Origin of the sequence: Streptomyces yaizuensis (assembly GCF_034961445.1) — a bacterium.
In the GTDB taxonomy this organism is placed as follows: domain Bacteria; phylum Actinomycetota; class Actinomycetes; order Streptomycetales; family Streptomycetaceae; genus Streptomyces; species Streptomyces yaizuensis.
The window spans coordinates 56053-166987 of sequence record NZ_BSBI01000003.1 but is presented as its reverse complement, the minus strand read 5'-3'; the positions used below and the strand labels follow the sequence as shown (position 1 = coordinate 166987).

Genomic DNA, 110935 nt, shown 5'->3' with positions numbered 1-110935 from the left:
GGGTGCCTGGCTCATGGGGCGGCCTCTTCTGCGGGGTGCGGGGTCCGGTGTCGCTGCCGGGTCTCTCCCGCCGAGGGTAATGCCCCGGAGCCCCGATTGATCGGACGCCCTGATCACAGGGGCCCGATTGATCGCCCCCCGAGGGCCGGCGACGGCCGGTCGGCCTCCGTCATCGCAAGCGCGCCGGCGATCAGGCTGAAGGCTTGAGCCGCTTCAGCATCACGCCGAAGATCGGGGAGTCGTCGTACGGCTTGGACTCGCCGATCTTCGCGTACCCCCACGACTCGTACAGAGCCAGGACTTTGGGGTGTGCGAGGTCGACAAACAGTGTGACCGCTTCTTCGTCCCGGCCGGACATCAGTCCCTCGTGCAGCTTCACGGAGGCGCCGGTCTTCCGCCATCGCGGCAGCACCATCAGCTCGGACAGGGCGAAGGCCCGCTCCTCGGGCCCCAGGGACTGCGGCCGATCGGATCCCCTCCACCAGCCGCCGCGACCGAAAGGCGCTCCGTAGGCGTAACCCACCGGCTCACCCTGCTCGAACCCGATCACGCATACCCATTCATCCCGGCCGCTCCAGCTGTCGACGAACTGCGCGAAGCGCTCCCGGGAGTCAAAGGTTCCTGGCATTCCCTCGTAGACCGCGTCGTGGATATCCAGAAGCATGGTTCGGATATTCGGGACGTCCACTTTCCCGTAGCGCTTCAGATCCACTGCCGTGACCTTTCGACCATGACGTAACCGACGGGTACGAGGCGCTGGGGCAAGAGGGCATGTGGCCTTCCCCACCGCCCTACTGCTGACGGCCCACCGATCGTTCTGCGGCGCGTTGTCGGCGGTAGGGCTGCGGGCAGCACCGGAGACGAGCACTCTTCCAGTTCAATCGCACGGGCCTCAGGGAAGCAGGTTCCGCTGCCCCGCACGCACGCTCTTCGTGAACAGGTCGTAGTCCACGCGGGAGACGATGAGCACCTGCGCGTCAGGGTCACCGACATCGACAGAGTCGCGCAGCGCGACAACATCATCAATGAAGGCAACTTCGAGGCAGTTGTTGCCACCATTGGACATCTCACTCTTGGCCCAGACAGCGGACGTAAGATCGACCTTCTTCTTCATGTGTAGCAGTCCTTGATCAATTCGTGGATGAAGCGGCGGCTCTCGTCGGCATCGAGCGCCTGCGCGGTGAGGGATTCGAACGCGGACTGGTAGCGGTCCACGTCACCAGCTTCCTCCAGGTAGAGCGACGTTGTCTTGCCCTCCACCACGGCAACCGGTGGCCCCGCAGGGAAGTGTAGGAGCTGGAACGAGCCGTCCGTACTGGCATGCGCTCCGACTGCGAACGGCAGAACCTGTACAGCCACATGGCTATGGCGGTCAGCAACTTCCAGCAGGCGTTCGAGCTGGGCCTTCATGACCGTTGCACCGCCCACGACTCGGCGAAGTGCAGCCTCGTCCAGAATGCAGGAGAGCTTGAGGGGATCGCCCCGCTCCAGCACTGCCTGACGTGCCATCCTCAGCTCAACGAAGCGGATGATCTCGCGTTCCGAGGACCACACTTGACTCCGCTCCACGATCGACAGCGCGTACTCCCTGGTCTGGAGTAGCCCGGGTATCAGAGCGAGGTAGCCCTCAGCCTTGGATGACAGCTCCTCCAGGTGCAGGTACTCCTCAAAGCCTTCGGTCTGGATGGCTTCCCGGTACTCGTCGAGAAGACTCGTTCGCCGGCCCGAGGCCGCCAGAGTCGCCATGGCCCGGATCGTCTGCCGGGCCGTGTCATCTTCAACGCCGTAGACCTCGAAGAAGGCCGTCAGCCCGAGCCCTGTGACTCTCTGCTTGCCATTCTCGATCTTGCTCAGAGGCGGCTTGCCGGAGAGCCCCAAGCGCTCTGCGGCATCCTCCATGCTCAGCCCGGCTTTGCGGCGCAGTGACCGCAGGGCTGAGCCGAGGCGTCTTCGGTGCACGTTGGGCCGCGCTTCGGCCATGGCTCACCTCCTGGGGCCGCAGCGTATCGCGCCCCCCGATCAAGGCAGGTCCACTTCACACTCATCGAAACGTTTCGAGTTTGCCGTATTGCGCGAAACGTTTCCCATCCTTCATCGTTGCTCTGAGAGACGACAACCCCCGTTCCCTGCAAGGGGGTTGCGCTTCTTCCCGCCTGCCCTGCTCCCCCGGCAGGGTTCCGGCCCCCACTCCCGGAGGAACACCCGTGAGTACGACGACCCCTCTCAAAGCGGCCAGCACGGTACGACTGGGCACCCCGGCAGCGGACTTCGCCCGCCGTCACGGAACATCGGGCAGCTGGACGCCCGACATCTTCAAGCTGTACGTCGAGCAGTACAGCGAGTGGAGTAGCCCTTCGGCCGTACGGTTCGAGGGCGGAGGCAAGCCCTCGGAGCGTCCGTGATGCCCCCGGCAGCGCTCATCGCAAGCTCACCCGACGCCTCGCTCTTTGAGACCTCGTACGACCGGTCCACGTCGGCTCCCCGGGAGGCGCGTGATGACATCGTGCGGGTTCTCAAGAACTGGAATCTCGTCCAGGGCGCCGGGGACCTGCTGGTGATCGTGACCGAGCTGGTCACCAACGCACTCACCCACACCGATTCCCGCCTGGTCACGGTGTCCCTGATCCGCCTGGGCGCCCGCAGCCTCATCCTCTTCGTGGCCGACAGCTCCCCCGTCCTGCCGGACCCACCGTCCATGCCCTCCGTCCGGGCCGAGACGGGCCGCGGCCTCGCCATAGTGGCCACCCTCTCCGCCCACCTCGCGCATGTGCGCTGCCGCAGCGGTAAACGGGCCGTGGTGGTCTACGAGGTCCCGCTCGATGAGTAGGCACGCCCGTCCCGCGCCTCCGACTGTCCAGCTCGACATCGGCCCACACCTTCAGGACGCCATCTGGCGGCTGGGAATTTGCTGGCTGTACTGCCGGCGCGCTGACGTACCAGTCACCTGGATCGGCCCCTGCCGCACACCCGAGTGGGAGGCGCCGATGTACGGGTGCGAACACTGCGTGGCGGAGCTGGAGTACATGGGCGGTGAAGCCGTCAGAGCCCTGGACCGGGCCGAGGCAGACCGAACCTTCGAAAGAGGGAAACCGTGGAGCTGACCGCCGTGAACGCATTGACGATCAAACGGACCGACAAGGTCTTCGTCTCGAATCGGACCATCGGAATCCGGGACATGCTCGCCCTCCCGAACGGGGGCCGGACCCTGTTCCTGGACACCGGAGTCGTGGTCAGACTCGCGCCCCTGGTGACCGCGTACGTCGTGCGCGCCGAGGACCGGCCGACGGCACGAGCCCCGGTCCGCCCCATCGAGGCCCGCCCTCCCTTCGTGGACTGCTGGGTGTCGCCGTGATGCGGCGAGAGCGGCGGCGCCGTGTCCACGGCCGGCCCGTGTCGAACGTTGAGCGGAACCGGTGTCTGATCCGGTGCGGCCCGCCACCCCCGACCCTGATCGAGCGCATCCGCAGGGAGGCGTGGAGTGTCGAGTCGTTCTGGGCCCGGCATGTCACCCAGCGGGAGCTGCACCGGCGGCTCGACCGCTTGCGGGCGCTCCACGCAGCCCGCACGCCGCCCGAATGGAAGACCCCGGCGGTCAACCCACGCCGCCAGGCCCTGGAAGGTTCACCGATGATCACTCCTGACGATGTCCGGGCGTGGCGGGGCGGCCCTCCGTCCGCGTCCTGCGCCGTGTGCCTCATCCTGCGTGCCGGCCTGCGGGACGCGGCGAAAGCGGGGGCGTACGAACGCTGCGCGGGCATCGGGGACCTGCTCGACTTCCATGAGGCCACCGCGCACGAGACCGCCGTGGCGCTGGAGTCCCGCCCGAGGGAACGTGTCACCGGACCGGTGGGCGGCGAGGGCCGGGTGCGCCGTACCGATGCCAAGGTCCAGGAGTCCAAGGACCGAGTGCTCGCCGAACGGGGCGCCGTCACCAAGCGGTACCTCGGCGGAGAGCCTGTCAGCGCTCTGGCGACCGGTTACCGCGTGACCGAGGCGTGGCTGAGGTCTGCCCTGAAGGACTGGTCCGTGCCCATGCGGAGGCGCGGGGCCTCACATCGCGGAGCGCTGACGCACGGGGTACAAGGCGACCTTCACCGCCAGGGACGGCAGGAGGAGACCAGACGATCGGACGGCTCGCCGTGAGCACACAGGTCAGGGACGACATCGGCCGGGACGCCAACGGAACCATCCAGGTCATCCGCTGCCCGCACAGCCAGTGCAGGCAACTCGTACAGGTCGAGATCAACCATCCTCTGCACCACACCGACAGCACTGACGAGACCCACTGCCCGCCGTCCGGCGTTGAAGTAATCGACATCCCCGGCAGGCACCTGCCGAACTGAACACTCCTTTCGGGGAAGAAGATTACGCCGAGAGCACCCGGCCCTGTATCGCCTTCTGCGAAAACAGGGCCGGGATATCCGCATGCCTAAATTCAAAAGACAAAAGACGGCATATTCCAATTCAAATGACCATGCTTTCCCCTCTTCTGCATCAAGGGGTGAGCTGTAGCTTCACATACATAGGGCCCCTCACCGCAACTAGCGCTCTGAACGCTTCGATTCAGGCGAACCCTTGCGGCCGGGAGCCGAAACCCCAAAAGATCCGAAAGAGGTGAACGAGATGCAGGAATTCCTGGCCGACCTTCTGGCGGCGGTGCAGGCCGACCCGCCCTCCGTGGCCGCCGGCATCCAGGACCGCGTGCGTGCCGCCCGGTCCGGTGACGACATCGTGATGATGGGCGGCTGGACCGAGGAGGCGTAGCACCCGCCCCGGCACCGCGAACCGACACCCGGAGCGGCGATCCGCTCCGGGTGTCTCCCGACCCACAGAAGGTCATCCACCATGCGCTTCCTCAACTACGGCCATCTCTGCGAGACGACGGCCCGCTTCATCAACGGCGTCACCGGGAACTACCCTGCGGCCCCGCACGACCTGCGCCCCTCATACGCGAGGGCCATCAACACCATCCGCCCCACCACCCTGCCCGCCCAGCCGGCCGGCATCACGATCGACTACGAGGACAGCGGCTGGGTCACGTACTGCGTGGAGCGGAGCATCTTCCCGCACATCGTCGGCCTGGCGACCGCGTCCCACGGGGCCACCCGAGAGGCGTGGGACCGTCACGTTGTCGCCGCCCTCGACCTGATCCGCGAGATCCACCCCGCCCTCCGCAACATCGTCGACCTGTTCGTCACCGATGTGGTCGTGCTCAACTCGGGCGCGAACGGTGGGGGCAGCGCCAACACGATGCCGGGGGTCGTCCTCGTGAGCCCGGCTCCTGCGTGGACCACGCTCGACTACGCGATGTGCCTCGTCCATGAAGGGCTGCACACCGCTCTGTTCATCCTGGAGTGCACCTACGAAATGTTCACCCTCCCTCCGAAGATCCTGGAGCAGGAGGAGAACCGCGCCTACTCCGCGATCAAGATGGAGCCGCGACCGTTCCACGCCGCGCTGCACGCCGCAGCAGTCACGGTCCCGCTCATGGCCATGGAGCACCAGCAGGGCGGCAGCACCCTCGTGGACCAATACCGGGACTCGCTCCGGGCCTCCTGTGCCGACATGAAGGCCCGGCGGCGCCTGTGCACCCCGTACGGGCTGCTCCTGCTGGACGAGCTGTGCACGTGGGCGGAGGCGGATGAGCTCGACTTCGGCCGTGTGATCCATTCGCTCACCAGCCCCGAGTACACGGGCTACAAGCCGCCGGTCGCCGCGTGAGCCGGCCTACGGCTCGAAGGTGATCCCCGCTTCCCGGGCAAGGCTCAGGGCCAGCTCCATCGACCCTGGGCCCTGCACGACCGCGCCCCGAAGGCTCGCCGCCCCGCCGATGTCGATGAGTGTGCAGTTCTCGAAGCGAAGAGAGCCGGCCTTGACGCCGGCGAACTGGGCGCCGGTCAGGTCGCAGTTCTCGAACCGGACGTTGTGCATCTCGGCGCGCTGGAAGTCGACGCCCGTCATCCGGCACTCACTGAAGGTGACCGCGAAGAGCTTCATACTCCGCAGCAGCGCGGGAGCGACGACACAGTTCTCGAAGCGCACATCCCGGAACGTCCCGTGCTGCCAGGACGAGCCCGTGAATCGGCTCCCCACCACCTCGCACCTGATCATCGACACATCCTGGGCACTCACCTCGGCGAAGTCACAGGTGTCGAAGCGAGAGTCGCTGATCTGGCTGCGGAGCAGCCGGGCCCCGGTGAACCTCGAATTCCCGACCCGGCATCCCTCGACCTCCACGGCTTCGGCCTCGACCGCCAGGAACGAGGCCCCATCAAAGCGGACTCCCCGGACGATCGCATCGTCCTCAATGCCGTCCACCGACGGATCCCCCGCCCGCAGGGCGGCAGCGAGCCTCGGGGCCTCGGGGTTCTTGACGCGAACGGACGCGCTGCCTTGCCGGGCAATCTGAGCCATGGAGCATCCCTATCAGGGTCCGGTGGGGCCCGGAGTGCAGGGGAGGCTGCGGCGCTCCGAGCTGACCTCTATGCGGGCAGCCTCACGACGGCCGGCGTCGCCATGTCGTTGTCGTCCAACGCGATCTCGTCCAGTTCGACGCTGCGGACCAGGACACCGGGAAGGTCCACGAACCGGCCCAGCGCGTCGGCGATGGCCTCGGTCAGCGTCTCGGCCTTGAAGGCGCACGTGAAACGGGAGCCGCCCGGCCCCTCCTCCAGGTGGATGCGCCCGTCGTGGAAGCTGGCCAGCTCCGTCAGCCTGTCGTCCTGCTCTTCGGTGAGAGGGTCCTGAAGGACCAGGCTGAAGTACCAGTTACGCACAGTTCCGATGCCTCCGAGTAAATCGATCGATGTCCCGAGCCTCTTCACTCGGACTCTGCGGGGTGCGGGACACAGGGTCCCCAGGGCGTGCGTCCCGGGGCGGGCACCCATCCGGTCAGCACGCTGATGCCCGCATCGGCTGAACCTCTACTCGGGCAACCTCGCGACGGCCGGCGTCAGCATGTCGTTGAACTCAAGAGCGATCTCGTCCAGCTCCACGCTGCGGACCAGGACTCCCGGAAAGTCCTTGAACCGGGCCAAGGCGTCCGCGACGGCCTGGGTCAGCGTCTCCGCTTCGAATGAGCAGGTGAACCAGGAACGCTCGGGGGACTCGACCAGCGAGATCCTCCCGTCATGGAAGCCGGCCAGCTGCGCCAGTGCGTCGGACTGCTCCTCACTGATGACGTCCTGCAAAACCAGGTTGAAGTACCAGTTACGCACAGGCTCGGTGCTGCCTGACGAATGCATCGATATACCTCGCTTCCTCGCTCGGGCTCTGCGGCGTGCAGGACACCGAGCGCTTCTGGTTGCACGGACAGCACAAAACGTAACCCCAGTGGTGGGCGCCTCCCGTGCGGGTCACCTTGAGCCCTGCCGCCTCCGCCCTCTTGAGCGCCGCCTCGACGTCCTTCTTCTGATGCCGGTCACCGATACCCATGGTCACCAAGTGCTACTGCCACCGACGGCCGGGAGGGAGGGGAATCGGCGAACATCGCCCGATCGAGCGACCCGGCAGCACGGAGCGCATTGATAGGCATCACCGATCACCTTGAGCCGACTGATCGATTTCCCTGCGCTATCGAGGGTGTGACAGGGTGCGAATGTCCAACCCCTCATGCATCTGGAGTATCACTGTGCTCACCGTCGGCGACCAGTTCCCCACCTTCGAGCTCACTGCCTGCGTCTCCCTGGAGAAGGGCAAGGAGTTCGAGGTCCTGACCCACAAGTCCTACGAGGGCAAGTGGAAGGTCGTCTTCGCGTGGCCCAAGGACTTCACCTTCGTCTGCCCGACCGAGATCGCCGCCTTCGGCAAGCTGAACGACGAGTTCGCCGACCGCGACGCCCAGGTCCTCGGCTTCTCCGGTGACTCCGAGTTCGTCCACCACGCCTGGCGCAAGGACCACGACGACCTGCGTGACCTGCCCTTCCCGATGATGGCCGACGCCAAGCACGAGCTGATGCGCGACCTCGGCATCGAGGGCGAGGACGGCTACGCCCAGCGCGCCGTCTTCATCGTCGACCCGAACAACGAGATCCAGTTCACGATGGTGACCGCCGGTTCCGTGGGCCGTAACCCCAAGGAGGTCCTGCGGGTCCTGGACGCGCTCCAGACCGACGAGCTGTGCCCGTGCAACTGGACCAAGGGCGAGGACACCCTCGACGCCGGCACCCTGCTGGCCGGTGAGTGACCTCATGGCCCTCGACGCGCTGAAGTCCGCACTGCCGGATTACGCGAAGGACCTGAAGCTCAACCTGGGCTCGGTCATCGGCAACAACGAGAAGCTCACGCAGCAGCAGCTGTGGGGCACCGTGCTCGCCACCGCCATCGCCTCGCGCAGCCCGATCGCGCTGCGGGAGCTGGAGCCCGAGGCCAAGGCGCAGCTGTCCCCGGAGGCGTACACCGCCGCCAAGGCGGCCGCCGCCGTCATGGCGATGAACAACGTCTACTACCGGACCCGGCACCTGCTCTCGGACCCCGAGTACGGGAACCTGCGGGCCGGTCTGCGGATGAACGTCATCGGCAACCCGGGTGTGGAGAAGGTCGACTTCGAGCTGTGGTCGCTCGCCGTCTCCGCCATCAACGGCTGTGGCATGTGCCTGGACTCGCACGAGCAGGTCCTGCGCAAGGCCGGGGTCGACCGCGAGGTCGTCCAGGAAGCGTTCAAGATCGCTGCGGTCGTGCAGGCCGTGGGGACGACGCTCGACGCCGAGGCCACGCTGAGCGCGTGATCCTCCGCGCCACCGCGCACGAGGGCCCCGCCCGTACCGGAACATTCCGGAACGGGCGGGGCCCTTCGCCGTACAGCCGGCCGGTCAGCGCCGCAGGGCCGTCAGCAGGTCCCGCATATCCATGATCATCAGCTTCTCGGTGTCCTTCCGTACGTCCGCGGGAAGGGTCCCCTCGTCGTCGAACGGCGGGTCGACGTACAGGCTCACCACCGCCTGGCCGTCCAGGACGTGGAGCCGGGGCACCTCGTCCGACTCGGTGCGGGCGAAGAAGGCGCGCTCGCCCAGGTCCGGGACGGGGTCCAGGTCGACCGGGCCGCCGAAGGAGTTCTCCAGCATGACGTCCGCGTCGAACTGCGGGCCCGGGTCCGTCCGTCTGCTGAGCCGGTACTCGATCACCACCGTGCCCGTGCCGTCCTGGTAGCCCTCGCCGGTCACCTCCTCGCCGAAGGAGTACCAGCACCTCGACCAGTCCATCGCCGCGTGCTCCTGGGCCGACGGATCCGGCTCGTGGCGGGCTCCGTAGAGCGCGGTCACCGCCTTCATCTCCGCGTCCTCGCACAGGTCCGCGCTGACCCGGTAGCCATCGGGGTCCGGCTCGCGCGACGCGTACGCGTACAGCCCGCCGGCCCAGAGCGCGGACGCCACGGCCGCGCCGCCGAGCGCCCAGAGCCAGGCCCGCAGCGGAGCCCGGGGTGGGCGGGGCGGACGGTCGCCGATCACCGCATCGTCCCCGACGGGCGGCAGAGGCGGCGCCGGCGGCCGGGGCGGGATCTCGCCGTCCGCCCCGATCAGCTCCGGTTCGGAGATCATCGGGCCTCCTCCGGTTCCCGTTCCGGTGCCTTCACGAGCGTCCGCGCGGCCACGGGCCGCTGCCGGCCATGCGCCCGCAGATGCGCCACGACCGTGTTCACCACCGCCACCAGCGGCACGGCCACCACCGCGCCGCCGATCCCGGCGATCACCCCGCCGACCGCGACGGAGAGCACCACCGCCAGGGGATGCACCCGTACCGCCCGTCCCAGGATGAACGGCTGGAGCACATGGCCCTCGATCTGCTGCACGACGAGCACCACCCCCAGCACCAGCAGCGCGCTGACCACCCCCTGGGTGACCAGGGCCACGACCACGGCGAGCGCGCCCGAGAGCACCGCGCCGACCAGCGGGATGAAGGCGAAGAGGAAGACGAAGACCGCCAGCGGCACCGCCATCGGCACCTCCAGGAGCCAGATCCCCAGGCCGATGAAGACGGCGTCGATCAGCGCCACCAGCACCGTGCCGCGCACATACGCGGTCAGGGTGAGCCAGGCCCGCGGACCCGCGCCCGCGACCCCCGGCCGGGCCCGCTCCGGGACCAGCTTGAGGGTCCACTGCCAGATCCGGGGGCCGTCGTAGAGCAGGAAGAGCGTGGAGAACATCGCCAGCAGCGCGCCGGTCAGGAACTCCACCAGCACGGTGACGCCCTTGAGCCCCGCCGAGGTGATCTCCTCGGTGTTGCTGCCGATGGTGTCGCTGAGGCTGTCGGCGAGGTCGTTGATCTGGCTCTCGGTGACATGGAAGGGGCTGTCGAGCGCCAGGCGCTTCAGCTCGTCGATGCCGTCCCGTACCCGGTCCGAGAGATTGTCCAGATTGTCCATCACCTGCCAGACCACGAACCAGCCGACGAGCGTCATCACGGCGAAGCCGGCGGCCGCGGTGACGGCGGTGGCGAGGCCGCGCGGCAGCCCCAGCCGGCGGAGCCGGTCCACGGTGGGCTGGAGCAGCGCGGTGATCAGCAGCGCGGCGGCGAAGGCGAGCACCACGAGCTGTACGGCGCTGATGACCCGCATCAGCACCCAGAGCGTGCCCGCGAGGACGAGCAGCCGCCAGCCGGCCTCGGCGGCGACCCGGATCCCCCAGGGAATCACCGCGACCGGGTCGGGCCGCTCACCGGAATGCTCCGCTCCGGCAGTCGGGGCCAGCGGGTCGGCGAGGGTGTCCGGGGTGGGGTCCGCGCCCTCCGGTTCGCCGGCCGCGCCCTCCCCGCGCTCATGGACCCGGTCGGCGATCCGGACGATCCCCGCACCCAGCCCGGAGTACCACTCCGGCAGTCGTGCCATGGCGTTCCCACTTCCCCCCGCGTCTCCCCCGAGACCGAAAACGGTACACGCAAAGGAGCCCCCCACCGTGGCGACGGTGGAGGGCTCCCGAGCCGTGCGGACGGCTCAGTACCAGCGGTTGTCCAGCCAGAACGACCAGGCGCCGCAGGGGCTGCCGTACCGCTCGTTCATGTAGCTGAGACCCCACTTGATCTGCGTGGCGGGGTTGGTGCGCCAGTCGCCGCCGGCCGTGGCCATCTTGTTGGCGGGCAGCGCCTGCACCAGTCCGTAGGCGCCGGAGGACGGGTTCTCCGCCTTGTAGTTCCAGGTCGACTCGCGCTGCACGATGTTGCTGAAGCACTGGAACTGACCGGCCGGCACGATCTGCCGGGCGATCGCCTGGACCTGCGCCACGGTGTACGAGGACTGCTGGGCGAAGCTGGTGGAGGCGGAGTCACGGGCGGCGTCCCGGCTGGCACGCTCGGCCTTCTCCCGCTCCTCCTTCTCCTTCTCGGCCCGCTCCTTGGCCTCGGCCTCCTTCTTGGCCTGGGCGTCGGCGGCGTCCTTCTTGGCCTGGGCGGTCTGCGCGGCCTGGATGCGGGCGTCCTCCTCGGCGGCCTTCCTGGCGGTCGCGTCGGCGGCTGCGGCCTGGGCGTCGGCCTGCTCCGCGAGGGAGGAGACCTGCACCTGGGCCTGCTGACCCATCGGTATGTCGGCGAGGAGGGTCGCGTCGGCGGCGGTCGTCTCGAAGTTCTGGTTCGAGGACTGGGGGTCGCCCGAGGCGACACCCACGACGGCTCCGACGGTGGTGACCGCGGTGGCTGACGCCACGGCGAATCCCCGGACCGAGATCCGGCTCACACGGTTTCCTTCCAGCATCGCCCGCACAGGTGACCCCGCGGGCGAATCTTGCCCCTGGCGCGGGCCTCCCCCAGCTCGGGGTCACAGGAGGCGCTGGCCCGTGGTCAACTCCCTGGCGGGAGCGGCCGATACAGCTCGCGGGCGGCACACGACGACGAGTGTTGAGTTGTACGGCGCTGCGGTCGGCACCACGGATGGTGCCCTTGTGTCGTATGCGGGGCCTGACGGAAGCAAGACTCTGCCGGAACGGGCGGGCGCAAGGCAATTCTTCGTTGCGTGGGAAACGTCACACCCGTTTGGCTCTGGAGTTTGGCGCGAACCCATCCACAGCACGGCGCCGCCCCAGTACGCTGCTGCGTTTCCGGGGCGGCGCCAACTGCGCTCCGCCGTACCGGAGTCCCCCGAGGGGCCCCGGTACCGCTGTCCGGGCGAACCGGTGAAACCGTACGGACCAATCGGCCCGGTCGTCTTCACCGGAAACGCGTCGGATCTCCCACCAGGGTCAGATATGCCCCTCTTCCAGCATTTCGGTCACCAGTGCGGCGATCTGGGAACGCTCCGAACGGGTCAGCGTGACATGGGCGAAGAGTGGATGGCCCTTCAGCTTCTCCACCACGGCGACCACTCCGTCGTACCGGCCCACCCGCAGGTTGTCCCGCTGGGCCACATCGTGGGTGAGGACGACCCTGGAGTCCGCGCCGATCCGGGAGAGCACCGTCAACAGCACGTTCCGCTCCAGGGACTGGGCCTCGTCGACGATGACGAAGGCGTCGTGCAGCGAGCGGCCCCGGATATGGGTGAGCGGCAGGACCTCCAGCATGCCCCGGCCGAGCACCTCCTCGATCACCTCACGCCCCGCGACCGCCGACAGCGTGTCGAACACCGCCTGCGCCCAGGGGCTCATCTTCTCGGCCTCGGTGCCGGGCAGATAGCCCAACTCCTGCCCGCCCACCGCGTACAGCGGCCGGAAGACCATCACCTTCTGGTGCTGACGGCGCTCCAGCACCGCCTCCAGGCCGGCGCAGAGCGCCAGCGCCGACTTGCCGGTGCCGGCCCGGCCGCCCAGCGAGACGATGCCGACGTCCGGGTCGAGCAGCAGATCCAGCGCGATGCGCTGCTCCGCGCTGCGGCCGTGGATGCCGAACGCCTCCCGGTCGCCCCGGACCAGCCGGATCCCGCCGTCCGCGGTGACCCGGCCGAGGGCCTTGCCGCGCTCCGACTGGAGGACGAGCCCGGTGTGCACGGGCAGCCCCTCCACGTCCGGGACGGACAGCCGCTCCTCCCCGTAGAGCAGGTCCACCTGTTCGGCGGAGAGCGGCAGCTCGGCCATCCCGGTCCAGCCGGAGTCGGTGACGGCCAGCTCGGCGCGGTACTCCTCGGCGAGCAGCCCCACGGAGGACGCCTTGATGCGCAGCGGCAGGTCCTTGGAGACGACGGTGACGTCGTACCCCTCGGCCTGGAGATTGCGCGCCACGGCGAGGATCCGTGAGTCGTTGTCGCCCAGCCGGAAGCCCGCGGGGAGGAGGGCCGGGTCGGAGTGGTTCAGCTCGACCCGGAGGGAGCCGCCGAGGTCGCCCAGTGGAATGGGGGCGTCCAGGCGTCCGTGCCGGATCCGGAACTCGTCCAGCAGCCGCAGGGCCTGCCGGGCGAAGTAGCCCAGCTCCGGATGGTGTCTCTTGGCCTCCAGCTCCGTGATGACCACGATCGGGAGCACCACTTCGTGCTCCTCGAAGCGGGTTGGGGCGTGTGGATCGGCCAGCAGGACGCTGGTGTCGAGAACGTAGGTGCGCCTGTCGGGCAGTCGGCGCTTTGTGCTGTTCACCACGGAAGGACGTACCCCCTCGGATGAGGTCGGCGGTGCGACGCCGTCGCGGGCCAGTCGGCCCTCCTGCCGGGGAGCGGCAGGGGACCGCCCCGCCTGGGGCGGGGGAGGAGCCGGGCTGCGGGCCACGATGCGCGGGCCGACGAGCACCGGCCCTCCACCTGGGTCGCACCGCAGGTGCGTTCCTTCGTGCGCAAAGGGCCTCCCGGGTGAGCGGTGCTGGCCGCTCACTGAGATACGACGTACGGGGATCGGACGTCGACCTGTGGGGGATATGCCCTCGAACACCCGCTGCCATGCCCGTTCCTGCGGCTACGGGTGGATGAACAGCAGGTGATGCGCCGGGAGGGAGGGGTCGTCAGCCGCCGTAACGGCGGTGCCGGGCGGCGTAGTCGCGCAGCGCCCGCAGGAAGTCGACCTTGCGGAAGGCCGGCCAGAAGACCTCGCAGAAGTAGTACTCGGAGTGGGCGCTCTGCCAGAGCATGAATCCGGACAGGCGCTGTTCGCCGCTGGTGCGGATGACGAGGTCGGGGTCGGGCTGGCCCCGCGTGTACAGGTGCCGGGAGATGAGGTCGACGTCGACGACCTCGGCCAGCTCCTCGAAGCTGGTGCCGCGCTCGGCGTGGTCCAGGAGGAGGGAGCGGACGGCGTCCGCGATCTCCTGGCGGCCGCCGTAGCCGACGGCGACGTTCACCAGTATTCCGGTGTGGTCGAGGGTGGCCTGTTCGGCTTCCTTCAGCACGGTCTGGGTGCGGCCGGGCAGCAGGTCGAGGGTGCCGACGTGGTGGACCCGCCAGCGGCCGTCGGCGGCGAGGGAGCGGACGGCGTCCTCGATGATGCCGAGGAGGGGCCCCAGCTCGTCCTCGGGGCGGTCCAGGTTGTCGGTCGACAGCAGCCAGAGGGTGACCACCTCGACATCGGTCTCCGCGCACCAGCCGAGGAGTTCCTGGATCTTGCTGGCGCCGGCCTTGTGACCCGCTTCGGGGGTGCCGCCGGAGGCGCGGGCCCAGCGGCGGTTCCCGTCGAGGATGACTCCGATGTGCTTGGGCACCTGGGCGTGGTCCAGCCGGCCCTCCACCCGGCGTGCGTAGAGCCTGTAGACCAGGTCACGCAGGTTCACGGAGTCCACCTCTCGGTTCTGTCGGGTCGGTCGCCGCGGGATGCCCGGGAGCGGTCCGGGACGGCGGCGGCAGATGTGGGTGATGGCCGCCGGCCGGATGAAGTCCGGGAGCGGTGGCACGGGTGCCTCGGCTCCCGGGCGCCGGCAGCGGGCGGCCCGGTCGGAGACATACGGCACTCCCCCGCGCCGTACGGCACCCCCTGAGGCCGCCAGACTACTGCGCACCGGCGGGCGCGACCCAACCTGGTCTGTCACAAGTCCGTGATAAAGAGGGATGTGTGATTGATTCCTCTCCTTACCTCGCCTCCGACGACCGGTACGACTCGATGGAGTACCGGCGCAGCGGCCGTTCGGGTCTGCGGCTGCCCGCCGTCTCGCTCGGCCTCTGGCACAATTTCGGCGACGACCGCACGCTGGCGTCGCAGCGGGCGATCCTGCGCCGCGCCTTCGATCTGGGGATCACCCACTTCGACCTGGCGAACAACTACGGACCGCCGCCCGGGTCGGCCGAGCTGAACTTCGGCAAGATCTTCGCCCAGGACTTCGCCCCGTACCGGGACGAGCTGGTGATCTCCACGAAGGCCGGCTATCTGATGCACCCCGGCCCGTACGGGGAGTGGGGCTCCCGGAAGTACCTGCTGTCGTCGCTGGACGCCTCGCTGAAGCGGATGGGCCTCGACTACGTCGACATCTTCTACTCGCACCGCTTCGACCCGCACACTCCGCTGGAGGAGACGATGGGGGCGCTGGCCTCCGCCGTACGGCAGGGGAAGGCCCTGTACGCGGGTGTGTCGTCGTACAACTCCGAGCAGACAGCCGAGGCCGCGCGGCTGCTGCGGGAGATGGGTGTCCCGGCCCTGATCCACCAGCCCTCGTACTCGATGATCAACCGCTGGACCGAGGACGACGGGCTGCTGGACACCCTGGAGACGGCGGGCATGGGGTGCATCGCCTATGTGCCGCTGGCGCAGGGTCTCCTCACCGGGAAGTACCTCCAGGGCATCCCGGAGGGCTCGCGGGCCTCGCAGGGGAAGTCCCTGGATCCGGCGCTGCTCTCCGACGAGGTGGTGCGGCGGCTGCGCGGGCTCAACGACATCGCGGCGCGGCGCGGGCAGTCCCTGGCGCAGCTGGCGCTGAGCTGGGTGCTGCGGGATCCGCGGATGACGTCGGCGCTGATCGGCGCGTCGAGCGTGGGGCAGCTGGAGGAGAACGTGGCGGCGCTGGCCGGGGCGCCGCTGACGGCGGCGGAGCTGGCGGAGATCGACGTGTTCGCGGTGGACACGGAGGGTGTGAACATCTGGGCCCGGCGCGGCTGACCTCCGGCCCGTAACCCCCACGCCCACGGGCCGTCCCGGAGGACGCCGGAAAAGAAACCGGGCCGGTCCGTGGGGGGGGATACGGACCGGCCCGAGGGGGGGTTTCCACCATAACGCGTCATCGGTCCTCCTGCCCGCCACCGGCGTCCCGCCCGCATGTCGCGGTCGGCGCGGTGGTTCCGGCGGGCCGGGCGGGGCCCGGAAAGAGGGCCGGGGACCCCGGTGCGGCGCGGCGGGGCCGGCGTCCCCCTGACGGGTGAGACGGCCGAAGTGCACGGGGTTGACGCCCGCCGGAGTCCGGCGGGGCCGGCAGGCCGACGGGCGCAGGTCCGGCGGTCCGGTGGGCGCGCAGAGGGGTCCCGTGGGTCCGGAGAGGCTCCGGTGGGGCCCGGAGAGGCGGGTCAGGCCGCGTCGTCGTCCCGGGTCTTGTTGGCGATGATCTCCGCCATGAAGCTCTCGCCCCACATGCCCAGCGGCTCCAGGGCCGCGTTGAGCGAGGTGCCGAGGGCGGTGAGGGAGTACTCGACGCGCGGCGGGACCTCCCGGTAGACCTCGCGGTGGACCACTCCGTCGGACTCCAGCTCGCGGAGCTGCTGGATCAGCATCTTCTCGCTGACCTCTGGCACCCGGCGCTTCAGCACACCGAAACGGAGGGTCCCTCCGTCGTGCAGCGCCCACAGGATCAGCGGCTTCCACTTGCCACCGACCACATCGACCGCCGCGTCCAGCCCGCAGTGATAGGACGGCCTGGTCTTGGCCACGGTGTCTCCCCAGGGGTAGGTACCGGCTTTTCGGCCAGTACACCACTTCCGGACGGTCAGGGGCGACGGGGGTACGGGGCCGTCCCCGCTGTCAGCCGCGGCCCGCTTCCGGACCCCGGCGCAGCAGGGTGATGCCGTCGCGGTGGGCCACCTCGCGGTAGCCGTGGGAACGGCGGGCCCCGGCCAGTTCGGCGGCCTGCTGTCCGGCGGGGTAGGGCCAGTGGCCGGTGCGGTACGGCCAGGCCTCCGGCGCGTGGGCGTCGTGGACGATCCACTCGGCGGTGGGCGGTGGCAGCCGTCCGTGCTCGTAGCGGTAGAGCCGCGCGTCGACCGGGAAGGCGGGGAAGAGTACGACCTCGCAGCGCGCGGTGAGCTGCGGCGCCAGCCGGTTGGACGCGGCGACGGTCGCGCCGTCCGGGATCCGGGCGAGCAGCGCGCGGGCCGCCTCCGCGTGCGCGCTGCGCTGCCAGGTGGCGCGCTGGGCCAGCTGGGCGAGGGGGAAGGACGGCAGCAGGACGAGCGTCACCCCCAGCGCGGTGGCGAGCGAGGCCCGCACATGGCGGACGGCCGCCGGCGGGGCCCCGCCGCCGCGCCAGGGCCGCAGGGCGTCGATCAGCCCGGCGGCGACCACCGGCATCAGGACCGCGCTGTAGTGGAAGGACGTGCCCCAGTGGAAGCCGTTCTGCGACAGCATCCGCCAGGCGAGGGTGGGCACGGTGAGCAGCGCGAGCGGTGAGCGGAGCGCGAGCAGCGCGGACGGGGCGAAGACCAGCACCAGGGTCATGGCCTTGATGTCCGGCCGGAGGGCGTCCAGGGGGGCGAAGGCGACGGTGGTGAGCAGCGACTCGTGGGAGCCCTCGCCGAGGTTGACGCCGTGCGCGTAGCCGCCGGCCGGGTGGAGGGCGGGCAGCAGCAGCCGGATCTCGACGGCGGAGGCGAGCGCGCCCGCCGCGGCGGTGAGCAGGCCGAGGCGGCGGGGGCCCTTCCAGGCGACGACGGCGCCGACGGCGGCGAGGGTGAGCCCCAGATCCTCCTTGATCAGTACGAGGGGGGCGGCCCACAGCACGGCGGCCCGCCAGCGGCCCTGTCCGAGCGCCACGGCGGAGCAGGCCAGCAGGGGCACGGCGAGCGCGACCTCGTGGAAGTCGAAGGCGGCGGCGGAGGCGATACCCCAGCTCAGGCCGTAGACGGCGGCGACGGCGTGCGCGGAGCGGCGGCCCAGGGCGGTCAGTGCCCAGGACGCGAGGGGGACGACGGCGACGGCGAGCAGCGCGGACTGGACGACGAGCAGGCACAGGGGGGACGGCCACAGCCGGTAGAAGGGGGCGACGGCCGCCAGCGCGGGGTGGAAGTGGTCGCCGAGGAGGTTGAAGTCCTCCCCGCGCAAGGGGGAGAGCGGGCGGCGCAGTTCGGCGTAGGCCCTGATGGCCTGCTCGAAGATGCCGAGGTCGTACCCGGTGGTGCGGAGCAGGAGATGGCGGCGGACGGCGACGGTGGCGTAGAGCGCGAAGAGGACCGCCGCCCAGGCCCAGGGGAGCGGGACGGCGGGCCGCGACCGGGGCGCGGGCGCGGGGATCGTCCCCGGCGACTCGCCGCCCAGCCGAGCCCGTTCATCAGGAAATGTCCGCATACATCGTGACTCTAGAGGGGGGTGTGGGGCCCGTCCGCCTCAGCCGGGGGCGTGTCCCGGGGCGCGGTGACGGGGTGCTGCGCCGGGGTGCTGTACGGGGTCGGGCGGGCCGCGTCCGTGCCGGTCGCGCTCAGCTCGCCGCCGGGGCCGCGCCGAGCAGCAGTCCGGCCAGCGCCCCGCCGATCATGAACGGGCCGAAGGGGATCGCGGTCCGCCGCCCGGCCCGGCCGAGTGCCATCAGCCCGAACCCGTACACCGAACCGAACAGGAACCCGGCGAACGCCCCGAGGAAGAGGGTGCCCCAGCCGTACCAGCCGAGGGCGACCCCGAGTGAGAGCGCCAGCTTCACGTCCCCGAATCCCATGCCGCCGGGGTGGATGACGAAGAGCAGGAAGTAGGCGGCTCCGAGGACCGCCCCGCCGAGCAGGGCGCCGGTCCAGGAGCCGGCCGCGCCGGGGAGCCGGGCGGCCGCGCCCAGCAGGACGGCCGCGGCCGCCGCGAGCGGCAGGGTGAGCCGGTCGGGCAGCCGGTGCACCCGGCGGTCGACGACGGCGAGCAGCACGGCGAACGGCGCGAGCGCCAGCCAGACGGCGAGTTCGGGCCGTACCCCGGTGGCGGCGGCGAGCGCGGCGCACGCGCACGCGGTGACCGGCACGGCGGCCGGCGCCCCCCGTCCTGCTGCCGCCGGGCACGCGGCGCACCGCGCACCGCCGAGCCAGCCGCGCACGGACGGGTGGAAGGGGTGCCCGGCCGGGCAGGCCTGTCGCCAGTCCTCGTCGGGGCGGACGGAGAGCCGGTACGCGGCACGGGGGATGAGGAGCCCGGTGCCGGCTCCCCACAGGGCGGCGGCGGCGATCAGCGTGGCGTACACGGCGACGAGCGTAGGGGGCGGCCCCGGGGCCGTCATGGGTCCGGGGGCCCACTCCTGCGGGAGGTGCGCGCGCTACCGTCGGGGCATGGCGCGAGGACGGCGATGGCGGGACGGCACGGGCGAGTTGTGGGTCGGGGACCGGGAGGCCCCCGTCCCCCTGGAGATCGCGGCGAGCCGCGCCGCCCGCCGCCGGGGGCTGCTGGGCCGGGACGGGGTGACGGGCGCGATGCTCCTGACCCCGTGCGGCGGTGTGCACACCTTCCGCATGCGGTTCACGATCGACGTGGCCTATCTGGACGCCGACTTGCGCGTCCTGGACCTGCACACCCTGCCCCCGGGCCGGCTGGGCCGCCCCCGCCTGCGCGCCCGCCACGTCCTGGAGGCGGCGGGGGGCGCCCTGACGGGCTGGGGGCTGGCCCCGGGGGTGGCGGTGCGGATCGCCCTGCCGGACGAGTGATCACCTATTCCCCGGACGGCTGCCCCCGCCCCGTGCGAGTGAGCCGAGTGCCGCACCGTTCGACCACCTCCGCTCCCTTCTTTGCCTTGGGCCCCGTGCGAGTGAGCCGAAGGGGCGCCGCGGGTGTCGAAAGTGGAGAACGCGCGGAGGTTCCGAGGTACGAGGAATCGAGCACGATCGACCGTCGACACTCGCACCAGCGCCCCGGAGGCGAACCGAGCCTGCAAAAAAGGCCGCGCGCGGAGCCCGCGCCGGACAACCGCCCGCGCGTCGGGGTGGTACGCCTGCCGATGGCCGACCTACGGACGCCCCCGCCCCGAACCGGGACCTCGCCCCGACGGCACGCCCCGGAGGCGAACCGAGCCTTATGTGGACGCGTGCCGCCCGCGTTTGCGGCCCATTCCGAGTCGGGCCAGCGCCGTCCACCCCGCCAGCCCCAGGACCAGGACCGTCCCCGTCCCGATGCCGGCGATACCGATCAGGGTGAGGACCGCTTCGCGGGTGTCGTCGTCGTCCGGTGCCGCGTGGGCGGGCTGGGCGCCGGCGGTGATGCGGTCCTCGTCGGCCACGCCGAAACCCTGGCGGAAGGGGTCGCTCTCGTAGGGCGGCGCGGTGCCCGGGGTTCCTTCGACGCCGACGCGGAGGGTGACGGGGGTCGTGCCGGGCATTCTGCGGTCGGTGGAGACGCGGAGGTAGTACCAGCCGGCGAAGCGCATGGCGCTGGTCTCGTCCTGGTCGGAGGTCCGGTTCGCGAACGCGACGGGCACGGTGTCGAGGGAGACGCGGGTGGTGCGGGAGCGGTGGTCGGCGTCGGCGTTCTCCACGAAGCCCCGGGCGGTGTTGAAGACGGTGATCCGCGCGCCTTCGTAGACGGTCCGCCCGGGGGTGGCCCCGCCGCCGAATTCGGCGTCGACGAAGAGTTGCTGCCCCCAGTCGACGGGTACGCGGTAGAACACGCTCTCACCGGCCTTGAGCCGGTCGCGCCAGATGCCGTGGCCGATCGCGGTGGCGTCGTTGAACCCGCTGCCGCCCTCGGCGTCCCGCGCCGCGCCGCCGACGTGCTCGGGCGCGTGGGAGTGCCAGGTGACGGACGCGGACGGGGTCGGTGAGTCGTCCTTCAGGCCGGGTTCGGCCATGTACTTCAGCTCGACGGGGAACTCCTGGACCGCCGGGGTGTCGGCGGACCCGATCCATTCGACGGAGTACAGGTACTGGCCCTTCTTCTGGCAGTCCCGGCCGGGCCCGATGCGGCGGGTGGAGTAGTCGGCGGCCGGCAGCGGGGTGGAGCCGCCGAAGACGATGTCGTTGGAATCGCTGCATTCGGCGCCGTTGGGCGCGAACAGGGAGACGCGTATCCCGTCGGACGCGACGGCCCGGTTGCCGGGCCCGGGGGCGAGGACGGCGGAGATGTAGGCGTTGGACGTGTCGTCCAGCGTGACCCGGTAGAACTTCAGGTCGCCGGGGGAGATGGTGTCGAGGTAGGTCTTCCCGGGTTCCAGCGACGGGCCGCCGGCGCGGGCGGAGGGGCTGCCCGTGATCCGTTCGGCCTCGGGGTCCGTCTGGTAGCTCACGGGCCGGGCGGGCGGGGCCGCCGTGACGGGTACGGGTGCCTGGAGCAGCGCGCACGACGCGCCGATGACGATCCCCGCGCGCAGGACCGTGCCCCGCGCCCTTCGCGCGGGCGCCGTCCCACCTGCCGTCGCTGTCCTGCCCCGCCTCATCCGCGCGCTCCTCGGCCCACTCGTTCGACAGTCGGCCCGCAGCGTACTGCGGGCCGGCCGTCTCCCGTACAGCCGTCGTCGTCCCGGGTGTTCCGGGAGGGCCCGCCGACGGGCCGTTCGCCGATCGCCGGGAACGCCGGGGAGGTGCGCCCGTGCCTGTCAGCGCTCCCCACCGGTCGGGAAGGAGACCTCGACCCGCCGGTTCTTCTTCCTGCCCTCCTCGGTGGAGTTGTCGGCGATGGGGAAGTCCTCGCTGTAGCCGCGGACGATGTAAGAGACGGCGGGGTCCTCCAGCTGGTCGCCGAGCATGCCGTGGACGGCGTCGGCGCGTTTGCGGGAGAGGACGCGGCCGTACCGGTAGGTGCCGAGGTTGTCGGTGAAGCCGAAGACGCGGACCTGCCGGGCGCCGTTCTTGCGGATCTCCTCGGCGATGGCGGCGATCCGGCTGTTCGCCTGGGGGGTCAGTTCATGGCTGTCCTTGCCGAAGAGGACTTCCGCCTGGAGGGCGAACTTGAGCGAGGACGTGGTCTGTTCGCGGCGCTCCTCGCCGCCCTCGGACTCGACGATGGAGACGATGTCGAGTACGCGGGACGTGGCGAGGGTGGCGCCCTCGCGCATCCGCAGCCCGGGGTTGTCGCCGTCGATGACCGGCGGGGTGTACGTGGCCACACTGCCCGGCGGCGTCACGGGGTCGTCCGCGGCGGCACTCCCGTACCGGGTGCCGGGGCCGGCCGTGGCGGTCGTGGCGGCGTGCAGCTGGGCCGCGCCGATGAGCAGCGTCACGGCGAGGGTCGCGGCCGCCGGGCGCCGTACGGGCCGGTGCCTGCGCCGCCCGGTCGTCGCGGCGCCCATCAGCCCAGCTCAATCGTGGTGCTGGGCATCAGCGGGATCTGGAGGTCGACGGAGCCGGTCTCCTGGGGCGGGGCGGGGAACTGGGCGAAGAAGTCCACGCTCTCGCCCGCGTCGAGGGAGCCGAGGCCGGTGGTGGTCAGGGGGTAGCCGTCGGTGTCCCGCAGGACGTAGTAGCGCTTCTTGTCGGTCTTGTCGACGAGTGTCATGCCGCCGAGCGAGGGGCCGGTCCGCTTGACCTGGGTCTCCTGGCCGCTCCACTGGAGGGGCGGGGGCTTGCGCTTGTCGCTGATGTTCCGGACGGTGCCGGAGAGGGTGAGGAAGCCGCCGGAGTCCCGTTCGGCGGAGCTGACGGTGAACTCGAAGCCGCTGCTGCCCTTGACCACGGCCAGCGCCTCGGCGGACTGCTGGGTCTCGTTCCCGCCGTCCTGCGGCTCCTGCGGCTGCTCGGGCTGGTCCGCCCGGCCCGTGGGGGTGGCCGCCGACCCGGCGTTCTTCCTGTCGGACGGGTCGTCGTCGCCGCCGCACGCCGTCAGGGCGAGCCCCAGCACGACGGCGGCCAGGGCCGCGGTCGCCGCCCTGGGGGTGCTGGCTCCGTACCGCATTCTCATCAGTGCTGTTCCTTTGCGTTCGGTCGCGGTCAGTCCCGGTCGAGCCGGACGGTGAAGAGGTCGGACATCCGGGGGAAGAGGTCCGGCCGCGCGGGGTCGATCTCGAAGTCCCGGTCGTCGCAGCGGAGCAGGCCGGGCACCGGCGGCTCGGCCGGCTCCGTCGGCTCGCCGGGTTCGCCTGGTTCTCCCGGCTCCTCCGGTTCGCCGGAGGGCGTGGGCGTGGGGGTGGGCGTGGGGTCCGGTTCGTCCTCGGCGGGCTCGAAGTCGCACCGGGACTCCACCACGGCGGTGGCCCTGGCGGTGGCGCGGTCGTTCTCGGTGCCCGGGATCAGGGTGTCGCCGACGGGCCGCCCGGCCTCGACCCGGACCACCCGCCCCCAGCGGCCGTCCCCCGTCGGGCCGCAGTCGAGCAGCGTGGTGTCGTTCGCCGCGGCGAGCCCGGCGGCGTCCCCGCAGGAGCCCCCGTCCAGCCACTGGGCGCCGCCGCCGAAGAAGTCCCGCAGGAAGTCCGGGTCGAGGATGTTCTCGAAGAGCAGCTCTTCGAGGTCGTCGCGGGACTCCTGGGCGGCGGCGAGCGCGGCGGCGTCGGCTCCGGACTGGGTGCCGTTGCGGTTGGCGCCGGCCTGGCCGACAGCGAAGAAGGCGAGGCCGAGGAAGAGCAGGCCCACGATCATCGCCAGATAGAGCGGGGCCGCCTGGCCCTCCTCGCGTCCGACGGCGGTCGCGCGGACTACTCGCCGCCACCGCCGCTGCTCAGAATGTCGGAGATCTGGCTCCGCAGGCCGTTGGCGATGTCGTCGGCCACTCCCGACCCCACCAGCGCCGCGATGATCGCGGCCACCAGGACGATCACACCGACGTACTCGACGGAGTCCTGCCCCGCGTCCCGGCGCTCCCGCATCGACCGGGCGACGGCCGCCATCCGGGCCGCTCCGTACCGACGCGCCTTCGCCACGGCCTTCTGCGTCACGTTCGACATGGGATTCCCCTCCGGGGCTGACGGCACGGTGGCCGCGTGGCGGTCGCGAGTCCATGGCGCCGCCCGCCGGGTCCGTGCACTGACAGCGACCGGCCCCGTGAGCAGCGTGAGCACTGTACGCCGCGGGGGCCCGGCCGGACATGGGCCCTGGGGCCCAACTCCGCCCGCCGGAAGCGGTCGGCGTGCCGGGGCCCGGACCCGTGGGGCCCGCTGCCGGGTGGTCGTTCATGCCGGACGGACCCCCTTCCCGGCCCATCGGTGCCAGAGGGCGATGGCCTCGCCCCTGCTGCCGGTGTTCAGCTTGGCGAAGATGCGGTTGATGTGGTTCTTGACCGTCTTCTGGCTGATGAAGCAGGCCGCGGCGATCTCCTGGTTGGTCATCCCCGCCGCGATCAGCTCCATCACCTCGGCCTCCCGCCGGCTCAGCTCGGTGAGCACCGTCCCCCCGGGGTGCTCCGGAGGGGATCCCGCTGCCGAATGTCCCATATTCGCTTGCGAAAGCGAAGGGTTAGCGGCGCATTCACGGAGGACGGCGTCCGCGTGGCCGTCAAGCGCGGAAAGGCCTGTGGGGACCGTACGGAGATCACTCCATCGGCCTGTGTGTGCGGAAGCAGACATCCCCACGGGCTGTTCCACGGGTACGGCGGAGAGCACCCGCGCCGCCGACGGCGACAGGGCGGGGCGGCCCGCCGTGATGTCCCGTACCGCCTGCACGAGTTCGTCGGCGGTGAACTCGCCGTGCACCAGATAGCCCGCCGCGCCGCGGGCCAGGGCGGTGCGGACGGTGCGGCTCTCCCGGCTGTACGTCAGCATCAGCACCGGGGCCAGCCGTACGAGGCAGGGCAGGACGGACAGGCCGTCGGCGCCAGGCATCCGGACGTCGAGGAGGATCCCGTCCGGGCGGTGGCGCAGCACTTCGGCGCAGGCCTCGCGGCCGTCGGCGGCGGCCGCGACCACGTCGATCCCGGGGTGGGCCCCGAGCAGGGCGGTGAGGCCCGCGCGGACCACGGGATTGTCGTCGGCGACGACGATCCGCAGCGGCCCGGCGGCGGGCGGCGGGGGGTGGGGCCGGCGGGGCGGGGGCTCTTCGGCTATGTCCGGCATGGCCTCGGCCTCCTCTCGGAACGCGGGGGACGGGGTACTCATGGCAGCAGAGGAAGCGGTTCCGGCGGGAGCGAACCGCCGGATCCGGTGGGCTCGGTGGGGCCGGGCAGCGGGTCCGGACAGGGGGCGTGGGGCGCCGGCAGGGGGAGGTCGAGCCGGACCTCCGTGCCCCGGCCGCCCGGTCCGGGGCCGATGGTGATCCGGGCGCCGGCGGCGCGGGCCCGCTCGGCCATGCCGACCAGGCCGAAGTGGCCCGCCCGGCGCAGGCCGTCGAGGGTGGTGCCGGGCGGCAGGCCCCGGCCGTCGTCGGCGACCCGGATCCGCAGCGTCCCGGCCACCGCCCCGGCCCGTACCTCGACCCGTCCGGGGCGGCCGTGGCGGTGGGCGTTCTCCAGGGCCTCCGCGACGATCGTCAGCAGCTGCCGGGCGACGGCGGGCTCCACGGCGGCGTCCTCCCCCGTACGGCGGAGCACCGCCACGACCCCCGTACGGCGGGCGAAGGCGTCGGTACGGGCGGCCAGTTCCGCGAGGACGTCGACGGGCCGGGCCCCGGAGCGCTCGCCGCCGGTGTCCCCGCGCGGGCCGGTCTCCTCGTACCGGGCGGAGTCGCGGCGCAGGTCGGCCAGGAGGGCACGGGATTCGGCGGCGGCCCGGCGGGCCGCGCGGGCCACCAGTTCGGCCTGGTCGCGGACGGCGGCGGGGTCGGTCCGGCCGGCGCTGCGGGCCAGCCCTTCGGCGGCCAGGGCCAGGCCGTGCAGGGTCTTGGCGACCGAGTCGTGCATCTCGCGGGCGAGCCGGGCCCGTTCGTCCTCGACCGCCCCGGCGGCGGCCAGCCGGGCGCGCGCGTCGGAGAGGGCCAGGCTCGCCGCGCCGAAGCGCAGCATGAGCGTACGCAGGGTGCTGCCGAGGCCGCCCGCGAGGACGCACAGCCCCGGCAGCAGCAGGGCGGTGTATCCGGCGTCGGCCCGGTCGTTGACCGCGTACGCCCCCGCGACCAGCGCGGACTGGAGCACGGCGAGGACGGCGCCGCCGCGCCAGCCGGAGATCAGGCCGCCGAGCAGCGGGGTGCAGAGGGTGACGTAGGCGAGGGTGGAGTCGGGGGACGCGGCGACGAGGAGGAGGGCGCCGATGGCCATGTCGGCGCCGAGGATCCAGGGGTGGCGCAGGAGGACGGGGCCGAAGCGCTCCCAGTCGCGCAGCAGGGCGTAGGAGGTCATGAAGGTGATCAGTACGGCCGCGCCGACCAGCCAGCTCGCGGGGCCGGGGGCGGCGGAGGCGAGGGCGAAGGGGACGGCGAGGACGATCATCGCCAGCCGGCAGCCGAAGACCTGGCGGCACAGTGCCTGGAGGGCGTTGACCTGGAGCGGGAGCGGTGGCGCCGAACCATCGGCGGGGGCTGCGGGGTTCATGTGTGCGTCACCTCCTGGTCGGTGGCGTGCCGGGGCGGGGCAGGGGAAAGCGGGGCCGGAGGGAGCGGGTTCAGCCGCCCAGCACCTCGCCCAGGTCGACGCCCGAGCCGTAGTAGAAGCTCATCACGATGAGGATCATGGTCGCGGGCAGCATGATCAGCGTGACCACGAGCGTGGACTTGGGCACCGCGCGGGCGGCCTCCCGGCGGGCGTTCTGCGCGTCGGTGCGGCGCATGTCGGTGGCGATCTGGATCAGGGTGTCCACGATGGGGGCGCCCAGCTCCTCGCCCTGCTGGAGCGCGGTGACGAACATCGATACCTGTTCGGAGTCGTTGCGCCTGCGCAGCTGGTCGAAGGCGTCCCGGCGGCTGACGCCCATGTCCATCTGGCGCAGGGTGATGCGCAGTTCGTCGGCCCAGGGCCCCTCGTACTTCTCCGCGACCCGCTCCAGGGCCTGCCGGAAGCCGAGTCCGGCGGAGACCACGACGGCGAGGACGTCGAGGAAGTCGGGGAGGGTGCGTTCGATGTCGGCGCGGCGTCTGCGGATGGCCGACCTGATGATCACATCGGTCCAGAAGGCGCCGAAGACCAGCAGGAAGACGGCGAGCGCGAACTGTCCCCGCAGCAGCATGGAGAGCGCGGCCAGTACACCGAGGAAGCCGTGGACGGCGCGGCGGGCGGCGTACCGGTCGACGGTCAGGCCGCCGGGGTTGCCGGCCATGTCGAGCCGGCGGCGCAGCGCGTCGACCCGGGCCGGGCCCATGGCGCGGAGCACGGCGGGGGCGTACCGCATGCCGAGGCGGTCGATGACGGAGCCGACGGCGGTGGTGCGGGTGGCGCCGACCTCCAGGGCGAGTACCAGGTCGCCGGGGAGCTTCGCGTCGGCGCGGTACATCCGTACGCCCAGGAAGATCCCGTACACGGAGAACGCGAGCAGGGTGGCGAGCAGTGGTCCCATCGGGTCCTCCTTCTTCAGACCTGGATCCGGGAGACCCGGCGGATCAGGAACGCGCCGAGTCCGTAGAGCCCGAAGGCGACGAGGGTGGCGGCCTGGCCGACGACCGAGCCGGTCATGCGGTCCAGGGCGCCCGGGGTCATGCTGTTGATCATCAGCAGGAAGCCGAGGCCGAGCAGGGGCACGGCGAGGGCGGTGACCTTGATCTGGGAGAGCATGGTGGTGACCTCCCGGCGGGTCTCCTTGCGTTCCTCCAGGGACTGGGTCAGGTTCCGCAGCGAGGTGACGACCTGCCCGCCGGCCCGGTTGGCGAGGATGAGGGTGGTGACGAGGACGATCAGCTCCCGGGAGGGGAGCCGTTCGGCGAGGGCGCCGAGCGCGTCGTCCAGGCTCTGGCCGACGGCGAGCTGGTCGGCGACGATGCCGAGTTCATGGCCCGCCGGGTCGTCCAGCTCCTCGGCGGCCATGGCGAGGGCCGTGCGCAGGGCCAGCCCGGCCTGGGTGGCGTTGGCGAGGACGCGGGTCAGCTCGGGGAGCTGGCTGATGAAGGCCTCGGTGCGCTTGAAGCGCTGCCATTCGAGGAAGCCCCGGGCGCCCCAGAGGATCAGCAGGGCGGCGACGGCGCCGAAGAAGGGGGCGAAGACCGCGCCGACGACGAGATAGCCGGCGACGACGGTGCCGAGGACGTAGACCGCGTACTCGCCGGGGGTGACGTCGAGGCCGGTGGCGGCGATCCTGCGCTCCACGGTGCGGCCGAGGCGGGTGGTGCGCATCCGGCGGTCGAGCGCGTGGAAGCGGCGGCGGCGGCCGGCGGCGGCGGGCAGCTCGCCGATCTGCGCCATCCGCTGGACCAGGGCCTGCCGCTGGGCCCGGCCCGAGCTGTAGACGTGGACGCCGACGACGCCGAGCACACCGGCGAGCAGGGTCACTCCTGCCGTCAGGAGCGGGAGATGGTCCATGGCGGGCGGGGCACCTTCTTCGTTCGGAGACTCGGAGGCTCAGGGGCTCAGGGGCTCAGGGGCTTCGGAGGGCCCGGGCCGGAGAGCCGGAGAGCGGGACGGCTACAGGGCGGACGGACGCACGGCGAGATGGTCGTCGGACTCGGCGACCCCGAACGCCGGGGGCAGCGCCTCGTTCTTCATGTAGAGCCGTTCGGCGACCCGGCGCGGCACCGGGTGGTGGACGAACCGGCCGTGGACCTTCCCGTCGGCGGACATCGGCCGGGCCTGGAAGCGGCAGACGGAGACGATGCGGTACTCCTCGCGGCCGGTGGAGTCGACCACGGCGATCTCGGTGACCCGGCGGGAGCCGTCGGCGTGCCGGGTGAGCTGGACGATGACGTCCACCGCGCTGTTGATCTGGTCCTTGATCGCCGCGAAGGGGATCTCGACCTCGGACATGGAGGCGAGGGTCTGGAGCCGCATCAGCGCGTCCTCGGCGCTGTTGGCATGGACGGTGGCGAGCGAGCCGTCGTGGCCGGTGGACATGGCCTGGAGCATGTCCAGGGTCTCGCCGCCGCGGACCTCGCCGACGACGATGCGGTCGGGGCGCATGCGCAGCGAGTTGCGGACGAGGTCGCGGATGGTGATCCGGCCCTTGCCCTCGACATTGGGCGGGCGGCTCTCCAGGGTGATCACATGGGACTGCTGGAGCCGGAGTTCGGCGGAGTCCTCGATGGTGACGATCCGCTCCCCGTCGGGGATCAGCCCGGAGAGGGAGTTGAGCAGGGTGGTCTTCCCGGTGCCGGTGGCGCCGGAGACGATCACATTGAACTTCGCCCGGACCAGCCCCGCGAGCAGCAGCGTCATCTGCTCGTCCAGCGAGCCGATGGCGATCATCTCCTGGAGGGTGAAGGCGCGCGGGAAGCGGCGGATGGTGAGGATGGGGCCGCTGAGGGAGAGCGGCGGGATGATCACGTTGACGCGCTCGCCGGACGGGAGCCGGGCGTCGACCATGGGGTTGGCCTCGTCCACCCGGCGGTTGACGGTGGACACGATGCGTTCGATGGTCTGCATCAGCTGGTCGGCGGAGGAGAAGCGCAGCGGCAGCAGCTCCAGCCGGCCGCTGCGCTCGACATAGACCTGCTCGGGGCCGTTGACCATGATTTCGCTGATGGAGGCGTCCTCCAGGAGCGGTTCGAGGATGCCGAGGCCGAGGGCTTCGTCGACGACCCGGCGGATCAGCCGGGCGCGTTCGGCGGTGGAGAGGACCGGGCCCTCGCGGCTGAGGATGTGGCCGAGGACGCGTTCCAGGCGGGCCCGCCGCTCGGCGGCGGCGAGCGAGGACATCTCGGCGAGGTCGATCTCTTCGAGCAGCTTGGCGCGGTAGACGACGACCAGGCGGTTCTCCTCGCTGTGGCCGTTGACCGGCTCGGGGCTGCTGATCCGCGCCCGCAGGCTCATGTCCTCATCTCCCTGGTGGTACGGGGGGGGGTTCATCCGGTGATGCCGCCGGTACGGGCGGCCGGGGGCGGTCCCGCCGCTCAGTCGCAGGGCATGGTGACCCTCCGCTCGGCCGCGCCCGCGTCGAAGCCGGGCAGCAGCTCGGGGACCTGGACCCGGACGGTCACGGTGACCTCGCCCTCCCCCTCGCAGGAGGCCGGCACCCCGGAGATGTCGGCGTCGAGCCAGTCGCTCAGCGCGGCGTGCCCGGCGGCGGTGGCCCTGCCGGGGCCGTCGTCGTCCTGGGTGGCGGTACGGGCGGCGGCGCGGGCCGCCGTGCCCGCCTGCTGGGCGGCGTAGGCGACCAGGCCGAGCTGGATCGCGGCGAGCGCGACGACGAGCAGCAGGGTGATGATCCCGGCGAACTCGATGGCGGCCTGGCCGCGCTCCCGCCGGCCGCTCACCACCGGTCCTCCGCTTCCTCGACGGGGGCGGCGGCCTCGCCCGTGACCTCGAAGGGGAAGTCCGCAGCGCCGGGGAAGAGCACGGGGACGTGCAGGGTCACGGTGGCGCGGTAGAGGTCTCCGGCACGCTCGCAGCGGGCGTCGACGTCCCAGGCGCCGGGCACGTCCTCGCGGGCGGCCCGGCCGCAGTCCGCCCCCTGGGAGACAGCGGCGGCACGGGCGGCCTTGTCGGCCGCGTTCCCCGCGAGCGAGAAGGTGTAGCCGATGAGGGCGGCCTGCCAGAGCAGGACGAAGGTCGTCAGGATGACCGGGATGGTGCCGGTGAACTCGACGGCCGCCTGGCCCCGGTCGTCCCCGGGGCGGGGCAGTCGGTGCCGTAACGGCCGCGCGCGCCGCATCGCCGTACCGATCCGGACGACCGTATCGACCCGGACGGCCGTACCGATCCGGACGGCCGTACCGATCCAGGCAGCCGTACCGATCCGGGCAGCCCCGTCGATCCGGGCGGCAGGAGCCCCGGCACCGCCCGGCCGTCCCTCGGACCTCATCGCGCCCCCGCGCCCTCTCGCCCGTACCCGTACCGCTGTCATCTCGACCGTGCCCGCCGGACCCTGATCGAACCCCTGTCCCCCCGGAATCTCCCCTGCTTCTGCTCCGCCTCCGCCGCCTTGACGAGCCCCAGCTCGCCCGCGAGCCCCCACAGGGCCTGCTTCACGGTGGACTTGGCCTCCAGGTCCTGCATGCGTCCGGCGTCCACCACCGGCTGGAGTTCCTTGTACGCGGCGGGCACGGTGGTCCGGGCCACCCGGGTGCCGGTGATCTTCTCGATCAGGGCGGGCTGGATCTCGGTGGCGCGATGGTGCCGGTTGACGACGGAGACGGTCTCCTCCGCCTTGCGGATCTGGAGCCGGTCCCAGAGCCGGACCATCCGCTTGGCGCCGCGCACGGCGATCACATCCGGCGTGGTGACGAGCAGAGTGATATCGGCCATTTCCACGGCGGCGGCGTTCGCGTTGTGCATCTGGGTGCCGCAGTCGAGGACGACGACCTCGTACCGGCTGCGCAGGGCGCTGACGATCTGGCGTGCCGCGCGGTCGTCGACCTCCTCGCCCCGCTCCCCCTCCCCCGGCGCGAGCAGCAGCCCGAGGCCGGTGTGGTGGGTGAAGAGGGCGTCCTGGAGCACGCGCGGTGATATGTCCTGGATGCCGGCGAGGTCGGCGATGGAGCGCCGGAACTGCACATCGAGGTAGGAGGCGACGTCCCCGGACTGGAGGTCGAGATCGGCCAGGGCGACGGTGCGCCCGGAGGCCTGTGCGGCGAGCGCCAGCTGGACGGCGGTCACGGTGGTGCCGACGCCGCCCTTGGCGCCGCTGACGGTGACGACGGTGCCGCCGGGCCCGGTGAACACGTCACCGCTGTGGCCGAGATGGCGCCGTACGCCCGTGGACCAGCCGGCCGCCGCCTGGACGCGCTGCTGGAGTTCCTCGTACGAGAGGGGGAAGGCCACCAGGCCCCGCGCGCCGGAGTCCATGGCCGCCGAGTACAGCCCGGGTCCGGCGTCGACGGTGACGAGGATGACGCCGACGGCGGGGAAGCGCAGGGCCACCTCCCGGATCAGTTCGAGGGCGGGCACCGGGCCGATCCGCTCGTGGACGAGGACCACTTCGGGCAGTTCGTCCAGGGAGTCGGCGGCCAGCCGGGCCAGGGTGTCGAGGAGCGCGGTGGAGTCGGTGACCGGGGCGGCGGGTTCCGCGTCGGGCAGCTGGCCCAGCAGGGTGGTGATGGCGCGGGCGGCGTCGGCGTCCGCGACGGCCGGCAGAATGCGTGTGCTCATGCGGCCCTCACCTGTTCTTGTCTTCGTCAAGGGTGTAGGTGCTGTCACCGGGGCGCAAGGTGGACGGGCTGCCCTTGGCGAGAAGGGCGAGCCGCACATGCTCGGCGAAGGACTCGGCGTGGGCGACGCGCTGGGCGTCCTTGGCGCTGAGGGCGAAGGTGATGGGGACGGCCTCGCGCATGCGGGCGCGCCGGTCGTCGTCGCGGCGCTCCAGCGGGGTGAGCCGGCCGACGTCGATGACCCGGGCGTTGGTGACGATGATCCGGGACTGGTCGGGGTCGTTCTCGGTCTTCCCGGCGAAGGTGGCGAAGATGTTGACCAGGTCACCGGGGGTGATCTTGCCGGCCACCCCGGTGGCGGCGTCGATCATGATGGCGATCTCCTGCTCGCCGGCGGCCAGCGCGGGCCGCTTGACGATCATGTCCTCCTGGAGCAGCGAGCCCTTGCGGAGCCGGGTGACGGCGATCTTCCCCCGGAGCACCGAGAGATCGGTGACGGCGCTCTCGGAGAGCCAGCGGCGGGGCACCGCGACCTTCTCGAACTGGGCTTCCCGCAGGGGGGCGTAGGGGGCGACGTCGGACGCGAGCCGGTACGCGGTGACCTCGGGCCCCACCTTGGAGTTCACGTCGTTGATCACCGATATCACGCCGGCGAACGCGCCGAGGGCACACAGGAGGGAGACCACGAGAAGGATGACGCCGCGTCGTTGGCGTGAATTCATGAGCCGGTTGACCTCGTTCGCTTGACTGCGCCGGCTTTCGCCGCGCTGCTTCACCGACCGGCACCGCCCTGACCTGGACCAGGGACCGGGGCGGGGGCCGGTGCGATGGGGACGGGTGCGGGGTACGGGGCGCCGCCGGGCGGGGCCGGCCGGGCGCCGGGCCGGTCACGGCCCGTGGTAGGCGGGGGTGCCGTGCTTGAGGACGCCGGACTCCCGGCCCTGCTGCCCGTCGCCCGCGAGCGGGGCCGAGCAGAATCCGCAGCGGTCACCGATGAGTTCAATGCCGCACCAGGTGCACACCTCTCGCCGTACGGACGACACCAGCTGGTAGAGGACGGAGATCTCGGGTAGGAAGGCGGCGAACTCGATCAGCTTCCCGGTGCCCCACCAGCCGGCGGACGCGGCGGGCAGGGGCACGTCCTCGACGCCCTGGACCCGCCACTCGGGGACGAGGGTGCGCTCGATCCACTCCGACGGGAGCGGGCCCCGGGCCACGGCCATCCGGGTGGGGAAGGCGGGGCCGCCGATGGAGGCTCCGGCGCCGACCCTGACCAGCTCGGGGGCCGGGTTGGCGAGCACCGCGAACTGCGATCCGGGCACCCAGGACCTGGTGTGCGACTTCAGTCCGACGGGCACCCGGTCGAGCCGGGCCACGGAGGCGAGCTGGGCGCCCGCGTAGATGTAGTGGGAGAGCAGCCGGGCGGCGGAGGCGATGACTCCGGGGCCGAAGTCGCAAATGGACAACTGCCGCAGCTGGCGGGCGAGGACGGCGGTCCCGAGCGGCGGTAGATCGACCTTGAGCAGGGCGATCCGGTTGCTCTCCAGCATCGAGCGGACGGTGTGCAGCCGGCGCTCGTGGGCGGGCGGGAGCGTCGCCGGGAGGACCGCCACGACATAGCCGTGCTGCTCCAGCAGGACGGTCATGTCCGTGATCGCGGCGTCCAGCGGCTGATCCTCGGGCGCGTGCAGCAGGGCGGCCGTCGGCGTGTGCTGGTCCGTCGGCGGTAGCACCAGATCTGCGCTGGTGACAGCTATTGCGGTCGGCACGCTGGTTCCCCGTTCGGCTCCGGTCGCCGGGGGTCCCGTGACCGCAGTGACGTACTGCTCGCTGCTCCTGCACGAGCACTTTATCCGCGACTCGGGGGGCAGAGAACACCTCTGGGAACCCAGCGCCGTGCGACCGGCACCCTCCGCACAGGCCAAAGAGCATCAAAGGATGACGTTCCCGCACACCCTTGACGGCGGCGTACGCGGGCCCGTACCACAGGACTTGGCTGAAAAGCGCTGGCGTACTCCCGGTGGCAATAAGCGGCTGAGGTCTTGACAAGTGCATTGGTCTGGACCAACTTTGGGCCATCGGTGGCCACCGTTCGCTCCTCCCAGCTACCCCAGCTACCCCAGCTCCTCCCAGCTCCCCCAGCTCCTCACCACTCCTGGCTTCTTCCCCCCACCAACTCCCCCACAGGAGGCAGCACGTGGACCGCAGCAGCACACGCTCGCGGAGATGGCTCGGCGGCGGTCTGGCCCTCGCCCTCGGGGCCGGACTCTCCGTCACGGCCATGACCGGCACCGCCCAGGCGGCCGACATCAACGTGGCCAAGAACCCCGGCTTCGAGAACGGCCTCTCCAGCTGGACCTGTTCCGGCGGCACTGGCGCGAATGTCGCCACCCCCGCACGGACCGGCGCGTCCGCCCTCAGGGCGACCCCGGCCGGGCACGACAACGCCCGCTGCACGCAGACCGTGGCCGTCAAGCCCAACTCGACGTACCAGCTCTCCGCCTGGACCCAGGGCGGCCACGCCTACCTCGGGGCGAGCGGCACCGGCACCACCGACGTCTCCACCTGGTCCCCGGGAAGCACCGGCTGGCAGCAGCTCTCCACCAGCTTCCGCACCGGCGCGACCACCACATCGGTGACCGTCTACACCCACGGCTGGTACGGCACCCCCGCCTACTTCGTGGACGACGTGAACGTCTTTGGCCCCGACGGCGGCGGCGGGATCGACCCCGAGCCGGTGATCCCGGCGACGCCCACCGGGCTCGCCACGGGACAGATCACCTCCTCGTCCATCGCGCTCAACTGGGGTGCCGTCACCGGCGCCACCGGCTACAACATCTACCGCGACGGCACCCGGGTGCAGTCCGCGACCGGCACCTCCGCCACCGTCACCGGGCTGACCGCCGACACCGCGTACTCCTTCCAGGTGACCGCCACCAACAGCGCGGGCGAGTCGGCCCGCTCCACCGCCCTCCCGGCCCGGACCGGGACCGGCCCCGTGCACCCCAACCCGGTGGTGCCCCGGCACGCGGTGACCGGCTACTGGCAGAACTTCAACAACGGCGCGACCGTCCAGAAGCTGCGGGACGTGCAGAACGCGTACGACATCATCGCGGTCGCCTTCGCCGACGCCACCACCACGCCCGGTGAGCTGACCTTCAACCTCAGCCCCGCGCTCGGCTACTCCTCGGTCGCCGAGTTCAAGGCGGACATCGCCGCCAAGAAGCAGGCCGGCAAGTCGGTCATCATCTCCGTCGGCGGCGAGATCGGCAATGTGACCGTCAACAGCGACGCGTCGGCCACCGCCTTCGCGAACAGCGCCTACGCCCTGATGCAGGAGTACGGCTTCAACGGCCTCGACGTCGACCTCGAACACGGGATCAACTCGACCTACCTGACGAAGGCGCTGCGCCAGCTCTCGGCCAAGGCAGGACCCAACATGGTCCTGACGATGGCCCCGCAGACCATCGACATGCAGTCCACGTCGACCGAGTACTTCAAGCTCGCGCTGAACGTGAAGGACATCCTCACGGTCGTCAACATGCAGAACTACAACAGCGGCTCGATGCTCGGCTGCGACGGCAAGGTCTACCACCTGGGCTCGGTGGACTTCCTCACCGCGCTCGCCTGCATCCAGCTGGAGAACGGTCTGGACCCGTCCCAGGTCGGCCTGGGTGTCCCGGCCTCCACCCGGGGCGCGGGCAGCGGCTACGTCAGCCCGTCGGTCGTGAACGCGGCGCTGGACTGCCTCACCAAGGGCACCAACTGCGGCACCTTCAAGCCCGCCCGGACCTACCCGGGGCTGCGCGGCGCGATGACCTGGTCCACGAACTGGGACGCGACGGCCGGCAACGCCTGGTCGAACGCGGTGGGCCCGCACGTCAAGGCCCTCCCGTAGCACTCCGTCCGTAGCGGTACCTCCCGCCCGGCATCCGGGCGGGAGGCGCACGACAACCGCATCGCACGACAACCGCATCGCACGACAACCACAGCGCACGACCCCGCGGCGCCACCGTCCTTCCGGTGGCGCCGCGGGCGCGTTTCCCGGAGCGGGCTCCGCACGTCCGGTCAGCGGACGACCGAGGCGGCGCTCTTGACCTGACCATGTCAGCACTCCACGATGTGTGCCCACACCGCACCTGCGCCATGTCCCACCGGTGCGCATCGGCTACCCCCACTCCACCCCCAGGAGACGGCATGCGACTACGGATACGCGGCGGCCGCCGGAAGGCGGCGGCGCTCAGCGCGCTGCTGGCGCTCGCGCTGGCGGCCCCCCTCAGCGCCAACGCGGCACCCCCGGACCCCACGGCACCCGCGGGACCCGCCGCCGTGGACGAGCTGACCCGGCAGTACGAGATCAAGGGCAAGGCGACCGTGGCCTCGCGGAACGCCATCGCCGCCGTCGGCGTCGCCATCGACGAGGCGGACGCCCGCTCCACGGTCGTCAGCGCGGACGCCCGCCAGGTCCAGCGGCTGCGCTCGCTCGGGTACGAGCTGTCGGCGCTGCCCGGCCCGCCGGCCCGCACCGGGGGCGAGCCGGTGAAGACCATGGACTTCCCGCCCGCGGACTCCCGATACCACAACTACGCCGAGATGACGACGGCCATCAATCAGCGGGTCGCCCAGTACCCGAACATCATGAGCAGGCAGGTCATCGGCCGCAGCCACCAGGGCCGGGACATCGTCGCCATCAAGATCAGCGACAACGTCGGGACGGACGAGAACGAGCCCGAGGTGCTGTTCACGCACCACCAGCACGCGCGCGAGCACCTCACCGTCGAGATGGCGCTGTATCTGCTCCGCGAGTTCGGTGAGGACTACGGGACCGACGCGCGGATCACCAATGCCGTCAACAGCCGGGAGATCTGGATCATCCCGGACCTCAACCCGGACGGCGGCGAGTACGACATCGCCACCGGCTCCTACCGCAGCTGGCGCAAGAACCGGCAGCCCAACACCGGTTCGACATTCGTCGGCACCGACATGAACCGCAACTGGGACTACCGCTGGGGCTGCTGCGGCGGCTCCTCCGGCTCCTTCGGCTCGGAGACCTACCGGGGCCGCGCCCCCGAGTCGGCGCCCGAGGTGAAGGTCGTCGCCGACTTCGTCCGCAGCCGGGTCGTCGGCGGACAGCAGCAGATCAGGACCGGCATCGACTTCCACACCTACAGCGAGCTGATCCTCTGGCCGTTCGGCTACACCACCGCCGACACGGCACCGGGGATGACCCAGGACGACCGCAACGCCTTCGCCGCCGTCGGCCAGAAGATGGGCGCGAGCAACGGCTACACGCCGGAGCAGTCCAGCGACCTCTACATCACCGACGGGTCGATCGACGACTGGCTCTGGGGCAACCAGCGGATCTTCGGCTACACCTTCGAGATGTATCCGACGGGCTTCGGGGGCGGCGGCTTCTACCCGCCCGACGAGGTGATCGAGCGCGAGACCAGCCGCAACCGGGACGCCGTGCTCCAGCTGCTGGAGAACTCGGACTGCATGTACCGGTCCATCGGCAAGGAAGCGCAGTACTGCTGAGTCGTACGGAAGGGGGCGGGCCGCCCGGGTGCTCCCCGGGCGGCCCGCCCCTCTCCATGCCGGAAAGCCGCTAGACGAACAGACTGAGCAGGGCCGCGACCGCGAAGCCCGCGACCGACAGCACCGACTCCAGGACCGTCCAGGTCTTGAGGGTGTCCCGCTCGGAGATGCCGAAGTACTTGGCCACGATCCAGAAGCCGCCGTCGTTGACGTGCGAGGCGAAGATCGAGCCCGCCGAGATCGCCATGATCACCAGCGCCAGGAAGGGCTGCGAGTGGTCGCCGCTCTCCACCAGCGGCAGCACGATGCCCGCCGTGGTGACGATCGCGACCGTCGCCGAACCCTGCGCGACACGCAGCACCAGCGAGATCAGATAGGCCAGGACGATCAGCGGCAGGCCGACGTCCTCGAAGGTGTCGGAGAGCGCCTGGGCCACCCCGCTCGCCTTGAGGACGGCACCGAAGACGCCGCCCGCGCCGACCACCAGGAGGATGTTGCCGACCGGCTTGAGGGAGGAGGTCGACACCTGTTCCAGGGACGCCCGCGACCAGCCGCGCCGGATGCCCAGCAGGTAGTACGCGAGGATCAGCGCGATCGTCAGCGCGACGAACGGGTTGCCGAAGAACTCGATCACCGAGCGGAGCGTGGACTCGTCCAGCGCGATCGAGGAGAAGGTGGCCGCGAGGATGAGCACCAGCGGCGTACCGATGATGAGGAGCACCGTGGAGAGCGCGACCGGGGACTCGTCGGCGCCCGACCGCTCGGCGGCGACCGCGGCCCTGGCCTCCTCCGCGGCGTCCAGCATGTCCTGCGGCACCTCGACGAAGACCCGCTTGCCGATCCAGTCGGAGTAGACCCAGGCGGCGGCGACGGCGGGCAGGCCGACGACGACGCCCATCAGGATGACCCAGCCCAGCGAGACGTCGAGCAGCCCGGCGGCGGCCACCGGACCGGGGTGCGGCGGCAGGAAGGCATGGGTCATCGACAGCCCGGCCAGCAGCGGCATGGCGTAGAGGACGATCGACTTGCCGGAACGTTTCGCCGCCGCATAGACGATGGGGGCGAGGACAAAGATGCCGACGTCGAAGAAGACCGGGATACCGAAGATCAGACCGGTGAGGCCCATGGCCAGCGGGGCGCGTTTCTCCCCGAAGACGTCGAGCAGCCGACGGCTGAGGGTCTCGGCCCCGCCGGAGACCTCCAGGATCGCGCCCAGCATGGTGCCGAGGCCGATGATGATGGCGACATGGCCGAGGATGCCGCCCATGCCGTTCTCGATGACGGACTCGGCGGCGGAGCGCTGGACCGTGCCGAAGAGTTCGGTGACGGAGAGGCCAGCGGCGAGGCCGACGGCTATGGAGACGGCGAGCAGCGCGACGAACGGCTGGAGCCGGAGTTTGATGATCAGTACGAGGAGCAGGGCGATACCGAGGGCGGCGACGGTCAGCAGACCGGCCGTGCCGTCGATGAGGAGGAGGAGTCCTCCGGTGTGAGGTGGCGCCTCCGGTGCGGCGCCGGCAGCGAACAGCATGATGCAACCCCTGTGTCGGTGAAGGGTTTTCTCGGGCAGGAGGGAGCGCGGCGCGGCGCTCCGTTGCGGAGCGCCGCGCCGTGCGGTGCCGTGCTGTGTGGGGGAGGGTGGTGCTCAGCGTGCCGGTGGGGGCCAGGTCGTTTCTTACGGATCAGGCTGGGTCAGGGAGCGGGGTCTGGTGCCGTGCATCGCAAGGCGGAGGAATGAGTCCCTGCGGAGCAGCGGCGATTGACGACAACGCAGCGAGGTGCGGTGCCAGGGCACGCGAGCCCCAGCAAGATCCGTAAGAGACGGCCTGGATCAGCCCAGGACCGCCAGCGCGTCGATCTCGATGAGCAGGCCGGCGGGGAGACCGACGTAGACGGTGGTCCGGGCGCTCGGCGGGGCGGTCAGGCCCTGCTCCTCGAAGTACTGGTTGTAGATCTGGTTCATCTCGGCGAAGTGGTCGACGTCGGTGAGGTAGACGCGCATCATCATGACGTCGTCCCAGCTCGCGCCGCCCTCCTCCAGGATCGCCTTGACGTTGGCGAAGGTCTGGAGGGTCTGCTCGCGCAGGGTCGGGCCGGCCGGGGTCGGGGCCTGGCCCGCGACCGCCGGGAGGAAGCCGACCTGGCCGGCGACCTGGAGGATGTTGCCCTTCTTCACGCCGTGGGAGAACTTGGCGGGCGGGGCGGTGTGGGTCGCGGGGGTGAGCGCGATCTTCTCGGTCATGGAACGTCCTTCTGGGCTGGGCTGATCTTCTGGGCTGATCTTCTGGGCTGTGAGGGTTCGGTACGGGGTCGGTGCGGGGTCAGTGCGGTGTGACCGAGCCGGAGTACTCCCGGCTGATGGCCTCCGCGGTGCGGCGCACCAGGGGGAGGAGGGTGAGGAGTTCCTCGGCGGTGACGACCACGTTCGGCGCGGAGACCGACATGGCGGCGACGACCCGGCCGGCCGCGCCCCGGATGGGGGCGCCGATGCAGTTGATCGACTCCTCGTGGCCGCCGAGGTCGGTGGCCCATCCCTGTTCGCGTACGGTCGCCAGCTCCTTGAGGAAGGCGGCGGCGTTCGGTGTCGAACGGGAGGTGTACAGGGGGTAGTCGAGCTTCTCGGCGACGGCCCGCCGCTCGTGCTCGGGGAGGTCGGCCAGGAGCAGCTTGGCCACGGCGGCGACGGTGATGGCCACCGGCTTGCCGATGCGGGAGTACATCCGTACCGGGTAGCGGCTCTCGACCTTGTCGATGTAGAGGACTTCGCTCTCCTCGTACACGGCGAGATGGACGGTGTGGCCGATCTGCTCGTTGAGGGTGACGAGGTGGGTGTGGGCGATCTCGCGGACGTCCAGGTTCTCCACGGCCTCCTGGGCGAGGGCGAAGAGCCGGGCGCCCAGGCGGTAGCGCTGGTCCTGCTGGCGGTAGACGAGCCCGTGGTCGTGGAGGGTGCGCAGCAGCCGCAGCGCGGTGGATTTGTGGACGCCGAGACGGGTCGCGACCTGTCCGAGGTCTGCGGGGCCCTCGGCGAGCAGCGGCAGGATGCTCAGGGCGCGGTCGACGGTCTGGCTCATGGTGCGTGTCCCTCCTCATCCCCGGCGGTGGTCCAGCCGGGGCCGAGACGAAGTGTGCCCCAGGCGTCGCCGGACAGGGCCGCGAGGCGGTCGGCGTGGCCGGTGGCGGGGGGTACGGCGACGTCCCCGGGGACGGTGAGGGCGGCGGCGGCCATGAGGTGGCCGTGGCGCAGCCGGTCGCGGGCGGTCAGTCCGCGCAGCAGGGCGGAGAGGTAGCCGGCGGCGAAGGCGTCCCCGGCGCCGACGGGGGCGGCGACCTCGACGACGGGCGCGGGCTCGCGGGTGACCGTCTCCCCGGCGTCCCCGGCGTCCCCTGCCGTCGGGTCCGGTGCCTCGGGGGCGGTGAAGCCGTCGCGGGCGTACTCGGTCGCGCCCTGGGCGCCCTGCTTGACGACGACGGCGGCGGGCTCCGGCAGGGCGGCGCGGATGGCGTCGGGTCCGATCAGGCCCCAGGCGTCGGCGGCCTCGTCCTCGCCGACGAAGACCAGGTCGGCGCCGCGCGCCAGGTCGAGCAGGACCCGGGCGCCGTCGGGGTCACGCCAGAGTCCGGGCCGGTGGTTGACGTCGAAGGAGACCAGCGGGCGGCCCGGCCTGCGGGTGGTCAGCTCCCGCATCAGGTCGAGGCAGTCGCCGGAGAGCGCGGCGGTGATCCCGGAGAGGTGGAGCACGCGGGCCCCGGCGAGCGCGGCGGGCGGGACGGTGGCCGGGGACATCGCGGAGGCGGCCGAGCCGCGCCGGTAGTAGACGACCTCGTGGGCGTCGGTGGAGCGGTCGGTGGCGGTGCGGAAGTAGACGCCGGTGGGCCGGGCGGGGTCGCGGCCGACGGCGCCGGTGTCGACGCCGTACGCCCCGATCGCCCGGATCAGATGGTCGCCGAAGCCGTCGGTGCCGACCCGGCTGACCCAGCGGGCGCGGTGCCCGGCAGCGGCGAGGGCGCAGGCGACATTGGACTCGGCGCCGCCGATGGTGCGGTCGAAGGACGGCACGTCGGCCAGGCGTCCGGGCCGGGAGGGAAGGAACGTGACCATGGACTCGCCCAGGCAGATGACATCGGTGTCGGTGACATCCACGGCTGCGGTTCCGGTCAGGCTGCTCACCTGGGGGCTCCTCGCGGGGTGTGTGGGGCCGGATCCATTGACCCGGTGCTGCGCCGGATGTTAGACAGCACCGAGCGTTATGCGCAATGAGTGTTGCAGATAGTGCAACGCCCGCTCGATCGCCGCCCCGAAGGAGGCACCGTGACCGCCGCCGACCAGAAGAGTGACCCGTTCCGGCTGGAGACCGTCGACCACCGGTTCAAGGCGCTGCCCCCGGACGCCACCGGGCTGACCGTCGGCGAACTCGCCGACCAGCGCCGCAACCTCTTCACCGGCGGCTTCACCACCCCCGTGCTCGCCCTCTCCGCCGAGTCCGTCGAACACAACCTGCGGCTGCTCCAGACCTACTCCGAGCGCCACGGCCTCGCCTTCGCCCCGCACGGCAAGACCTCGATGTCGCCGCAGCTCTTCGCCCGCCAGCTGGAGCACGGCGCCTGGGGCGTCACCGTCGCCGTACCCCACCAGGCCCGGGTCTGCCGCGCCCACGGCATCTCCCGGATCTTCCTCGCCAACGAGGTCGTCGACGCGGCCGCGCTGCGCTGGCTCGCCGGCGAACTGGCCGACCCGGAGTTCCGGTTCGTCTGCTACGTGGACTCCGTGCGCGGGGTCGAGCTGATGGACGAGGCCCTGAGCGCCGCCGGAGCACCCCGGCCGCTCGATGTCGTCGTGGAGCTGGGCGCGGGCGACGGGGCCCGCACCGGGGTCCGCACGGAGGCCGGGTGCGCCGCCGTCGCGGACGCCGTGGCCGCCGCCGCCTCGCTGCGGCTCGTGGGCGTCGCCGGGTACGAGGGGGAGGTCCCGGACGCCGACGGCGAGCGGGTGCGCGCCTGGCTGCGCAGGCTCACCGCGCTGGCCGCCGCCTTCGACGCGGAGGGCCGGTTCGACGGCGCCGGGGAGATCGTCGTCAGCGCGGGCGGCAGCGCCTGGTTCGACGCGGTCGCCGATGTCTTCGCCGACATCCCCGCGCTCTCCCTGCCGGTGCTGAAGCTGCTGCGCTCGGGCGCGTACGTCTCCCACGACGACGGCCACTACCGCCATCTCACCCCCTTCAACCGGGTCCCCGACGAGGGCACGCTCCAGAGCGCGTTCCGGCTCTGGGCGCAGGTCGTGTCCCGCCCCGAGGACGGCCAGGCGTTCGTCAACGCGGGCAAGCGGGACGCCGCCTACGACCTCGACCTGCCCGAGGCGCAGGTGGTCCGCGACGGCCGCACCGGCGCGATCCGCCCCGCCACCGGCATCACCGTCAGCGGCCTCTCCGACCAGCACGGCTGGGTCCGTACCGAGCCCGGCACCGATCTGAAGGTCGGGGACTGGCTGGGCATGGGCCTCTCCCACCCCTGCACCTCCTTCGACAAGTGGCAGCTGATCCCGCTGGTCGAGGCGGACGGCACCGTCACCGACTACATCCGCACCTTCTTCTGAGCCCGCCGCTTCCGGCGAACCGGCACGACGACCCGACGACCCGACGAGGGGAACCATGGATCTGGTCATTCGCGACGCCCGCGTCATCGACGGCGGCGGAGGCGCCTCCTACCGCGCCGACGTCGGCCTGGACGGCGGGCGGATCGCCGCGATCCGCCGCGAGGGCGACCCCGCGCTCCCCGGCGCCCGCACCCTGGACGCGTCGGGGCTCGCGCTCTCCCCCGGCTTCATCGACATGCACGCCCACAGCGATCTCGCCCTGCTGCGCGACCCGGCGCACGAGGCGAAGGCCGCCCAGGGCGTGACCCTCGAAGTCCTCGGCCAGGACGGCCTGTCGTACGCGCCCGTCGACGACCGCACCCTGGAGGGCGTCCGCCGGGCCATCAACGGCTGGAACGGCGGCGGGCCCGGCGACGACTCCGTCGACTTCGACTGGCGGACCGTCGGCGAGTACCTGGACCGCCTCGACCGCGGCATCGCCGTCAACGCCGCCTATCTGATCCCGCAGGGCACGGTCCGGATGTACGCGGTCGGCTGGGACGACCGCCCCGCCACCGACACCGAGCTGACCCGGATGAAGCAGCTGGTCGCCGAGGGCCTGGAACAGGGCGCCGTCGGCATGTCCTCCGGGCTGACCTACACCCCCGGCATGTACGCGAAGGACGCCGAACTGACCGAGCTGTGCCGGGTGGTGGCCGCGTACGACGGCTACTACTGCCCGCACCACCGCTCGTACGGCGCCGGGGCCCTGGAGGCGTACGAGGAGATGGTGCGGCTCACCCGGGACGCGGGCTGCGCCCTGCACCTGGCGCACGCCACCATGAACTTCGGCGTGAACAAGGGCCGGGCGGGCGATCTGCTGACCCTGCTCGACGGCGCGCTCGCGGACGGCGCCGACATCTCGCTCGACACCTACCCGTACACCCCCGGCTCCACGACGCTCGTCGCCGTCCTGCCCAGCTGGGCGGCCGAGGGCGGCCCGGACGCGCTCCTGGCCCGGCTCGCCGACGACACCACCGCCGAGCGGATACGCCACCACCTGGAGGAGATCGGCTCCGACGGCTGCCACGGCGTGGCCATGGAGTGGGAGACGATCGAGATCTCCGGGGTCTCCGAGCCGTCGCTCGCCGGGTATGTGGGAAAGACGATCGAACAGTCGGCGCGGGAGCGCGGCGAGAGCCCGTGGACCACCGCCCGCCGGCTCCTGATCGAGGACCGGCTCGGCTCGACCATCCTCCAGCACGTGGGCCACGAGGAGAACGTCCGGCAGATCATGCGCCACCGCGTGCACACCGGCGGCAGCGACGGCATCCTCCAGGGCGCCAAGCCGCATCCGCGCGCCTACGGCACCTTCCCGCACTACCTGGGCCGTTACGCGCGGGAGCTGGGGATCCTCTCCCTGGAGGAGACGGTGGCCCACCTCACCTCCCGGCCGGCCGCCCGGCTGCGGCTGCCCGACCGGGGCCTGGTCCGCGAGGGATACCGCGCCGACCTGGTCCTCTTCGACCCGGAGACGGTCGCGGCGGGCTCCACCTTCGAGGCCCCGCGCACCCTGCCGACCGGCATCCCGCATGTCCTGATCGACGGCCGGTTCGTCATCGAGGACGGGGTGCGCACGGACGTCCTGGCGGGCCGCTCGGTCCGCCGCGTCCCCACGGGCTGAGACCGGTACCGCGTACGCGGTGCCATCGGTGCCGGTACGGCGAGACCACGGAGGACGCGGCCGTGATCCCGCCGTTCCGCCGTCCGGACGGCGGGCCCGGTCAGGGCATGGGCACCAGGCCCACCTGCTGGAGCAGATCGGTCGCGGGCGCGAGCACCCCGCCCGGCGGGGGCTTGATCAGATTGCGGTCCACCTCGCCCGACGAGGAGGGCCGGGGCGCGGCGGGGGCCGCCTCGGCGGCACCGGCGGCGGACAGGGACAGCGCGCAGGCGGCGGCCGTGACGGCGGCCGCGGACAGGTAGCGGTGGGAACGGATCATGTGCTGTGCAACGCCCGGTCCGCCCGCCAGGTCACGCCCGGATCGCCGGCGGGATCGCGGGCAGGATCGCGGGCGGGTCCCCCCGCAGGGTTCACGTCCCGGTGGACACCAGTGCGCTACGGCATGGGCGGTCACTTTGGAAGATCGCCGTTACCGCTCGCGGATCACCGCGTTGTAGCACCGTGAAGGCCGCAACCCCTGTGGCTGGTGTTCCGAAAGTGCAAGGAGAACTTGATGTCGCGTATCGCCAAGGCCGCCGCCGTCATCGTGGGCTCGGGCGCCCTCCTCGTCGGTGGTTCCGGCCTGGCCACGGCCGACGCCGGGGCGCAGGGCGTGGCCGCCAACTCCCCCGGTGTGCTCTCCGGCAACCTGGTCCAGGTGCCCGTCCACGTCCCGATCAACCTCTGTGGCAACACCATCGACATCATCGCGCTGCTCAACCCGGCGTTCGGCAACACCTGCATCAACGCGTCGGAGACCACGGAGCCGGCCTACGGCCACTGAGCACCGCACGCCCCGAGCATCGAGGTCTCTCCCGTCACTCCCAGGACGGGGGAGACCTCGGTCGTTCCCGCGGCCGGTTCGCCGCGGCCCGGCTCAGGCGTAGCGGTAGATCCGGCTGTGGTCCAGCAGCGCGGAGGGCCGTACGTCCCACGGCGGCATCGGGTCGTCCAGCGCGAAGATCCGCCCGGCCTGCGGGTCGGAGGCGGGCAGCCGCCGCCCCGGCAGATACGCCGCCGCCTTCGGGTGCGCCCGGCGCCAGCGGGTCCAGAGCAGGTCGATGAAGGCGTGGTGGAGCCAGAAGACGGGGTCGTTGGGCGAGGTCGCGCCCGTCATAAGACCGCCCACCCAGCGGTGCACCCGGTTGTGGTTGCGCCAGCGCTCGCCGTCCACGTTCCACCCCTCGATCGCGTTCCGCAGCCCGGCCCGGGAGGTCGAGTTCCACGGCGGCTCGTCGTAGACCGGCTGCCGCAGCGCGCGGTCCACGTCCGCCCGCGTCGGCAGGGCGACCGGGGCCGCCGGGCGGCCGAGGTCACGGGTGAGATAGCGGCCGTCGGTGATCCGGGACTCGATCCGCCAGCCGCCGTTGCGGTATGCGAAGGGCCCGTCCATCACCTGATGGTCGCCCAGCCGCCCCGTACCGCCCAGGAAGTCGTCCGCCCAGAGCGAGGAGCGGGGCGAGTCGTCCGCCGTCCAGTCCCAGTACGGGACGGTGACGGACGGGTCGATCCGCTGGAGCGCCCGCTCGAACTCCAGCAGGTACCGCCGGTGCCAGGGGAAGAAGGACGGCGTCATATGGGCCGGCCGGGGCCGCGCCTCGGCGTCGGTGACATAGAACTCGCCGTGCATGCGGACGAACTCGTCGTACTCGCCCCGGCGTTTCAGCTCCAGCAGCGCTTCCACCAGCCGCCGCTTCTCGTCGCGGGTGAGATTCCGCTGGTTCTTGCGGATGTGCACCAGGTCCGCTCCTCGCGTTCGTCCACCGTGGGGCAGGGGGCAGGGGGGTCGGGTGGCGTCAGTGGCCGTGCCCGCCGGGGGGTACGCGGGCCAGCTGCCCCGGGCCCAGTTCGTCCACCGCCGCGCGGGCCAGCGCGTGCAGCGTCGGGAAGGACTCGTAGTGGTGGACGGTGCTGAGATAGCTGCCGTCCGCGCGGCGCAGCACCGGCAGCGGCCGGCCGTCGATGCGGACCTCCGCGCCCGGCGGGCCCGGTGCCGCCCCGCCGGAGGCCGCGCCCGCCGGGACGAGCACGGCCGTGCCGCCCTCGATGAGCCGGCCCCGGTACATCTCGGCGAACCGCTCCAGCGCGGGGGCCTCGCGGACCGGGCGCCCGGTGCGGGCGCGGTGGGCGAGGAGCGGGGCGAGCGCCCCGGCGGCGCCCCCGAGCACCGACACGGTGAACAGGGCACGGAGCGCGGTACGGCGGCCGGGCCGCACGGGCAGGGGCATGCGCCGGGTCCTTTCGGGGTGCTGTGCGTACGCGGACGGCCGGGGCCCGCCGGGTCACGCTACGGCCGCCGGGGCGCGGGACGGCCCGCGACCCGGCGGGCGGGGGCGGGTGTCAGCCGAACAGCAGCGCCGCGCCCGGGGCCCCGGTGAGCTGCGGCGTGAGCAGCGCGGCCTGCGGCAGCACCGGCTCGGGCTGTCCGAGCAGTTCCGGCCGGGGGGCCGAAACCGGCGCCCCCAGCGTCGCCCCGGGCGTGGTCACCAGCAGGTCCTCGGCCGCCGACGCGAGCGTCGCGACCCCGAGCCTGCCTTCCCGCAGCGGGTGTTCCAGCGGCAGCGCGGCCACCGTCCGGGGCAGCTCGGCGGTGAACGGCACCTGCGGCAGGATCCGTTCCGGCAGCAGTCGGCCGGGCGCGTGCCGGGGCCCCTCCAGCGCACCGGGCACCGGCACCGGCACCCCGGTGGCAAGGCTCGGCGCCTCGATCGGCACGACGGTCTCCAGGCTCTCCAGCGGCAGGGTGACCGGCACCGAGGTGCCGGCCACGGCAGGCGCGGCACCCACCGCCGACGCCATACAGGCCAGTACCGCCGCAAGAGTCCCGCGGGTGGTCGACTTCATCGGTCCCTCTGTCCCCTCTGTGTCCTGCGTATGTCCTGCGGTGTCCCACCGCGACGGTGGGATCCTCCGCGAACAACAACGAGCCGGACGGCACAACCACTGCAAAGTTCCCCCCTCCGCAGCAGTGCGCGGGCGCGCGGAGGTCGCACGGAGGTCGCCCGCAAGTCGCACGGACGAGGGAAACAGGGGTGAACGGAGTGAATCGCGCGCCCGCCGGGCCGCGCCGGGGGCGGTCCGGCCGCCCGGCGGGTCAGCATGGCCGCCCCGGGCCCGGAGCGCCGTCCGGCCCGCCACCCCCGTACAGGAGGTCATGCCCGTGCACGCCCCGTACGCCCCCACCCGACCCGCTGCCGTCGATCTCGGGGACCCGGCGTTCTGGCGGCTGCCCCGGGACCGGCGGCTGGCCTCCTTCGCGCTCCTGCGCGAGCTGGAAGCGCCGGTCCGCTTCGGCCCCGGGCCCGGCTGGTACGCGCTGGTGCGCCACGCGGACGTCCGGGAGGCGAGCCGTTCGCCCCGGCACTTCGCCAGCGCGCCCGGCGTCACCGTCCCCGAGCCCGCCCGCTGGGCGAAGGCCGTCTTCGGCAACTCCATGGTCAACATGGACGGGGCGGAGCACGCGGCCCTGCGCCGGATCGTCTCCCGCGCCTTCACGCCCCGGCTGCTGGCCCGGGCGGAGGAGGACGTCCGCACGGCGGCGGAGAGGATCGTCGCGGACGCGGTGCGCGGCGGACCGGGCGACTTCGTGGCCGCCGTGGCGTCCCGGCTGCCGTTCACGGTCATCTGCGACCTGATGGGCATTCCGGAGCCGTACCGGGAGGGCATCGCGCGCCGCGTCGACGGGGCGTCGGAGAACGTGGGCGTGGCCCGGCGGCGGCTGCGGCTGCCGGGGCGCGGACTGCGGTCGCTGGCCCGGCTCCAGTGGCTGATGGCGGACCTGGCCCGGGAGCGGCGCCGCCGGCCGGCCGGGGATCTGATCTCGGCCCTGGTGACCGCCGACGTCGACGGGCAGGCGCTCTCCTCCCGCCAGCTGGGCGCGTTCTTCTCGCTGCTGCTGGTGGCCGGGGTGGAGACCACCCGCAACGCCATCGCGCACGGGCTGACGCTGCTGACCGACCATCCGCGGCAACGGGCGCTGCTGGAGTCGGACCCCGGGCGGTACGCGGACGGCGCGGTGGAGGAGATCGTGCGCCACTCCACCCCGATCATCCAGTTCCGCCGGACCGTGGCCGCCGAATGCTCACTGGCCGGACGGGTGTTCCGGCCTGGCGAGAAAGTGGTGCTGCTGTACGCGTCCGCCAACCGCGACGAGCGGGTCTTCGAGGACCCGGACGTCTTCGACATCACCCGGGACCCCAATCCGCATCTGGGGTACGGGGGCGGGGGGCCGCACCACTGTCTCGGGGCCCATCTGGCGCGGCAGGAGCTGAAGGCGGTGTTCTCGGCGCTGCTCACCCGGGCGCCGGGGGTGCGGGCGACGGGCCCGGCGCGGCTGGTGGACTCCAGCTTCGACAACCGGGTGCGGTCGCTGCCGTTCGCCCCGGGCTGACCTCCCGGGGCGGGGGCGGCCGGGGCCCGCCCGGGGCTGCGGACAGCCGGGGGAGCACGGTCGCCCGGGGTCGTCACGGGGCCGGGGCGCGCCGGGATCCGCCGGGGCGCGGCGCGGGTCAGCGCAGGCGGCCGACCGGGACCAGGGCGTGCCCGGCGGCGAGCAGGATGTCCTCCTGGCCCACGTAGGAGTGGAGCGCCTCCTCGCTGACGGGGTACCCGGGGACGGCCTGCGGCCAGGGCAGGCTGCCGATGATCACATGGGCGTGGCCGCGTACGGCGACGGCCGCGAGCCACTCGGGCGGCGCGGCGCACTGGGCGCTCACGCCGGGGAGGTTGAGCACCGCGTACCCGCCCTCGATCAGCAGCCGCAGCGGCGAGGTGGCGCCGGGGGCGGTGGCGTCGGTGAGCCCGCCGCCCGTGCGCAGCCCCGCCTCCGTGATCAGCCGGGCCATGGCGGCGACGGTCGCCTCGGGTCCGGCGCTGCCGTCGCCGAGCGAGTAGAGCAGCAGATAGGGGGTGTCGTGGCCGGCCGCCGGGTCACCGGCCCAGGCGAGCAGGGAGACGGTGCCGAGGTGGCCACGCTGCACGGGGTTCCCGGCGGAATGCCCGGCGGAGTTTCCGGCGGAGTGCCCGGCGGAGTGCGCAAGAGTCATGGTCCGGCACCCTAGCCCCGGGGGGAGCGCGGCGGGTCCGGCGTTCACCCGCGCGGGGGAAAGCGGAGCTGCCAGGAGACGGTCCGGCCACCGGCGGCGCAGTGGAGCCGTACGATCCTGGCCCGTTCGGGGACCTGGTAGACGAGCCAGCCGTCGCGCTGCTCGCCGACCGCGAGGGTGTTCCAGGCCAGGGGGCGGCCCGTGGTGAGGGTGCCGGTGGCGACCGGGCGGTGGCGGCGGCCGTCGGCGTCCTCCACCCAGGTGCGGGCGCGGGAGGCGTCGAAGGGACGGCCGCCGAAGTTGAGGACGCTGAGCCGGGCGCCGATCCGGCGGGTCCCGGCGGGCGGTTCCGCGGCGGTGGCGCGGGCGGGGACGGCGGGGTCGACCTGGCCGAGGACGGCGATCCGCAGATGCTCCCCGTAGCCGCGGCCGCCGAGGTCCACCGCGTCGCCGACCCAGGCGGGGGCGGCCTCCCGCGCGGGCACGGCGGCGGGGGCGGGCGGCCGGGCGTCGGCCGGGCCCCGGCCGGGCCACTCCCGGCAGCCCGCCGTCGCCAGCGCGAGCGCCGCCACCAGCAGCGCCGAAGCCATGTGTCGTCGCATCGCTCCCTCTCAGGCCGCCCTGTCCTGCCGGTCCTCGCGGGTCCCGCGGATCCACCGGGGTACGGGGGTACGGGCCGTGCCGGGCACGCCACGCACGCCACCGGGGTCCGGGGCGGGCCCGGAGCCGTCCGTTCTCCGTATCGACGTCCTGTCCCAACGCCCTATCGACGCCATCCGCGCCATCTTCACCGCCCCGGCGGCCGGGTCCGGGGCTTCGGGGCCGTGTCGCGCCCGGTTTCGCCCGGAGGGTCCACCCGGGAGCGGCGGAGGAACCGCAGGGGGGCGCGCGTCGGGCGCTTGCGGTGAGCGCCCGACGCGGGGGCCCGACCGCCGGGCACGATCCGGGGCGCACCGGCGCGTACCGGAGCGCCTCCGGTCCTCCGCGCGCTTCCGGTCTCCCCCGCCGGGCCGGTGACGCGACCGGGTCGGCGGGCGTTGGGGACGCATGGCGAGAACTTCCTCCGCTGCCCGGTGGCAGCGCGTAGAGACACAGCCGGTGCCCACGCAGCGCGGGGCCGCCCCGGCCGGTGAGCCGGCCCGGGGCGACAACCCGGTCTACGAACGGCTGGTACGGGAATGGGCGGGCGCGGGCCGCACCCTGCCCGGCGCGCCCGACCGGGAATGGGCCCGACTGATCCGCTACCCCGACCTGCTCAGCCGCACCCCGGGGCCCCGCCACCGGTTATGACACACAGCCACCCGACCGGAGCGCGGGCACTCCCCCGGGGACCCGACCCCGGGGGGCGACAACACCGTCCACGAACGGCCGCTACACGAACGGGCAGGCGCCGGACGCACCCTGCCCGGCGCACCCGACCGCGAATGGGCCCGACTGATCCGCTACCCCGACCTGCTCAGCCGCACCCCGGGGCCCCGCCACCGGTTATGACACACAGCCACCCGACCGGAACGGGGGCACTCCCCCGGGGCCGCCGCCGTCCCCGGGGAACCGTCCACGCCGTCAGCCCTTGCGGACCGGGCCCGGCGACCCCGGGGTGACGAACGCGGGGGTGGCGGGCCGGGGCAGCCGGACCGCCGTACGGGTGCGCAGCCGCCGGCGCACCCCCGCGACCAGCCGGTTCGCGGTGAAGGTCGCGCCGTGCACAAAGCGCATGGAGGGCCCGAAGGACGGCGCGGTCAGCAGCCCGGCGAAGAAGAGGCCGGGGCAGGAGGACTCGAAGCCGGCGCTCAGTTCGGGGGTGCGCCCGCCGCCCGGGGTGGTGGCGACGGCCCTTCGCAGCGACGCGTCGAGCATGCCGAGCCGGGCCAGGTCCGGGGTGAAGCCGGTCGCGGCGATCACATGGTCGGTCTCGACGGCGGTGGCCGCGCCGCCGGGGGTGGTCAGCCGCAGCAGCACCCGGCCGCCCCGGGCCTCGGCCCCGCGCAGCCCGTGCCCGAGGAGCGCGGGCACCCTGCGTTCGTAGCGTTCGCGCAGCCACCAGGCGCCCGCCGGGCCCAGCGCGGTACGGGCGATGTGCTGGCGGGCCGGGCCGGGCAGGGTCCGCACCGCCCAGGGGGCCTCCGACCAGACCCAGCTGGTCCAGCCGGTGCCCAGGCCGCTGTGCGGGGTGCGCAGCGCCCTCAGGGGGCCGCGCTGGAGCGGTTCGGGCGGGGTGTTCCAGTTGAGCCGGGGCCTGCGGGCGATCAGCCGGGGCCTGGCGCCCTGTTCCGCCAGCAGGGTCGCGGTCTCCAGGGCGGCCTGCCCGGCGCCCAGGACGGTGACGTCCTGGCCGCGGAAGCAGCTCAGGTCCCGGTGGCCGCTGCTGTGCGAGACATGCGACGCGGGCAGGGCGGCGAGCTGCTGCGGGAGGGTGACGAAGGGCATCACGCCGACGGCGAGGACGGCGGTGCGCGCGAGGACGCGTTCGCCGTCGGAGGTCTCGACGGCGAAGCCGTTCCCGGCGGGCGCGACCCGGACGACGGTCCGTTCGTCGACGCCGGGCACCGCGTGTTCCGCGAACCACATGCCGTACTCGGTGAACGCGGCGATCGGCAGCGGGCGGCCGTGCACCGCTTCAAAGCCGTGCTCGTCGCCGAAGTGGCCGAGGGTGTGGGCGCCGGAGGGGTCGGAGAGATTGGACGACCACGGCTCCGACTTGAGGAACATGCCTTCGGGCATGTGGTCGCGCCAGGAGGCCATGGTCCGGCCGAAGACCTTCAGGCTCAGTCCGGCGGCGGCCGCGTGGGCCGCGATGGAGAGCCCGTAGGGGCCTGCGCCGATCACTGCCAGGTCGTACATGGTGGGTCCGTTTCTTCGCTGTGGGTGGAGGGCCGCGGGTCGGTGACCCGGGGCGGTGCACAGGGGTACGGGATACGGGGCTACGGGGCTACGGGGGTACGGGGGTGGTCACGGCGGTGCGGCGCGGCCCGACCGGCGGGCCGCGCGGGCGGCCTTGGCGGCGCCCCGGGTGAGCCAGGCCCGGGACATGGCGAGGAAGGGGCGCGGGTCGTCCGCCGCGTACCAGGCGGTCTCCACGCCGGCCCGCGGCCGGGGCGGGCCGCCGCGCCGCCCCCGCGCCGGGCGCCGGCCGGGGGCGAGGGCCGCGAGCAGCGCGTAGTTCTCGGCGACGAAGACCCGGCCGGGGCTGCTGGGCTGCGGCGGGACGGGCCGGCCGGTCAGATCGAGGTAGAGCGCCCGCACGACGTCCAGCTCGGGCCCGCCGGGTCCGCCGGACGGCCCGGCGAAGAGCCGGAACTGCGCGCCGGGGCGCGGGTTGGCGTCGAGCAGCTGGATCGCGCCGGTGTGCCGGTCCCGCCGGAAGTCGAGATCGAGGATGCCCCGGTAGCCGACGTGGGCGACGAGCCGCAGAGCCGCGGCCTCGGCCTCCGGGTGGGGCTCCCAGCGGCCCTTGGCGGTGAGCCCGGCCCGCGGCGGCCAGGACAGTTCCTTGCGGCCGCTGCCGCCGAGGAGCAGCGCGGGGCCGCCGTCCGCCCCGGACCCGCCGAAGCAGCCGTGGAAGAACCAGTCGGTGTCCGGCCCGTCCGGCAGATAGCGCTGGAGGAGCAGGCCGCTGCCCGCCGCGCCCGCCCGGTCGCAGAGCGCCCGTACGGCGTCCGGGGTGCGGACCACGGTGGTGCTGCGGAGCCCGGCGGAGAATCCGCTGCCGAGCAGCCACGGCCGGCTCCACTTGGCCACGAGCGGCAGCCCGAGGGCCCGTACCGCCCCGGGGACGTCGTCCGGTCCGGAGAGCAGCAGGCTCGGCGGGTGGGGGATGTCCGCGGCCGCGCAGACCCCGGCGAGCCCCGCTTTGTCGGCGAGGAGGCCGGGCAGCTGCGGGGGCTGGTCGGGCAGGAGATAGCGGCCGGTGAGCCGGTGGGCGTCGGCGGCGGTGCGGACGGCGCTCAGATCGTCCATGGCGATCAGGACCGCGCGCCGTCCGATGCGGTCGGAGACGCGGTGCAGCAGGTCGACGACGGCGTCGGCGGCGATGGGGCCGGGCGCCCCGGGGGGCAGCGGGTGCGCGGTGTGCAGATAGCGGGAGCGGGTGACCGGGCTGGCCGCGGACTCGACCACGGCGTGGACCTCGACCCCGGCCCGTCCCAGCGTCCTGATCGCGCCGAGGGTCCCGTGGTGGAAGGGGTTGCGGTCGAGACGGAGCACGAGCGCGGGAACCCCGGCGTCCGCGACCGCGCGCGCGGGTCCCCGGTCCTCGGCCCGGCCCCGGGCCCCGGCTTCGATGGGAAACGGCCCGGCCGGCGCCCCGGATTCGACGGGCGGCATCAGCGTCACAACCTTTCACCTGGTCACCTGGATGGTCCGGAAGGATCCGGCCGGTTACGCGAATGGGGTACTGACGTGCTGTCAATCTGCCGATAAGTAGGACTTACTCCCTACGGTCGTATCTGTGCCGTTGTGTCAACGGCTCATCCGCTCGGAGCGCATCAGCTGTTTTCTCAGGGAGGAACACCATGGGCCGTCCCCGCCGCCGTCTCACCACCGCCTGTGCCGGATCGGTCGCCGCCGGTCTGCTGGCCACCGGGGGCGTGTACGGGGACCGGGCGGCGGGGCTCACCCCGCCGGGCGCCGGGTCAGCCCCGCGCGCGTCCGGGACGGTCGCGATGGGCGCGTATCTCGACTACGGGCCGGCCGGGGTGGTCCGGATGGACCAGCTCTCGCGCTGGCTGGGCGGCACGGAGCTGCGGGTCGGGCACACCTATCTGCCCGGTGACCGCTGGAGCAACATCGAGGGCGCGAACCTGGGCTTCCTCGCGGACTGGGCGCGCTGGCGGCAGGGGGCGGCCGACCGCATGTTCGTCCTGAACGTGCCGATGCTGGACCGGAACGAGGAGCGCGTCCCCGACTGGCTGGTGCGCTGGAAGCTGCGCGCGGGCGCGGCGGGCCGCTTCGACCACCACTTCCGCGCGCTGGGCGAGCGGCTGGTCTCGCTCGGGGTGCCGGACACGGTGGTCGTGCTGGGCTGGGAGATGAACGGCACGACGTACGCGCACCGCTGCGGGCCCGATCCACGGGCGTGGCGGGCGTACTGGCGGCGTGCGGTCACGGCGATGCGCTCGGTGCCGGGGCAGAGCTTCCGGTTCGACTTCGCGCCGAACCGGGGCCGGGACGCCGTGCCGTGGACCCTCTGCTACCCGGGCGACGACGTGGTGGACATCGTCGGCATGGACTCCTACGACCAGGCTCCGGGGCGGACGTTCGAGGAACAGGCGGCGGCGCCGTTCGGACTCCACGATCAGGTGGCGTTCGCGCGGGCGCACAACAAGGAGATCTCCTATCCCGAGTGGGGGCTGTTCCGGAACGGCGACAACCCCGCCTACATGCGGGGCATGCTGGAGTGGATCGAGCGGCAGAAACCGCTCTATCAGACCATCACGGACTACTGTCCGCACGGCGTCTGGCAGTGCGATGACAACCCCGAATCGTCGAGAGTCTTCCATGACATGCTGGCGAAGCCGGTGCCGGTGGAGCCCGTGAAACCGGTGGAGCCGGTGGCCCCGGTGGTGCCGTCGCCCGTGCTGCCGTCGCCGGTGCTTCCGTCACCCGCGCTTCCGTCGGCGGGGACGGGGATGACGCCGTTTCCGGCTGCCTCGGTGGCTCCGACGGCTGCGGGGGGTCCCGGCCCGACGGGGTCCCCGGGCGCTCCGGCCGCCTCCGGGACGCCGGGGACCGCGACCGCTGCGGTGACGCCGGCGGCCGTGCCCGCGCCGACCCGTACGCCGAGCCCGACACCGACACCGAGTCCGACGCCGAGTCCGACACCGACGGCGACATCAGTTGCGGCGCCCCTGCCGACGCGCACCGCGGCGCCACCGCTCGTCCGGCCATCCGCGCCTCCGTCCCTTCCCGTGCCCGCTCCCGTGCCCGCTCCGGTACCCACCCGCTCCTCCGCTCCCGTGCCCGTGCCGTCGTCCGTCCCCGTGGCCCCGCCGACCGGGTCGGCGTGGCCGTCCGCGCCGACCGGGCGGCCCTCCTCCGGACCGCCCTCGACTCCAACGCCGAGGCCCGCCCCGACGACACCGTCCGTGACCGCACCGAGGCCGGCGACGACGGCACTGCCCGCCGCCGCGCCGCCCGCCCTGGTCGCCACGGCCGCCAAGCCCGTCCCACCGGCGCTGCGGCCCGCCGTCCCGGCCCGGCGGCTGAACTCCCGCCAGTGGTGCGCGCCCGTGGACCTCGGCCCGTGGGTGGCCCGGTGGCTCGGCCGGCGCACGGTCTGCGTCGACCTCCCGCGTTTCCTGGACGACGGGTTCGCCTGGTGGCGCTCGTGACGCCCGCTACGGCCCGGGGCGGTGGAGCGAGGCCCGCAGGTCGTTGACGCGGGCCCGCCACTCCTGCGCGGCGGGCAGCCGGGCCGCCACGGCGCCCGCCGCGCGGTCGCGCCAGGCCGCGCGGGCGGTGTGCAGCCGCAGGACGGGCTCCAGCGCGGCCGGGGCCATCAGCAGCCGCTGGTTGCCGACGGCCTCCGGCCGCCAGTGGCTCTTGTACGGCTCGCGGCCCCGGAGCATGCTCACCACCCGCCGCCCGGTGCGCGCGGCCAGCTCCGCCTCCTGGCGCAGCAGCATCGCGGTCACGTCCACCTTCTCCTCCCGCAGCCCGGGGTGGGCCCCGTAGAGATAGCCGCCGGTCAGCGCGGAGGAGTGCAGCGCCACACTGGCCGCCACCACCTCCCCGTCACGCCGGTACTCGGTGAGGGCCGCGTCGCCGTCGCGGACCATGCGCCGGGTCGCGCGCAGCAGATGCTCCGCGAACCGGGGCCGCAGGTGCTCCACCGTCACCCCGCGGCCGCGCCACTGGAGTTCGTGGAGCCGCAGCAGATGCCCGATGGCGTCGGGGACCTCCGCCTCCGGGACCGCGCGGCCCTCGATCCGCAGCGCGTCGATCCTGCGGAGCTTGGCCCGCACCCGCTGGGCGGGTTTGGCGGCGAGCCGTTGGACCAGTTCGTCCATGGGGGCGGCGGGCAGCTCCAGACAGACCGAGTCGGGGAGCCGGCGCTTACCGCCGCGCCAGCTCTCGTAGAGCCGCTCGGCGGCGGCGCCCGGCCGGACCTCGCGCAGGTCGACCACGGCATGGCGGGCGGCCCGGCGCAGGCCGCGTTCCAGGGCGGCGACGGCGCACCCCTGGTGGCCGTCGTCGACGAGGACGTCCCCGTAGTCGGAGATCGGGCCGCCGAGGAGGACGAGCAGCGGCAGCGGCCGGTGCACCAGCATCAGGGGGGCGGCGGCGATGAGCCGTCCGTCGAGCCGGACGAGGACCACCCGCAACCGCCCCCGGCCGCCGTACGAGAGCCACCAGGACTCCAGCCAGGCGTGGCTCTGGAACGGGGTGGCGCTGGAGCAGCGGCGCTGGAGCGCGTCCCACTCGGACCGCAGCAGGGCGAACGCGCGCGGGTCACGGCAGAGGGTGGCCTCCAGCCCGGCCCGCGCTCGCCCCACTCGCCCCACTCGCCCCATCAGGCCATCTCCCGTTCGACGGCGTCGCCCGCGCCGGCCGGGGCGGGTACCGACACGGAGGCGGGTCGGGCCCTGCGGCGCGGGCGGACCAGCAGCACCAGACCGCCGATCAGGCCGCCGGCCGCGCCCCCGACGGCGGCGGCGAGCCGGGGCCCCGCCGACGCGGGCTCCCGGGGCGGGATGGCCTGGGAGAAGCCGACGAGCTGGACCCCGGTGCTCTTGGCGACCTGATTGCCGCTCACGAAGACGGCGTCCGCGACCGCGTTGGCGATGTCGGCGGCCTCGGCGGGCCGCCGCGAGGTGCCGGTGATGGCGATCATCGGCGAGTCGGGGGAGGTCTCGGCCCGTACCCGGGTACGGAGCACCTTGGCCGGGAGTCCGGCGGCGACGCGGGCGTACGCGAGGGTGGAGTCCCCGGTGGCGATCCGCCCGTACGCCTGGGCGAAGCCGAGGGCGGCGCCCGGCGGGGCGTCCTTGGTGGGTACGGCGACGACATAGCTGGTGGCGGCGTACTGGGGCGGTACGGCCACTCCGTACGCGGCTCCGGCGGCCGCCCCCGCGAACGCGCAGACGGGCACCGGCCACCAGCGCAGCGCGGCGGTGATCCGGGCGCGCAGGCGCCCCTTCTCGCGGGGGGCGGTGGACTTCTGCTCGGTCGGGTCGTCGGTCATGTGCGTGCTCTCTTTGCCGTAGATGCCGTAGATGCTGTGGGTGCTGTGCGTGCCGTGGGTGCCGTGGGTGTCGCGATGGCCGGGGCGAAGGTCGGTGGTGTCAGGGACGGGCGGTGGGCGGGGGCGGCGAGGACCCCGGCGTAGATGTCCATCAGGCGCTCGCCGCAGCGGGCGATGTCGTAGTGGTGCACGGCCGGGGGCGGTGCGAGCCGCCGGGGACCGGCCGCCCGCTCGCGGCGGAGCGCGGCCGCGAGGGGTCCGGCGGCGGCGTCGACGCGGCGGGCGCCCGGGGACCGGTCGGGGGGCAGGTCCTCCACGGCGGGGCAGACGCCGTAGAGCACCGGCAGCCCGGCGGCCAGGGCCTCCACGACGGCGAGGCCGAACGCCTCCTCGCGGGAGGCGGACACGAACACGTCCACGGCGCACAGCAGCCCCGGGACGGTGACCGGGGGCCCCGCCGACCCCTGGGGAACCACTCTTGGAGTCACTGGTTCCGCATCGCACTCGCCCAGGAAGCGGACGCGGTCGGACACGCCGAGCCGGGCGGCGAGGGCTTCGAGGGGGCCGCGCTCGGGACCGTCCCCCGCGAGCAGCAGCACCGTGTCCTCCAGCGCGGCCACCGCCCGGACGACCTCGTCGAAGCGTTTGCCGGGCACGAGCCGGCCCACCCCGCCGACGGCGAACGCGTCCGCCGGCACACCCAGGGCGGCCCGGGCGGCGGCCCGCGTACGCGGATCGAAACGGAAGCGGACGGCGTCGATGCCGTTGGGGACGACATGGATCCGGTCCGCCGGGACGCCCCAGGCCCGCAACCGGTCCGCGACCGTATGGGATACGGCCACGGTGGCCGAACCCAGCCGTTCCGTACCGAGGTACAGCGCCCGTGCGCCGCCGGTCAGCGGGCGGCCCTCGATCTCGGCCCCGCCGAGGGAGTGCTCGGTCGCCACCGCCGCGACCCCCGCGAGCCGTGCGGCGAGCCGCCCGTACACGCACGCCCGGTACAGATGCGTGTGCACCAGGCCGTAGCCGCCCCGCCGGATCAGCGCGGCGAGCCGGGGCAGCGCCCCCAGGTCGCGGTTGCCGCCCATCCCCAGGTGGTGGACGCGGACCCCGTCCGCCCGCAGCCCGTCAGCGACCGGCCCCGGGTTGGTCAGGGTCACCACGTCGCACTCCAGCGGCAGCCGGCGCAGCAGCAGCCGCAACTGCTGCTCCGCCCCGCCCACACCGAGCCCGGTGATGATGTGCAGCGCCCTCATCGACGGCCTCACACCCCCAGCCGGTGGCGCAGCCGCTTCACGCGCAGCCGCAGCGCTCCGTCGGCCTGGCTGACATGGGTACGGGGCAGTGCGTACGGCTCGCCGACGGGCACGTCGGCGGCGACGAGGGGCGCGGGGCGGATGGCGCAGGCGTACGCGTATCCGGCGTCGCGCACCGCCGCCCGCACCCGCCGGTCGACCGTCCCGTACGGGTAGCAGAAGCCCTCCGGTTCGGTGCCGGTCAGCTCCCGCAGCCAGCCGCGGCTGCGCCGGGTCTCCTCGTGCAGCAGACCGTCGGCGACGGCGGTCAGGTCCACGTGGTAGAGGCCGTGGGAGCCGATCTCGGTGCCGGCGGCGACGGCGGCCGCGATCCCGCGCTGGTCCACGAGGGGGCGGCGCGGGCCCTCCGGGTCCCAGTCGTTGCGGCCGCCGAGCCGCCCCGGCAGGACGAACAGGGTCGCCGTGCAGCCGTACCGGCGCAGCACCGGCAGCGCGGCCTCGGTGAAGTCGGTGTAGCCGTCGTCGAAGGTGAGGCCGACGAGTCCCCGGTCGCGTCTCTGGGCGCGGGCGCGCAGCAGGGTTCCGACGCCGACGCCGGTGAGGCCCATGCGGGTCAGCGCCCGCAGCTGGCGGTCGAGCCGGTCGGGGGCGACGACGATGCCGTACGGGTCGTCGCGGGGGTCGGCGACGGAGTGGTACATCAGGATCCAGGGGCGGGTGCCCCGGTGCCGCCGGCGGCCCGTGGCGGGGGCCCGGGCGGCCGTGTCGGCCCTGTCGACCGCGTCAGCGGACATGGCGAAGCCTCCGTCGGGCGAGGGCCAGCAGATGGACGACCTCCGGGGCGCGCAGCGCGTACCCGGTGGCGGCGAAGGAGACGGACACCGCCACGGCGCCGAGGAGCAGCCCCGGCAGCGGCGGGCCGGCCAGCGGGCAGACCAGCCGCCCGGCGGCCGCGGCGACGGCGGTGGCGAGCGCCAGCCGGGCGATGGACCGGCTGACGGCGTGGACCCTGACGGCGACCACGCGGGGGCCGAGGCCGCGCAGCAGCAGCACGGCGGTGACGCAGATGCCGGCGGCGTTGGCGGCGGCGATGCCGTGGACCCCGTACGGGCCGACGGCCAGGGCGCCGGCGACGACGGTGACGGCGAGCCCGGCGGCCATCGCGGCGGCCGGGAACCAGGTCGGGCGGCCGGAGGAGAAGAAGGGCCGGCCGAGCGCGCCGACGAGGGTGTGGCCGACGAGCCCGAGGGCGTAGACGCGCATGACGGACGCGGTGGTGGCGGTGTCCGCCGCGTCGAAGGCGCCGCGCTCGAAGAGGACTTCGACGATCTGGGGGGCGCAGCCGATGATGAGCGCGGTGCCGAGGAGGACGACGAGCCCGGCGAGGGCGAGGTCGTGCTCGATGCGGCGGCGGGCCCGTTCGTGGTCCCCCTCGGCCATCGCGCGGGCGACGACGGGGAAGGTGACGGTGCAGAACATCAGCGACAGCACCATCGGCATCTGCGCGATCTTCTGGGCGTAGTTGAGGTGCGAGATCGCGCCACCGGGGAGCGAGGAGGCGAGCCAGCGCTCGACGAGCACCTGGGCCTGGCGGCTGACGGCGAAGAGGACGATGGGCGCGAGCAGCGCGAAGCCGACGAGGGCCGTCCCGGACGCGGGCCCGCTCGCAGGCTGGAACGCAGGCCGGGACGCGGCCCGGCGCCCGGGGATCCGCAGCAGCCGGCGGCGCGGCGGCAGGGAGACGTGCCGCAGCACGGACGGCAGCTGCGCCAGGACCATCAGCAGCCCGCCGACGGCGACTCCGACGGCGGCCCCGCGCACACCCCACACGGAGTCCAGGGCGAGGGCGGTGCCGATGATGCCGACGTTGGAGGCGATGTAGACGGCGGCGGGCGGCAGGAAGCGGCGGTGGGCGCGGAGGGCGGCGCTGAAGTACCCGGCGACGCCGTAGGTGAGGACGGTGAGCGCGGTCAGCCGGGTGCAGTCGACGGCGAGAGCGGGGTCGGGGAAGCCGGGGGCGAGGGCGCGGACGAAGTGGGGGGCGAGGACGACGAGGGCGCCGGTGGCGGCGGTGAGCGCGGCGAGGAAGCGGGGGAAGGTGGCGGCGACGAGTTCCTGTACGGGGTCGGGGGCGCCGGTCTCCCCAGCCCGGGCGGCGGACCGGTGGGCGGACCGGTGGGCGGACCGGTGGGCGAGGGCGTGGCTGAAGGCGGGCACGAGGAGCAGCGCCATCGCGTCCTCGATGAGGAGGGTGGCGGCCATCTCGGGCACGGTCCAGGCGATGAGGAAGGCGTCGCTGTCGGTGCTGGCGCCGTAGAACCGGGCGATGGTCTGATCCCGCACGAGCCCGAGGACGGCCCCGGCGACGGTCAGCCCGGCGGTGACGGCGGCGGCCCGCGCGAGCAGACTCCCGAGCCGCCCCTCGGCGGTGTCGGCGACGCCGGCCGCGTCGGCGGGGGCGGGCCCCGGCCGGGCGCCGGTCGCGTCGGCGGGGTCCTTGCCGACGAGGGCCCCGGCCCCGCGCGGCGCGGCCTTCGCGAAGGCCTTCCCGGCCCGGGCGCCGCCTGCGGCACCTTGGTCTCCGCCGTCACCAGCCGGACCGGCGCCGCTGCCCGGGGCCGGGGATGAAACGGCCTCCGCGCCGGGACGGATGGCACCGGCCGCGCCGGACGCCGGGAACCCTCCGGCGCGGCCCGGCAGCCCGAGGCCGTCACCCCCGCCCGGCACGGTGACAGCCGCCCCGGACGAGCGGATCCCACCACCCGAACCGGCACCGGAGGCACCGGCACTCCCCGACACCCCCGGAAAACACCCGACCCGGGCGCCGCCCCCGCCACCTTCGCCGCCGCCGTCACCGGCCGGACCGACACCGCTGCCCGGCGCCGGGGATGAAACGGCCTCCGCACCGGGACGGGTGACACCGGCCGCCCCGGACGCCGGGAACCCTCCGGCACGGCCCGACAGCCCGAAGCCGTCGCTCCCGCCCGCACCCGGCACGGTGACAGCCGCCCCACCACCCGGACCGGCACCCGGACCGAAGCCCTCAACCGTGGACGAGCGGACACCACCAACAGCCAAACCGGCACCCGTGACACCGGCACTCCCCGACACCCCCGGAAAACACCCGGCCCGGGCGCCGCCCCCGGCACCTCCGCCGCCGCCGTCACCAGCCGAACCGGCACCGCTGCCCGGCGCCGGAGATGAAGCCGCCTCCGCACCGGGACGGGTGACACCGGCCGCCCCGGACGCCGGGAACCCTCCGGCACGGCCCGACAGCCCGAAGCCGTCACCCCCGCCGACACCCGGGCCGGCGTTCGCCACCCCCGCACCCGCCGACGTACCGTTCGCCGAGCGGAAGCCCCGGACCGCACCCGGAGCCGTGGACGCACCGGCCGCCCCGGACGCCGGGAATCCTCCGGCGCGGCCCGGCAGCCCGAAGCCGTCGCTCCCGCCCGCACCCGTCGCCCCGGCGGCTACCGCCCACCCATCGGCTCCCGGCGGCACGGACCCCGCGAAACTCCGCCCGGCCCGATCACCGGCACCGTCCGCCGCAGGTCCGCCGGCGGTGGCCAGCCTCGTACCGGTGCCCGCCGGCCCTCCGTACGGCACCGGGGACTCCGGCGCGCCGAGGTACGCCGGGGAGGGCGGACCGCCCGCGCCCGGCTCCCTCCCCGCCGAGGGGCCGGCACCGGCGAAGAGGCTCCCGGGCCGCTCACCGGTACTGCTCGCGCCGCCCGTACCGCGCGGGGTGACGGCCCGTCGCCGGGCCTCGCCGGACCGGGGGAAGGCCCTCGCCCGCGCGCCCGTGCACACGGCCGCGACCCGGGCGAGGAACCTCCCGCCCGCACCGGTGACCGCCGGCGGCCCCGCCTCGGGGCCCACCGGTGTACGGACCTCCGGACCCGGACCCGCGCCCAGTCCCGTGGCGGCCCCTGCGTTCCCGCCCGGCGGAGCACCCGGCGCCGTACCGGCGGGTCTCCCGTCCGAACCGGGTCCGGCCGGGTGCCACGCGGGGACGGTGACACCCGGACCCGGCCCCACGACCCCGCCCGTACCGGAAGCAGGCACGGGATACGGGTCGTACCCCGGTGGGTGCGCGGATGGCGGGGTGCCCGTCATCAGGTGGTCGCCCGGGCGGGGGTCAGGGCCCACCAGGCCGCGAGGCCGAGGACGATTCCGGTGAGCACGGTGGAGGGGCCGCCGATGTCCGCGTACAGGAAGTCGACGGTCTGCCAGACCATCAGCCCCACCGCCGCGACCCCGCAGTCGGCGGCGGCCCGGCGGGCGGACCCGGTGCGGCGGGCGGCGCGCAGCCGGCGGACGGCGCCGGCCAGCAGGACGGCCCAGCCGCCGGCGAAGGCGGTGAGGCCGATCAGCCCCTGTTCGCTGAGGATGAGCAGGTACATGTTGTGCGGCGAGAGCAGCGGCTGCCGCCGGAAGGCGTGCCCCGCGCCGCCGGTGTCGCTGCCGGAGGAGAGCGCGATGGACGCGTGGCCGTCCCGGTGGGCGGGGAAGCCCTTGAGGCCGACGCCGGTGACGGGCTCGTCGCGCCACATGTCCACGGCGGCGGCCCACATGGTGTACCGGTCGCTGACCGACCGGTCGGGGGCCGCCGTGACCTGGGTGATGCTGGTCAGCCGCTCCTTGATCTGCGCGGAGCCGACGCCGAGACCGCCGACGAGGACCACCGCGGCCGCCGCGAGCACCAGCAGCGTCCGGACCGCACGGCCGATCCCGGTGAGGACGAGCATGACCAGACAGGCCGCCGCCGTCGCGATCCACACCCCCCGGCTGAAGGAGAGCGCGAGCGGAACGACGAGTGCGCCCGTCGCGGTGATCGCGGCGGGCCGCAGCCACCGGGGCGCGCCGGGCGGCGGGCAGAGCGCGAGGGCGGCGGCGGCGAGCAGCCCGTACCCGACGACGGTGGCCATGCCCATGACGTCGGTGGGGCCGAAGGTGCCGACGGCCCGGATGGTCTCCCCCATGTAGAGCGCGCCGGTGCCGGTGGCGTACTGCCAGACGCCGACGGCGCCCTGGGCCAGCGCGAGGACGGCGAGCGCGCCGGTGACGACGCGGAAGTCGCGGGCGTCCCGGAGCAGCAGGAGGACCGCGCACGGTACGAGGACGAAGACCTGGAGGTAGCGGACGAGTCCGGGCAGGGCCGCCCAGGGGTCGGCGGCGGTGACGACGGCGACGGCGACGGCCGCCGCCGGGACGGCGAACAGGACGGCCGCCAGCGGGGTGAGGGGGCGGCGGCGGTCCCGTACGACCCGGATCAGGCACCAGAGGACCAGCAGCGCGGAGGCGAGGTCGGCGGGGGCGGCGCCGCCGGAGCCCGCCTCGCTGCCCCTGGGCAGGGGCGCCGCGAGCAGCAGGACGATCGCGACGAGGGGCAGGGCCGCGCCCCGGTCCGTGACCCGGTCCGCGATCCGGCGGACCCGGCGGCGCGCGGCGGCCCGTACCGCGGAGACGACCGGATACGCGTACGAGTACGGGGACGGGTACGGGGACACGGGTGGTACGGCTGGGGACACCGCCATGGTCAGCTGCCTCCGAGCCGGAAGAGGGACGCGGCGGTCCGGGCGAGGATGCACACGTCCCGCCAGGGCGTCCAGGTGTCGATGTAGTGGTTGTCGAAGCGGGCGCGTTCCTCGATGGAGGTGTCGCCGCGCAGCCCGTGGATCTGGGCGAGGCCGGTGATGCCGACGGGCATCCGGTGCCGGGCCTGGTAGCCGGGGTGGGCGTGGCTGAACTTGGCGACGAAGTAGGGGCGTTCCGGGCGGGGCCCGACGAGGCTCATGTCGCCCTTCAGGACGTTCCACAGCTGGGGCAGTTCATCGAGCGAGGTGCGGCGCAGCAGATTGCCGGTGGCGGACATGCGCCGGTCGTAGGCGACGTTCCAGCGGGTCGCGGACTCGTGTTCGTCGACGGGGCACAGGGTGCGGAACTTCAGCAGCGTGAAGGGGCGGCCGTGGAGTCCGACGCGTTCCTGGCGGAAGATGACGCCGGGGCCGTCGGTGAGCCGTACGGCGAGCGCGCACACCGCGAGCACGGGCGCGGCGAAGACCAGGGCGAGGGCGGCGAGAAGGGTGTCGAGGACGCGTTTGACGGCGCGGCCGGCGGGCCGGTGCGGGCCGTCCCGCAGGGGCTGTACGGAGAAGCCCCACAGCTGGTCGTGGCCCGGGGTGCGGCACCACAGGTTCCCGGTCGTGGCGCCGCCGTCGACGAGCCAGAGCCGGCAGCCGTGCCGGGCGAGGAGGCCGAGGACGGCGGCGGTCTCGGGGTCGGCTCCGGGGGGCCGGGTGAAGAGGACGTCCCGCACGTCCTCGCGGGTGACGGCCCGTTCGATCTCCTGGGGGCCCATCAGCGCGGGCGGCACCGGCGGGCCCTCCTGACGGTGACGGGCGGTCACGACCGGGACCGTTCCGGTCGTTTCGGTGCCGGTGGCGGTGTCGGCGGGGACGCGGATCCGGCCGACCGGCAGCAGACCGTACTCGGGGCGGCCCTGGAGGGCGGCGGTGACCTGGCGGGCGACGGGTCCCTGGCCGGCGACGAGCGCCGCCCGGGGCCGGCGGGCGGCCGAGCGCCGGGCGGCCCGGTGGACCAGGGCGCGGCCCGCGCAGCAGAACCCGGCCTGGAGGGCGGCGGCGAGGAACACCTCGCGGGGCCCGAGGGCCGCTCCGCTCCCGTACAGCCGGGCCGCCTCGGCGAGGATCAGCCACTGGAGGAGGGCGATCCCGGCGGCGGTGGGGAGTTCGGCGAGCGCGGAGGGGGCGAGCCGGGGGCGGTAGAGGCCGCGGCAGGCGTGCAGCGCGGGCTGGAGCAGGGCGAGCGGGACGAGGACGGGGGCGAGGGGCGCCAGCGGCGGCAGCAGGGCCACGGCGAGCAGCAGCGCGAGCACATCGGCGGCGGCGAGCCCGGCGGTGCGGGCGTGCGGCACCGGTCCGCGCCGCCCGAGCGGCCGGAGCCGGAGCGGTACCGGGTGGCGGACGGCCGCCGGGGTGACGGTCAGGGACCGGGTGTGGGGCGCTGGAACACTCTCCGTCGTCATCGTGTGGCGCTCTTCCTCGTCAGGGGCTGGGGCGGAAGAAGAAGGTCCTGGTAGAGGCCGAGGACGGCGGCGGCCGTCCGCTCCGCGTCGCCGGTCACGCGCACATGGGCGCGGGCCTGGCCGCCGAGCGCGGTCCGCAGGGGGGCGTCCCGGAACAGGGCGGTGACGGCGGCGGCGAGGGCCGGGGCGTCGTCGGGGGGTACGAGGCTGTGGGCGTCGTGTCCGGGCGGCAGGCTCTCCCGGGCGCCGCTGACGTCGGTGACGACGACGGGCCGGGCGCAGGCCATGGCCTCCAGCGGGGCGAGGGCCATGCCCTCCCAGCGGGAGGGGAGGACGACGACGTCGGCGGCGCGCAGGAAGGGGACGGTGTCGGCGACCGCGCCCGCGAAGATCACCCCGGGGGGCGCGGTACGGGCGAGGCGGGCCCGGTCGGGGCCGTCGCCGACGAGGACGAGAGTGGCGCCGGGGACATGGCCGCGGACCCGGGGCCAGGCGTCGAGGAGGACGTCCTGGCCCTTCTGGCGGCAGAGGCGGCCGACGCAGACGGCGAGGGGGGTGCCGGCGGGGAGCGGCGGGAGGAGGGGCAGCGCGGCGCGGGTGTCCTCGTCGCCCCCGGTGACGGGGTCCGTGCTGTCCGGGCCGCCGGTGCCGCCCGTCCGGTCGTCCCCGTCCCCGTCCCCGTCCCGGTTCCCGGGGGCGAACCGGGTGAGGTCGACACCGTTGCGGATCACGGCCCAGCGGGCGGCGATCCCGGCGCGCTCGCCGTCGAGCCGTTCGCTCTCGCTGACGCACAGGGTGCGGGTGGACCAGCGGGTGCCGTACCGCTCCCAGGCGAGCGCGGCGCGGGCGGCCCGCCCGGTGACGGCGTGGAAGGACCAGGCGTGCGGCTGGAAGACGGTCGGCACCCGGCCCCGGACGGCGAGCCGGGCCACCAGACCGGCCTTCGCGCTGTGCGCGTGGACCAGGTCGGGGTGGCTGCGCCGGACGATCCGGGCGGCGCTGAGCACTTCGAGGGGGAGCCGGGCGCCGGGGGCCCGTGCGGCGCTCCAGTGGTGGACCTCGGCCCCGGCGGCCCCGGCCAGCCCGGCGAGTTCGCCGTCGGCCGGGCAGGCGACGACGGCCCGTACCCCGGCGGCGGTGTGCGCCCGGACCAGGTCGGTGACCACCCGGGGCACCCCGCCGTCGACGGGCTGGACCAGATGGAGAATCGTCAGTTGGCTCGGCTCGGTCCGGCTCGGTTGCGGCACGTGCGGCTCTCTTGGTACGGGGACGGTGGATCCGGCTCGGGTGAGCGGCACCGCGGCGGTGGTCGGCGGGGCGGCGGTGGTCGGCGGGGCGGCGGTGGTCGGCGGGGTCGCGTCAGCGGCGGGTGTCCGCCTGCACGAAGAGCACGCCGACGCTGTACGAGCGGCTCTCGGCGGTGAAACGGAAGGTCGCCCTCGTCCCCCCGGGGGCCAGCGCGGGGCCGATGTCGAAGACGTCGGAGTCGTATCCGAGGGTGTTGGTGTGGGCGGGCTTCCGGGTGAGGGCCGCCTTCCCCGGTCCGGTGATGGTCGAATTCATGATGTCGTCGGCGGGATTCGCCGAGTCGGTGAGCCCGAATTCGGTGTGTTCCCGCTCGCCGGCGCCCGCGCGGACGGTGAGCGTGTCACCGGTACGGCCCCGGTCCCCGTCGTACGCGACGAATCCCGCGCGCCCGCCGGCCCGCTCGGGAATGCGGAGTCCGTCGAGGGTGATCTCATGGTTCTTCCGCGCGGTGTCGATGGTCTCGAATCCGTCCCACACGGAAATCTGGCGCAGTGGTTCGGCGCTGTTCTCATAGGCCACGACAAGGGTCCAGCCGCCCCAGGCACCGGCTACCGAATGACCCATGGCGACATTGATCTGGGCGACGGTGTAGAGACCGGAACCGGCCTCGCGGACCAGCGGGGTGATATCGGCGGACGCCTGGAACGCGTCGATTCCGCCGGCGGCGTGGTGGGCGATACGGGTGTCCGCGAGGACCTGTTTGTAGCTGCCGCCCTCCTCCGCGATGAGGACCCGCCCGTTGTCCTCGGCGGGTTTCTGCTCACCGGCGAGGAGATTGCCGCCCCAGTAGAGGCGGGCATAGCTGACCTTGGCCCCTCGGGGGAGGACGAGTTCCGCGCGGCTGGAGTTGTAGGTGTTGAGGTCGTCGTCCTCGTCGATGTAGTACATCTCGAAGTCGCCGTTGGCCCCGGGGCCGCCACTCCGGGCGGCGGAACAGCTCGGGGCGTTCTCCGAATTCGGCGCGGTGCAGGTGATCGAGGAGTTCGCGGTACGGACCACACCACCGCGCTGGACGGCCTGATAGCGCTGGGTGAAGGGAATGCTCGCCGATTCAGGCTGGCCGGATACGTCGACGGCCCCGATGGGCGCCGCCGTGAGGGCGAGGAGGGACAGCGCTCCCAGAACGCCCCGGGCGGCGAAACGGGTCGGCTTCGGCATGACTGGCCCTCCGTGCTCTCCATGCTCGACAACATGACAAAAGCAGGAGTGCAGTTTGTCAGAAGCTAGTTGGAAAACACGTAAGACTCGCGCGTGACCCATCCGGCGGTTGCCCGCCCGATTCCTCTCCCGATGGATGCCGTCCGCTTTTCGGTCCCTTTTCCGGACAGGGACCCGTGCCGTTCCCGGGCCGTACCCGTATCCACCGCCGACAACTCCCGTCCCCCGCCCTCGTAATCGGCTGCTTTCGCCGCCCGGCGCCTTACCCCTCCCGGGTCGCGGGGAATAGCCCTTTCGGTGGCGGGCGCATCACCCAACGGCCCCCTTGCACCGATGATCCGATCATCGGCCCGTACGAGAATCGCGGCGGGGGTTTCCCCGTCGCGGGGCCCTCGTTAACCAGGCGGACGGCGACGACCGTCGCCACAGAAGGGATCCGCAGTCATGAAGTACACGAGGGTCGCCGCGCTCATCGCCGGGACGGTCGCGGTACTCGGAGCCGCGTCGCCCGCGTCGGCGGCGACCGCGCCGGCGCCGACCGCCACGAGCCTCAACGGCGGTATCGACCAGGTCTTCCAGCAGGCCCCGCTGCTCAACGGCGGCACCGGCGACCTGGCCCAGGACCTGTCCACCACCGCCTCCCAGCTGGCGCCGGTCAAGGGGGACACCCCCCGGCACCTGCTGAAGACGGTCGGCGCCGTCACCCCGCTGCTCAACGGCGTCCAGGTGGGCGGCTGAGCGGCGGACACCCCGGCGGGGCGCGGCACGGGCACCCACCCGCCGTCCGCGCCCCCGACCCCCGGGCGAGCCCCGGGCCCGGACCGCCGGCAGATCCATTGGAGTGAACCGGCGTCACCAAACTTCCGGGGCGAAGTTGCTCAGGGCGCTCCAGTCGCGGGCATCCTCAAAACAGAAGGACGGAATATGCTCAAGAAGGTTATGGCGACCGCCGCGGTCACCGCTTCGATGCTGGGCGCGGGCGCCACGATGGCTCCCCAGGCCATGGCCGTCGGGGACGACCACGGCACCACCTCGGTCAGCGGCAACGGCTCGGTCCAGGCGTACGGCAACTCGGCCACCCACGGCGACCTGAGCCCGCAGCTGAGCCTCGTCCAGGGCTCGCTGAACAAGCCCTGCGTCGGCCTGCCGCTCAAGGCGAACGTCGGCTCGCTCATCGGTCTCATCCCGGTCACCGTCCAGGACATCAACGTCCTGTCGTCGCCGCAGAACCAGCAGTGCACCGAGAACTCCACCCAGGCCAAGGGCGACGAGCCGCTGTCGCACATCCTCAGCAACATCCCGGTCCTCTCCGGGAACGGCATCGCCAACCAGTGATCCCGCTCTCCGTGGCCGGCCGCGCGCCGGGCCGCGCCACGGGGACGGCCGCGTGGACTCCCCCGGCACCCGCGTGGTGCCGGGGTGGTCGCGCTGCCCCGGCACGACCCGACGGCGGCCGCCGTCCGCCGGGCCCCGTACCCGGCCCGGGCGTTCCCCCGAACGGCCCTGTACCGGGGCGGTGTCCACGACCCGTCCGGGCGTTGCGTCGATCGGGTGAACGGGCAGAACCAAACGGGCCGGGGGCAGTTGATCAGGTTGCTCCACGATCGATCGTTCACAGCGAAAAGGAACACTCGTGATCAAGAAGATTCTGGCCACCGCGGCGGTCACCGCTTCGATGGTGGGCGCGGGCGCCGCGATGGCTCCCCAGGCCATGGCCGTCGGCAACGACAACGGCACCACGTCCTTCAGCGGGAACGGCTCGACCCAGGCGTACGGCAACTCGACCACCCACGGGGACATGAGCCCGCAGCTGGCGCTGATCCAGGGCTCGCTGAACAAGCCCTGCATCGGCCTGCCCGCGAAGGCGAACGTCGGCTCGCTCATCGGCCTCATCCCGGTCACCGTCCAGGACATCCCGATCCTGTCGTCGCCGCAGAACCAGCAGTGCACCGAGAACTCCACCCAGGCCAAGGGCGACGAGCCGCTGTCGCACATCCTCAGCAACATCCCGATCCTGTCGGGCAACGGCGCCGGCAACAACTGAGGCACCGCCGCGCGAGCGCGCCCCTGAGCCGTCCCGCTGTGCTCGGGGGCACGCCGCTCGCACCATCGGACCGCCGGCCCGCCCGGCGACCGGCCCGCCCCCGGCGGACGACGCCGGGGAGCCGGCGGGATCCGGGTGCCCGGGCACCCGTCGCTGAATTCCCGGCTCCGGTTCCGGAAAACCGCGGGATGAAAATCCGATGGCAAATCCAGTGATTTATATTCCGCTCGCCGCGATAATTCACCGTGCTGCATACGGGTGACATTTCGAACGGGCGGCCATACGACGGTTTCCTACCGGGAACCCCATCGTTACCAGGCTTGCGGGGGTGCCATGCACAGGGATCTGTCGACGCAGCGCGAAGGCCGTGACTGCGTACGCACCCACCGCTGAAAGGATCAAGAATGAACCACAAGAAGGCTGCTGCGGTCGCCGCGGGCGTCATCATGGCACTGGGCACCGCCGCTCCGGCGATGGCCGACGCGGGCGCGAGCGGCGCGGCCGTCGGTTCCCCCGGCGTCCTGTCCGGCAACGTCGTCCAGGTTCCCGTGCACGTTCCCGTGAACGTCTGTGGCAACTCGATCAACGTTGTCGGCATCCTGAACCCGGCCTTCGGCAACACCTGCGTCAACGCCTGACCTGCTCTGGGCGCCCGCCGGCCGCCGGCCGGACCCGGATGACTGACCAGGTGTCAGAATTCCATCGCCCCGGGATATGCGAAAGCAGATCCCGGGGTTTCCCCTTTTCTGAATGAATTTCACCCGCATTGAGCGGCCGACGGAAAGAAATAGGGGACACAGGGCCGGGTGCGGAGAATTTGCCGACCGGTCGGGGCCGTGCGCGAGGACCGAAAATCTCCGCCGACCTCCCGGAAAGCCCCACCGGGGATCACCCCTCCCCGGCCCCGGGCCGCTCGGACGGAGGAGCCGGCACACATCCCGCCCGGGGCGTGACGAGGGCAACATCCCGGCATCGCCTTCCCCGCCGGACCGGGGAATCCGCAGGCCGCGGCCCCGGCGGGCACCGGCATTCCAAGGGAGTTCGCCCCTGTGACCAGCCGGAGTCCTCGCCGGTCCGGTCGCGGTGCTTCCCGGACACGGCCGCCGGGGGTGAAAACAGCCGCCGTTCCGCTTTCGCCCCCCTTAAGCTCACGGACATGCAGGTGATCCAGTCGACGAAGCTCGCAAATGTCTGTTACGAGATCCGGGGCCCGGTCCTTGAGGAGGCGATGCGGCTGGAGGCGGCAGGCCATCGCATCCTCAAGCTCAACACCGGCAACCCGGCGGCCTTCGGGTTCGAGTGCCCGCCCGAGATCCTGGAGGACATCCTTCGCAATCTGGGCGACGCCCATGGCTATGGGGATGCCAAGGGGCTGCTCGCGGCGCGGCGCGCGGTGATGCAGCACTACCAGACCAAGGACATCGAGCTGGACGTCGAGGACATCTATCTCGGCAACGGCGTATCCGAGCTGATCCAGATGTCGATGCAGGCGCTGCTGGACGACGGCGACGAGGTCCTGGTCCCGGCCCCCGACTACCCGCTGTGGACCGCCTCGGTCTCGCTCGCCGGGGGCACGGCCGTGCACTACCGGTGCGACGAGCAGTCCGACTGGATGCCGGACCTCGCCGATGTCGAGCGAAAGATCACCGACCGCACCAAGGCGCTGGTGATCATCAATCCGAACAACCCCACGGGCGCGGTCTACGACGACGAGATGCTGCGCGGGCTCACCGACATCGCCCGCCGCCACCGGCTGATCGTGTGCTCCGACGAGATCTACGACCGGATCCTCTACGACGGCGCCACGCACACCCCGACCGCCGCCATCGCGCCCGATCTGATGGTGCTGACCTTCAACGGGCTCTCCAAGAACTACCGGGTGGCGGGTTACCGCTCCGGCTGGCTCGCGGTCTGCGGCCCCACGGCGCACGCCTCCTCGTACATCGAGGGCCTGACCATCCTGGCCAATATGCGACTGTGCGCCAATATGCCGTCGCAGCACGCGGTGGCCACGGCGCTCGGCGGGCGGCAGTCGATCGAGGACCTGGTGCTGCCGGGCGGCCGGATACTGGAACAGCGGGATGTCGCCTACGACCTCCTCACGCAGATCCCCGGGGTCAGCTGCGTCAAGCCGAAGGGCGCGCTGTATCTCTTCCCCCGGCTCGACCCCAAGGTCTACAAGATCAAGGACGACCGGCAGATGGTCCTCGACCTGCTACGGGCCGAGAAGATCATGGTGGTGCACGGTACGGGGTTCAACTGGCCGGAGCCCGACCACTTCCGGATCGTGACCCTGCCGGCGGCGAAGGAGCTGGCGGACGCGGTCACCCGGATCGGGTCGTTCCTGGACGGCTACGGACAGCACTGACCGCGCCGGCCACCTCGGCCACCTCGACCGCAGCCCCCGGGGGCCGGGTCGGAACAGATCGTTCCGGCTCGGCCCCCGGTGCGTGGGCCGATGCGCGCAGCGACCGTATCCAGCCAGTTCTGACGTCACTCAACTTTAGACTCGTTCCAATGTAGGATGGTCTCCTGACCAAGGACAGGAGGCCATCCCATGTACGAGCCGATCCGCACCAGGTCGGTGCACACGATGGCCGACCCCGACGACCACCCGGACTACCCCCACCGCTCACGCGAGGAGGAGCTGGACATCCAGCTCGCCGGGCATCTGTCCGCCCTGCTGGCCGTGACCGACGAGCTGGCGCTGACCGGGCCCGCCGAGGAGATCGCGGCCCAGGTCACCCGGCTCCGCGGGGCGCCCCCGGCCCGCCTCCCCGGGCAGGACGGCGCCGCCTCCCCCGCCCTGCACCGCCGCGCCCACGCGCTGGCCGGGCGGGCGCTCGTGGTGGCCGCCTCCCGGGCCGACACCGCCGTCGCCGTGCTCGCCGCCGGGCGCATGGACGCCCACGCGGCGGCGCTGGCGGACCAGCGGCTGGTCGGCGCCCACTGAACGGCCCCGGTCCACGGCCGCGAAGGCACGCGGACCGGGCGCCACACGCCGCGCTCCCGGACGGGGTCGTCCCCCGTTCCCGCCCGGGAGCGCGCACCCCAGGGGAAGGCCCCGGAGCCTGAGGGGACTCCGGGGCCTTGTCATGCGCGGCGGGCCTGATGACCCCACAGGTCAGGGCGGATGTCCGGTGGGTCCGCCGCGCCGTCCTCGTGGTGCCGTGGCCGGTCAGCCGAGCCGGGCGACCAGCGCGCGGTACTCGTCCCACAGCTCCTTGGGGGTGTGGTCGCCGAAGGTGTTCAGGTGCTCGGGCACCAGGGCGGCCTCCTCGCGCCACACCTCGCGGTCGACCGTGAGCAGGAAGTCCAGGTCGGCGGCGGAGAGGTCGAGGTTCTCGGTGTCGAGGGAGCCGGCCGTCGGGAGCACGCCGATCGGCGTCTCCACGCCCTCGGCCGTGCCCTCCAGCCGCTCGACGATCCACTTCAGCACCCGGCTGTTCTCGCCGAAGCCCGGCCACACGAACCGGCCCGTGTCGTCCTTGCGGAACCAGTTGACGTAGTAGATCTTCGGCAGCTTCTCCCCGTCGCCGCGCTCGACGGCGTCCTGGCCGACCTTGATCCAGTGGGCCATGTAGTCGCCCATGTTGTAGCCGCAGAAGGGCAGCATCGCGAACGGGTCGCGGCGCAGCTCGCCCACCTTGCCCTCGGCGGCGGCGGTCTTCTCGGAGGCCACGTTGGCGCCGAGGAAGACACCGTGCTGCCAGGTGAAGGACTCGGTGACCAGGGGGACGGCGCTGGCCCTGCGGCCGCCGAAGAGGATGGCCGAGATCGGCACGCCCTTCGGGTCCTCCCACTCCGGCGCGATGGTCGGGCACTGCGCGGCCGGGACGGTGAAGCGGGCGTTGGGGTGGGCCGCCGGAGCCGCCGACTCCGGGGTCCAGTCGTTGCCCTTCCAGTCGATGAGGTGGGCGGGGGCCTCTTCGGTCATGCCCTCCCACCACACGTCGTTGTCGTCGGTGAGGGCGACGTTGGTGAAGACGGAGTTGCCCCACAGGGTCTTCATGGCGTTGGCGTTGGTGTGCTCGCCGGTGCCGGGCGCGACGCCGAAGAAGCCCGCCTCCGGGTTGATCGCGTACAGCTGCCCGTCCTCGCCGAAGCGCATCCAGGCGATGTCGTCGCCGACGGTTTCCACCGTCCAGCCGGGGATGGTGGGCTCCAGCATGGCGAGGTTGGTCTTGCCGCAGGCGGAGGGGAAGGCGGCCGCGATGTACTTCGGGGTCGCGGCGGCGCCGGCCGGCGGGGTGAGCTTGAGGATCAGCATGTGCTCGGCGAGCCAGCCCTCGTCGCGCGCCATGACGGAGGCGATCCGCAGCGCGTAGCACTTCTTGCCGAGGAGGGCGTTGCCGCCGTAGCCGGAGCCGTACGACCAGATCTCGCGGGACTCGGGGAAGTGCGAGATGTACTTGGTGGAGTTGCAGGGCCAGGGGACGTCCCGCTCGCCCTCGGCGAGGGGGGCGCCGAGGGTGTGCACGGCCTTCACGAAGAAGCCGTCCTCGCCCAGCTCGTCCAGGACCGCCTGGCCCATGCGGGTCATGGTGCGCATGGCGACCGCGACATAGGCGGAGTCGGTGATCTCGACGCCGATGGCGGAGAGCGGGGAGCCCAGCGGGCCCATGCAGAAGGGGACGACGTACATCGTCCGGCCGCGCATGGAGCCCCGGAAGATGCCCTCGTCACCGGCGAAGAGGTCCTTCATCTCCGCCGGGGCCTTCCAGTGGTTGGTCGGGCCGGCGTCCTCCTCCTTCTCGGAGCAGATGAAGGTGCGGTCCTCGACACGGGCGACATCCGTGGGGTCCGAGGCGGCGTAGTACGAGTTCGGGCGCTTCACGGGGTCCAGCTTGCGGAAGGTGCCCTTGGCGACGAGCTCCTCGCACAGCCGGAGGTACTCGGCCTCGGATCCGTCGCACCAGACGACCCGGTCCGGCTGGGTGATCGCCGCGATCTCGTCCACCCAGGTGATCAGCGCCTTGTGATCGGTGGGGAGGTCGGTGGGGACGGTGAGGGTGGGAGCCGCGTTGTCGCGCGCCACGATCGCTCCTAAAGGAAGGGGTGAGGGATTCCCTGTGATGTTTTGCCTTGCTGGTGCCCCGTGGGGGCCTCGACCCGGACACTTCGTAGCCGCTCATCCGGTGCCGACCGCACTCATCTGATCATCCGTGGCAGATGCGCATATGTCCAGGGGTGCTCTCACGTGAGCATCGCCACTCGTGTCGCGCTCATGCCGAGGCGACCGTTGCCCTGGTATACACCGTTTCGCGGAAGCTCCTCCCGCAAGATGCGTGGTCATGGCATGGGCGCGGGTGCGGGGAGCGGGCCCGCCGGGTGGAGCACCGGGGCCGCGCGGGCCCGGCACCGGTCGGCCGCCCGCCGCCGACATCACCCGAACGAGCGAACGTCCGCCCACCGGTCCGGCACCGGGCGGTGGACATCGGCGCGGCACTCCGCGGCACGACAGGACACCCACGGGGCGGGAGAGGTTCCGGCGCGCGCGATCGAAGGCGGCCACCGACCCGTACCTACGGAACCGTAGGTACCATCCACCCATGACCTCTGCCGCGTCCGAAGTGACCGAGATAGAACCACCACCGGTGAAGCCGAGGCTGCGCGGCTGGCTGCACGCCGGGATGTTCCCGGCGGTGCTGGTCGCCGGATTGGTCCTCACCACGTTCGCGAGTTCCCCCAAGGCCCGGATCGCCTGCGCGATCTACACGCTCACCGCGTGCCTGCTGTTCGGTGTGAGCGCGCTCTACCACCGGGGGAACTGGGGCCCGCGCGGCGAAGCGGTGCTCCGCCGGCTCGACCACGCCAATATCTTCCTGATCATCGCCGGCACCTACACGCCGCTGACGCTGCTGCTGCTCCCCGACTCCACGGCGACACCGCTCATGTGGGCGGTGTGGGCGGCGGCGCTCGCGGGCATCGCCTTCCGGGTGTTCTGGGTCGGCGCGCCGCGCTGGCTCTACACGCCCTGCTATATCGCGATGGGCTGGGTCGCCGTCTTCTTCCTCCCCGACTTCCTGCGCGCGGGCGGCATAGCGGTGCTCGTGTGCGTGGTGGTCGGCGGGCTCCTCTACAGCGCCGGCGGCGTGGTCTACGGCATCAAACGGCCCAATCCGTCACCGCGCTGGTTCGGTTTCCACGAGGTCTTCCACTCCTTCACGCTGGCCGCGTTCGTGGTGCACTACGTCGGCATTTCGCTGGTCGCCTACCAGAGTTGAGGGACCCCGGCCCGGGTGTGCGGCACACCGCCGGGCCGGGGAGTGCGGCACGGCGGGGGCGCTATCCCGCACTTCCAAGCCGTACATACAGGACAATTTCCCCATGTCCGCTCCCGCCCGTACACCGTCGGACGTCCCGCCGGGCGTCCAGCCCGCCGCCTCCTGGGCCCCGCCGGGTCTGCGCGAGCGGAAGAAGCTCAGGACCCGGCTCGCGATCCGGCGGGCGGCGTACCGGCTGATCACCGAGCAGGGGTACGAGGCCACGACGGTCGAGCAGATCGCGGACGCGGCCCAGGTCTCCCCGTCCACGGTGTTCCGCTACTTCCCCGCCAAGGAGGACATCGTCGTCTCCGGGGCGTACGGGTCCGCCCTCCTGACGGCGCTGCGGGCCCGTCCGCTCGACGAGGAACCACTGGACTCGGTCCGGCACGCGCTCGCCGACGGGCTGACGGCGGCGATCGGGCAGGGCCGGGAGGAGGCCGTCCAGCGCACCCGGCTGATGGTGGAGGTCCCGGCCCTGCGGGCCCGGATGACCGAGGCCCTGGCGGCGACCACGGCGGAGGCCCTGGCCTGCACCCTGGCCGAACGCGCCGGACGGCCGCCGGACGACCTGGGGGTACGGGTCTTCACGGCGGCGGTGCTGGGGGCGCTGCGCGAGGTGATGGTGCACTGGGCGGCGGGGGGCCACCGGGAGGACCCGGTGGCGCTGATGGACCGGACGCTGCGCCGGCTGCGGGGCGGCCTGCGCATCTGACCCGTCCGGCACCCGCCCGGCTGCCTGTCGGCCTGCCGCTCGGCCGGTCCGTTCAGCCGGTCCGCTCAGCCGCCGGAGGTCAGCTCGGTCTGTCCGCTCAATCGCCGGGGGTCAGCTCGGCCGCCAGCGCGCCGGGCTCCGTCACCGGCCGCCGGCAGACGAACCCCCGGCAGACATAGGCCGCGGCGGCGCCGTCGACCAGCGGCCGGTCCCTCAGCAGCGGGAACTCGTCGCTGTCCGGCGTCCCGACCGCCACCACCGCTCCCGGTGCGGGCGCGAGCAGGGCCGTACGGTGCAGCTCCGCTGCGGCCGGGTCGTCCTCCGCGCCGACGACGGCGACCTCACGGGGCCCGTCGAGCAGGGCCTCGGCGACGGCGAGCCCCCAGCCGATGAACCGGGGCACCCTCGGCCCCAGCGCTCTGACCACCCCGAGCGCCTGCTCGGCCGCCGTCCGGTGGGCTTCGGAGCCGGTGTGGGCGGCGTACGACAAAAGCGCGCCGGCCGCCGCCGTCCAGCCGGAGGGGGTGGCGTTGTCGGTGGGGTCCTGGGGCCGCCGGATGAGCTGTTCGGCGTCGTGCGCGGTGTCGTAGAGGGTGCCGTTCTCCCCGGTGAAGCGGTCGAGGACGATGTCGAGCAGCAGCCCGGCGAACTCCAGCCACACGCCCTCGCCGGTGACGCCGGCAAGCGCGAGAAAGCCCTCGGCGACATCGCCGTAGTCCTCCAGGACCCCGGCGTTCGTGCCCGCGCGGCCGTCCTTGGAGGTACGGGTGAGCCGGGCCGAGCTGTCCAGGTGCAGCCGCACCAGCAGATCGGCCGCCTCGGTGGCGCGCTCGACCAGGTCGGGCCGGTCGAAGAAGGCGCCGGCCTCGGCGAGCGCGGCGATGGCGAGCCCGTTCCACGCGGCGACGACCTTGTCGTCCCGCTCGGGCCGCTCCCGCAGCTCCCGGGCCGCGAACAGCCGCTCCCTGATCCCGTCGCCGGGCCCGTCGCCGGGGAGCCGCAGCACGGACGTCCCGTGCTCGAAGGTTCCGCTCGCGGTCACGCCGTACGCCTCGGCGGCGCGCGCGCCGTCCTCGTCCCCGAGGACGTCGCGCAGCTGCTCCGGCGTCCAGACGTAGAAGGCGCCCTCGGTCGGCTTACCGTCCGCGGCGGTGCTGTCGGGGCTGTCGGCGTCGAGCGCGGAGGCGAAGCCGCCCTCGGCGGTGCGCAGTTCCCGGACCATGAAGTCGGCGGTCTCCAGCGCGACGCGCCGGGCGAGAGGGGAGCCGGTGGCCCGCCACAGCCGCGCGTACACCCGGCAGAGCAGGGCGTTGTCGTAGAGCATCTTCTCGAAATGCGGAACGATCCATTCCGAGTCAACGGAGTAGCGGGCGAAACCGCCGCCGAGCTGGTCGTAGATCCCGCCCCGGGCCATGGCCTCGGCGGTCCCGGCGGCCATCTGGAGCGCCCCGTCGGAGCCGGTGCGCGCGTGGTGCCGCAGCAGGAACTCCACCACCATGGACGGCGGGAACTTGGGGGCGCCGCCGAACCCGCCGTACCGCTCGTCGTACTCCCTGCTCAGCCCGAGCAGCGCCTGCGCCTGCTCCCCGGCCCCGGGCAGCCCCTCCCCACCGTGCGCGAACGCCCGCCCGGCAAGATCCCGCCGAATCCGCCCGGCGACCTCGTCCACCTCGCCCCGCCGCTCGGTCCAGGCCGCGACGACCCCTTCGAGCACCTGCCGGAACGAGGGCAGCGCATGCCTCGGCTCGGGCGGGAAGTACGTCCCGAAGTAGAACGGCTCCCCGTCCGCCGTCATGAACACGGTCATCGGCCAGCCCCCGTGCCCGGTGGCCGCCTGCACCGCCTCCATATAGACGGCATCCACGTCGGGCCGCTCCTCGCGGTCCACCTTGACGGAGACGAAGTGCTCGTTGAGGTAGGCGGCGGTGGCGTCGTCCTCGAAGGACTCATGGGCCATGACATGGCACCAGTGACACGCCGCGTACCCCACGCTCAGCAGCACGGGAACCCCCCGCCGCCGGGCTTCCTCGAACGCGGCCGGCTCCCACGGCCACCAGTCGACGGGGTTGTCCGCGTGCTGGAGCAGATAGGGGGAGGTGGCCTGGGCGAGTCGGTTGGGCATGGACCCATCCTCGCGCACGGGGGCGGGGGGACGCTCCTGCGGCACGGCCCGGCCGTTCCCAGGCGCCCCGGGGAGGCAGTGCGCCTTCGGCATCGGGCACCCCGGCACCACGGGACAGTAGGCTGACCCGGCAGCGCTGGAACTGTACGAGGCTCCTCGGAGGAGGTACGTCATGACCGCCGCAGTGGTGGCACCCGCGTAGATGCATACGCAGATCAGCGCGGAGCAGTACGACTCCTGGTCCGAGGAACAGTGCGACGGCATCGAGATCGTGGACGGGATGGCCGTGGTGAGCCCGAGCACCTCCAAGCGGCACAACCGGCTGGCCCGGATCCTGGCCAATGCCCTGGACGCCGCCGCGGGCCCGGACTGGAACGCCGACACGGACTTCGACGTCCGCCTCCAGGACGTTCCGCTCACCAACCGCCGCCCGGACGTCGCCGTCTACCGGGCGGAGACCATCGACCTCACGCCGACCCGCCCCGAGCATGTACTCCTGATCGTCGAGGTCGTGTCACCCGGCTCGGAGACCACCGACCGAATCGTGAAGGTGGACCAGTACGCCAAGGCCGGCATCCCCTTCTACTGGCGGGTCGAACAGGCCGCCACCGGGGTCCCGATCATCTACACCTACGTTCTCGACCCCGCCACCAAGGTCTACCGGGACGGCGAGATGTTCACCGGTGTGATCAAGGCTGCCGCGCCCTTCTCCGTAACCGTGGACCTGGGAACCGTCTGACAGCGCTGGAAGATCACTTCCTCGCGCACGGGATGTCGGGGGCCCGTGGCACGACCGGCGGGAGCGGGCTCCTGCGGAGAATCCCGCACGCTGTAACAGACCTTGCCGCACGCTGGAGGCATGAAGCCGACGCGACCTGGGACGACCAGGAGCATCTCCGTGTCCATGCCTTCCGATCTGATCGGTGAGCTGCCCTCACGAGTCGGACGCCAGGGAGTGTCCAGCTACATCACCGAAGCCGTCCGGCTCCGCCTCACCATGGACGGGCTCAACGAGATCGTCGCCTCGCACGAGGCCGAACACGGTGCGCTCACCGAGCAGGAGATCGCGGCCGCGCACCGCGAGCTGTTCGGGGCGGAGGACTCCCGCGCCACCCGTCAGGACGCTGATTGAAGGAGCCGTCCTCGCTCGTGTCCGACAGCCGGGCCCATGGGTGTACTCGGATCGATGCACACATTCGGCTTTCCCTGCGACGCCCGACCCGTCACTATGCAAGGTCCGTTCACGGGCCGGCGGGAGGCCGTGGAGCAGATCGCCCAGTGGGTACGGGCCGCCCGCGCCGCGACCGGGACCCGGCCCACTGTGGTCGTCCTGCACGGCCCGGCGGGCTCCGGCCGCACCGCGCTCGCGCTGCGCGCCACCCACCACCTGAAGGACCTCTTCCGGGGCGCCTGTCTGGTCGATCTGCGCGGCGCGAGCGACCGGCCCCTCCCCACCCGCGACGCCCTGCTCCATCTGCTCAACCGGCTCGGCGCCCCCCGCGAGCAGCTGCTGTTCCGGGAGGGCTCCTCCGCCGAGCAGCAGGTGCGGCGGCTGGCCGAGCTGTACCACCGGCATCTGACCGGGCTGCCGGTGACCGTGATCCTCGATGACGCCGCCGACACCGACGAGGCCGAGCAGATCCGTACGCTCCTTCCCGAGCGTTCCGACAGCCTGGTCCTGGTCACCGCCACCGGGCCGCTGACGCTCCCGGACTCCCTCCCCGCCCGGGTGCACCACCTGCCCGTCGAGGCCCTGGACGGCGCCGGTACGGAGGAGCTGCTGCGCGAGGTGGCCGGGCGGCAGGGCGCCGCGCCCGAAGCGCCCTACGACGGCCGGTCCGAGGACCGGGTGCGTGAGCTGTGCGGCGGGCTGCCGCTGGCGCTGCGGATCGCCGGTTCGGCGCTCGGGACCCGTACCGTCCGGCAACTCGCCGACGGTCTCGCGGCACAGCCGGACGCCGCCCCCGTCGAGCGGGCCCTCTGGCTCCGCTACGGCGAACAGGGCGAGGCGGGGCGCCGGCTGCTGCGGCGGCTCGCCCTCGCCGGACGGGCCTCCCTGGGCGCGGCCGCCGCCGCTGCCCTGCTCGCCACCGAGGAGCGGGAGGCCCGCAGACTGCTGGCCGAACTGGCGGACGCCGGGCTGATCGACCGCGTACGCGCCAGCCGCTACCGCCTCCACGACGCCGTCCGCGCCTTCGCCCGCGCCCGGCTCCTGGACGAGGAGGACGCCGCCGAGCGCACCGCCGCGCAGGAGCGTCTGATCCGGAACTACGCGGATCTCGCCGGCGCGGTGGTGCGGATGGTGGACGGCAAGATGTCGACCCGGGCCGGCCAGTTCGGTGCCCACGGCTTCTCGTCGCTCGACTCGGCGCTGCGCTGGCTGGACGACGAGGCCAGCTTCATCACTTCCGCGCTGCGGTACGCGGAGGGCGTCGACCAGCGGACCCTCCAGCGGCTGCTGGGCGCCCTCGCCGATCACTGTCTGCTCCGGGGGGACCTGTACCGCCTCGGGGAGATCGGCGAGCTGTCGCAGTCCGTGGGCCGGGGGTCACTGGAGCATTCGGTGCAGTGGCGTACGGGGATCGCGGCCCGGCAGCTGGGCGAGCTGGACAAGGCCCGGACCACGCTGTCGTCGGTGGTCGGCCTCTACCGCGACGAGCACGACGACGCGGGCACCGCGCTGGCGCTCTGTTCCCTCGGGATCACCCTGCACCACCAGGGCCATCTGTCCGAGGCGGCGGAGAAGCTGACCGAGGCGGTCGCGCTCCAGTCCTCGGCCGGGCAGGCGGAGGACCGGGCCTGGTCGCTGCACGCGCTGGCGGCGGTCCGCCGGGACCGGGCCGAGCTGGCCGAGGCCCGGTCGCTGCTGGCGACGGCGCTGGCCCTGCACCGCGAGGGCGAGTCGCTGCACGGCGAGGCGTGGACCCATTTCCAGCTCGGGCAGGTGTACCTGCGGATGGGCACGGTCCCCGAGGCGGAGTCGGAGCTGTCCCGCGCACTGGAGCTGTACCGGCGTACGGGCGACGGGCGCGGCGAGGCGTGGGCGCTGACGCAGCTGGCGCGGGCCCGGCTGGTGGACGGCGATCCGCTGCTCGCCGTGGACGGGCTGTGGGAGGCACTGGCCCGCCACCGGGAGAACGAGGACGCGCGCGGCGAGGCGTGGACGCTGTACTACCTGGGGCAGGCGCTGGAGGAGCGCGGCGACCTGGACCAGGCGGTGCGGGAGCTGGAGCGGGCGCGGACGATGTTCTCGCTGATGCGGGACGGGTACGGGCTGGCGTGCGCCCGTCACCACTCGGGCCGGGTCTCCCGCGACCTACAGGCGGCCCGGACCGGCGGTCTGCGCAACTCCGGTTTCGCCCGTCAGCTGCTGGTCGAGTGCCGGAACGACTTCCGCCGGATCGGGGTCGCCCACGGGGAGGGGTGGACCTGCCTGGAACTCGCCCTGATCGACGCGGGCAACAGCCGGGCGGAGCGGGCGCTGGCGCTCTGCGACGAGGCCGTGGCGCTGTTCGCCTCGTACGGGGACGAGCGCGGCGGCGACTGGGCCCGTTTCCTGCGCTGCACCCTGCTGCCGTACGCCTCGCCGGGCGGCACCGAGGTCGGCACGGCCGTGGCGCAGGAGGAGCTGGCGGCGCTGGAGCGGGCGGAGCACCCGGCCCGTGACGGCAGGCTGGCGGAGTGCGCGCGGGCGCTGGCGGTGGTGCTGGAGCGGGGGGTGCGGCTGGAGGACGGCTGGCAGGCGTGGCAGCTGGGGCTGGTGCCGAACCGGCACGCGCGGGAGGTCATGGGCGTACCGCTGGACGGCCCGGGGTCGGGCGCGGGATCTGGGGCCGGAGCCTGAGCCTGAGCCTGAGCCTGAGCGAGCCTGAAGGGTACGGGCCTGAGGGCTGCGGCTCCGGGGGGGGCACGGGCCGGGGGCCACGGCAGGCCACGCGGCGGCGCCGAACGCACGACGACGGCCGGCCGGGCGGATGGATCTCCGCCCGGCCGGCCCGGTCCGCCGCTTGCGTCAGACCTTCTTGACGGCCTTCGCCGCCGGCCCCGCCACCTTCGGCGCACCCGCCGGGGGGGCCTCCTCGAAGTTGATCCGCCCCATGTGCCGGTTGAGGGACTTCATCAGGAACCAGACGCCCACGGCCAGCGCCGCGAAGACCAGGAAGCCGAGAACACCGGGGGTGACCTTGTTCTTGTCCAGCTCCTGGGCCAGCGTGGCCGCGTGCATCATTGCGAGGTTTGCGCTTCCGCTCATATCAGGCATTCTCGCGGATGCCCGCGAAGAGGTCGTCCTCGGGGAGGGAGGTATCGACCAGAGACTTCGCCAGCTCGTACTCCTCGGTCGGCCAGACCTCCTGCTGAAGCTCCAGCGGAACCCGGAACCAGCCGCCGTCCGGGTCGATCTGGGTGGCGTGCGCGATCAGCGCCTTGTCCCGGATCCCGAAGAACTCCGCGCAGGGAACGTACGTGGTCAGCGTGCGCTCGACCCGCTCGAACTCCTTCCAGCGGTCCAGCCACTCCCCGTACGGGGACTCCAGGCCGCGCGCGAGCAGCGCCTCGTGCAGGGCGACGGTGCGCGGCCGGTTGAAGCCCTGGTTGTAGTAGAGCTTGCTCGGCTGCCACACCGGGCCGAACTCGTCCTCGGGGAAGCGTTCGGCGTCCGCCGCGCCCTCCCAGGCCACCATCGTGATCTTGTGGGTCATGATGTGGTCGGGGTGCGGATAGCCGCCGTTCTCGTCGTAGGTGGTGATCACCTGCGGCCGGAAGGAGCGGATGGAGCGCACCAGCGGGCCGGCGGCGCTCTCCACGTCCTCCAGGGCGAAGCAGCCCTCGGGCAGCGGGGGCAGCGGGTCGCCCTCGGGGAGCCCGGAGTCGACGAAGCCCAGCCACTCCTGGCCGACGCCCAGGATCTCGCGGGCCTCGTCCATCTCCTTGCGACGGACCTCGTGGATGTTCTCCTCGATGTACTTGTCGCCCTGGAGCTTGGGGTTGAGGATGGAGCCGCGCTCGCCGCCCGTGCAGGTCACGACCAGCACGTCCACCCCCTCGGACACATACCTGGCCATCGTGGCCGCCCCCTTGCTCGACTCGTCGTCAGGGTGGGCGTGAACGGCCATCAGTCGCAGCTGCTCAGTCAAGACTCGTTCCTCGTGACTCGTGATTCGTCGCGGGCCACCGGAAACGGCCCCGCGGGGCGGGGTGGCGGTCGGCCGGCGGCAGGCAGGCTTCTATAGTGACCGAATCCGGGGGTGGAAAATTCCGGGTGCCCTCCGCGATGGGCCATCACGGAGAATCACCGGGGATGATCTGTCCGGGGGTGTCGGGAAGTGCCGGGAAAGATCCAGTGCCGTCCCGGCCGATGCCGAGAGGAACGACGATGAGCGCGGTGCGCGAGCGCGAGCAGGTGCCCGAGGGCCGTTACGGCCGCTCGGCCGATCAGCGTGCGGACCGCCGGCTGAAGATCCTGGGCTCGGTGCTGGGCGTGGGCTTCCTCGCGATGGTCGGCTGGTTCGGCTACGACTACATCGCGGAGCAGGACATCAGCGCCGAGGTGATCAAGTTCGACGTGACGTCGGCCTCCGAGGTGCAGGTGCATCTGGAGATCCGCAAGGGCGCGGACACCACCGGCAGCTGTACGGTCCGCTCCCGGGCCAAGGACGGCGCCGAGGTCGGCCGGGTGGACGTCGCGGTGGACGGGACGGGCCGGAGCCGGATCGACGAGATCGTCAGGGTCCGCACGACGGCCCAGGCGACCAGCGCGGAGCTGGTGGGCTGCTCCGCCCGCTAGTCCGTTTATCCCCCTTGCGTCCTGGAGCACGGCGCTGACCTGCACTGACGCATTTCTCATGGTTTTTGTCCTCCCCCTTCTGCCGCGAAATTGTTAGGCTCGTGGTTTCGCCCATCCGTGATGGCTGCATGCTTCTGGGGAGGGCGATGCTTTGTATTCCCAGTACCTACGAGGAGCACCTGTGACCCAGACCAGCGAGAACGTCACCTGGCTCACCCAGGAGGCGTACAGCCAGCTCAAGGCCGAGCTGGAGTACCTGTCTGGTCCCGCGCGCACCGAGATCGCCAAGAAGATCGAGGCCGCGCGCGAGGAGGGGGACCTGCGGGAGAACGGCGGGTACCACGCGGCCAAGGAGGAGCAGGGCAAGCAGGAGCTTCGCGTGCGCCAGCTGACCCAGCTCCTGGAGAGCGCGAAGGTCGGCGAGGCGCCGGCCGACGACGGCGTCGTGGAGCCCGGCATGGTGGTGACGATCGCGTTCGACGGCGACGAGGACGACACGCTGACGTTCCTGATGGCGTCGCGCGAGTACGCCAGCTCGGACATCGAGACGTACTCCCCCCAGTCCCCGCTGGGCACGGGCGTCAACGGCAAGAAGGTCGGCGACACGGCGGAGTACGAGCTGCCGAACGGCAACCGGGCGTCGGTGACGATCCTCGCGGCCAAGCCGTACACGGCCTGAGCGGGACGACGACTTCGAGGGCCCCGGGGACGACCTCCCCGGGGCTTTCGCGTGTCCGAACGCTTTTCGCGCGCCGGGGGTCACGCCCCGAAGCCGTACTCCAGGATGTAGGCGGCCGAGTCGAGCGTCATCTCGTTGACTTCGACGGCCCGCCCGGCGGCGGTGTACGCGGTACGGGCTATGAGCACGACGGGCGTCCCGCTGCCGAGCCCGAGCCGCCCGGCCTCCTCCCGCGAGGGCATCCGCGCCCGTACCTCCTCGCGGAAGTGGACGGGGGCGTGGCCGAGGTCCGCGAGCCGGGCGTAGATCCCGCCAGGGCCCGGGTCCCCCCAGGTGACGGGTGACTCGGCGACCAGTTCGGCGGGCAGGTGGGACGTGGCCAGCATGACGGGCTTGCCATCGAGGACGTACCGCCGCGACCGGAGACAGAGGGCGGCCCCGGGCTCGATCCCCAGCACTCCGGCGATGCGCTCACCGGCGGTCTCCTCCCCGACGACGAGCTGGTCGACGACCAGTTCCCGGCCCTCGGCCTCGCTCTCCCACACGGACCGGCCACCGCGCCAGCCGTCGGCGGCGAGCCGGGTGATGCCGTGTCGCCGCACCGGCTGCCACCGATCGGTCATCGTCGGCGCTCCTTTCCTCACGGCATGTCGTACTCGGCCGCCAGTTCACGCCCCGGGCCGAGGAAATCCGTCGCGTACTCCGTCACGTCACCGTGCTGGTCCCAGTAGAGATTGCTCCACAGCAGCACGGGCTCCCCGGCCGCCACACCGAGCAGCGTCGCCACGTCGTCGGGTGCACGGCACACCGAGATCGCGTCCCGGCGGCGGACGACCCGGCGTCCGGTGCGCTCCTCCACCAGGCCGAAGGTCATGGCGGGCAAGGGTTCGGGAGAGAGCAGTTCCGGTGCCTCGTCCGCGAGGAAGCCGGGGAGCCAGGAGGTCGACAGGGCGACCGGCCCCCGCTCGTCCGCATAGCGCCGCCGGCGCCGGACGACCGGCGTGCCCTCGGCCACGCCGAGTGCGGCGGCCACATCGGCCGGTGCCGGTTCGAGTCCGGCTCCGGTCACCTCGACCCGTTCCCCGGGCAGTGTCCCCGTGCCGCCCGCTCTGAGCATCCGCAACCGTTCGGGCCCCGTGGTCTGTCTCCTGCCCGGTTCGACAGCGTCCTCCTCGTGCGGTGGCATCCTCGCCTCCTGTGGTCGTCCGACGACTCACAGGGGCGCTACCCGGGGAGCCCGTCGGCGAACCCGCCCCCGCTCCGGCCCGGCGCATCCTCCCGTACGGCTGGAAAACGAGGCGCCCCCCGCGTCCCCGTGAACGCGGCGGGCGCCTCGGCACAGCGGTGGTCAGCCCGCCGCCCTGCGGTACTTGCGGACCGCGAGGGAGCGGAAGACCACCAGGATCAGGACCGACCACAGGACCGACGCGAGGACCGGGTTCTGCATCGGCCACGCGGCCGGGGCCTCGTAGCCCGGGGGGAGGTTGCCGAAGAGTTCGCGGCAGGCCTGGACCGTCGCGCTGAAGGGGTTCCACTCCGCGATGTGCCGCAGGAAGGTCGGCATCTGGTTGGAGTCCACGAACGCGTTCGAGATGAACGTGAGCGGGAAGAGCCAGATCAGCCCGCCCGAGGTGGCCGCCTCCGGGGTGCGGACCGAGAGGCCGATCAGCGCGCCGATCCAGGAGAAGGCGTAGCCGAGCAGGAGCAGCAGCAGAAAGCCGAGGAGGACCTCGCCGAAGCTGGTGTGGGTGCGCCAGCCGACCAGGAGGGCGACGCCGGCGAGGACGATCAGGGTCAGGGTCGTCTGGACCAGGTCGGCGAAGGTGCGGCCGGTGAGGACCGCGCCCCGGGACATGGGGAGCGAGCGGAAGCGGTCGATCAGCCCTTTGTGCATGTCGTCGGCGATGCCCGCGCTCGCGCCCGCCGTGGCGAACGTGACCGTCTGGGCGAAGATGCCCGCCATCAGGAACTCCCGGTACGCCTGTGCCGAGGTGGTGCCGCCGACCTGGATGGAGCCGCCGAAGACATAGGTGAAGAGGACCACGAACATCACGGGCTGGATCAGGCCGAAAATGACCATTTCCGGGATGCGGGTCATACGGATCAGATTGCGCCGGGCGACGACGAGCGAGTCGCCCATCGACTGCACGAACCTGCCGTGCCGCCGGGGCACCGGGAGCGGGGCGGTCTCGGTCGTCGCGGTCATACGGATGCCTCCTTGCGGTCGGTGCCGTCGTCGTCCCGTGCGTCCCGTGCGTCCTTCGCGCCGCTGCTGCCGCCGCCGCTGCCGCCGTCGCCGCCGTCGCCGCCGTCATTCTTGTTCTTCGCCGCGGCCGCCTGCTCCGCCGCGTGGCCGGTGAGCGCGATGAAGACGTCGTCCAGCGTGGGCCTGCGCAGCCCGATGTCGTCGATCTCCACACCCTGGCCGTCCAGCTCGCGGATGACCTCGGCGAGCAGCCGGGCCCCGCCCGCGACCGGGACGGTCAGCCGGCGGGTGTGCTCCTCGATCGCGACCTCGCCCTTGCCGAATCCGAGCAGTACCTCGCGGGCGGCGGCGATCCGGGCGGGGTCGTGCACGACGACCTCGACGCGTTCGCCGCCCGTACGCGCCTTGAGCTGGTCGGCGGTGCCGCGCGCGATGACCCGGCCGTGGTCCACGACGCAGATGGTGTCGGCGAGACGGTCCGCCTCCTCCAGGTACTGGGTGGTGAGCAGGAGCGTCGTACCGCCCCTGACCAGCTCCTGGATGACGTCCCACAGAAGCTGGCGGTTGCGCGGGTCGAGGCCGGTGGTGGGCTCGTCCATGAACATCACCGGCGGTGAGACCACCAGCGCGGCGGCCAGGTCGAGCCTGCGGCGCATGCCGCCGGAGTAGGTCTTCGCGGGCCGGTCGGCGGCTTCCGTGAGGCCGAAGCGCTCCAGCAGGTCGGCCGCCCGCCGCTTCGCGTCCCGCGCGCTCAGCTGGTAGAGCTGCCCGACCATCCGGAGGTTCTCCCGGCCGGTCAGATACTCGTCGACGGCGGCGAACTGACCGGAGAGCCCGATCGAGCGGCGGACCTCGTTGGGGTGCCTGAGTACGTCGATGCCCGCGACCAGGGCCTTTCCCCGGTCGGGCTGGAGCAGTGTGGTCAGTACGCGCACGGTGGTGGTCTTCCCGGCCCCGTTGGGGCCGAGCAGTCCCATGACCGTGCCTTCGGGGACGTCGAGATCGACGCCGTCCAGTGCCTTGACCTCGCCGAAGGTCTTCACCAGGCCTTCGGCGTGAATGGCGCCCGGCATAGGGATCTCCCAGGGTGTGGCAGACAGGTCGGTTCGGTGGTGGTGGCGCACGGGTCGCGCGGGACCGCCCGAAGATGCCCATCTTGCTGCCTTTAGTCCCGTTTCTCATTATTTGGCGGCGGCAGGGCGGGGCGTCCGGGACGCGGCACCGCACGGCGACGACGGGGGACAGCACCCTAACGCGATAGATCGCGTATCACCACGGTTCGCGCGCCACCACCGTCACCCGTGCCGGTGCCGTATCCGCGCCCAGTACGGGCGTACGCGCCATCACGACGCGATATATCGTCCCCGGGCGACCAGCCGGACATGCGGGCGACGGTCAGTGGATCACCGTCACCGTGTACCCCGCGTCCCGCAGCCCGGACGCCACCGCCCCGCAGTGCTCCGGCCCCTTCGTCTCCAGCTGAAGCTCCACCTCCACCTCGGTGAGCCCGAGCCGCGGATCGGTCCGCACATGGCTGACGTCCAGGACGTTCGCGTCGAGCACCGACAGCGACCCCAGCAGCGCCGCCAGCGCCCCCGGGCGGTCCGTCAGCCGCAGCCGCAGCGACAGATAGCGCCCGGCGGCCGCCATCCCGTGCCGCAGCACCCGCTGGAGCAGCAGCGGATCCACATTGCCGCCCGACAGCACCGCCACCACCGGCCCCGCGAAGGCCCGGGGATCGCTCAGCAGCGCCGCCACCGGAGCCGCCCCGGCCGGCTCCACGACCAGCTTCGCCCGCTCCAGACAGAGCAGCAGCGCGCTGGACAGCTCGTCCTCCGACACCGTGCGGACCTCGTCCACCAGCTCCTCGATGATCCGGAACGGGACGTCCCCGGGCCGGCCGACCCTGATGCCGTCCGCCATCGTCACGGGCGACACCAGCGACACCGGGTGCCCCGCCGCCAGCGAGAGCGGATACGCGGCCGCGCCCGCCGCCTGCACCCCCACCACACGGACGTCGGGCCGTATCGCCTTCACCGCCACCGCGATCCCGGCCGCGAGACCCCCGCCGCCCACGCCGACGACGATGGTCCGCACCTCCGGGCACTGCTCCAGGATCTCCAGGCCGACCGTCCCCTGGCCCGCGATGATGTCCGGGTGGTCGAAGGGATGGATGAAGACCGCGCCCGTCCGGTCCGCGTACTCCCGCGCCGCGTCCAGTGTCTCCTCGATGATCTGGCCCTGGAGCCGTACGTCAGCGCCGTACTCCCGGGTCGCCGCCACCTTCGGCAGCGGGGCGCCCACCGGCATGAAGACCGTGGACCGCACCCCGAGCAGCGACGACGCCAGCGCCACACCCTGCGCGTGGTTGCCGGCGGAGGCCGCGACCACCCCGGCCGCCCGCTCCTCGGGGCGGAGGCAGGAGATCCGCACATAGGCGCCGCGCAGCTTGAACGACCCGGTCCGTTGAAGGTTCTCGCACTTCAGCCGGACCGGCGCACCGACCAGACCGGTCAGGTGCCGGCTGCCCTCCAGCGCGGTGACGCGGGCGACCCCCGAGAGCATCTTCTGTGCCCCGCGGACATCGTCGAGGATCACCGGGCGAAAGGTGTCTGGCGTGCTGAAGCTCATGACCTCAAGTCTCGCAGCTCACACGGGTGGCGGCCGCCCGGCGTTCGACGCCCCGATCCCCTTCCTATGGGTTTCCCCAACCTCGTCCGGACCGCGCCACGGCCGCGTACTGTGTCCCCCACAAATCTGACCACCGCACGAGAGAGCCCTTGGCCATGCCCACTTCCCAGGACATGACGACACATCTCGACCCTGGCCTCCTCGATGCTCTCCAGCACCAGGTCGCCCTGTTCGCCCGGCGCGCGGAACAGACCCGTCTCGGCGGGGTTGGCCAGGTCCGCAACTCGATGGACCGCGCCGCCTATCTCCTGCTCAACCGGCTCGACCGCGAAGGCCCGATGGGGGTGAAAGCACTGGCGGCAGGCATGGGCATCGACTCGTCCACGGTGACCCGGCAGGTCGCGCCCCTGGTCGACACCGGCCTGGTCAAACGGACCTCGCACCCGGAGGACGGCCGCGCGGTCGTTCTTCAACTCTCCCCGCGCGGACAGGCACGTCTCGAAGAGGTCCGCACATCGCGGCGCGCGCTCATGGAGCAGGTGACGGACGGCTGGACCGAGAACGAGCGGGAGTCCTTCTGCCTGCTGCTCACCCGGTTCAACACCGCGCTCTCGGCCCGGCAGACGGGGCTGCCACTGGAACAGACCGGGGCCTCGTAGCCGTACCGCGCCGTAGCGGAGCCCGACGGCCGTACGGCGTCCCACCCGACTCCCCACTCCCTCCCTGCCCCTTCTGACGGACGACTCCTGACGGACGACGCCTGACGGACGACTTCTGACGGACGACCCTGGTACGCCGACCACCCGGGCCGACCGTCCAACAGCAGGGCCGCCGTCCCGGGCGCCTCACGGCGTCCGGGACCACTTTCCGCTGCCCGCCTCTTGACCCCGGCCGCCGAACTGCCCGTAGATGAGGGCGTGAACGCGCGACGGGCGGTGGCGGCATCCCGCCGTGCCCGTGAGTTCGAAGAGTTCGTCACGGGCGCGGCGGGGCGACTTCTGCACGTCGCGAACCTGCTCACGGCCGAGCCGCCGGGGGCGGACCCCCGTGCCCGCCGGCTCGTGACCGAGGCACTGGCCCATACGTACGCCCGCTGGGACCGGCTGCGCGGCGAGGACCCGTACAGCCTGGCCCGCGAGGAGTTGATCACCCGCTTCGCCCGGGGCCAGCGGCTGTGGACACACCGCTTCCGCGGCCGCGGGAGGGCCGGCGGGTGTCCGGACCCGGACGGAGTCCTGCGTATCCTCACCGCGCGCGAGCGTCTGATCGTCGTACTGCGCTTGTACGAATCGGTGGGCGACGAACAGACGGCCGCGCTGGCCGGACTGCCGGTGGAACAGGTCCGGTTGATCTCCCGCCGGGCCGTGGCCAGGCTCTGCGCGGACGCGGGCACCGGGCCGGGGCCCATGGCAGGGCCGGTGGCCGGACCGGCGGCAGGGCCGGGTCCGGTCGCGGAGGCGGGGAGGTGAGCGGTCCGCCCAGCCGCAAGGAGGAACAGGTGCGGCGGATGCTCGCGGGAGGGCCCGCGCCGGTGCCCGCCGGGCTGGCGGAGCGCGCGGAGGAACGGGGGGAACGGATCCGGCGCCACCGCCGGGGGCTCCGCCGGGTGCTCGGGGCGCTGCTGCTGACGGCGGCGGTCGCGTTCACGCTGTGGGCGAACGCGGCCCGGCCCTGGGAGTCCGCCCCGGCCGGGGTCACACCCCGCGTGGACAGCGTGGACAGCGTGGACGGATGGTGAGCAGTGGTGACGGGTGGTGACGGGTGGTGACCGGGCCTACGCTGGAAGGAAGCGGCACCTACCCACCGAGGAGGTCGCCATGACCAGGAAAGTCGCCGACTGCCGGAAGTTCCCGAGCGAGTCGGGCTGCACCCTCACCATCTCGGGCCGCGAGGACGAGGTCGTACGGGCCGCCACCGAGCACGCCGTCTCGGTGCATGGCCATGAGGACAGCGCCGAACTGCGGCAGCAGATCCGCGGGATGCTGGAGGACGAGAAGGTCCCGGCCTGAACAGCGGGACGCGAAGGTCCCGGGCCCAAGCAGCGAGAGGAACCGGCCGGGACGACGGCCGGTTCCCCTCATGGCCCCGATGGTCCCGATCGCCCCGGCTCAGCCGAGCGCCTGCTCCAGGTCCGCCAGCAGGTCGTCCACCGCTTCGATGCCCACCGACAGCCGCACCAGGTCGGCCGGCACCTCCAGCGCGGAGCCCGCGACCGACGCGTGGGTCATCCGGCCCGGGTGCTCGATCAGCGACTCCACCCCGCCCAGGGACTCGCCGAGCGTGAAGAGTCGCGCCCGGTCGCAGACCGCGACCGCCGCCTCCTCGCCGCCCTCGACCTGGAAGGACACCATCCCGCCGAACGCCTTCATCTGCTTGGCGGCGATCTCGTGGCCCGGGTGGTCCGGCAGCCCCGGGTACAGGACACGGGTCACCTTCGGGTGCCGGGTCAGCAGCTCCGCGATCCGGCCCGCGTTCTCGCTGTGCCGGTCCATCCGTACCGGCAGGGTCTTGATCCCGCGCAGCACCAGCCAGGAGTCGAAGGGCCCGGCGACCGCGCCCATCGCGTTCTGGTGGTACGCCAGTTCCTCGCCGACCTCCGCGTCCGCCGCGACCAGCGCGCCACCGACGACGTCGGAGTGGCCGCCCATGTACTTGGTCAGCGAGTGCACCACGATGTCCGCGCCGAGCGCGATGGGCTGCTGGAGGTAGGGGCTGGCGAAGGTGTTGTCGACGACCAGCCGGGCACCGGCGCCGCGCGCGATGTCGGCGACGGCCGCGATGTCGGTGATGCCGAGCAGCGGGTTGGACGGGGTCTCGACCCAGATCAGCTTGGTCGCCGGGGTGAGCGCCGCGCGCACGGACGCCGGGTCGGAGGTGTCGGCGACGGACCATTCGACGCCCCAGCGGGCGACGACCTTGGCGAAGAGACGGAACGTACCGCCGTAGGCGTCATTGGGGATCACCACATGGTCGCCGGGGCTCAGCAGCGCCCGCAGCAGGCAGTCCTCGGCCGCCAGACCGGAGGCGAAGGCGAGTCCGCGCCGGCCGCCCTCCAGCGCCGCCAGGTTCTCCTCCAGAGCGGTACGTGTGGGGTTGGCGCTGCGGCTGTACTCGTAGCCGCCGCGCAGCCCGCCCACTCCGTCCTGCTTGTAGGTGGACACCTGGTAGATGGGCGGGACGACCGCGCCGGTCAGCGGGTCGGCGGTGTTCCCCGCGTGGATGGCGAGGGTTTCGAGGTGCTGGGAGCTGCTGATGTCCTGGTGGCTCATGGCCCGAGGGTAGCCGCGCGGGTCGGGGGCCCGCCGCCGGGGAGCGGTCGCTTCGGCCGATTCCGGACGGTGCCGGGCGGGCCCCCGCCGTACCGGGGGCAGCGGTCCGAGACAGGGGGCGTCCGGAAGGCGGGCGCGTGCCTGGGGGACCGGCGGGCGTCCGGAAACATGACGGCGTCCGGGAGACCGGGGGCGTCCGGAAGAATCGCGGCGTCCGGGAGAATGGGCCCATGGAGATTCTCTGGTTCCTGATCGCGCTGGGCATGCTGACGGCGGTCCTGCTCCCGTTCGCGCTGCGCCGGCGGGCCGTGGGCATCCGCCAGGTCGCGCCCGACGCGCCCGACGCGGCGGACCCGGTCAGCTACGGGTTCCTCCGCCAGGAACTCCAGGACATCCGGCTGCCCGGCCCCGACCAGGACCTCGTCGACGTCCTCGACCTCGTCCAGCGGACCCAGGACTGGCGGGCCGCGTCGCAGCTGCTGGCCGGCACCCCCCAGAGCGGCGAGCTGCGCTGGCAGCGGGTGCAGGCGTTCGCCGGCGCCGCCGCGCTGGAGCTGGCGCAGAAGCCCGGCGCGGGCGGGTCCTGGCTGCGGACCTGGCGGCTGGAGTCCCCGAAGGACGCCGGTGGCGCGCAGGTGCACGCGGAGTTCCTGGTGCAGCAGGCGTGGCGCTCCTCCGCCGTCGGGTCGGACGACTTCCGGATCATCCTGGACGAGGCCCGCACGGCCTGCGCCGATGCGGCCCTGCTGGCTCCCGGCGACCCCATCCCGTACATCGTGGAACTGGCGATCGCGCGGGGCCTCGGCTATCCGCACGACCAGTTCGACCAGGTGTGGGCCAAGGTCATCGACCGCGCGCCGCACCACATGGGCGCGCATCTGGCCGCCCTGCACTACTGGTGCGAGAAGTGGCACGGCAGCCGGCAGGAAGCGGACCACTTCGCGACGACGGCGGCGGCGCGGGCCCCGCAGGGCTCCCTGCTGGCGGCGCTGCCCCTCTTCGCGGTGTACGAGCACATCCCCGATCTCGTCGTCGTGCAGAACTTCTACGGCACGGCCGTGGTCGGCAAGGCGATGGACGGCGCGCTGTACGCGGCGCACTCGGCCCGCGACGGCGACCCGGTCCTGCCGCACGTCCGCCATCTGCTGATCTGGTTCCTGGTCCGGGGCGAGCGCTGGGCCGAGGCGATGCAGCAGCTGGTACGGGTGGACGGCCATGTGGGCGCGCTGCCGTGGACGCAGAGCCCCGACCCGGCGGCGGAGTACACGCTCCACCGCAATCTGGCCGTCGCGGGGTACGAGGCGAACGGCGGGAGCCCGGCGACGCTGGCGCCCTGATCCGGGGTCCGGGCGGGACGCGGCGGCGGACGGGCCGGGGGCGGGCCGGGGAGCGGGGGCGGAACGCCACGGTGGGCCGCCCCGGCGCCAGGGGGACTCCCGGCCGGCGGCGGTCGCGGGGCGCTCGCGGAGCGCGCTCGGCACGGCCTGGGGAACCCGGTGGCGCGATCCTGCCCCAGGGTGGGCGAGCGGCCCGGAGGCGTGGTTGCCAGTGGGGGGTACGTGGAGTGATACTCCGACTCCCCCGCACCACTTCGCCATGCCTTCGCCACGTTCGCCATGCCTTCGTCACGCCGCGCCCACACCGCGGTCCTGTCCGGCGGGGCCAATCCGGGGGGCAGCCGCCCAGGGGCGTGCCTCCGCGGCCACGGAAAGGTCCGGATTCATGCCCCTCTTCTCGCGCCGCCCGAAGGACGCCACCGGCGGCGGCCCCGGTCCGGTGGACCGCCCGGGATCCGCCTCCCCTTCCGGCTTCGGCTCCGTTTCCCACTCCCTCCCCCGCTCCGGCTTCGGTCTGCGCTTCGGCCGACGGGCGGACCGGCCGGTGAGCGCCGAGCGGATCGCCGCGCTGGGCCTGCTGCCCAGGGAACGCCAGAACACCGGCCGGGCCGCGCCCGACCCCGGGCTCGACCGGGTGGTCGCGGCGGCGCGGGCGGGCGACTGGCGGCCGGGCGCGGAGCTGCTGGCGGCGACCGGGGAGCGGTGGGAACTCCGTACCGCCGTGATCGGCGAGCTGGCGGGCGCGGCCCGGCGGGACGACGTCTGGCTCCAGCGCTGGCGCACCCACCAGCCCGAGGACGCGGGGGCCGCGGCGGTGCAGGCGAAGGCGATGACCGATCTGGCCTGGGAGATCCGGGGCGGCGCCGGGGACGGACGGATGTCCCCCGAACAGTCGGAAGGCTTCTTCCGCATCCTGAGCCGCGCGGGCCGGGACATCGCCCGCGCGAAGGACCTGGACGCGCGGGACCCCTCCCCCTATGTCGCGGACATCTGGCGCGGGATCGGCCTGAACCGTCCGCACGCGGAGATGCACCGGCTGTGGGGCAGCGCGGTCGCCCTCGACCCGTACCACCTGATGGCGCACCGCAGCGCCCTCCAGTACTGGTCCGCGCGCTGGCACGGCTCCCCCGAGCTGGCGTTCTCCTTCGCGGAGCGGGCGGGGCTCGCGGCGCCGCCGGGGGTGCTGCTCAGCTCGCTGTGGCTGACGGCGTGGTGGGACCACCACCGGCCCGCCGACGGGGACGCGCGGCCGTTCAGGGAACGCGGGGTCCTGGCCGCGGTGGACCGCCTCCACGAGGACGCCTCCGCCGCCGACCCGGACCATCCCTATCTGGCCGAGGCCCGCCATGTCCTGGCCTACTTCCTGGTCCGCCAGGGGCGGGCGGCGCCGGCGCTGGAGCAGTTCCGGCGGGTGGACGGGCATGTGGGGGCGTTCCCGTGGACGGAGTCGTCCGACCCGGCGGCGGCGTACTGCGCCTTCCGGGACATGGCGATCAATCTGTCGGGCGGCTGAGCGGGCGGCCTCGGAGTGTCCGGGGAGATGGGGGAGAGGCGGGAATTCCGGACGCGTCCCCGTACGTTCTCCCTAGGCCGGCAATCCCAAGGAGCCCAGCATGTTCCTGTCCTCCCGCTCCCCCCAGCTCCCCACCCCCGAGCAGGCGCTGAGGGGCCGCACCGAGCCCTCCTTCTCCGTCCCGGAGCGTCACACGGTCCTCGGCAATCCGCTGCTGGGGCCCTATCCGGAGGGACTGGAGACCGCCGATTTCGCCCTGGGCTGTTTCTGGGGCGCCGAGCGGAAGTTCTGGCAGACCCCCGGCGTGTGGACCACCCTCGTGGGGTATCAGGGCGGCTACACCCCGCACCCGACGTACGACGAGGCCTGCTCCGGCCGCACCGGCCACACCGAGGCCGTCCGCGTGGTCTACGACCCGTCGGTGGTCTCGTACGAGCAGCTGCTGAAGCTGTTCTGGGAGTCCCACGACCCGACGCAGGGCTTCCGCCAGGGCAATGACGTGGGTACGCAGTACCGCTCCGCGATCTACACCCACTCCCCCGCCCAGGCGGCGGCCGCCGAGGCGTCCCGCGAGACCTACCAGCGGGTACTGACGGCCGCCGGCCACCAGGGCACGATCACGACGGAGATCCTCCCCGAGGAGGGCCGCCCCTTCTACCCGGCCGAGGCGGGCCACCAGCAGTACCTGGACAAGAACCCCGGCGGCTACTGCGGCATCGGCGGCACGGGCGTCAAGCTGGGTGACCCGTTCGAGACGAACGGGGGCGCGTCCTGCCCGACGGGCCTGACGGCGTCCCCGGACCCCGAGGAGAAGTAGTCCTCAGCCCTCGTCATCCGGCCCTGTCATCCCAGATAGGGCCGGTCGCGGCGTTCGAGGAAGTGCCCGATGCGGAGCTGCTGGGTGTGGTGCATGGGGAGGTCGGCGAGGTCGTCCGGGTCGATGAACCGCAGTTCGGTGGACTCGTCCGAGATGGCGAGTTCGCCGCCGGTGACGCGGGCCGTGAAGCAGATGTTGAACTGCCGCCGCACCTCGCCGTCCGAGTAGGCGATCACATGACGGGGGTCGGTGTAGGTACCGACCAGCCCGGTGATCTCGACGTCCAGGCCCGTCTCCTCCCGGACCTCGCGCACCGCCGTACCGGGGAGGGAATCGGTCATATCCATGCCGCCGCCGGGCAGGGCCCAGAGATCGTTGTCCCGGCGCCGCTGGAGCAGGATGCGCCCCTGTTCGTCGGTCACGACGGCGGACGCGGCAACAACGAGACTGTTCGGCTCGGGGGCCTCGGGATCGTCGTAGTACTCGGTACGGGCCACGGTCACTCCTCGCGGATCGGGGACGCCATCGCCCATACGGCGTCAAAGCTCTGTGCGTAGGTGTCGAAGATCCCTCCGGCACCGTTGCGCCTGAGGTGCCAGACGGGTGCTCCGTAGGCGTTCACTCCCCAGACGTGGGCATTGACCAACAGTTGATCATCTGCCCGGAAGAGGGAGTTGTAGAGCGTCGTCCCATGGGTCCGGACCTCGATTCCCGGCACCCCGATCAGCGGCCGGTAGTGCATCAAGGCCAGTCGGCACCGGGACTCGATGCCGTGCCCGAACTTCTCTTCCTCGCCACGCTGCCGGACGTTCTGGCTGTCGGCGTCCCCGAGAGCGATCCGGATGGTGCAGCCGTCGGCGGCGCGCTCCCGCAACAACTCGTTGAGGCGCGGGTACGCCTCGTGCAGGAAGATCGCGGCGTAGACAAGCACGTCGATGTGCTCGCGGGACTGAGCGAACATGTCGGTGAAGACCGACACCGGGATGTCCGCCCGCTTCTCGTAGAGGGCGACCAGTTCCGGGCTGACCGCGCGGGCGGCACGAGCCTGACTCAGTGCGGGCCACAGGGTGTGCACGTCTTCTCCTAGGGTCTCTGCCGCGAGCAGGGCCGTGGTTCGACGTGGCGTGCGGCCCAGATTGACCCACCGTTCAACGGACTTGGGGTCGACCTCTGCCTTCGTCGCGAGAGTGGCATAGGTCCACCCACCGGCTGCCATGGCTGCTCGGAGCCGTTCGTTCGGCATCGCAGTCTCTCCCTGGAGCTGGGGACGTTGCTAGGGACGTTCTACCGCACCCAGGACGTCCCCAAATGGGTTTTGGGGGAGGTATCCCCGTCCTGGCGACCGGCCTGATCCTCCCCGTATGACGAACAACTCCGCCCCGGAAGTGGGCACCCTGGCACTGGATTCGGTGACCAGGCGAGTCGGTACGGTCATGGGCCATGTCGGCCCCTATGTGCAGCTGCGCCCGCCCGGGGGCGGCCTGGAGTGGGACGCCTCCCCGGAGAACGTCCAGCCGGCCGATGCCTCCGACCGGCTCCGGAAGCAGCTGGCCGAACGGAACGCGAACAGCGTGCGTGCCCTGTGAGGCGCTTCGGCTTACACCCCGCCCGGTGGATCATGCGCCCGGATCCCGTCAGGGACGCACCGGAGATGATCCACGAACTGGTCTGCACGACGTGCGAAGTCGCGTCTGGCGCCCAGGGCGACTTTGATGCCGCACGGGACTGGGCCTTCGCCCACACCGACGCGAACCCCACGCACCTGCGCTACTTCGAAATGGCTGCCCGCCCCTGGCGCGTGGTCCCCGCTGATGGGGATCGCCCATGAGACGACGCCTGCTCCACGCACTGGTGCTGATCTCCTGGCTGGCGGTGTTCGTACCCGCCTCCCTACTCAGCGACTTGAACACCCGCTGACCCACCACACGTCGAGACCGGACCACCCCTCGCCTGGACAGCTACCGGGGTGATCCGGCCCGGAGCCCTCGCGGACCCCAGTGCCGATGGTACTGGGGCCGCAGCCATGCCGCTGATCAGCGGAGCTACGGCCCAGGTGCTGAACTTCAGCTTCCTGAGGGGACGTTCTGTGCAGCACGAGCCGATAGACCCGGGCGTCGACGGCGACGAGGTCTTGGACCCGGACGCCTGGGTGTGGACGCAAGGGGTCGACTACCTGGCGGGGTGGCGACGCGCGAGGGACGCGGCGGCGGGGCTGGCTGCCGCGATGGACGCGGCCGGCATCGACACGTCGGGGATGACGGCGACGGCTGACGCGGCTCCGGATGGGTCGGGGCTGCTGCGGTTGTCACTTCCCGCTGAGACGGCCTTCTCCATGGCGCGTGTGATCAGGGAGGGAGCAGTGAAGCGGGGCGAGTCGGGGGTGGCCGGTTCGAGGCAGTCTGGTCGGTGCACCGCCCAGAGGAACGAGCCATGAGCTTGAGAATCAAGGGACCTCCAGCCCCTGACCAGGGTAAATACCTTTCAGGCTATGTTGCCTCCTCGCCTTGGATCTTTCACTGACCGTGATTCGCCGACCAATCTGACACGGGTCTGGCATGAACTAGCCAACGAGATAGCAGAGTTGATCGACGCTGAACCCAAGTCTCCTTCTTGGATCGGCGTACGATGGGGGCCCATCTGTCCTGGAGGTAAGCGGCGTTGGACTTCTGGCTGAGCCTAGGCTTCAAGAGCAACCCCTACATCGTCAAGCCCTTGCCCGGGAACGAGGATGGACGAGAGCTGCTCGTCGGACGGGATGCTGAACTCCGTTCCTTGCTGCGAAGAATGCGCGAAAGCGATATGCATGTCGTCCTGGAGGGGCCAAATGGGGTAGGCAAGACTAGCCTTGTCCTGGTAGCTGCGTGGGTTGCCAGTGAGGAATTCAGGAGTGGCGATAGTCAGCAGCTCTATCTCCCCCTCCTTGAGCCTCTTCAAGTTAAAGAAGACTCGGAAGAGTTCGTGAGTGCGTGCTATTTTGCGATTGCGCGAGCTTTCCTTGAGTATGAAGACACCCTTAAGCGTGCAGGGCGTTCAGTTCCACGAATAAAGGACCTTAGACTCTGGCTGGATTCGCCCATATTGCGTACGCGCGGCGGCGGCATCACGAGCCCCTTCGGAGGGCTTACAGGGTCGGCGAGCGCATCGGCCAACTCCTCGCAAGGTTACACGCAAGCTGGATTTCGAGCTGCGGTCAGAAGGTGGCTAAGTGACGCCTTCCCTGACGGATCTGGTGGGTTTGTTGGCCTTATTGACAATCTGGAGCTAATTGATATCTCAAGTGCCGCTCAGGGGGTAATGGAGGAAGTTAGAGACCCAGTTCTTCAGCTTCCGGGAACGCGCTGGGTTATATGCGGAGCTCGGGGGATCGCACGGAGCGTGGCGGCGACCCCTCGACTGAATGGCGTCCTATCGGATCCAATCGACATCTCTCCGGTGCCTGACGAATTCATTCCACATTTGATTGACGCTCGACTTAAGCGCTACGCCGTCAGGGGGGACGCTGTCGCTCCGGTTTCCGCCAAGACTTTTGAGCATATCTACGAAGTAAGCCATCAAAATCTTCGCGACTCCCTCAGTTACGCCCAAGATTTCTCTTTCAGCCTGGATCCAGAATTCTTCCTCCAGAGCAATGAAGCCAGGATCGAGAACGCGGCGAAAGAATGGCTGGCCGAGCTGGCCATGAAATACGAGAGAGATATTCGGCTTCAACCAAGGATGTGGAAACTACTGGACGATCTGGCCGGGATCGGAGGTTCATGCTCGCCGGGGGACCACTTGGTCCTGGGCTTCAACGATCGAACGCACATGCGCAAAAATGTTGTCGATCTTGAGCGGTACGGTCTGGTTACGAGCAGCCGAGAGGAAACGGATCAGCGCAGGAGGTCGATTGAAATTACGTCGAAAGGCTGGCTGGTTCATTACTCTCGTTCGCAAGGGCTGATAAACCCGACTATTCCTGGCGTTGATCCGCAGTAGGCCGGTGGAGCGGGTTTGGCCGGTGTCCTGCCCGGTTTGGGGTCGAGCATGATCAGGGGGCCGTACGCTGGCCAGCAACTCGGGCAGGCTTGCCTCCTGCCCGCAATGTGTCCGAGTGGCCCCCTGGTCTTGCTCGACGCGGGACCCGGACCGGGGAGGTGGCTAAAGCCGTGGAGCCGACCGCCCCAGCCACAGAGGGGTTCTTCCCCACGAGCAATGGGCGCTGGCGCGGCCAGCGGTGCCGGGCCCGGAGCGGGCCGAAGGCAGGAGCGGCGGGGCCCGGCGGGGAGCCGGGCCGGGCGCGGCGAGCGGAGCGAGGCGCCTTGAGGAAGTAAAGAAAGTTTCGACCGGTGGCCCGGTCAGCTCCGGACAGCTTGCGGGCTGCGGCTGGCGCCGGGGCTGATGCGGTAGTTGAGCTGGGCCCTGCTGCCGCTGGTGCGGAGTTCTTCCAGCAGGAGCGGGGCGTTGTCCGTGCCGTGTGTGACGCGGAGCGCGTGGATCACCGGGGTCGCGTCGGGGAGTTCGAGGGCCGCGCGTTCGTCACCCTGGGGCATCCGGGCCCGTACGGTCTCCGACCACGTCAGCTCGTGTCCTGCCCGCGCCAGGGCCGAGTAGATCGCCTCCACCGGAGCGCCGGGGTTATCCGCCAGGGCCGGCGCCTGGTCAGCGGTGGCGAACGGGAGCAGCAGCCGGTGCAGCGCGCGGGCGCCCGTCGCCGGGTCGGTCAGTGTGCGGTCCACCCCGAAGAGCGCTTCCCCCTCGGCCAGTTCGAGGAACGGCCCGGTCTCAGCCGTGGTTCTGGTCCGGTGGGCGGTGGGTTCGTGGGCCTCCTGCCACGGCGGGCCACCCAAGGCGAATGCGGCTCCGGTACGGGTGACGGAGCGCTCGATGGTCAGATGCGGGGTCGGAGCACCCTTCACGAAGCTGCCCTTGCCGTGGCGGACCTCGATGAGCCCTTCCGACCGCAGTGCGGAGATCGCGTTACGCACGGTGGGGCGGCTGACCTCGTAACGCTCGATGAGTTGCGCCTCTGACGGGAGGGGGCTGCCGGGCGGGAAGTCTCCGTTCGCGATGCCCTGCCGGATCGCGTTGGCCACCTGCTGGTACAGGGGTCCGGGGCGCTCGATGCCTGCCATGTCGCTCGGCCTTCCCTTGTCGGTTCGCGGGTGTCGCCACCCAAGTTACTCACGTCACTCGTCAGCATAAGTTGTTGCCTCTCCGAGTCAAGACATACATAGTCGTCACTCGTAAGCACGAGTGACGTCAGGTGTACTGGCGTTCATAGTCAAGGAGGCCGCCACCCATGCAGTCCATCCCCGTGGACACGGCACGACTGGGCGTACTCCGGTGCGCCATCGCGCCGGAAGTGAAGTACAGCAACGCGGAGACGAAAGAGATCAAGAAGGACCGGGACGGCAACCCCGTGTACACCATCGCGGTCACGGTCCGGCAGGACGGACGTCGTATCTCGGTGATCGAGATCGCTGTTCCGGGGGAACAGAAGGGCGTCGTCGAGGGAGCGGAGGTCCGGATCACCGGGCTGGTCGCGTTCGCCTGGGCGATGGGTGACCGGCACGGGATCAGCTTCCGTGCCGATGCCGTGACGCCGGTGATGCCGGTGACGCCTGCCAAGAACGGGGGCGTCGCATGAGCACCGTGCTCCTGGCGCTGGGAACCGTTGTGCTCCTGTGGGCCCTGGGCGGAGGGGAGCTGTTACGCCGCCGCTGCCCCGTCGGGCATTGGTACATCGCCGGGTACCCGTCGGCGGCGCTGCGGGTGTGGTCGACGTGGCGCCGGGTGGCGCTCCTCAACGACCTGACGGTGAACAGGCGCCCGCCGCGTGCACTGCTGGGCGGGCTGGTGGTGATAGGTGACGCACTGCGGCCGGTCGTGCCCCGAGCCTCCCTTCCCCGGGCGACTCGGCTGGGGCTGACCGTGACGGTCCGGATGTGTCCGGGGCAGACCCCGGCCGTCTACCGGGCCGCCGCCGAAGCCTTCACGCATGCGTGGAAGGTGCACGCGGTCCGCGTGACATCCCCGGAGCGGGGCATGGTCCGGATCGCCGCCCTCGCGTCCGATCCACTGGCAAGCCCAGGACTCGCCATGGCCCCCAAGACACTGCTGTCCGCCCTGGTGGGCATCGGCGAGTCCGGCGGGGCCTGGGTGATCGATCTGCTGGACGTACCGCACTGGCTGGTCACCGGGGCCACCCGGTCGGGCAAGTCCACTCTCCTCGCCCGGCTGATCGCCGAACTCTCGCCGCAGGACGTGGCGCTCGTCGGGATCGACTGCAAGGGCGGGATGGAGCTGGGGCCCTTCGCACCCCGGCTGTCCGCGCTGGCTGCCTCCCGGCGGGAAGCGGTCGCCCTTCTGGGTGGGCTCCTCATCGAACTGCACCAGCGGATGCGGCTGTGCCGTGGCCACGACGCCCGTTCCATCTGGGAACTGTCGCCCAAGCTGCGTCCCGTCCCGGTCGTGATCATCGTGGACGAAGTGGCTGAGCTGTACCTTTCGGACGGCACCCGCGCCGGTCGTGCCGAGTCGGAGCAGTGTTCCGCGATGCTCCTGCGCCTGGTCCAGCTCGGGGGCGCGCTCGGTCTGCATCTGGTGGTGGCCGGGCAGCGTGTCGGCTCCGACCTCGGCCCCGGGGTGACCGCCCTGCGGGCGCAGCTCGGCGGCAGGATCTGCCACCGCGTCCATGATTCCGGAACCGCTGAGATGACCCTCGGGGACCTCGACAAGGATGCCGTGGCCGCTGCTCAGTCGATCACCACGGAGGAACCGGGGGTGGCGATCCGCACTGGCCCCGACGGCGGCTGGGAACGCGCCCGCTCCCACCGCCTCACCCCCGAGGAAACCGCCGGCACCGTGGCCCGCCACGCCTCTCGCACTCCCCACCTGCCCACCCTCGAAAGCGCCCTCGCCGGGATGCGGGAGGGGGAAGAGGAATGAGCGAGTACGCGTCCATCCCCTTCGCTCTGCTCTTCGGGATCGTCTCCGTCCTCCTCGTGCGCTCACGCGACGTGCGGGCGTGGCAGGCAGTCGTCATCACTCTGTTCGGGATCTACCTCGGTCAGACCCCGGTGGTCCTCACCGTCGACTCCGTCGTCACCTGGACCGTCTCCGGCTTCATCACGAGCTGACAGGAGCCCTCATGCCCATGCGTCCCGTGCGCTGCCCCATCTGCAAGGGGGAGCGCCACCGCAAATCCCGCACCGGACGTCTGCGGCGCTGCCGCTGCTGCCGGGGCTCCGGAACCGTCCGCTGATCCACCCTCCACCCACAACCCACCAGGGAGCACCCATGAACCGTCGCGCACCCACAACCATGCTCCACGCCGCCTCGGCGGCCCACCCCGGAAGGGCACCACCATCACCACCCCCGATCACACGACCCCGGCGGGCAGGCGTGCCGAACTCGACCGCTCGGCACGCCTGCGCCGCCTGACCGAAGCGGACCGCGACGCCATCCGCCTCGTACGGGATCCGAAGTTCTTCCGCTGGCTCGAACAGGTCACCGCCACCGGCGGGTGCTCCCACCCGGTCCACCTCTCCGGCGCCACCATCACCCGGGACGCGGCAACCGGCGAGATCCTGCACCACTACTCCACCTGCGACGAGCCCGGCGAACGTCTCCTCGTCCGGTGCGGAAACCGCCGGGCCACCGTCTGCGCCCCCTGCTCCCGCCTCCACGCGGGCGACACGTACCACCTCGTCCGCGCCGGTCTCACGGGCGGCAAGACCGTACCGGCATCCGTACGGCACCGGCCCCGCCTCTTCGTCACTCTCACCGCCACCTCCTTCGGCCCCGTACATCGGGCCACGGACGGTGCCCCCTGTCGCCCGCGCCGTGACCCCGGAACCTGCGACCACGGGCGGCCCTTCGGCTGCGCCGCCCGGCACACGAGCGCCGACCCCCGGGCCGGACAGCCCTTGTGCGCTGACTGCTACGACTACCCCGCCCACGTCCTGTGGCACGCCCACGCCGGACAGCTCTGGGACCGCTTCACCCGTGGCGTCCGGCGCCACCTCGCCACCTCGGCCGGCATCCCCCGGGCCCGGTTCCACGATCACGCCCGGCTCTCGTTCGCCAAGATCGCGGAGTACCAGCGGCGGGCCGCCGTGCACGTCCACGCCGTCGTACGCCTCGACGGCCCCGGCGGCCCGCACGACCACCCACCCGCCTGGGGTACCGCAGACAACCTCACGGAAGCGGTGCGAACGGCCGCCCGCCTCGTCTCCGTCCGGGCCCCCTACAGTCTCGCTGTCGGCGAGCGGGCCTTGCGCTGGGGTTCGCAACTCGATGTCCGCACTGTCACGGAAACCGACGGCGGTACGAGCGACGACGCGGTGGCCGCCTACATCGCCAAGTACGTCACCAAGGGCGCACGGGACGCCGGGTCCGGAGTGGACCACCCGATCCGCCACCGCGCCGACATCGACGCCGTCTCCGCCACCAAGCACGCCCGCACCCTCATGTACACCTGTTGGCGGCTCGGTGCCCTTCCCGAGTACGCGCCCCTCCGCCTTCGCGCCTGGGCCCACACCCTCGGCTATCGCGGCCACATCCTCACCAAGTCCCGCGCGTACTCCACCACCTACGCGGCCCTGCGTGCCGGTCGTGCCGACCATCTCGGCCACAGCGCCCCCGTCGACGCACTCACGGAACGCCACTGGCGCTACCTCGACTCCGGTCACACCCCCGGCGCCGCCCTCATCGCGGCCGGGATCGCGGACGATGTCGCGGCCAACCGGCGGGCGCTGGCCGACGGGATCGGGGACGCCCTTGGCCCCCGATGAGATCCGGGCGAGAGTGCTGGCTTCCCGAGCCCTGCAAGGGCTGCCCCCGGTCATCGAGGACCTTGCCGTCATCGAGCGGGCGGCCCGGCTCTTCCTGCTGGTCGAGCCTGAGCCGCCCGCCGGGGACCCGGTCCCTACGCGATCCAGTCGAAGACGAAGCGGTCGGGGTCCCACCGTTTCCGGGGATCGGCGGGACGAACGTCGACCGACCGGACACACGCCTTGACGACAGCTCGGCGCTGCGAGTTGTTCATCCGCTCCCAACGCGCCCGCATGTCCTCGAACGTCCCCACGAAACTCATGATCACCGCCGTGCTGGACACCTGTCCCAGCTTCACCCGGTTCCGTGCCAGGCGGTCGGCGATCGGCTGGCGTGCCACCATCCACTCCTTACGGGTGATGCGCCGCTCCCCCATGTCCTCGGCAAGTTCCTCAAGTTCCTGCTCGTCGGTCCTGATCTCGTCATAAAGGTCGTCACCCGTGTCGTCCTGGGTGCGCAGCCGGGCTGTGAACCCGGGGGATGCCAAGGCGGCGAGCACCATGTCCCGTACATGGTCGTCCGTACGACCGGCGTTCGTGGCCGTACCGGCGCACGCGTCCGTCCCCGGCGTGTTCGGGCAGACGTACCGGGGGACTCCGCTCCGGGGACGGCCTATCAGGCCCCACCCGCAGGGCGTGCCGTCCTTCCTGGGCTTCGCGCACTGAAGGATGCCCGACAGCAGATAGCTGCGCTTCGTCTCGCCCTCGACATGGCGTCGCCGTGCCGGGTCGCTGAGCACCTTGCGCAAGCGGTCGGAGTCCTCCTGACTGATGATGGCGGGCCACACCGCATCCGCGACGATCTCTCCGAGCAGCGGACGCGTGCCCTCCCACGCGTCACGCGGAGTGTGCTCCCTCCGTCCGCTGATACGTGCGGAGGCCAGAAGCCGCCGGAGCCCGGTGGGCTTCCACGGCTTCCCTGCCGGACTGACGATGCCGCGCTCCTGCCAGTCCCGGCAGACGCTCGAAAGGCTTTCGTTCGCCAGTACGCGCCGGGCGCCCTCGCGAATGATCACGGCCTCCTCCTCGTGCACCGTGAGGTGATCGTCCTGGTATCCGAACGGCCGTTTCCCCCCACCCGAGATCCGGCCCGCCTCGGCGGCCTGACGGCGTTGTCGCTTCTGCCGCTCCGCCTTGTGCTCTGCCTCGTGGCGTGCCGCCGCTCCGAGCATGCGGGCGATCATGCGCCCGGTGGGGGTGGCGAGATCAATCTCTCCGCTCACGGTGGCCAGCTCGATCCCCCGCCGGTCGGCAAGATCGATCACGTCCTCCAGCTCCCGGGGCGTCCGTGTGAGCCGGTCGACGTGCCACACCGCGATCGCGTCGACCTCGCCCCGGTCGATCGCCTCCAACATCTGCTGCCACTGCGGGCGGGGAGCCCCGGAGTACGCGCTGACGTCGTTGTCCGGATACACGGTCACCACGTGCCAGCCGATGCGGGCGCACAGAGCCCGGCAGTCCTCCTCCTGGCGTGCGATGCCTAATCCCGCTCCGCCCCTGTCCTGACTGATCCGGCAGTAGATCGCCGCTCGCCTCTTGCCTATGGTGGACTTCATGGGTCACATGGATACACGTTGGTAGGCACGGGCGTGAGCTGCCCGATCGGCGTCGCGAAGGCCCCGGACCCCGAGCAGAAGTAGTCATCCCAGATAGGGCCGGTCCCGGCGGTCGAGGAAGTGCCCGATCCTCAGCCGCTGGGTGTGGTGCATGGGGAGGTCGGCGAGATCGTCCGGGTCGATGAACCGCAGCTCGGTGGACTCGTCCGAGATCGCCAGCTGCCCTCCGGTGACCCGGGCTGTGAAACAGACATTGAACTGCCGGCGCACCTCCCCGTCCGAGTAGGCGATCACATGACGCGGATCGGTGTACGTCCCGACCAGCCCGGTGATCTCGACATCGAGCCCCGTCTCCTCCCGGACCTCGCGCACCGCCGTCCCGGGGAGGGAGTCGGTCATATCCATGCCACCGCCGGGCAGCGCCCAGAGATCGTTGTCCCGGCGCCGCTGGAGCAGGATGTGCCCCTGTTCGTCGGTCACGACGGCGGATGCGGCGACGACGAGACTGTTCGGCTCGGGGGCGCCGGGGTCGTCGTAGTACTCGGTACGGGTGGTACGGGCCATGTCACTCCTCTGGCGCCTGAGGTGGGGGCATGCCTTCGTCGCCAGTGTCGCGCAGGGTCGGCAGACCGGTGGGTGTGCGGTCTCCAGGCCCTGGGGCCATGAGCCGGGGGCGTCGGGTGTTTCGCCCAGGAGCCAGAGGACTCCGCGCTCGTCCTGGTCGGCGGGTTTGCCGCAGACCTGGCAGAGCACGTTGGCCATCGCCGGTCGCTGACGCAGCGCGTGCACCGCGCCGAATTCAGGTCGTCCCTTCCCCGGCGTTGATGGAGTGTGGCGCCGTACTTTTCGTGCGGGTCGCGCCCCCCTAGCGTTTGCGCCGACCCGGTGCACAGTCGCGATGCCAACGGAGAGGACCCGCCATGTTCGGGCTGATGGTGCGCTTCACCTGCAAGGACGAGTCAGCAGCAGCCGCGTTCGACGACCTGGTGGCACGGACGGGTGAACACATCCGTGCGAACGAGCCGGGCACGGTGATCTATACGACCCACCGCGTTGACGGGCAGCCGCTTCAGCGGATCTTCTACGAGCTCTACCGCGACGCCGCTGCCTTCGAGACCCACGAATCGCAGGAGTACGTGATCGACTTCCTGGCCGAGCGTGAGCGGTACCTGTCCTCGACCGAGGTCGACCGCCTGGACCTTGTATCCGGTAAGGGTGTTGGCGTTGAGCACTGAACAGTACGAGAAGGCACTCGGCCGCAAGAGGGTGGCCGAAGTCCTCGACGTACCCGTCTCGGAGTTGGCCGCGGAAGCCCCGCTCATGGCAGCGGTGGCCGACCGCGAGATTCCCGGCGCGTCACGGCTGCGCCTGATGCTGAGCGCGGCGCACTCCTTGAGAGCGGTCCTCGGCCCGTCCGGGCCGCCGGACATCCCCGCGCTGAGGACCGGGGTGGCCCGCGCCCGGTCGCTCACCCACGAAGGCGGATACACAGACCTCGTCGAACTGCTGGAGGAACTGGTCCCGCAGCTCGAATCCGCCCCAGGTCTCCGGCAGCGCCGCCGACGCACTGGCGCCCCTCGCCGAGACGGGCCGGCCCGAAGCGGTGGCCCTGCGCGGAGCACTCACCCTGCAACGTGCCGTAGCGGCAGGCAGACTGAACCGCGCCGAGGAGTCCTACGCCTACCTACGGCACGCCCGAGAGCTGGCCGACCGGATCGGCGAGGGCCGCAACGACCACAACACCGAGTTCGGCCCCACCAACGTCTCCCTGCACGAGGTCTCCGTGGCCGTCGACCTGGGTGACGCGGGCCTCGCCCTGCGGGCGGCGCAAGCCATCGACATCTCCGGTCTGTCACCGGAGCGACAGGCCCGCTTCGGCATCGACCTGGCCAAGGCACACGCTCAGCGCAGGCAGGTCGACGACGCCGTCTCCACGCTGGAGAAGGTCCTTCACGCCGCCCCCGAACTGTTCCACACCAAGCCGACGGTCAAGCAGCTCGTCACAGACCTCCAGGCCATGAGTCCCCAGCCACCGGAACAGCTTCAGGCCCTTGCCCGCGAGCTGGGACTCCCTGAAGAGTGAACCACGTCATGATCGGCGCGGTCCGCGTCGGACAGCCGACCGAGCGGACCGCACTGATCCACCAGCATCCGAGCGCGAGGTGGCGGAAAGGCTGGGCCGGCCGGGCCAGGCACGGCGGGATGCAGTGGATCCCCGCTCGATGTGGTGCGTTTCTGTGAGCGCCCCCCATGGGGGGCGCGCCCGCGCGCATCGGCGGGTGGAGGTGACCCGGTGGCGCGCCCCGGGGCCCGGGCGGGCCGCAAGTAGGGTTGTCGGCGTGGGGAGCAGCGAGCGGCAGGCAGAGATGAGCAGGTCCGGCACGGCGACGGAGCGCGAGAGACCGGG

The 110935-nt window shown here is 72.3% G+C and carries 114 protein-coding genes and 3 pseudogenes (2 of these 117 running past the window's edge); 50 read left to right on the top strand and 67 right to left on the bottom strand.

The window, feature by feature from the left end:
- The 4 genes from SYYSPA8_RS09050 to SYYSPA8_RS09035 form a co-directional block, all read right to left on the bottom strand.
- Window positions 1-15: the beginning of a LysR substrate-binding domain-containing protein gene (locus SYYSPA8_RS09050; protein WP_323446502.1), read on the bottom strand. The gene continues 927 nt to the left of window position 1, outside the view; 15 of the gene's 942 nt are visible here — the first part of the coding sequence; its start codon is at window positions 13-15; its stop codon lies off the left edge, out of view.
- 175 nt (window positions 16-190) lie between these two features.
- Window positions 191-712: a GNAT family N-acetyltransferase gene (locus SYYSPA8_RS09045; protein WP_323446501.1), complete on the bottom strand. Its 522-nt coding sequence runs from the start codon at window positions 710-712 to the stop codon at window positions 191-193.
- A 180-nt stretch (window positions 713-892) separates the two neighbouring features.
- Window positions 893-1114 carry a DUF397 domain-containing protein gene (locus SYYSPA8_RS09040; protein WP_323446500.1) on the bottom strand — a complete coding sequence of 74 codons (222 nt, stop codon included), beginning with the start codon at window positions 1112-1114 and terminating at the stop codon, window positions 893-895.
- On the bottom strand, window positions 1111-1980 hold the full coding sequence (locus SYYSPA8_RS09035) for a helix-turn-helix domain-containing protein (RefSeq protein ID WP_323446499.1): 870 nt from the start codon (window positions 1978-1980) through the stop codon (window positions 1111-1113). The genes SYYSPA8_RS09040 and SYYSPA8_RS09035 overlap by 4 nt, the downstream gene beginning before the upstream one ends.
- A gap of 224 nt (window positions 1981-2204) precedes the next feature.
- On the opposite strand from SYYSPA8_RS09035, the gene SYYSPA8_RS09030 reads away from it, so the two are divergent.
- From SYYSPA8_RS09030 to SYYSPA8_RS09000, 7 genes are all read left to right on the top strand, one after another.
- Window positions 2205-2402, top strand: a complete 198-nt coding sequence (locus tag SYYSPA8_RS09030; RefSeq protein ID WP_323446498.1) for a hypothetical protein — start codon at window positions 2205-2207, stop codon at window positions 2400-2402.
- Window positions 2402-2827 (top strand): ATP-binding protein, encoded by a 426-nt coding sequence (locus tag SYYSPA8_RS09025; protein ID WP_323446497.1) that lies wholly within the window; start codon window positions 2402-2404, stop codon window positions 2825-2827. The genes SYYSPA8_RS09030 and SYYSPA8_RS09025 overlap by 1 nt, the downstream gene beginning before the upstream one ends.
- Before the next feature lie 264 nt (window positions 2828-3091).
- On the top strand, window positions 3092-3352 hold the full coding sequence (locus SYYSPA8_RS09020; RefSeq protein WP_323446496.1) for a hypothetical protein: 261 nt from the start codon (window positions 3092-3094) through the stop codon (window positions 3350-3352).
- Window positions 3353-3390: 38 nt separating this feature from the next.
- Window positions 3391-4143, top strand: coding sequence for a hypothetical protein (locus SYYSPA8_RS09015; protein WP_323446495.1), 753 nt, complete (start codon window positions 3391-3393; stop codon window positions 4141-4143).
- Window positions 4140-4343 (top strand): hypothetical protein, encoded by a 204-nt coding sequence (locus tag SYYSPA8_RS09010; protein ID WP_323446494.1) that lies wholly within the window; start codon window positions 4140-4142, stop codon window positions 4341-4343. The genes SYYSPA8_RS09015 and SYYSPA8_RS09010 overlap by 4 nt, the downstream gene beginning before the upstream one ends.
- Window positions 4344-4614: 271 nt before the next feature.
- Window positions 4615-4764, top strand: coding sequence for a hypothetical protein (locus SYYSPA8_RS09005; RefSeq protein ID WP_323446493.1), 150 nt, complete (start codon window positions 4615-4617; stop codon window positions 4762-4764).
- Window positions 4765-4845: 81 nt separating this feature from the next.
- Entirely contained in the window at window positions 4846-5721 is an 876-nt protein-coding gene (locus SYYSPA8_RS09000) for an aKG-HExxH-type peptide beta-hydroxylase (protein WP_323446492.1), read from the top strand.
- A gap of 6 nt (window positions 5722-5727) precedes the next feature.
- Here the strand turns inward: SYYSPA8_RS09000 and SYYSPA8_RS08995 are convergent, their stop codons facing one another.
- From SYYSPA8_RS08995 to SYYSPA8_RS08980, 4 genes are all read right to left on the bottom strand, one after another.
- Entirely contained in the window at window positions 5728-6414 is a 687-nt protein-coding gene (locus SYYSPA8_RS08995; protein WP_323446491.1) for a pentapeptide repeat-containing protein, read from the bottom strand.
- 68 nt (window positions 6415-6482) lie between these two features.
- Window positions 6483-6776 (bottom strand): hypothetical protein, encoded by a 294-nt coding sequence (locus SYYSPA8_RS08990; protein WP_323446490.1) that lies wholly within the window; start codon window positions 6774-6776, stop codon window positions 6483-6485.
- 147 nt (window positions 6777-6923) lie between these two features.
- A complete protein-coding gene (locus tag SYYSPA8_RS08985) occupies window positions 6924-7217 on the bottom strand; it encodes a hypothetical protein (RefSeq protein ID WP_323446489.1) in 294 nt (97 codons plus the stop codon).
- The gene (locus tag SYYSPA8_RS08980) at window positions 7210-7434 is read right to left on the bottom strand and encodes a hypothetical protein (RefSeq protein WP_323446901.1); all 225 of its coding nucleotides are present in this window, start codon (window positions 7432-7434) and stop codon (window positions 7210-7212) included. The genes SYYSPA8_RS08985 and SYYSPA8_RS08980 overlap by 8 nt, the downstream gene beginning before the upstream one ends.
- A gap of 196 nt (window positions 7435-7630) precedes the next feature.
- On the opposite strand from SYYSPA8_RS08980, the gene SYYSPA8_RS08975 reads away from it, so the two are divergent.
- Window positions 7631-8185 carry a peroxiredoxin gene (locus tag SYYSPA8_RS08975; protein WP_323446900.1) on the top strand — a complete coding sequence of 185 codons (555 nt, stop codon included), beginning with the start codon at window positions 7631-7633 and terminating at the stop codon, window positions 8183-8185.
- A gap of 4 nt (window positions 8186-8189) precedes the next feature.
- Complete coding sequence (locus tag SYYSPA8_RS08970) at window positions 8190-8726, top strand: alkyl hydroperoxide reductase (RefSeq protein ID WP_323446899.1); 537 nt, start codon at window positions 8190-8192, stop codon at window positions 8724-8726.
- An 84-nt stretch (window positions 8727-8810) separates the two neighbouring features.
- Here the strand turns inward: SYYSPA8_RS08970 and SYYSPA8_RS08965 are convergent, their stop codons facing one another.
- The 5 genes from SYYSPA8_RS08965 to SYYSPA8_RS08945 all read right to left on the bottom strand — a co-directional run bounded on the left by SYYSPA8_RS08965 (window position 8811) and on the right by SYYSPA8_RS08945 (window position 14604).
- Window positions 8811-9536, bottom strand: a complete 726-nt coding sequence (locus tag SYYSPA8_RS08965; protein ID WP_323446488.1) for a hypothetical protein — start codon at window positions 9534-9536, stop codon at window positions 8811-8813.
- Entirely contained in the window at window positions 9533-10822 is a 1290-nt protein-coding gene (locus tag SYYSPA8_RS08960; protein WP_323446487.1) for an AI-2E family transporter, read from the bottom strand. The genes SYYSPA8_RS08965 and SYYSPA8_RS08960 overlap by 4 nt, the downstream gene beginning before the upstream one ends.
- Window positions 10823-10927: 105 nt before the next feature.
- On the bottom strand, window positions 10928-11662 hold the full coding sequence (locus tag SYYSPA8_RS08955; RefSeq protein WP_323446486.1) for an aggregation-promoting factor C-terminal-like domain-containing protein: 735 nt from the start codon (window positions 11660-11662) through the stop codon (window positions 10928-10930).
- Between the two features lie 502 nt (window positions 11663-12164).
- Window positions 12165-13487, bottom strand: a complete 1323-nt coding sequence (locus tag SYYSPA8_RS08950; protein WP_323446485.1) for a PhoH family protein — start codon at window positions 13485-13487, stop codon at window positions 12165-12167.
- Window positions 13488-13842: 355 nt separating this feature from the next.
- Entirely contained in the window at window positions 13843-14604 is a 762-nt protein-coding gene (locus SYYSPA8_RS08945; protein ID WP_323446484.1) for an isoprenyl transferase, read from the bottom strand.
- Between the two features lie 278 nt (window positions 14605-14882).
- Here SYYSPA8_RS08945 and mgrA point away from each other — a divergent pair, with 278 nt between their 5' ends.
- Window positions 14883-15920 carry an L-glyceraldehyde 3-phosphate reductase gene (gene mgrA / locus SYYSPA8_RS08940; protein WP_323446483.1) on the top strand — a complete coding sequence of 346 codons (1038 nt, stop codon included), beginning with the start codon at window positions 14883-14885 and terminating at the stop codon, window positions 15918-15920.
- Window positions 15921-16321: 401 nt separating this feature from the next.
- Here the strand turns inward: mgrA and SYYSPA8_RS08935 are convergent, their stop codons facing one another.
- The 3 genes from SYYSPA8_RS08935 to SYYSPA8_RS08925 all read right to left on the bottom strand — a co-directional run bounded on the left by SYYSPA8_RS08935 (window position 16322) and on the right by SYYSPA8_RS08925 (window position 19218).
- The gene (locus SYYSPA8_RS08935; protein WP_323446482.1) at window positions 16322-16681 is read right to left on the bottom strand and encodes a winged helix-turn-helix transcriptional regulator; all 360 of its coding nucleotides are present in this window, start codon (window positions 16679-16681) and stop codon (window positions 16322-16324) included.
- Window positions 16682-16772: 91 nt separating this feature from the next.
- The gene (locus SYYSPA8_RS08930) at window positions 16773-18311 is read right to left on the bottom strand and encodes a DUF2079 domain-containing protein (protein WP_323446481.1); all 1539 of its coding nucleotides are present in this window, start codon (window positions 18309-18311) and stop codon (window positions 16773-16775) included.
- Window positions 18312-18441: 130 nt separating this feature from the next.
- Window positions 18442-19218 (bottom strand): prepilin peptidase, encoded by a 777-nt coding sequence (locus SYYSPA8_RS08925; RefSeq protein ID WP_407705944.1) that lies wholly within the window; start codon window positions 19216-19218, stop codon window positions 18442-18444.
- A 49-nt stretch (window positions 19219-19267) separates the two neighbouring features.
- On the opposite strand from SYYSPA8_RS08925, the gene SYYSPA8_RS08920 reads away from it, so the two are divergent.
- On the top strand, window positions 19268-19639 hold the full coding sequence (locus SYYSPA8_RS08920) for a DUF192 domain-containing protein (protein ID WP_323446479.1): 372 nt from the start codon (window positions 19268-19270) through the stop codon (window positions 19637-19639).
- Between the two features lie 365 nt (window positions 19640-20004).
- Here the strand turns inward: SYYSPA8_RS08920 and SYYSPA8_RS08915 are convergent, their stop codons facing one another.
- From SYYSPA8_RS08915 to SYYSPA8_RS08845, 15 genes and pseudogenes are all read right to left on the bottom strand, one after another.
- Window positions 20005-21360, bottom strand: a complete 1356-nt coding sequence (locus SYYSPA8_RS08915; protein ID WP_323446478.1) for a hypothetical protein — start codon at window positions 21358-21360, stop codon at window positions 20005-20007.
- A 159-nt stretch (window positions 21361-21519) separates the two neighbouring features.
- The gene (locus tag SYYSPA8_RS08910) at window positions 21520-22212 is read right to left on the bottom strand and encodes an OmpA family protein (protein ID WP_323446477.1); all 693 of its coding nucleotides are present in this window, start codon (window positions 22210-22212) and stop codon (window positions 21520-21522) included.
- Window positions 22212-22820 (bottom strand): hypothetical protein, encoded by a 609-nt coding sequence (locus SYYSPA8_RS08905; protein ID WP_323446476.1) that lies wholly within the window; start codon window positions 22818-22820, stop codon window positions 22212-22214. The genes SYYSPA8_RS08910 and SYYSPA8_RS08905 overlap by 1 nt, the downstream gene beginning before the upstream one ends.
- Window positions 22821-22849: 29 nt before the next feature.
- Window positions 22850-23509, bottom strand: a pseudogene (locus SYYSPA8_RS08900) (pilus assembly protein TadG-related protein); the annotation flags it as partial.
- A 41-nt stretch (window positions 23510-23550) separates the two neighbouring features.
- Window positions 23551-23799: a hypothetical protein gene (locus SYYSPA8_RS08895; RefSeq protein ID WP_323446898.1), complete on the bottom strand. Its 249-nt coding sequence runs from the start codon at window positions 23797-23799 to the stop codon at window positions 23551-23553.
- 225 nt (window positions 23800-24024) lie between these two features.
- The gene (locus SYYSPA8_RS08890) at window positions 24025-24903 is read right to left on the bottom strand and encodes a response regulator transcription factor (protein WP_323446897.1); all 879 of its coding nucleotides are present in this window, start codon (window positions 24901-24903) and stop codon (window positions 24025-24027) included.
- A gap of 38 nt (window positions 24904-24941) precedes the next feature.
- A complete protein-coding gene (locus tag SYYSPA8_RS08885; protein WP_323446475.1) occupies window positions 24942-26312 on the bottom strand; it encodes a sensor histidine kinase in 1371 nt (456 codons plus the stop codon).
- 70 nt (window positions 26313-26382) lie between these two features.
- Window positions 26383-27270 carry a DUF5936 domain-containing protein gene (locus tag SYYSPA8_RS08880; protein ID WP_323446474.1) on the bottom strand — a complete coding sequence of 296 codons (888 nt, stop codon included), beginning with the start codon at window positions 27268-27270 and terminating at the stop codon, window positions 26383-26385.
- Window positions 27271-27284: 14 nt separating this feature from the next.
- A complete protein-coding gene (locus SYYSPA8_RS08875; RefSeq protein WP_323446473.1) occupies window positions 27285-28226 on the bottom strand; it encodes a type II secretion system F family protein in 942 nt (313 codons plus the stop codon).
- Window positions 28227-28328: 102 nt separating this feature from the next.
- Window positions 28329-29669 (bottom strand): CpaF family protein, encoded by a 1341-nt coding sequence (locus tag SYYSPA8_RS08870; RefSeq protein WP_323446472.1) that lies wholly within the window; start codon window positions 29667-29669, stop codon window positions 28329-28331.
- An 80-nt stretch (window positions 29670-29749) separates the two neighbouring features.
- Complete coding sequence (locus SYYSPA8_RS08865) at window positions 29750-30112, bottom strand: TadE/TadG family type IV pilus assembly protein (RefSeq protein WP_323446471.1); 363 nt, start codon at window positions 30110-30112, stop codon at window positions 29750-29752.
- Window positions 30109-30660, bottom strand: coding sequence for a TadE/TadG family type IV pilus assembly protein (locus tag SYYSPA8_RS08860; RefSeq protein WP_323446470.1), 552 nt, complete (start codon window positions 30658-30660; stop codon window positions 30109-30111). The genes SYYSPA8_RS08865 and SYYSPA8_RS08860 overlap by 4 nt, the downstream gene beginning before the upstream one ends.
- A gap of 38 nt (window positions 30661-30698) precedes the next feature.
- Window positions 30699-31946, bottom strand: coding sequence for an AAA family ATPase (locus SYYSPA8_RS08855; protein WP_323446469.1), 1248 nt, complete (start codon window positions 31944-31946; stop codon window positions 30699-30701).
- 7 nt (window positions 31947-31953) lie between these two features.
- Entirely contained in the window at window positions 31954-32667 is a 714-nt protein-coding gene (gene cpaB / locus SYYSPA8_RS08850) for a Flp pilus assembly protein CpaB (RefSeq protein ID WP_323446468.1), read from the bottom strand.
- A gap of 165 nt (window positions 32668-32832) precedes the next feature.
- Complete coding sequence (locus SYYSPA8_RS08845; RefSeq protein WP_323446467.1) at window positions 32833-33714, bottom strand: hypothetical protein; 882 nt, start codon at window positions 33712-33714, stop codon at window positions 32833-32835.
- A gap of 428 nt (window positions 33715-34142) precedes the next feature.
- Here SYYSPA8_RS08845 and SYYSPA8_RS08840 point away from each other — a divergent pair, with 428 nt between their 5' ends.
- On the top strand, window positions 34143-35843 hold the full coding sequence (locus SYYSPA8_RS08840; protein WP_323446466.1) for a chitinase: 1701 nt from the start codon (window positions 34143-34145) through the stop codon (window positions 35841-35843).
- Between the two features lie 299 nt (window positions 35844-36142).
- The gene (locus tag SYYSPA8_RS08835) at window positions 36143-37480 is read left to right on the top strand and encodes a M14 family metallopeptidase (RefSeq protein ID WP_323446465.1); all 1338 of its coding nucleotides are present in this window, start codon (window positions 36143-36145) and stop codon (window positions 37478-37480) included.
- Window positions 37481-37550: 70 nt separating this feature from the next.
- On the opposite strand, the gene SYYSPA8_RS08830 is transcribed toward SYYSPA8_RS08835, so the two are convergent.
- The 4 genes from SYYSPA8_RS08830 to SYYSPA8_RS08815 form a co-directional block, all read right to left on the bottom strand.
- On the bottom strand, window positions 37551-39011 hold the full coding sequence (locus SYYSPA8_RS08830) for a GntP family permease (RefSeq protein ID WP_323446464.1): 1461 nt from the start codon (window positions 39009-39011) through the stop codon (window positions 37551-37553).
- 300 nt (window positions 39012-39311) lie between these two features.
- Window positions 39312-39722, bottom strand: coding sequence for a RidA family protein (locus SYYSPA8_RS08825; RefSeq protein ID WP_323446463.1), 411 nt, complete (start codon window positions 39720-39722; stop codon window positions 39312-39314).
- A gap of 79 nt (window positions 39723-39801) precedes the next feature.
- Window positions 39802-40554 (bottom strand): IclR family transcriptional regulator, encoded by a 753-nt coding sequence (locus tag SYYSPA8_RS08820; protein ID WP_323446462.1) that lies wholly within the window; start codon window positions 40552-40554, stop codon window positions 39802-39804.
- Window positions 40551-41651: a sugar kinase gene (locus tag SYYSPA8_RS08815; RefSeq protein WP_323446461.1), complete on the bottom strand. Its 1101-nt coding sequence runs from the start codon at window positions 41649-41651 to the stop codon at window positions 40551-40553. Before SYYSPA8_RS08815 ends, SYYSPA8_RS08820 begins: the two co-directional genes overlap by 4 nt.
- A gap of 141 nt (window positions 41652-41792) precedes the next feature.
- On the opposite strand from SYYSPA8_RS08815, the gene SYYSPA8_RS08810 reads away from it, so the two are divergent.
- Together SYYSPA8_RS08810 and SYYSPA8_RS08805 are read left to right on the top strand one after the other, a co-directional pair.
- Window positions 41793-43073: an amino acid deaminase gene (locus SYYSPA8_RS08810; RefSeq protein ID WP_323446460.1), complete on the top strand. Its 1281-nt coding sequence runs from the start codon at window positions 41793-41795 to the stop codon at window positions 43071-43073.
- Between the two features lie 55 nt (window positions 43074-43128).
- A complete protein-coding gene (locus SYYSPA8_RS08805; RefSeq protein WP_323446459.1) occupies window positions 43129-44736 on the top strand; it encodes an N-acyl-D-amino-acid deacylase family protein in 1608 nt (535 codons plus the stop codon).
- A 100-nt stretch (window positions 44737-44836) separates the two neighbouring features.
- On the opposite strand, the gene SYYSPA8_RS08800 is transcribed toward SYYSPA8_RS08805, so the two are convergent.
- Entirely contained in the window at window positions 44837-45055 is a 219-nt protein-coding gene (locus SYYSPA8_RS08800) for a hypothetical protein (protein WP_323446458.1), read from the bottom strand.
- Between the two features lie 234 nt (window positions 45056-45289).
- On the opposite strand from SYYSPA8_RS08800, the gene SYYSPA8_RS08795 reads away from it, so the two are divergent.
- On the top strand, window positions 45290-45559 hold the full coding sequence (locus SYYSPA8_RS08795) for a chaplin (RefSeq protein ID WP_323446457.1): 270 nt from the start codon (window positions 45290-45292) through the stop codon (window positions 45557-45559).
- A gap of 93 nt (window positions 45560-45652) precedes the next feature.
- Here SYYSPA8_RS08795 and SYYSPA8_RS08790 read toward each other — a convergent pair whose 3' ends face one another.
- The 3 genes from SYYSPA8_RS08790 to SYYSPA8_RS08780 all read right to left on the bottom strand — a co-directional run bounded on the left by SYYSPA8_RS08790 (window position 45653) and on the right by SYYSPA8_RS08780 (window position 47619).
- Entirely contained in the window at window positions 45653-46513 is an 861-nt protein-coding gene (locus tag SYYSPA8_RS08790; protein WP_323446456.1) for a tyrosinase family protein, read from the bottom strand.
- A 58-nt stretch (window positions 46514-46571) separates the two neighbouring features.
- Complete coding sequence (locus SYYSPA8_RS08785; protein ID WP_323446455.1) at window positions 46572-47003, bottom strand: tyrosinase family oxidase copper chaperone; 432 nt, start codon at window positions 47001-47003, stop codon at window positions 46572-46574.
- Window positions 47004-47115: 112 nt separating this feature from the next.
- Window positions 47116-47619, bottom strand: coding sequence for a hypothetical protein (locus SYYSPA8_RS08780; RefSeq protein WP_323446454.1), 504 nt, complete (start codon window positions 47617-47619; stop codon window positions 47116-47118).
- Between the two features lie 310 nt (window positions 47620-47929).
- On the opposite strand from SYYSPA8_RS08780, the gene SYYSPA8_RS08775 reads away from it, so the two are divergent.
- Window positions 47930-49165, top strand: coding sequence for a cytochrome P450 (locus SYYSPA8_RS08775; protein ID WP_323446453.1), 1236 nt, complete (start codon window positions 47930-47932; stop codon window positions 49163-49165).
- A gap of 118 nt (window positions 49166-49283) precedes the next feature.
- On the opposite strand, the gene SYYSPA8_RS08770 is transcribed toward SYYSPA8_RS08775, so the two are convergent.
- Together SYYSPA8_RS08770 and SYYSPA8_RS08765 are read right to left on the bottom strand one after the other, a co-directional pair.
- Window positions 49284-49820 carry a DUF5949 family protein gene (locus SYYSPA8_RS08770; protein WP_323446452.1) on the bottom strand — a complete coding sequence of 179 codons (537 nt, stop codon included), beginning with the start codon at window positions 49818-49820 and terminating at the stop codon, window positions 49284-49286.
- Window positions 49821-49864: 44 nt separating this feature from the next.
- The gene (locus SYYSPA8_RS08765; protein WP_323446451.1) at window positions 49865-50410 is read right to left on the bottom strand and encodes a DUF4352 domain-containing protein; all 546 of its coding nucleotides are present in this window, start codon (window positions 50408-50410) and stop codon (window positions 49865-49867) included.
- A 508-nt stretch (window positions 50411-50918) separates the two neighbouring features.
- On the opposite strand from SYYSPA8_RS08765, the gene SYYSPA8_RS08760 reads away from it, so the two are divergent.
- Entirely contained in the window at window positions 50919-51110 is a 192-nt protein-coding gene (locus tag SYYSPA8_RS08760; protein WP_323446450.1) for a hypothetical protein, read from the top strand.
- 273 nt (window positions 51111-51383) lie between these two features.
- Here the strand turns inward: SYYSPA8_RS08760 and SYYSPA8_RS08755 are convergent, their stop codons facing one another.
- Both SYYSPA8_RS08755 and SYYSPA8_RS08750 read right to left on the bottom strand, forming a co-directional pair.
- The gene (locus tag SYYSPA8_RS08755; protein WP_323446449.1) at window positions 51384-52661 is read right to left on the bottom strand and encodes an NAD(P)-binding domain-containing protein; all 1278 of its coding nucleotides are present in this window, start codon (window positions 52659-52661) and stop codon (window positions 51384-51386) included.
- A gap of 108 nt (window positions 52662-52769) precedes the next feature.
- Window positions 52770-54143, bottom strand: coding sequence for a carboxylate--amine ligase (locus tag SYYSPA8_RS08750; protein WP_323446896.1), 1374 nt, complete (start codon window positions 54141-54143; stop codon window positions 52770-52772).
- Window positions 54144-54331: 188 nt separating this feature from the next.
- On the opposite strand from SYYSPA8_RS08750, the pseudogene SYYSPA8_RS08745 reads away from it, so the two are divergent.
- Window positions 54332-55441 (top strand): annotated as a pseudogene (locus SYYSPA8_RS08745) (glycoside hydrolase family 26 protein); the annotation flags it as partial.
- A gap of 714 nt (window positions 55442-56155) precedes the next feature.
- Here the strand turns inward: SYYSPA8_RS08745 and SYYSPA8_RS08740 are convergent.
- The 9 genes from SYYSPA8_RS08740 to SYYSPA8_RS08700 form a co-directional block, all read right to left on the bottom strand.
- The gene (locus SYYSPA8_RS08740; RefSeq protein ID WP_323446448.1) at window positions 56156-57313 is read right to left on the bottom strand and encodes a GNAT family N-acetyltransferase; all 1158 of its coding nucleotides are present in this window, start codon (window positions 57311-57313) and stop codon (window positions 56156-56158) included.
- 17 nt (window positions 57314-57330) lie between these two features.
- Window positions 57331-58002, bottom strand: coding sequence for a YveK family protein (locus tag SYYSPA8_RS08735; RefSeq protein WP_323446447.1), 672 nt, complete (start codon window positions 58000-58002; stop codon window positions 57331-57333).
- Complete coding sequence (locus SYYSPA8_RS08730; protein ID WP_323446446.1) at window positions 57999-59258, bottom strand: glycosyltransferase; 1260 nt, start codon at window positions 59256-59258, stop codon at window positions 57999-58001. Before SYYSPA8_RS08730 ends, SYYSPA8_RS08735 begins: the two co-directional genes overlap by 4 nt.
- Window positions 59259-59266: 8 nt before the next feature.
- Window positions 59267-60052, bottom strand: coding sequence for a polysaccharide deacetylase family protein (locus SYYSPA8_RS08725; protein WP_323446445.1), 786 nt, complete (start codon window positions 60050-60052; stop codon window positions 59267-59269).
- Window positions 60042-61985 carry a lipid II flippase MurJ gene (locus SYYSPA8_RS08720; protein ID WP_323446444.1) on the bottom strand — a complete coding sequence of 648 codons (1944 nt, stop codon included), beginning with the start codon at window positions 61983-61985 and terminating at the stop codon, window positions 60042-60044. Before SYYSPA8_RS08720 ends, SYYSPA8_RS08725 begins: the two co-directional genes overlap by 11 nt.
- A gap of 1391 nt (window positions 61986-63376) precedes the next feature.
- Window positions 63377-64798, bottom strand: coding sequence for an O-antigen ligase family protein (locus SYYSPA8_RS08715; protein ID WP_323446443.1), 1422 nt, complete (start codon window positions 64796-64798; stop codon window positions 63377-63379).
- 2 nt (window positions 64799-64800) lie between these two features.
- Window positions 64801-66309 (bottom strand): exopolysaccharide biosynthesis polyprenyl glycosylphosphotransferase, encoded by a 1509-nt coding sequence (locus SYYSPA8_RS08710; RefSeq protein WP_323446442.1) that lies wholly within the window; start codon window positions 66307-66309, stop codon window positions 64801-64803.
- Window positions 66306-67556, bottom strand: coding sequence for a glycosyltransferase family 4 protein (locus tag SYYSPA8_RS08705; RefSeq protein ID WP_323446441.1), 1251 nt, complete (start codon window positions 67554-67556; stop codon window positions 66306-66308). Before SYYSPA8_RS08705 ends, SYYSPA8_RS08710 begins: the two co-directional genes overlap by 4 nt.
- 112 nt (window positions 67557-67668) lie before the next feature.
- Window positions 67669-68775, bottom strand: a complete 1107-nt coding sequence (locus tag SYYSPA8_RS08700) for a DUF3344 domain-containing protein (protein ID WP_323446440.1) — start codon at window positions 68773-68775, stop codon at window positions 67669-67671.
- 444 nt (window positions 68776-69219) lie between these two features.
- Between SYYSPA8_RS08700 and SYYSPA8_RS08695 the strand changes: the two genes are divergently transcribed.
- The 6 genes from SYYSPA8_RS08695 (at window position 69220) to SYYSPA8_RS08670 (ending at window position 73772) form a co-directional block, all read left to right on the top strand.
- Window positions 69220-69513, top strand: coding sequence for a hypothetical protein (locus tag SYYSPA8_RS08695; protein WP_323446439.1), 294 nt, complete (start codon window positions 69220-69222; stop codon window positions 69511-69513).
- A 186-nt stretch (window positions 69514-69699) separates the two neighbouring features.
- On the top strand, window positions 69700-70110 hold the full coding sequence (locus SYYSPA8_RS08690) for a rodlin (protein WP_323446438.1): 411 nt from the start codon (window positions 69700-69702) through the stop codon (window positions 70108-70110).
- A 298-nt stretch (window positions 70111-70408) separates the two neighbouring features.
- Complete coding sequence (locus SYYSPA8_RS08685; protein ID WP_323446437.1) at window positions 70409-70819, top strand: rodlin; 411 nt, start codon at window positions 70409-70411, stop codon at window positions 70817-70819.
- Window positions 70820-71223: 404 nt separating this feature from the next.
- Window positions 71224-71457 (top strand): chaplin ChpD, encoded by a 234-nt coding sequence (gene chpD / locus SYYSPA8_RS08680; protein ID WP_407705943.1) that lies wholly within the window; start codon window positions 71224-71226, stop codon window positions 71455-71457.
- Between the two features lie 518 nt (window positions 71458-71975).
- Window positions 71976-73187 carry a pyridoxal phosphate-dependent aminotransferase gene (locus tag SYYSPA8_RS08675; RefSeq protein WP_323446436.1) on the top strand — a complete coding sequence of 404 codons (1212 nt, stop codon included), beginning with the start codon at window positions 71976-71978 and terminating at the stop codon, window positions 73185-73187.
- 189 nt (window positions 73188-73376) lie between these two features.
- Window positions 73377-73772, top strand: a complete 396-nt coding sequence (locus SYYSPA8_RS08670) for an SCO4983 family protein (protein ID WP_323446435.1) — start codon at window positions 73377-73379, stop codon at window positions 73770-73772.
- Window positions 73773-73997: 225 nt separating this feature from the next.
- Here SYYSPA8_RS08670 and SYYSPA8_RS08665 read toward each other — a convergent pair whose 3' ends face one another.
- A complete protein-coding gene (locus tag SYYSPA8_RS08665; protein ID WP_323446434.1) occupies window positions 73998-75857 on the bottom strand; it encodes a phosphoenolpyruvate carboxykinase (GTP) in 1860 nt (619 codons plus the stop codon).
- 514 nt (window positions 75858-76371) lie between these two features.
- Here SYYSPA8_RS08665 and trhA point away from each other — a divergent pair.
- Window positions 76372-77046, top strand: a complete 675-nt coding sequence (trhA, locus tag SYYSPA8_RS08660; RefSeq protein WP_323446433.1) for a PAQR family membrane homeostasis protein TrhA — start codon at window positions 76372-76374, stop codon at window positions 77044-77046.
- Window positions 77047-77149: 103 nt separating this feature from the next.
- Window positions 77150-77800 carry a TetR/AcrR family transcriptional regulator gene (locus tag SYYSPA8_RS08655; protein WP_323446432.1) on the top strand — a complete coding sequence of 217 codons (651 nt, stop codon included), beginning with the start codon at window positions 77150-77152 and terminating at the stop codon, window positions 77798-77800.
- Between the two features lie 97 nt (window positions 77801-77897).
- Here the strand turns inward: SYYSPA8_RS08655 and SYYSPA8_RS08650 are convergent, their stop codons facing one another.
- Window positions 77898-79922 carry a thioredoxin domain-containing protein gene (locus SYYSPA8_RS08650; protein WP_323446431.1) on the bottom strand — a complete coding sequence of 675 codons (2025 nt, stop codon included), beginning with the start codon at window positions 79920-79922 and terminating at the stop codon, window positions 77898-77900.
- 202 nt (window positions 79923-80124) lie between these two features.
- Here SYYSPA8_RS08650 and SYYSPA8_RS08645 point away from each other — a divergent pair, with 202 nt between their 5' ends.
- The 3 genes and pseudogenes from SYYSPA8_RS08645 to SYYSPA8_RS08635 form a co-directional block, all read left to right on the top strand.
- Window positions 80125-80661, top strand: a complete 537-nt coding sequence (locus SYYSPA8_RS08645; protein WP_323446430.1) for a Uma2 family endonuclease — start codon at window positions 80125-80127, stop codon at window positions 80659-80661.
- Window positions 80662-80826: 165 nt separating this feature from the next.
- Window positions 80827-81054 carry a hypothetical protein gene (locus SYYSPA8_RS08640; RefSeq protein WP_407705968.1) on the top strand — a complete coding sequence of 76 codons (228 nt, stop codon included), beginning with the start codon at window positions 80827-80829 and terminating at the stop codon, window positions 81052-81054.
- Between the two features lie 99 nt (window positions 81055-81153).
- Window positions 81154-83766 (top strand): annotated as a pseudogene (locus SYYSPA8_RS08635) (tetratricopeptide repeat protein); the annotation flags it as partial.
- A gap of 168 nt (window positions 83767-83934) precedes the next feature.
- Here SYYSPA8_RS08635 and SYYSPA8_RS08630 read toward each other — a convergent pair.
- Window positions 83935-84183 carry a hypothetical protein gene (locus SYYSPA8_RS08630; protein ID WP_323446428.1) on the bottom strand — a complete coding sequence of 83 codons (249 nt, stop codon included), beginning with the start codon at window positions 84181-84183 and terminating at the stop codon, window positions 83935-83937.
- Window positions 84176-85057, bottom strand: coding sequence for a mycothiol conjugate amidase Mca (gene mca / locus SYYSPA8_RS08625; RefSeq protein ID WP_323446427.1), 882 nt, complete (start codon window positions 85055-85057; stop codon window positions 84176-84178). Before mca ends, SYYSPA8_RS08630 begins: the two co-directional genes overlap by 8 nt.
- A gap of 239 nt (window positions 85058-85296) precedes the next feature.
- Here mca and SYYSPA8_RS08620 point away from each other — a divergent pair, with 239 nt between their 5' ends.
- Together SYYSPA8_RS08620 and greA are read left to right on the top strand one after the other, a co-directional pair.
- Window positions 85297-85707 (top strand): DUF4307 domain-containing protein, encoded by a 411-nt coding sequence (locus SYYSPA8_RS08620; RefSeq protein WP_323446426.1) that lies wholly within the window; start codon window positions 85297-85299, stop codon window positions 85705-85707.
- 181 nt (window positions 85708-85888) lie between these two features.
- The gene (gene greA, locus SYYSPA8_RS08615; RefSeq protein WP_323446425.1) at window positions 85889-86386 is read left to right on the top strand and encodes a transcription elongation factor GreA; all 498 of its coding nucleotides are present in this window, start codon (window positions 85889-85891) and stop codon (window positions 86384-86386) included.
- 80 nt (window positions 86387-86466) lie between these two features.
- Here the strand turns inward: greA and SYYSPA8_RS08610 are convergent, their stop codons facing one another.
- The 5 genes from SYYSPA8_RS08610 to ilvA all read right to left on the bottom strand — a co-directional run bounded on the left by SYYSPA8_RS08610 (window position 86467) and on the right by ilvA (window position 91223).
- Window positions 86467-87009: a UTRA domain-containing protein gene (locus SYYSPA8_RS08610; protein WP_323446424.1), complete on the bottom strand. Its 543-nt coding sequence runs from the start codon at window positions 87007-87009 to the stop codon at window positions 86467-86469.
- A 17-nt stretch (window positions 87010-87026) separates the two neighbouring features.
- Window positions 87027-87572: a UTRA domain-containing protein gene (locus SYYSPA8_RS08605; RefSeq protein ID WP_323446423.1), complete on the bottom strand. Its 546-nt coding sequence runs from the start codon at window positions 87570-87572 to the stop codon at window positions 87027-87029.
- A 162-nt stretch (window positions 87573-87734) separates the two neighbouring features.
- Complete coding sequence (locus SYYSPA8_RS08600; protein WP_323446422.1) at window positions 87735-88592, bottom strand: ABC transporter permease; 858 nt, start codon at window positions 88590-88592, stop codon at window positions 87735-87737.
- Entirely contained in the window at window positions 88589-89665 is a 1077-nt protein-coding gene (locus SYYSPA8_RS08595) for an ATP-binding cassette domain-containing protein (RefSeq protein ID WP_323446421.1), read from the bottom strand. Before SYYSPA8_RS08595 ends, SYYSPA8_RS08600 begins: the two co-directional genes overlap by 4 nt.
- A gap of 322 nt (window positions 89666-89987) precedes the next feature.
- Window positions 89988-91223: a threonine ammonia-lyase gene (gene ilvA, locus SYYSPA8_RS08590; RefSeq protein ID WP_323446420.1), complete on the bottom strand. Its 1236-nt coding sequence runs from the start codon at window positions 91221-91223 to the stop codon at window positions 89988-89990.
- A 155-nt stretch (window positions 91224-91378) separates the two neighbouring features.
- Between ilvA and SYYSPA8_RS08585 the strand changes: the two genes are divergently transcribed.
- From SYYSPA8_RS08585 to SYYSPA8_RS08570, 4 genes are all read left to right on the top strand, one after another.
- Complete coding sequence (locus SYYSPA8_RS08585; RefSeq protein ID WP_323446419.1) at window positions 91379-91882, top strand: MarR family winged helix-turn-helix transcriptional regulator; 504 nt, start codon at window positions 91379-91381, stop codon at window positions 91880-91882.
- Window positions 91883-92140: 258 nt separating this feature from the next.
- Window positions 92141-92692, top strand: a complete 552-nt coding sequence (locus SYYSPA8_RS08580; RefSeq protein WP_323446418.1) for a sigma factor-like helix-turn-helix DNA-binding protein — start codon at window positions 92141-92143, stop codon at window positions 92690-92692.
- Window positions 92689-92961 (top strand): hypothetical protein, encoded by a 273-nt coding sequence (locus tag SYYSPA8_RS08575; RefSeq protein ID WP_323446417.1) that lies wholly within the window; start codon window positions 92689-92691, stop codon window positions 92959-92961. The genes SYYSPA8_RS08580 and SYYSPA8_RS08575 overlap by 4 nt, the downstream gene beginning before the upstream one ends.
- A gap of 79 nt (window positions 92962-93040) precedes the next feature.
- Entirely contained in the window at window positions 93041-93232 is a 192-nt protein-coding gene (locus tag SYYSPA8_RS08570; protein ID WP_323446416.1) for a DUF1059 domain-containing protein, read from the top strand.
- A 99-nt stretch (window positions 93233-93331) separates the two neighbouring features.
- Here the strand turns inward: SYYSPA8_RS08570 and SYYSPA8_RS08565 are convergent, their stop codons facing one another.
- Window positions 93332-94492, bottom strand: a complete 1161-nt coding sequence (locus tag SYYSPA8_RS08565; RefSeq protein WP_323446415.1) for a cystathionine gamma-synthase — start codon at window positions 94490-94492, stop codon at window positions 93332-93334.
- Between the two features lie 230 nt (window positions 94493-94722).
- On the opposite strand from SYYSPA8_RS08565, the gene SYYSPA8_RS08560 reads away from it, so the two are divergent.
- The 3 genes from SYYSPA8_RS08560 (at window position 94723) to msrA (ending at window position 98159) form a co-directional block, all read left to right on the top strand.
- The gene (locus SYYSPA8_RS08560; protein WP_323446414.1) at window positions 94723-95829 is read left to right on the top strand and encodes a hypothetical protein; all 1107 of its coding nucleotides are present in this window, start codon (window positions 94723-94725) and stop codon (window positions 95827-95829) included.
- A 385-nt stretch (window positions 95830-96214) separates the two neighbouring features.
- Window positions 96215-97342, top strand: a complete 1128-nt coding sequence (locus SYYSPA8_RS08555; RefSeq protein WP_323446413.1) for a hypothetical protein — start codon at window positions 96215-96217, stop codon at window positions 97340-97342.
- Window positions 97343-97442: 100 nt separating this feature from the next.
- Entirely contained in the window at window positions 97443-98159 is a 717-nt protein-coding gene (msrA, locus tag SYYSPA8_RS08550; protein WP_323446412.1) for a peptide-methionine (S)-S-oxide reductase MsrA, read from the top strand.
- 26 nt (window positions 98160-98185) lie between these two features.
- Here the strand turns inward: msrA and SYYSPA8_RS08545 are convergent, their stop codons facing one another.
- Both SYYSPA8_RS08545 and SYYSPA8_RS08540 read right to left on the bottom strand, forming a co-directional pair.
- Window positions 98186-98656 (bottom strand): NUDIX domain-containing protein, encoded by a 471-nt coding sequence (locus tag SYYSPA8_RS08545; protein WP_323446411.1) that lies wholly within the window; start codon window positions 98654-98656, stop codon window positions 98186-98188.
- A 2-nt stretch (window positions 98657-98658) separates the two neighbouring features.
- On the bottom strand, window positions 98659-99402 hold the full coding sequence (locus tag SYYSPA8_RS08540) for a helix-turn-helix domain-containing protein (protein ID WP_323446410.1): 744 nt from the start codon (window positions 99400-99402) through the stop codon (window positions 98659-98661).
- Window positions 99403-99520: 118 nt separating this feature from the next.
- Here SYYSPA8_RS08540 and SYYSPA8_RS08535 point away from each other — a divergent pair, with 118 nt between their 5' ends.
- From SYYSPA8_RS08535 to SYYSPA8_RS08525, 4 genes are all read left to right on the top strand, one after another.
- Window positions 99521-99745, top strand: coding sequence for a hypothetical protein (locus SYYSPA8_RS08535; RefSeq protein ID WP_323446409.1), 225 nt, complete (start codon window positions 99521-99523; stop codon window positions 99743-99745).
- Window positions 99646-99987: a DUF7848 domain-containing protein gene (locus SYYSPA8_RS38480; RefSeq protein ID WP_456115157.1), complete on the top strand. Its 342-nt coding sequence runs from the start codon at window positions 99646-99648 to the stop codon at window positions 99985-99987. The genes SYYSPA8_RS08535 and SYYSPA8_RS38480 overlap by 100 nt, the downstream gene beginning before the upstream one ends.
- Window positions 99988-100212: 225 nt before the next feature.
- The gene (locus tag SYYSPA8_RS08530) at window positions 100213-100593 is read left to right on the top strand and encodes a hypothetical protein (RefSeq protein WP_323446408.1); all 381 of its coding nucleotides are present in this window, start codon (window positions 100213-100215) and stop codon (window positions 100591-100593) included.
- Between the two features lie 224 nt (window positions 100594-100817).
- Window positions 100818-102134 carry a hypothetical protein gene (locus SYYSPA8_RS08525; RefSeq protein ID WP_323446407.1) on the top strand — a complete coding sequence of 439 codons (1317 nt, stop codon included), beginning with the start codon at window positions 100818-100820 and terminating at the stop codon, window positions 102132-102134.
- A gap of 359 nt (window positions 102135-102493) precedes the next feature.
- Here SYYSPA8_RS08525 and SYYSPA8_RS08520 read toward each other — a convergent pair whose 3' ends face one another.
- Window positions 102494-103270 carry a GntR family transcriptional regulator gene (locus SYYSPA8_RS08520; RefSeq protein WP_323446406.1) on the bottom strand — a complete coding sequence of 259 codons (777 nt, stop codon included), beginning with the start codon at window positions 103268-103270 and terminating at the stop codon, window positions 102494-102496.
- A gap of 167 nt (window positions 103271-103437) precedes the next feature.
- Between SYYSPA8_RS08520 and SYYSPA8_RS08515 the strand changes: the two genes are divergently transcribed.
- The 4 genes from SYYSPA8_RS08515 to SYYSPA8_RS08500 all read left to right on the top strand — a co-directional run bounded on the left by SYYSPA8_RS08515 (window position 103438) and on the right by SYYSPA8_RS08500 (window position 106933).
- On the top strand, window positions 103438-103785 hold the full coding sequence (locus SYYSPA8_RS08515) for an SCO3933 family regulatory protein (protein ID WP_323446405.1): 348 nt from the start codon (window positions 103438-103440) through the stop codon (window positions 103783-103785).
- The gene (locus SYYSPA8_RS08510) at window positions 103782-105086 is read left to right on the top strand and encodes an FtsK/SpoIIIE domain-containing protein (protein ID WP_323446404.1); all 1305 of its coding nucleotides are present in this window, start codon (window positions 103782-103784) and stop codon (window positions 105084-105086) included. Before SYYSPA8_RS08515 ends, SYYSPA8_RS08510 begins: the two co-directional genes overlap by 4 nt.
- Window positions 105083-105277: a hypothetical protein gene (locus SYYSPA8_RS08505; RefSeq protein WP_323446403.1), complete on the top strand. Its 195-nt coding sequence runs from the start codon at window positions 105083-105085 to the stop codon at window positions 105275-105277. The genes SYYSPA8_RS08510 and SYYSPA8_RS08505 overlap by 4 nt, the downstream gene beginning before the upstream one ends.
- A 228-nt stretch (window positions 105278-105505) precedes the next feature.
- Window positions 105506-106933 carry a replication initiator gene (locus SYYSPA8_RS08500; RefSeq protein WP_323446894.1) on the top strand — a complete coding sequence of 476 codons (1428 nt, stop codon included), beginning with the start codon at window positions 105506-105508 and terminating at the stop codon, window positions 106931-106933.
- 134 nt (window positions 106934-107067) lie between these two features.
- Here the strand turns inward: SYYSPA8_RS08500 and SYYSPA8_RS08495 are convergent, their stop codons facing one another.
- Window positions 107068-108528, bottom strand: coding sequence for a recombinase family protein (locus SYYSPA8_RS08495; protein ID WP_323446402.1), 1461 nt, complete (start codon window positions 108526-108528; stop codon window positions 107068-107070).
- 84 nt (window positions 108529-108612) lie between these two features.
- Window positions 108613-109092, bottom strand: a complete 480-nt coding sequence (locus SYYSPA8_RS08490; protein WP_323446401.1) for an NUDIX domain-containing protein — start codon at window positions 109090-109092, stop codon at window positions 108613-108615.
- Window positions 109093-109448: 356 nt separating this feature from the next.
- On the opposite strand from SYYSPA8_RS08490, the gene SYYSPA8_RS08485 reads away from it, so the two are divergent.
- The 3 genes from SYYSPA8_RS08485 to SYYSPA8_RS08475 all read left to right on the top strand — a co-directional run.
- A complete protein-coding gene (locus SYYSPA8_RS08485) occupies window positions 109449-109763 on the top strand; it encodes a putative quinol monooxygenase (protein ID WP_323446400.1) in 315 nt (104 codons plus the stop codon).
- A 368-nt stretch (window positions 109764-110131) separates the two neighbouring features.
- On the top strand, window positions 110132-110611 hold the full coding sequence (locus SYYSPA8_RS08480; protein WP_323446399.1) for a transcriptional regulator: 480 nt from the start codon (window positions 110132-110134) through the stop codon (window positions 110609-110611).
- 256 nt (window positions 110612-110867) lie between these two features.
- On the top strand, window positions 110868-110935 hold the 5' end (the start) of the coding sequence (locus tag SYYSPA8_RS08475) for a hypothetical protein (protein WP_323446398.1). The gene runs 1687 nt beyond the window's last position; 68 of the gene's 1755 nt are visible here — the first part of the coding sequence; the start codon lies at window positions 110868-110870; the stop codon falls past the right edge of the window.

Coding starts and splice junctions, on each gene's coding strand:
- SYYSPA8_RS09040 (WP_323446500.1), bottom strand. CDS start 1,114: ATGAAGAAGAAGGTCGATCTTACGTCCGCTGTCTGGGCCAAGAGTGAG.
- SYYSPA8_RS09035 (WP_323446499.1), bottom strand. CDS start 1,980: ATGGCCGAAGCGCGGCCCAACGTGCACCGAAGACGCCTCGGCTCAGCC.
- SYYSPA8_RS09025 (WP_323446497.1), top strand. CDS start 2,402: ATGCCCCCGGCAGCGCTCATCGCAAGCTCACCCGACGCCTCGCTCTTT.
- SYYSPA8_RS09000 (WP_323446492.1), top strand. CDS start 4,846: ATGCGCTTCCTCAACTACGGCCATCTCTGCGAGACGACGGCCCGCTTC.
- SYYSPA8_RS08995 (WP_323446491.1), bottom strand. CDS start 6,414: ATGGCTCAGATTGCCCGGCAAGGCAGCGCGTCCGTTCGCGTCAAGAAC.
- SYYSPA8_RS08980 (WP_323446901.1), bottom strand. CDS start 7,434: ATGGGTATCGGTGACCGGCATCAGAAGAAGGACGTCGAGGCGGCGCTC.
- SYYSPA8_RS08970 (WP_323446899.1), top strand. CDS start 8,190: ATGGCCCTCGACGCGCTGAAGTCCGCACTGCCGGATTACGCGAAGGAC.
- SYYSPA8_RS08965 (WP_323446488.1), bottom strand. CDS start 9,536: ATGATCTCCGAACCGGAGCTGATCGGGGCGGACGGCGAGATCCCGCCC.
- SYYSPA8_RS08960 (WP_323446487.1), bottom strand. CDS start 10,822: ATGGCACGACTGCCGGAGTGGTACTCCGGGCTGGGTGCGGGGATCGTC.
- SYYSPA8_RS08930 (WP_323446481.1), bottom strand. CDS start 18,311: ATGCGGACATTTCCTGATGAACGGGCTCGGCTGGGCGGCGAGTCGCCG.
- SYYSPA8_RS08925 (WP_407705944.1), bottom strand. CDS start 19,218: ATGACGGCCCCGGGGCCGCCCCCTACGCTCGTCGCCGTGTACGCCACG.
- SYYSPA8_RS08920 (WP_323446479.1), top strand. CDS start 19,268: ATGGCGCGAGGACGGCGATGGCGGGACGGCACGGGCGAGTTGTGGGTC.
- SYYSPA8_RS08915 (WP_323446478.1), bottom strand. CDS start 21,360: ATGAGGCGGGGCAGGACAGCGACGGCAGGTGGGACGGCGCCCGCGCGA.
- SYYSPA8_RS08910 (WP_323446477.1), bottom strand. CDS start 22,212: ATGGGCGCCGCGACGACCGGGCGGCGCAGGCACCGGCCCGTACGGCGC.
- SYYSPA8_RS08905 (WP_323446476.1), bottom strand. CDS start 22,820: ATGAGAATGCGGTACGGAGCCAGCACCCCCAGGGCGGCGACCGCGGCC.
- SYYSPA8_RS08895 (WP_323446898.1), bottom strand. CDS start 23,799: ATGTCGAACGTGACGCAGAAGGCCGTGGCGAAGGCGCGTCGGTACGGA.
- SYYSPA8_RS08890 (WP_323446897.1), bottom strand. CDS start 24,903: ATGCCGGACATAGCCGAAGAGCCCCCGCCCCGCCGGCCCCACCCCCCG.
- SYYSPA8_RS08885 (WP_323446475.1), bottom strand. CDS start 26,312: ATGAACCCCGCAGCCCCCGCCGATGGTTCGGCGCCACCGCTCCCGCTC.
- SYYSPA8_RS08880 (WP_323446474.1), bottom strand. CDS start 27,270: ATGGGACCACTGCTCGCCACCCTGCTCGCGTTCTCCGTGTACGGGATC.
- SYYSPA8_RS08875 (WP_323446473.1), bottom strand. CDS start 28,226: ATGGACCATCTCCCGCTCCTGACGGCAGGAGTGACCCTGCTCGCCGGT.
- SYYSPA8_RS08870 (WP_323446472.1), bottom strand. CDS start 29,669: ATGAGCCTGCGGGCGCGGATCAGCAGCCCCGAGCCGGTCAACGGCCAC.
- SYYSPA8_RS08860 (WP_323446470.1), bottom strand. CDS start 30,660: ATGAGGTCCGAGGGACGGCCGGGCGGTGCCGGGGCTCCTGCCGCCCGG.
- SYYSPA8_RS08855 (WP_323446469.1), bottom strand. CDS start 31,946: ATGAGCACACGCATTCTGCCGGCCGTCGCGGACGCCGACGCCGCCCGC.
- cpaB (WP_323446468.1), bottom strand. CDS start 32,667: ATGAATTCACGCCAACGACGCGGCGTCATCCTTCTCGTGGTCTCCCTC.
- SYYSPA8_RS08835 (WP_323446465.1), top strand. CDS start 36,143: ATGCGACTACGGATACGCGGCGGCCGCCGGAAGGCGGCGGCGCTCAGC.
- SYYSPA8_RS08830 (WP_323446464.1), bottom strand. CDS start 39,011: ATGCTGTTCGCTGCCGGCGCCGCACCGGAGGCGCCACCTCACACCGGA.
- SYYSPA8_RS08825 (WP_323446463.1), bottom strand. CDS start 39,722: ATGACCGAGAAGATCGCGCTCACCCCCGCGACCCACACCGCCCCGCCC.
- SYYSPA8_RS08820 (WP_323446462.1), bottom strand. CDS start 40,554: ATGAGCCAGACCGTCGACCGCGCCCTGAGCATCCTGCCGCTGCTCGCC.
- SYYSPA8_RS08805 (WP_323446459.1), top strand. CDS start 43,129: ATGGATCTGGTCATTCGCGACGCCCGCGTCATCGACGGCGGCGGAGGC.
- SYYSPA8_RS08800 (WP_323446458.1), bottom strand. CDS start 45,055: ATGATCCGTTCCCACCGCTACCTGTCCGCGGCCGCCGTCACGGCCGCC.
- SYYSPA8_RS08795 (WP_323446457.1), top strand. CDS start 45,290: ATGTCGCGTATCGCCAAGGCCGCCGCCGTCATCGTGGGCTCGGGCGCC.
- SYYSPA8_RS08785 (WP_323446455.1), bottom strand. CDS start 47,003: ATGCCCCTGCCCGTGCGGCCCGGCCGCCGTACCGCGCTCCGTGCCCTG.
- SYYSPA8_RS08780 (WP_323446454.1), bottom strand. CDS start 47,619: ATGAAGTCGACCACCCGCGGGACTCTTGCGGCGGTACTGGCCTGTATG.
- SYYSPA8_RS08775 (WP_323446453.1), top strand. CDS start 47,930: ATGCCCGTGCACGCCCCGTACGCCCCCACCCGACCCGCTGCCGTCGAT.
- SYYSPA8_RS08770 (WP_323446452.1), bottom strand. CDS start 49,820: ATGACTCTTGCGCACTCCGCCGGGCACTCCGCCGGAAACTCCGCCGGG.
- SYYSPA8_RS08765 (WP_323446451.1), bottom strand. CDS start 50,410: ATGGCTTCGGCGCTGCTGGTGGCGGCGCTCGCGCTGGCGACGGCGGGC.
- SYYSPA8_RS08755 (WP_323446449.1), bottom strand. CDS start 52,661: ATGTACGACCTGGCAGTGATCGGCGCAGGCCCCTACGGGCTCTCCATC.
- SYYSPA8_RS08750 (WP_323446896.1), bottom strand. CDS start 54,143: ATGCCGCCCGTCGAATCCGGGGCGCCGGCCGGGCCGTTTCCCATCGAA.
- SYYSPA8_RS08735 (WP_323446447.1), bottom strand. CDS start 58,002: ATGACCGACGACCCGACCGAGCAGAAGTCCACCGCCCCCCGCGAGAAG.
- SYYSPA8_RS08730 (WP_323446446.1), bottom strand. CDS start 59,258: ATGAGGGCGCTGCACATCATCACCGGGCTCGGTGTGGGCGGGGCGGAG.
- SYYSPA8_RS08725 (WP_323446445.1), bottom strand. CDS start 60,052: ATGTCCGCTGACGCGGTCGACAGGGCCGACACGGCCGCCCGGGCCCCC.
- SYYSPA8_RS08715 (WP_323446443.1), bottom strand. CDS start 64,798: ATGGCGGTGTCCCCAGCCGTACCACCCGTGTCCCCGTACCCGTCCCCG.
- SYYSPA8_RS08710 (WP_323446442.1), bottom strand. CDS start 66,309: ATGACGACGGAGAGTGTTCCAGCGCCCCACACCCGGTCCCTGACCGTC.
- SYYSPA8_RS08700 (WP_323446440.1), bottom strand. CDS start 68,775: ATGCCGAAGCCGACCCGTTTCGCCGCCCGGGGCGTTCTGGGAGCGCTG.
- SYYSPA8_RS08695 (WP_323446439.1), top strand. CDS start 69,220: ATGAAGTACACGAGGGTCGCCGCGCTCATCGCCGGGACGGTCGCGGTA.
- SYYSPA8_RS08690 (WP_323446438.1), top strand. CDS start 69,700: ATGCTCAAGAAGGTTATGGCGACCGCCGCGGTCACCGCTTCGATGCTG.
- chpD (WP_407705943.1), top strand. CDS start 71,224: ATGAACCACAAGAAGGCTGCTGCGGTCGCCGCGGGCGTCATCATGGCA.
- SYYSPA8_RS08675 (WP_323446436.1), top strand. CDS start 71,976: ATGCAGGTGATCCAGTCGACGAAGCTCGCAAATGTCTGTTACGAGATC.
- SYYSPA8_RS08670 (WP_323446435.1), top strand. CDS start 73,377: ATGTACGAGCCGATCCGCACCAGGTCGGTGCACACGATGGCCGACCCC.
- trhA (WP_323446433.1), top strand. CDS start 76,372: ATGACCTCTGCCGCGTCCGAAGTGACCGAGATAGAACCACCACCGGTG.
- SYYSPA8_RS08655 (WP_323446432.1), top strand. CDS start 77,150: ATGTCCGCTCCCGCCCGTACACCGTCGGACGTCCCGCCGGGCGTCCAG.
- SYYSPA8_RS08650 (WP_323446431.1), bottom strand. CDS start 79,922: ATGCCCAACCGACTCGCCCAGGCCACCTCCCCCTATCTGCTCCAGCAC.
- SYYSPA8_RS08645 (WP_323446430.1), top strand. CDS start 80,125: ATGCATACGCAGATCAGCGCGGAGCAGTACGACTCCTGGTCCGAGGAA.
- SYYSPA8_RS08640 (WP_407705968.1), top strand. CDS start 80,827: ATGCCTTCCGATCTGATCGGTGAGCTGCCCTCACGAGTCGGACGCCAG.
- SYYSPA8_RS08630 (WP_323446428.1), bottom strand. CDS start 84,183: ATGCCTGATATGAGCGGAAGCGCAAACCTCGCAATGATGCACGCGGCC.
- SYYSPA8_RS08620 (WP_323446426.1), top strand. CDS start 85,297: ATGAGCGCGGTGCGCGAGCGCGAGCAGGTGCCCGAGGGCCGTTACGGC.
- SYYSPA8_RS08610 (WP_323446424.1), bottom strand. CDS start 87,009: ATGACCGATCGGTGGCAGCCGGTGCGGCGACACGGCATCACCCGGCTC.
- SYYSPA8_RS08605 (WP_323446423.1), bottom strand. CDS start 87,572: ATGCCACCGCACGAGGAGGACGCTGTCGAACCGGGCAGGAGACAGACC.
- SYYSPA8_RS08600 (WP_323446422.1), bottom strand. CDS start 88,592: ATGACCGCGACGACCGAGACCGCCCCGCTCCCGGTGCCCCGGCGGCAC.
- SYYSPA8_RS08595 (WP_323446421.1), bottom strand. CDS start 89,665: ATGCCGGGCGCCATTCACGCCGAAGGCCTGGTGAAGACCTTCGGCGAG.
- ilvA (WP_323446420.1), bottom strand. CDS start 91,223: ATGAGCTTCAGCACGCCAGACACCTTTCGCCCGGTGATCCTCGACGAT.
- SYYSPA8_RS08585 (WP_323446419.1), top strand. CDS start 91,379: ATGCCCACTTCCCAGGACATGACGACACATCTCGACCCTGGCCTCCTC.
- SYYSPA8_RS08570 (WP_323446416.1), top strand. CDS start 93,041: ATGACCAGGAAAGTCGCCGACTGCCGGAAGTTCCCGAGCGAGTCGGGC.
- SYYSPA8_RS08565 (WP_323446415.1), bottom strand. CDS start 94,492: ATGAGCCACCAGGACATCAGCAGCTCCCAGCACCTCGAAACCCTCGCC.
- SYYSPA8_RS08560 (WP_323446414.1), top strand. CDS start 94,723: ATGGAGATTCTCTGGTTCCTGATCGCGCTGGGCATGCTGACGGCGGTC.
- SYYSPA8_RS08555 (WP_323446413.1), top strand. CDS start 96,215: ATGCCCCTCTTCTCGCGCCGCCCGAAGGACGCCACCGGCGGCGGCCCC.
- msrA (WP_323446412.1), top strand. CDS start 97,443: ATGTTCCTGTCCTCCCGCTCCCCCCAGCTCCCCACCCCCGAGCAGGCG.
- SYYSPA8_RS08540 (WP_323446410.1), bottom strand. CDS start 99,402: ATGCCGAACGAACGGCTCCGAGCAGCCATGGCAGCCGGTGGGTGGACC.
- SYYSPA8_RS08535 (WP_323446409.1), top strand. CDS start 99,521: ATGACGAACAACTCCGCCCCGGAAGTGGGCACCCTGGCACTGGATTCG.
- SYYSPA8_RS08520 (WP_323446406.1), bottom strand. CDS start 103,270: ATGGCAGGCATCGAGCGCCCCGGACCCCTGTACCAGCAGGTGGCCAAC.
- SYYSPA8_RS08515 (WP_323446405.1), top strand. CDS start 103,438: ATGCAGTCCATCCCCGTGGACACGGCACGACTGGGCGTACTCCGGTGC.
- SYYSPA8_RS08510 (WP_323446404.1), top strand. CDS start 103,782: ATGAGCACCGTGCTCCTGGCGCTGGGAACCGTTGTGCTCCTGTGGGCC.
- SYYSPA8_RS08505 (WP_323446403.1), top strand. CDS start 105,083: ATGAGCGAGTACGCGTCCATCCCCTTCGCTCTGCTCTTCGGGATCGTC.
- SYYSPA8_RS08495 (WP_323446402.1), bottom strand. CDS start 108,528: ATGAAGTCCACCATAGGCAAGAGGCGAGCGGCGATCTACTGCCGGATC.
- SYYSPA8_RS08490 (WP_323446401.1), bottom strand. CDS start 109,092: ATGGCCCGTACCACCCGTACCGAGTACTACGACGACCCCGGCGCCCCC.
- SYYSPA8_RS08485 (WP_323446400.1), top strand. CDS start 109,449: ATGTTCGGGCTGATGGTGCGCTTCACCTGCAAGGACGAGTCAGCAGCA.